Below are 87,510 nucleotides of genomic sequence, written 5' to 3'. Positions count from 1 at the left end.
GATTACCGACATCGCGGAGCAGACCAACCTGTTGGCCCTGAACGCCACCATCGAGGCGGCCCGGGCAGGCGATGCAGGTAAGGGCTTTGCCGTTGTTGCCTCGGAAGTGAAGAACCTGGCGACGCAGACGGCGAAGGCGACGGAGGAGATCTCGGCACAGATCGGCGCCGTGCAGACAAACACCAATCAGGCGGTGGATGCGATCCGGGAGATTGGCAATCTGATCGGAGACATGACCGAGAAGATGATGGCGGTGTCCAGCGCTGTGGAGGAACAGGGAGCGTCCACGGACGAGATCGCCCGCAGCACCTCCGAAGCGGCTCAGAGCACCGGGCAGGTCAGCACCACGATGAACGGCATGATGACAGTCGCAGGCGAAGCCGGCACAGCGGCCGATCAGGTGCTCAGCGCCGCCAAAGGCGTCGCCGGGCAGGCGCAGTCCCTCGACCGAGAGGTCAAAACATTCCTCGAAAAAGTCAGGTCGGATAACTAGACAGCAATGACAGGTCCGATCCGTATTTCACCGCCGGAAGTATGGTCCGATGAAGATTTCCCTTTCTCTCAGGCGGTGGTAGAGCCGCTGGGGAGAAGGGTGCATCTGACCGGTCAGGTGGCATGGAATGCGGATGGCGAGATTGTCGGTCCGGGCGACCCGGCAATTCAGACCGGTGTGGCAATCGACAATATCGAGACCGTTCTGGAAGCCCTCGGCGGGCAGCTTTCGGACATTGTCTCGACCACCCTCTATTACGTTCGGGATGAAGATCTTCCGGCGATCCAGGATATCCGCATGCGCCGTTTCTCGAAAATACACGGGCCCGCTACAACCGGTGTCAAGGTTGCGGGCCTGGTAAACCCTGGCCTGTTGGTGGAAATGACAGTCATCGCGGTCATTCCGGAGGAGCGGTTCAAGGCGCCTGCCTAACCTTCTCAGCTATTCAGCCTCTGGAGCGCCGGTCCATTCCCGGGCAAGAATGGCGTAGATGAAATCATCCGCCCAGACGCCCTTGAAAAACTCGCTCTCGCGGAAATGGGCTTCCCGCTTCATGCCGAGCTTCTGCATCAGTCTCCAGGAAGCCGTGTTGCGGGCATCGCAATGTGCCCTAATACGGTGCATTCCGAAATGCCTGAAACCGAGATCAAGCCCGGCGGTTGCGGCTTCCCGGGCATATCCCTTGCCATGATATTGGGGGTCGAGGGCATAGCCGATCTCGCCTTGCCGATGCTCGACGCTGAGGATCTGTAGCTTCAGATTACCGAGATAAGCCCCATCCGCACGCCGTTCGATTGCCAGTTTGAGTTCATCTCCGTCCGCGTCGAAACGCGGAGGGGACATATATTTCGTCAGGAGCTCGGGAACTTCTTCCCGTGTCAGCGGATCCCCATAGAGCAGCTTCACCACATCCGGATTGGAGCGAAGCCGGAAAACACTCTCCAGATCGTCTTGCCGGTAGCCCCTAAGGCAGAGCCGTTCCGTCAGAATCGGAAGCTCCGCCGTCCGGTTTTTCAGAACACCCGATCCCATCATTCCCTCTCGAGCGGCAATGCGTCGACCTTGCCCAGAAGATCCTCTGCAGCGTCAGCCGCACTCTCTACCGTGCCCAGCTCAATCTCCTCGATCTTGTCACCACGCCGGGTGATCTTGTTGGTGGAGGTCCTGATATCGCCGATATCCTTCTCCGCCTGACGGAAATGGGTTTCCAGCTTGCCGACCCGATCATCCAGGCGTCCGACATCCGTCATCATCGTCCGCACCTCTGCCTGAATGACATGCGCCTGCTCCCGCATCCGGGCATCCTTGAGGACCGCCCGTACCGTATTCAGCGTCGCCATCAGCGTGGTCGGCGAGACGATCCAGACCCGCTCCTTCCAGGACTGCTCGACCACATGAGACAGGTTGGCATGCAGTTCCGCATAGATCGCTTCGGACGGCAGGAACATCAGCGCGGATTCCGCCGTCTCGCCGGGTACGATGTAGCGCGATGAGATATCCTTCACATGCTTCAGGATCGCCACGGCCATCTGCTTGCGTGCAGCCTCCCGCTCGGCGTCGTTCGTAGCGTTGGACAGCGCGTGATAGCTCTCCAGCGGAAACTTCGCGTCGATAGCGATGGAGCCCGGCGGGTTCGGCAAATCAATCAGGCAGTCGACCCGGCGGTTATCGCCGATCTGCACCTGAAACCGGTAGGCGTTCGGCGGCAGGATCGATTTGACCAGATCATTGAGCTGGATTTCCCCGAAAGCGCCGCGCGCCTGCTTGTTGGAGAGAATGTCCTGCAAGCCAACCACCTGGGTCGACAGCTCAGTGATGTTCTTCTGCGCCGTATCGATAACGGCCAGACGTTGTTGCAGTTCAGAGAGACTGGACTGCGCCTTGGTGCTGGATTTCTCCAGGCTCTCACCGACCTTTTTGGAGACATCGGCCAGACGTTCGTCGAGACGCTTGGTCACCTCACGTTCCTGGACCTGCATCAGCTCGGCGATCCGGGCCTGGGCCGCCGCATGATTCTCGGAAAGCTGCGTCACCCGTCCTGCGAGCTCGGCCTGCGCGGTTGTCGCACGTTCCGCCTGCTCCGCCTGCCTGCGGGCAGCCTCCTCCAGCGCCGCCGCGAGCAACGGGTCCGTGCCCCGGCCCTTCAGCAATACGATCGCGGCCAGCAAAACCGCACCCGCGGCCACGACCGCCAGAATTAGCGTCAGTCCATCCATTTCGGCACCTTCGGTTCAACCGGTCATCAAAGCCGTCTCGGCGAATCACCATTCTACCACGTCCGGCCTAAGGAAACGGGGGTTCGAACGGACGCCGCAACGCTTGACCTCCAGAGACCGATCCCCTACCTGAAGGGCTGCTGGCAACAAATTCGACACATTTTTATGAGCACGCGCGACATCCTCTGGGCACCCGACCGGGTCCTGAAAACCAACTGCACTCCCGTGGCGGAGATCGACGGCGACATCCGTCAGATCCTCGACGACATGCTGGAGACCATGTATGCCGCGCCCGGCATCGGGCTGGCGGCGCCGCAGATCGGCCTGACCAAGCGGCTGCTCGTGGTTGATATCTCGCGCGACGACGAGGAGAATCAGCCGCTCAAGGTGATCAACCCCGAGATCGTCTGGTCTTCCGACGAGCTGAACTCCTACGAGGAAGGCTGCCTTTCCCTGCCCGGCCATTATGGCGAGGTCACGCGCCCGGCCCAAGTTACGGTTCAGTTTCTCGACGAGACCGGCGCGGAAAAGCGGATGGATGCGGACGGCCTTCTGGCAACCTGTTTGCAGCATGAAATCGACCATCTGAACGGCGTGCTGTTCGTCGATCATATCTCCGCCCTGAAGCGGAACATGATCCTGAAAAAGATGATCAAGGCGAAAAAACAGCGCGAAGAAGACGAGGCGGCCTGAAGCCTTCTCACCTGCCTCAGAACGGATAGATCATGACCGGGTCCGCCCCGCTTCCCGCCGCCGGGACAAACCTCCGGCTTGCCTTCATGGGCACGCCCGACTTCTCCGTGCCCGTTCTGGAAGCGCTGATCGCCGCCGGACACGAGATCGCCGCCGTCTACAGCCAACCGCCCCGCCCCGCCGGACGCGGCAAGAAAGAACGGAAATCTGCTGTGCATGAGGCGGCGGAAGCGCACGGCATCCCCGTCTTCACGCCACTCTCCCTGAAACCTGAAGATGAGCACCGGGCGTTCCGGGACCTGAAGCTCGACGCCGCCGTGGTGGTCGCCTATGGCCTGATCTTGCCGAAGGAAATCCTCGATGCGCCGCGCCTCGGCTGCGTCAACGTCCACGCCTCCCTGCTGCCCCGCTGGCGGGGTGCCGCGCCGATCCAGCGGGCGATCCTCGCCGGCGACACGGAAACCGGCGTCACTATCATGAAGATGGACGAAGGCCTCGATACCGGCGCCATGCTGTTGGCGGAGCGCGTGGAGATCACAGCAGAGACCACCGGCGAGACCCTGCATGACGCACTTTCGGCCCTCGGCGCCAAGCTGATCGTCCCGGCGTTGGCCGGACTGGCCGAATGCTATCTGGAGGCGACACCGCAACCGGATGAAGGCGTGACCTACGCCGAAAAGCTGACCCGGGAGACCGGCCATCTCGATTTCACGCAGGACGCCGCGACACTGGAGCGCACCGTCCGCGCCCTCGCGCCATGGCCCGGCGCCTGGTTCGAGCTCGACGGCGCCCGCTTCAAGGTCTTCGCGGCGAGTGTGCTGGAACTTGGGGCACTGGGCAACGATCCGGGCACAGTGCTGGATGAGGAACTGACCGTTTCCTGCGCCAAGGACGCCCTGCGCATCACCCGCCTGCAGCGGCCCGGCAAGGCGCCTATGGATGCCGCCGATCTGTTGCGCGGCTATGACGGGCTGTCGCCCGGCACCAGGTTAGGCTGAGCCCATGCCCCGCTTCAGAATCACAATCGAATATGACGGCGGCGGTCTTTCCGGTTGGCAGCGTCAGGCCAACGGGGCGTCGATCCAGCAGGCACTGGAAGAAGCCGTAAAAGCCTTCTCCGGAGAAGATGCCGAGGTGGTCGGCGCGGGCCGCACCGATGCAGGCGTGCATGCGCTCGCGCAGGTTGCCCATTTCGACCTGGAATCAGACCGGTTCGATGCCGGAACAGTGATGAAGGCAGTAAACTTCCATCTGAAACCGTCGCCCATCGTCATCCGCCACGCGATGGAGGCGGAGCCGGACTTCCATTCACGTTTTTCCGCAACCAAACGGTCCTATCTTTACCGCATCCTGAACCGGCCGGCGCCTGCTGCCCTCGATCACGGCCGGGTCTGGCACGTCCCGCAAGAACTCGATGCTGCGGCAATGCATGAGGCAGCGCAGGCGCTCATCGGTAAACACGACTTCACCACCTTCCGGGCAAAGCATTGTCAGGCGCAGTCACCGGAAAAGACCATGGATGCGCTGACCGTCAGCCGGGTCGGCGAGGAGATCCACCTGAACGCCCATGCCCGCTCTTTCCTGCATCACCAGATCCGTAACATCACCGGCACTCTGAAACTGGTCGGCGAAGGCAAATGGACGCGGCGGAGCGTAGAAAAAGCACTGGCGGCGAAAGACCGGGCGGCGGGCGGGCCGACGGCACCGTCGGACGGGCTCTATCTGGTCTCGGTCGGATACTGACAGCTCAGATACTGGTCGCAATGATTTCCAACAGCAGATAAGCGATCAGCGAAAACACCTCGTCCGCCAGGACGAAGCCAAACGCCATCAACGCTGAAACACCGAGCAGTTGCCGGGCCCAACGAAACATCAGGAACAGCAGGCCAATCCAGGCAAAAACGCTCAAGCTTTCAGCGAAATCCGCCACAGGACCCTCACCAGCGCGGATCACAGTGAGGGCGCAGAAGAGATATCCGAACGGCAGTGTTACCCAGTTATAAGGCACCAGAAGGTCGAGAATGCGATCAAGCACCCCGATTTTCTCCGCGATGATGCAGGCGACAAGGGGGAAAACCAGCCAATAGATCGTGTAGCGCAGGGCATAGCTGACCCACTCGAACACACCGCCGTCAAGCCATGCAGCCCCACCATTCAAGACATCGGACAGCACGAAAGCAGGCAAGACCAGAGCGGCCGCGAAGAAAGAGCGGAAAAAGCCAGTCTCGCTACGATCAAAAAGATCGATGGCACTCGGCCGACCAAGCGCCAAGCACCAGCAGCCATAGACCGATCTGATAATTTCGGCAGGGCCCGGTATGGCCATCAGGGTCAGGCCCTCGCCGCGTTGAAGAATTTTTCCAGCGCAGTCTCGTAGATCGCTGTCAGCGCCTCGATATCGGCGACCATCACATGCTCGTCCGTCTTGTGCATGGTCTGGCCGACAATGCCGAACTCCACCACCGGGCAGAATTTCCGGATGAAACGGGCATCGGACGTGCCGCCGGAGGTGCTGAGCTCCGGCTCCTTGCCGGTAACATCCTTCACCGCCGCCGAGACAGCATTGCTGAGCAGGCCGGGCTCGGTGACGAAGGCGTTCGACGTGCATTCAATGCGGAGATCATAACGCCCGCCGACCGCATCGAACATCGCACGGAATTTCGCCTCAAGGCTCTCCGCCGTGTGCAGATCATTGAAGCGGACATTGAAGGTCGCACAGGTCTTGGCCGGGATCACGTTGTTTGCCGGATTGCCGGTATCCACCGTCGCAATGGCCACCGTAGTCGGCTGGAAATGCTCAGTGCCCTCGTCCAGCACGCCTTCCGTCAGCGGCTCCAGCATCTTCACCAGCCGATGGATCGGATTGTCCGCAAGATGCGGATAAGCCGTGTGGCCTTGCGTCCCATGCACCGTCAGATAGCCGGTGAAGCTGCCGCGCCGGCCAATCTTCATCATCTGGCCGAGGAACTCCGGATTGGTCGGCTCGCCAACGATGCAGGCATCAATGGTCTCGCCTTCCGCCGCCATCCAGTCCAGCACCTTGACGGTACCGTTGATGGCCGGGCCTTCCTCGTCGCCTGTGATCAGAAAGGAGATCGAGCCGCCGAAATCTGCTCCGTGCTTTCCTACATAACGGGCCGCCGCAGCCGCGAAACAGGCGACGCCGGATTTCATGTCGGAGCTGCCCCGACCGTAAAGACGGCCCTGACGGATCTCACCGGAGAAAGGAGGAGCCACCCATTCCGCCGCGTCGCCCGGCGGCACCACATCGGTATGGCCAGCGAAACAGATGTTCGGCGTGGCGGTACCGATCCGGGCATAGAGATTTTCGACGTCCGGCGTCCCCGCTTCAGAGAAGGCGAGGCGACGGCAGGTAAAACCGTGCGCCGTCAGCTCCTTCTCAAGCAACGCGAGTGCACCGCCCTCGGCGGGCGTCACACTCTCGCAGCGGACAAGGTCCTGGGTGAGCTTTACCGGATCGATCTGATGTCCCACATCAGTCCCGCAGCAGGTCGTTGATCGAGGTCTTGGAGCGGGTCTGCGCATCGACACGCTTGACGATAACGGCGCAGGACAGGGACGGGCCCGGTGTACCGTCAGGCAGCGGCTTGCCCGGAAGCGAGCCCGGCACAACGACGGAATAGGCAGGCACGCGACCGATGAAGATCTCGCCAGTGTCGCGATCGATGATCTTGGTGGTCGCGGAGATGAAGACTCCCATGGAGAGCACGGCGCCCTCTTCGACGATCACACCCTCGACAACCTCGGAGCGGGCACCGATGAAGCAATTGTCTTCGATGATGACCGGGGAAGCCTGCAAGGGCTCCAACACGCCACCGATGCCGACACCGCCGGACAGGTGCACGTTTTTGCCGATCTGGGCGCAGGAGCCGACCGTGGCCCAGGTATCGACCATGGTGCCCTCGTCAACGTAGGCGCCGAGATTGACGAAGCTCGGCATCAGCACGACGCCCTTGGCGATGAAGGCGGAGCGACGGACAACACAGTTCGGCACGGCGCGGAAGCCGGCCTCACGGAAGCGGTTGGCACCCCAGCCGGCGAACTTGGACGGCACCTTGTCCCACCAGACGGACGGGCCGAGATTACCGTCGACCGGGCCACCCGGAACGATATCCATATCGTTGAGCCGGAAGGACAACAGAACCGCCTTCTTCGCCCACTCATTCACCTGCCATTTATGATCGCCAAGCGGCTGGGCTGTCCGGATGGAACCATCGTCGAGACCGGCCAGTACCTGCTCTACCGCCTCGCGGATCTCGCCCTTGGTTTCCAGACCGACATTGTCCCGGTCATCCCAGGCCGCATTGATCACTGTTTCGAGTTGGCTCGCGCTCATAGCCTCACACCCCATAACCTGCATGAAATTCGAGGCGCAACATGAGCACGAGACGGATTTCTGTCAATCTGTGCAGCGTTGCTTTTTTGGCATCATGGCGCGAAGTAGGCACCGCCATTCTGGTGAACGACCTGTCCGATGATATATTCGGCATCCGGGCCGCAGAGAAGCGCAACGGTCGCTGCAAAATTTTCTGTAAGTATTGAGGCGGACATTGACCTAACGCCGTTCACTGTTAAGTTTAACGGACCATGAATGTGAACCGGGTAATTGTCGTAGTTGGAAGGCGCATGGGCACGGCGGTGTAACCGTCAGGCGAAAGCACCCATGCGCGGTAAGCAGGCCCCTCACGGGGCCTTTTTCATGCCCAGCCCTCGAACACGCCAGAGATACCCGCCATGTCAAAACCTCACGATGGTCCACGCCTCTCGACGCTGATCCTGCTCTCGGCCCTCTGCATCCTGCCGATCAATATTTTCCTCCCCTCGCTGACGAACATGGCGGCCGAATTCGGCGTGGAATACAGCGTCATTGGTCTTTCACTGGCGGCCTATGCGGCGGCATCAGCCGTGCTGCAGGTCGTTCTCGGCCCGCTGTCCGACCGGTTCGGACGGCGACCGGTCATCCTTTCCGGCCTGGCACTCTTCATGATCGCAACAGCGGGATGTATTTTCGCGACGGATATCTGGAGTTTCCTGGGATTCCGGTTGTTACAGGCTGTGATCGCGCCGACCTATGCCGTGGCCCTCGCCGTCATCCGGGATACGACCAGCAAGGAAGAGGCTGCGAGCAGGATCGGATATGTCGCGATGTCCTGGGCTGTCGCGCCCATGCTCGGGCCAAGCCTGGGCGGGTTGCTCGACGAGGCATTCGGATGGCGTGCGAGCTTTTGGTTCCTTGAGGCCTTCGGCCTGGCCGTCTTCGCTCTCTGCTGGGCGGACCTCCGGGAAACCAACCACTCGCGTTCCAGCTCCATCGACGCACAGTTCCGCGCCTACCCCGAGCTGCTTTCCTCAGGACGGTTCTGGTCCTATGCGCTCTGCCTGGCCTTCTCGGCTGGCGCCTTCTTCGCATTCCTTGCCGGGGCGCCGCTCGCCGCCGGGACATCCTTCGGTCTCTCGCCCGCCGCGCTCGGCCTCGGCATGGGGTCGATCACAGCAGGTTTCATGTTTGGAAGCTTTCTCTCCGGGCGTTTCGCCGGGAGAGTCCCGTTGATCACCATGATTCTGGCCGGGCGCATCCTCGCCTGCGTGGGCATGCTTCTGGGTTTGACGCTATATGCCTTGCAGATCGATCACATCATGGCGCTGTTCGGTCCTTGCATGCTTGTTGGCGTGTCCAACGGACTGACCATTCCGAGCGCGAATGCCGGCGCTATATCCGCCCACCCGAGGCTCACAGGCAGCGCCGCCGGCCTTGCGAGCGCCATCACCGTGGCGGGCGGCGCCACTATGGCATCAATCGCCAGCGCTGTTCTGACGACTGAAAATGCCCGCTACGCGCTTTTCCTCGTGATGCTCGGATCGGCCGTAATCGCTCTTGCGGCGGCACTGGCCGCTCGCCACCTCGATAGAGCTGCCCAACCGGACCGCCCAGACTGATCTGACCCGGAGCGCAATGCTCAGGCCGGTAAAGGCTTGGACAATCCGTTCAGCCACTCCGTCAGATCATCGGCGACATGATGGACGTAATCCCGCTCAGCTCCCTCTTTCGCCCAGTCGAGTGTCCCCGAAAGCCAGACCGTCGTCATCCCCAGGCCGGCGGCGGGTTCAAGGTTCCGCGCCATGTCCTCGACCATCACGCAGCGCGCAGGAGTAAGGCCGTAGCGGGAAACCAGCGTATCGTACGGAGCGGGATTTGGTTTCGGTACGTAACCGGCCGCGACGATATCGAACACATCCTCAAAATGATGATCGACGCCGATCCGCCCCATGATCCGCCGCGCGTGAGGAACGGAGCCATTGGTGTAGATAATCTTCCGCCCCGGTAGCCGCCTGATGGCCTCCTCAAGCGCATGATCCGGCTCGATATCGGCGACATCAATGTCATGCACGAAATGGAGATATTCCTCCCCGTCGATACCGTGCTCCGCCATCAGGCCGTTCAGGGTTGTCCCGTAACGCCGGAACATGTCCTTCTGAAGTGCACGGGCCGGCTCGTGCTCGAGCGAGAAACGATTCTGGACATACTCCGTTATCCGCACGGAAACACGGGCAAATATGTTGCTACCGGCGGGATAGAGGGTGTTGTCGAGATCGAAGATCCAGGTTTCGACGTGATTAGGGTCCAGCATTCTCTTGTCTTTTAGCAGTTTGTTATCTTTCATCCCCTAACGTGACGTCTCGAACCGGCACGGGCAAGCGTGGCGGGAGTCACACCCCGGATACGGGGAAGCTGCGAAGGGGAACGCAACGTGACAAGGCAAGAAGGCGAAACCGGCGCCGTGGAAAGCAACGAGTTGAAGGAACTTGCGGGGGTAGATTCAGTTCAGATTCTGCATCTGCTGGAGGATGGCGCTCCGCTCTTCCTGTATCCGGGGCCTATCCTGCTGCTGGATCGGGAAAAGACGATCATCGCGGCAAACCCAGCGGCAATGTCTCTGGTTCACGGAATCATGTCCGGCAGCGCCCTTTCGGTCATCGCGCTTGTCAGCGCCACTCTCTCCAGTGGCGGCCGCCCGCAGAATATGAAAATCCTCGACGAGGAAGCCGGACGCACGACCGATATCACCGCCTTGCCAGTCGATAGCGGACAGCATGTGCTGCTTCTGGGACGGGATATCTCCCTCGATCAGAACCTGCGCAACGCCCTCGTCGAATCCCGGCAGCGCTACAAGGATCTCGTCGAGATCTCCAGCGACTTCGCCTGGGAAACCGACGCGAACGGCAAATTCGTCTTCGTCTCCACCGCAGGCGCCCTCGGTTACGAGCCAGACGAACTGGTCAGCCATTCCGCAGACGATTTCGTCAGCAAGATAGATGGCATCGAGGTATTGACCCCCTTCAACGCAAGAGAACCCTCAACGGGAATTGAATTCCGCTTCCGCCGGGCAGACGGCAGCATTGCTGAGCTGGAAGCATCCGCCGCCCCCTTGCACACCGAAGACGGCGAATGGCTTGGGGCCCGTGGTGTCTGCCGGGACGTCTCGGAGGCACGGCGGCGCGACGCGGCGCTGGCAAAGGCCCGCAATCGGGAACGGCTGATGGCCTATATCGTCCGGACCATTCGCGACGAAGTGGACCCCAAGGCCATGCTGGCTTCCGCGGCCCGCGCGATCGCCCGCTCCCTTGCCTCGGACGGCTGTGTGATCTGCCGCAGGAACGACGCGGGCGGCCTTATGCTCGCCGTCGAATTGGGCGACGCTCCCGAGGCATTCATCGCCGACCTGCTCAAATCCGGAGCTGAAGCACTTACCCCAACTGCAGAGACCGACGCCAATGGCTTGAGCATCCTCGCTTATCCAACCGGGTATCATCAGCAAGCCAACGGCGCGGTGATCCTCTGGCGGGACAGTGTCGTCGGGGCGTGGAACGAGGACGACAGCGGCCTGATGAAAGAGGTCTCGGACCAGATTGGCATTGCCATCGAACAGGTCGCTTCGCATGAAAACCTTGAACTGCTTTCAACCACGGACCCGCTGACCAAACTGCTGAATCGGCGTACCTTCCAGCAACGCCTCGACGACCGACTGGCAAAGGCCGGTGAAGGCGGCGCTCTGATCTATGTCGATCTCGATAACTTCAAGCTGGTCAACGACAATCTCGGACACCAGATGGGCGACAAAGTATTGCTCGACGTTGCCGAGATGCTGCACGCCGCAGCCGGAAAACAGGATATGCCGGCCCGGCTCGGCGGTGACGAGTTCGTCATCTGGTTCAATAGTGCCGACAGACAGGCTGCAGCCAAAAAGGCCGAAGAACTGCTGAAAGCCGCAGGCTCTCTGGCTCAATATGCCGTCGATGAGAACCGCAAGGTCGGCATGTCGATCGGTATCGCCTGCATCGATGGGCAGCCCCATGCCCCATCCGAAAATGCCGAGAGCCTAGTCGCCCGCGCCGACGAAGCGATGTACGAGATCAAGCATGGTGGCAAGAACGCCTATGCTTTTGCAAAAGACCCGGAAGAAAGTGGAGACCTCAGTGATGGCCACTGAACCGAAGCGGCGCATGAGCGACAAAGAAAAAGCCGTCTACGAAAAAGCAAAGAGCGTTGCATCGAGCACGGATTTGGCGGAGCGCCGGCGCCTTGCGGAAGATCATCTGACGCCACCCGAGATACTGTTCTTCCTCGCCGAGGATGATAACAACGAAATTCGCGAGGCCGTGGCCGCCAATACGGCGACGCCTCGGCATGCCGACCAGTTCCTAGCGCAGGATAAGAGCGACGATGTCCGCTCCATCGTTGCCCGCAAGGTCGCCTCGATAGCCCCGAACCTCAGCTCGGAGCGGCGGGACAGTATCCGCAAACTGACCGTCGAGGTTCTGGAAACCCTGGCGCTGGATCAGGTCGACCGTGTCCGGGCGGTTCTGGCCGAAGCAATTAAGGATCTGCCAGACGCCCCGCCAGAGTTGGTAACCCGTGTCATCGAAGTCCTAGCCCGAGACACCGTCCTCTCGGTCTCCGGTCCGATCCTGGAACATTCGCCGCTGCTGGCGGACGAACTGCTTGTCGAGATCATCCGGAACGAGCCCGTTGCCGGCGCTCTTTCCGCCATCTCGCGCCGTCAAACGGTGTCCGAGCGGGTATCCGATGCAGTTGTTTCAGCAAATGACGATGCCGCTATCGCCGATCTTCTCGGCAACGAGTCCACACAGATACGGGAAGAAACGCTGGACGAGCTGATCGATGCCGCACCGGATAGGCCGGTGCTGCACCGGCCGCTGGTAACGCGGCCTAAACTGCTCGGCCGTCATGCGATAAATCTCGCCAAATTCGTGGGCTTTGCGCTGGTTGCCGAACTCAGCAAACGCGCGGATCTCGGCGCGGAAACCTCAGCTCACCTTGCTTCCGAGATTGAGAAGCGGCTGGCGGAAAACCCAGCCCTGGCTGAAGGCGACACGATCCTGACAGGGCGCGAGCGGGCCCAGCAGATGTATGAAAGCGGGACATTAACTGAAGAAGCTGTGCGCGAAGCGGTCAGCGAAGGCAAACGCCCGTTTGTGCTTGCCGCGTTCGAATTGATAACCGGTCTCTCGGAAGATGCCGTACACAGCCTTGCCTCTTCGATCAATCCGAAGGCCGTGATCGCGCTGGTGTGGAAAGCCGGTTACAGCATGGACTTCGCCGTGCAGCTCCAACATCGTCTCGCCAACATTCCGCCGGAAAAAGCCCTCAAGCCGACCGAGGATGGTGGCTTCCCGCTCAGCGATGATCAGCTTTCCTGGCAGATCGAACTAGTGAGCGAGGAACCCGAAGAGGCGGAAGAAAACGCGTAGAGGGCGTCGTTCAGGACGCCACTTCGGGCTTCACCGGCTTATTCTCTTCTTTCTGCCAGTCATTACCGGCGGAAATCACGCAGGTTTGCCCGCCCGGCGTGGAAATGGCGATGGTCCAGCTTCCGGTTTCGGAGCTGAAAACCTGGACAAAGTTGCCCGCTCCGTCGAAACCGGAGGCGGAGACCGCCTCTCCGTATTTCTTTCCAAGCTGGTTCACCAGATCCCCATGCTGGGTGCAAAGCCGTGGATCCATCGCACTGGCCGGAGCAACGAAAGAGATGGTCGCGGCAACAAGTACGGCGGCGCCGATGCAACGCTTCGCCTGGATTTTCAAGCTTCCACTCACGGCATTCTCCTTTCTGAGAAATGCGCCGATCCCGGTGCCTGGTCCGACATGCCACCTCGCCAAAGCACCTTTTAGAGAAGCCCCAAAGACTTCTCAGTCCTTATGATTGTACGGAAGGATCGTTGACAAATCGCAAACGGGAATCAGTGGAATTTACATCGCTCGTTAAGGATAATAACGGGAAAAACGCCGCTACTTCCGTGTTTTGGAGGGTTTTGGCTATTGCTGCAGGAGTCACGATTTATGGCTTTCGTCATCCGGATCAGCCGCGGATGATGGTCCCTACACCATGCGGCGTAAACAGCTCGACCAGGCAAGCATGAGGCACACGCCCATCGAAAATAACAGCTGCGCGGGCACCGTTCTCGACCGCATCGATGCAAGTTTCGATCTTCGGAATCATGCCGCCTGAAATCGTGCCGTCTTCAATAAGCTTGCGCGCATCGACCACGCTCAGTTCGGGGATCAGATTGCCGTTCTTGTCCAGCACACCGGCCACATCGGTCAACAGCAGGAACCGCGCCGCATCGGATGCAGAAGCGACTGCCCCCGCAGAAGTATCCGCGTTGATGTTGTAAGTCTCGCCATCCGAACCGAACCCTATCGGCGCGATCACCGGAATCAGCCCGCCGTCGGCGAAGGTTTGCAGAACGCTGACATCCACACGTTCCGGCTCACCGACGAAACCGAGATCCAGCACCTTCTCGATGTTGCTGTCCGGATCGATTTTGGTCCGGCGCAGCTTGCGCGCGGTGATCAGGTTACCGTCCTTGCCCGAAATGCCGATGGCCCGGCCCCCGGCTGCATTGATGGCGGCGACGATACTTTTGTTGATCGAGCCGGACAGGACCATTTCGACAATCTCGACAGTCTCGCTGTCCGTCACCCGGAGGCCGTCGATAAACTCGCTCTTGATAGCCAGGCGTTCCAGCATCTTGCCGATCTGCGGTCCGCCGCCATGCACCACAATCGGATTCATGCCGACCTGCTTCATCAACACCATGTCTGCGGCAAAGGATTTGAACAGATCGTCATCGCCCATGGCGTGACCGCCGAACTTCACGGCGATCGTCTTGCCGCTGTATCGGCGCATGAACGGTAAGGCCTCGGTCAGAATACCGGCTTTCGAAAGCCATTCCTGCCGCAGTTCGTTCAAAGACGATTCGCTCATGTCTCTCTCCCCCAACACTTGTCAGCCACCAATGCTGGTCAGTCCGCCAGCGCGGCGAGCCCGGCTCTCAGCTCCGGTATGCCGGTTCCCTTGTCGGCACTGGTACAGACGATCACCGGATGCGCGGCGACATGCTTTCGAAGCTCGGCCTCCGTCTCCGCCATGATCGCATCCAACTCAGGTTTTTTAGGCTTGTCGACCTTGGTCAGGATGACCTGGTAAGACACCGCTGCGTGATCCAGCATGTCCATCATCTCCCGGTCCGTATCCTTGAGACCATGCCGGGAATCCACCAGCAACAGCACGCGCTGCAGAACAGTACGACCCTTCAGGAACTGACGCAGGGTACGATTCCAGGCCTCAACCGTGGTCTTGGAAACCTTGGCATAGCCGTAGCCTGGCAGATCCACGATCATCAACCGGTTACCCAGATTGAAGAAGTTGAGCTGCTGGGTCCGGCCCGGTGTGTTCGATGTACGCGCCAGTGTCTTGCGGCCGGTCAACGCGTTCACGAGGCTCGACTTACCGACATTGGAGCGCCCGGCGAAAGCAATTTCCGGCATGGTGGCTTCCGGCAACTGGTCCAGCCGCGCCGCCCCCCATACAAAACCGCATTCCTGTGCGAACAGATGCCGTCCTGCTTCCAGTTCTTCCGGATCCAGCGCCTCGGTCATCACTCTCCTACTTGACGCCCATGCGCCACATGATGAGCCGCTGCTGGGCAATCGACAGCAGGTTGTTCCAGGCCCAGTAGATCACCAGACCGGCCGGGAAATTCGCCAGCAGGAAGGTGAAGAAAATCGGCAGGAACATGAACACTTTGGCCTGGATAGGATCGGCCGGCTGCGGGTTCAGCCTCTGCTGCAGGAACATGGTCAGCCCCATCAGGATCGGCCACACCCCGATCATCGGGATGAATGCCGGCGGCGTCCAGGGGATCAAACCAAACAGGTTGAAAAGCGTGGTCGGATCCGGAGCGGAAAGATCGTGAACCCAGCCATAGAATGGGGCATGGCGCATTTCGATGGAAACGAACAGCACTTTGTAGAGCGCGAAAAACACCGGAATCTGTACAATGATCGGCAGGCAGCCAGAAGCCGGATTAACCTTCTCATTCTTGTAGAGGGCCATCATTTCCTGGTTCAGGCGCTGTTTGTCGTCTGAATATTGTTCTCTCAGGGTCTGCATCTTTGGCGTCAGCTCGCGCATCTTCGCCATGGATTTGTAGGACTTGTTGGCGAGCGGGTAAAACACCGCCTTGACCGCGACCGTGAAGACGAGAATGGCAATGCCGAAATTACCAACCACCCCATGCAGCCAGGAAAGCGCATAGAAGAAAGGTTTGGTCAGGAAATAGAACCAGCCGAAATCCACCGCCAGATCGAAGTTTGCGATTCCGTACTCTGCTTCATACTTGTCCAGAAGCTTGACCTCTTTCGCACCAGCGAAAAGGTGTACTTCGGACTCGACAACTCCGCCCGCCGGGATCGCTCTCGCGGAGCCAAGATAATCGGTCTGATAGCGGTCGTCCTGCTGCCGGATCATGTGCATGAAGCGATATTTGACGGCTTCATCCTGGGCCGGCACCAATGCGGCCAACCAGTACTTGTCGGTAATGCCAATCCAGCCGCCGGTCGCCGCAACCTCGACATCCCCGTCATCCTGCAGGTCGTCGTAATCGACTTCGTTCAGGGTTTCGTCAAAAACACCGAGCGGACCTTCATGAAGGATATAGAACCCGGCCGTTTCCGGCGTGCCGCCTCGTGAAAGCAGGCCATACGGGAAAAGCGTCACCGAAGCGCCGCTGCTGTTCCGCACCTTCTGCGTCACCGAGAACATGAACTGATTGTCGATGGCGTACGTGCGTTCGAAGACCAGGCCCGCGCCGTTATCCCATGTCAGGGTTACCGGCTGTTCGGGGCTCAGCAAGTCTCCGTCAGCGTTCCACACCGTCTTTGCGGTCGGCACCGGAACGCCCTCGGCTTCTGAAACCCAGCCAAACTCGGCGTAGTACGATTTCGGAGCTCCGACGGGCTTCAGCAGGTGAATATTGTCGCTGTCCTGGTCCAGCGTTTCCCGATAGTGAGTCAGGATCGCATCATCAATCCGGGCGCCCACGGTCGAGATCGTGCCGCGCATGCCTGGCGCTTCGATCCTGATCCGTTTCGCGTCGGACGCGATCTCGCGCCGTGCCTCGGCTGCATCCGCGGCCGACATCCTGGCGCCACCCGGCAATACAGAGCCTCCGAGCGGCGCACCAGAAGGAACGTTCGACGCCAAGGGTGCGGGCGCGGAAGAGTCGGCCGCACCGGACGCCGCGAGCTCGGCCTGACGGGCTTGCTGCTGCTCAACCTTCGGCACTTCGTAGAAAAACTGAAACCCGACCAGAATCGCCACTGACAGCACGACGGCGAGAATCAGATTTTTTTGCTCGTTCATTGTTCGGCCCGACAATTGTGATGCATTTTGGGAGCGGCCCCATCCCGCTCGGGGACGGGATCATAGCCACAGCCGCCCCAGGGATGACAGCGCAGAATCCGTTTAAGTGTAAGCCAGCCACCGAGAATGCCACCGTGGCGCTCGATTGCCTCGAGACCGTAACGCGAACAGCTCGGCTCGAAACGGCAATTGGTGCCGATAAACGGGGAAATCATGTAGCTATAGACAAGGATCAGCCCGCGGAAAAACCAGGCAAGCGGGGATACGGAAGAAAGCTTCACGTCCGCACCTCCTGCTTGAGAGCATCCACCTTGCCAAGCGCACGCTTGAGGTCGGCGAGCAGGCCATTATAGGAGCGGGTCAGAGTATTAGCGCGGGCTATGAGGACGAATTCATGCCCCGGGATTGCCATCGCATTCATGACATCATGGACCACGGCTCTAAGCCTTCGTCTTGCCCGGTTTCGCTGAACCGACCCACCAACCTTGCGGCTTGCGGTATAGCCGACCTTGATCTCGGTCTCATGACCGGGCTCAAGCGGCCGGGCTTGCAGGACAATCCCCTGCGTAACGGCCTTGCGGCCCGTCCGGGCAATCGTGAGAAACTGGCTGCGCTTTTGCAAGCGCTCCAACGATCCTGAGGACGGATTGCGCATGGCAAAAGAGCTTTCTTAAATGCAGGCGACCCGGCCAATCCGGCCGGGCAGCAGCATTTAGGCGGACAGACGCTTGCGGCCTTTGGAGCGCCGGTTGCGAATGACATGACGGCCGCCAACGGTCGCCATGCGGGACCGGAAGCCATGACGGCGCTTGCGTACGAGGACGCTGGGCTGATAGGTGCGTTTCACGGGAAGTCTCCGTCGACGTAAAATATAGCAATCTCGCGAGTGCCGGGCTGTATATAGTTTTGCCCTGCCCGAGTCAACGCAGGTGCGCATGGTATGTCACATAAATGCAGCGACCGATCAGCGCGTACCGGCATTTCCTCACGCCAAGGTGACTGGTTGTGCCTCGACCGGTGCGCGACATAGGTGTCTTGGATATGTTGCCGTGGTTCGGGCTCTGATGCGCTCAGGCTGTGGTTTTGAGACATTGTATCGAGGAGCATCCCGAGAGTGATGAAGACGAACGTCCCCTCCAGTCAAAATACCGAACAGGAGATATCAGCCGATATCTGCGTCATCGGTGGTGGTTCCGGCGGGCTGTCCGTGGCCGCGGGCGCCGTGCAGATGGGCGCGTCTGTCGTCCTGTTCGAACGCGGCCTGATGGGGGGCGACTGCCTGAATTACGGATGTGTTCCCTCCAAGGCCATGCTTGCAGCAGGCCATGCCGCAGCGGCAGCACGCGGAGCTGCACGGTTCGGTGTGTCCTTGCCGGAGCCAGACGTCGATTTCGGCAAGGTCCATGACCATGTCCGCGATGTAATCGCCGGGATTGAGCCGCATGATTCCGTAGAGCGGTTTGAAGAGCTCGGCGTCCGGGTTATCCAGGCGCAGGCGAGCTTCACGGATACAAGCACGGTTACGGGCGGCGGTTTCCGCGTTCAGGCCCGGCGTTTCGTGATCGCCACCGGGTCCAGCGCCATGATCCCCCCCATCTCCGGTCTCGACAACACCCCATACCTGACCAATGAGAGCATTTTCGATCTGACCCAACGTCCCGATCACCTGCTCATTGTCGGCGGCGGCCCGATCGGTTGCGAGCTGGCGGAGGCGCACCGCAATCTCGGTGCAGATGTGACAGTAATTGAAGCCGCCCGTATCCTCGGCAATGAAGACGAGGAAGCTGCAGAAATCCTGCGCGCGCACCTGACCAAAATCGGTGTCACCCTTATCGAAGGCGCCATGGTGAAAGAGGCTGCGGGCTCCGCAGGCTCTGTCCGGCTTACCCTCGAACAGGACGGCACTCAGCAGAAAATTGAGGGCAGCCACCTTCTCGTCGCCGCTGGCCGTAGCCCGAATATCAGCGGGCTCGGCCTGGAAGCTGCGGGGATCAAATATGGCAAGGCCGGGATCGAGGTCGATGCCGGCCTCAAGACCAGCAACCGGAAGGTCTACGCCATCGGCGATGTCGCGGGCGGCCTGCAATTCACCCATGTCGCCGGGTATCACGCGAGCATCGTTATCCGCAATGCCCTCTTCCGCATGCCCGCGAAAGCCGACCATAGCGCCGTGCCGCGGGTCACATGCACCGACCCTGAGCTTGCCCATGTCGGCTTGCTGGAACGGGAGGCGCGGGCGCAGCACGGCGAGAAGCTGCGGGTTCTCAAATGGCCTTATCAGGAGAATGACCGGGCCAGGGCCGAACGCGCCACGGACGGCTTCATCAAGATCATGACCCTAAAGAACGGCAAGGTTCTGGGAGCGACCATCGTCGGCAAGGGGGCTGGAGACCTGATCCAGACCTGGGCCATGGTGATCGCGCAGAAGATCAAGATCGGCGCCGTTGCATCCTCGATCGTCGCCTACCCGACGCTGGGAGAAATCGGCAAGCGGGCGGCCGGATCTTTCTTCACGGAAACGCTGTTCAGCCCGCGCATGCGCAAAATCGTCCGCTTCCTCGCCGCCTTCGGGTAAGCTTGCCCCGCAAGTTGCGTCGACGGACATGTGTATATGCTGGGCTTTGCCAACAGTCTCTCTTTCAGGCTTCTGCTACTGACGGTATTTTTCGTCATGGTGGCGGAGGTGCTGATCTATACCCCGTCAATTTCGCGCTACCGGCTGAGCTATCTGCAGGAGAAGCTGGCGGAGGGCCACCTCGCCGCACTGTCTGTGAAGGCGGCTCCGGACGGTATGGTCACGGATATCCTCGCGCGCCAGTTGCTGGATCATGTGGATGCCTACAGCGTCGTGGCCAACGACGAATCCAATTTTATGCCGATGCTCCGGCGCGCCCTGGTTCCGGAACCCGATATAGCCGTCGATTTGCGGAGCGATGGCGTCCTGAAGCTCATCCTCGACGCGTTCGATACGCTGGCACAACCTCGTAACCGGGTGATCCGGATACACGGGCAATCGCCCCGCGCCCCTGAAATCTTCGTCACGATGCTGATCGATGAGGCCCCGATGCGGATGGATATGCTGGACTTCTCCTGGCGCATCCTCACGCTCTCTGTCGTGATCTCACTCTTCACAGCCGCCCTTGTCTTCCTTTCCCTGCGTTGGCTGATGGTGCTTCCCATGCAACGCATCACCAGCAGCATGATCGCCTTCCGCCAACGCCCCGAAGACCCAACTTCCGACCTGCCAGCCTCCGACCGGCGAGACGAGATCGGTATCGCTGTCCGAGAGCTTGCAGATATGAAACAGGGCGTACGGCAGGCGCTGCGCCAGAACATGCGACTGGCAACCCTCGGCACGGCAGTGAACAAGATCAATCACGACCTGCGTAACATGCTTGCCACCGCCACACTGGTTTCAGACCGCTTCGCCGAAAGCTCCGATCCGTTCGTCCGCAAAGCGGTACCGCCCTTCCTCAGGACTATTGATCGAGCCGTCAAACTTTGCTCGGACACGCTGAATTTCACGCAGGAATCTGTTCCCCTGATGACCGAACGCATGACGCTGAAGGTCCTTCTCGATGACATCATCCCGGAATTGACGGCCTCAACGACAGAAGGCCATATGGCAATCGAGGTCGACGCGCCCCCGGACGTCCTCATGTCGGTCGACCCCGACCAGATTTACCGGATCTTCGCCAATCTGGCCTCGAACGCGTCCCGAGCCGGAGCCTCCCGCTTCCATATCGGCTTCGACCATGCTGACGAGACACTGACGCTTCTGTTCGAAGACGACGGCCCGGGCATTCCGGAACCAATTCGCGAAAAACTATTTCTGCCTTTCCAGCTATCCGGAAATGGCGGCGGCTCGGGGCTCGGTCTGGCCATTGCGCGCGATATAGCACGCGCCCATGGCGGCTCGCTTTTCCTGGCTCACACCGGCACAACGGGTAGTGGTTTCAGATGTGAGTTACCGTGTCCGGCAAGAGGGCGATCGCGCGGAAGTACACGCGCAGCATAATATCCCGCGCCGAGCGACTTCCACCGGGGACGCGAAAACGTTAGTGTTGGTAAGTCATAGCCATCGGATCGATTACTGATCCCTAGATCTGGCACGGACCGGAGCATCGGATGCAAAGCATTTTGGGAGAGAAGAATGCAAACGCGGCGACCGGATCGCCGTGCGACGATTGTGATATCCGCGATCTCGCCATCTGCGGAGCGCTTCGGGCGGACGAAGTGCAACGGCTTACCGGCATCCTGTCCTCGGTTGAATTGGCGGCAGGCGATCCGATTGTCGATGAAGGCGAAGCCGCGAATTATGTCTATACGCTGACGGCCGGAACGGTCCGTCTTTACAAATTGCTGGCCGATGGCCGCCGGTCGGTCACAGGCTTTCTCTTCCCCGGCGACTTCCTTGGCGTGTCCCATAGCGACGCTTACGGTTTCGGCGCCGAAGCCATAACACCGACGACACTCTGCAGATTCCCGCGGCCCAAACTTGAGGCCCTGTTGCATGAAATCCCCACGCTCGAGCATCGGCTGTTCGCCCGCGCTTCCGAGGAAATGAGCCTGATGCAGGAGCAAATCGTCTTGCTTGGCCGAAAGACCGCGGCGGAGCGTGTTGCTTCCTTCTTCCGTGGTCTTTCAGCCCGGCAGGTGAAGCGCCATTTGCCTGCCAATCCGGTTTCCGTGCCGATGACGCGGACGGACATTGCAGATTACCTTGGCCTGACTACGGAAACGGTCAGCCGGACGATCACCCAACTCAAGAAAAAGAAGCTTATTTCCGTCGAGAGCGGGTCACGGATACGAATCGACGATGAAGAACAACTCGACGATCTCGCCGAAGCCCTTTAACGCCACACGGTTTCGCAGTGGAGCCGTCTAGCGACGAAGCGAAGAGATCGGCTCAACCGGGCGCGGCTCCAGATCCCAGGGAAAGTGAATCCAGGTATCTTGGCTGACCTCAGTCACGAAAGTGTCGACCAGCGGCCGACCGGCCGGCTTGGCATAGACCGTCGCAAAATGCGCTTTCGGCAGCATCGCCCGCACAGCCTTCGCCGTCTCCCCGGTATCGACCAGATCATCGACGATTAACCAGCCGGTTCCGTCGCCCGCAATGTCGCATGTTTTCATCATGCGGATGGTGCCGCGCTCCTTGTCGGAACCATCGACCCCATAGGACGCGGCGCTGACCGTGTCGATGATCCGGATATTCAGCTCACGAGCCACAACGGCGGCCGGGACGAGCCCGCCACGCGTGATGGCAACAATCCCGTCGAATGGCCCGACTTCCGTCAGCCGCCAGGCTAAAGCCTTTGCGGTTCGGTGAAGTTCTTCCCAGCTAACCGGGAAAGACTTGTTGAAAGAAGTCTGATCGTCACTCGGCATCGCGCCCACCCATCAACAGCGTACAGTGATGTGGCGACATAGCCCGGTCGGCGGGATTCCGCAACGCTGAATGCCAGCATCGGACTTCCACTGATTCCTCTATGCGGATTTTGCTTCGGCGCTAATCATCTGCACGCCAGCAATTCGCCAACTTCCATCAGGCTGCTGTTCCATCTCATACGCAGCCAAATAGGCCAGCCCATCCGGACCTATGAAGAAAACGATCTGGACCGGGCGCGGACCAGAGCTATCGAAATCACGGAAAACCACCTGCTGTGGCCTGTAAACAGCACGATAACCGCCCAGGACCATGTCCCGGAACCGTTCGGGCGATCCGAAGATCCGCTGCAACACCGGACTGGCATAGGCAAATGCACCAGCCCAATCATCGCGCTGAAAGGCTTCCAGCTGCATGCTGATCGTGCTGCGGATATCGTCAACCGGCCCAGTTTTCTCTGCTCGCACGTGCTGCGGAACAGCTGCAAACAAAAACCCGAGCATGAAGAGGCGAAAGATATGAGACCGCATAGCCAGGATCCTTTTTAGCGAAACACCGGTCTCTTTACGTTCGCTTGAACCAACGCGGATCAACTTTGCAGAAGGCGATCTGTACCTGGCACAATAAATCCCGCGCATAAAAAAACGCCGCCCGAAGACCGGACGGCGTTTTTCTTTACTTCTTGTTCTATCGTCTAACGAACGAACAAACGAACCTCGTTGCTCGACGTGTCGCCAGCTGTGGTCGCCGACAGAGCGACCCGGCTCGGCGGCAGCCCCATGTCGGTCAGGGCACGAAGGACATCCTGCGCATTCTTCCGTGCCTTGCTCGTGTCGAGCGCTGCCTGCGCCGAAGAGCCGTTGGACGGGGACACAGCCACAAGGTCGAAGGACGCATCCGGACGACGTTCGAGTGCCCGGCTTACGGCGGTGTAGAGCGCCTGCTGATAATTCACGTTGTTACGATCGAAACGGATTACCACAAGCGGCCGCCGGGATCCGGTGGCAGAACTCAGGCCACGGCTCTGAACAGTCGGTGTCGCAATCGCTGCGGCATTGCCCATCCCATAAGTGCGGGATGCCAGGCTGGTGCCGAAGAACTCACCGTTCTTGATCGCAAGAGCCAACGTGTTCAGATCATTCCGTTCGGTGGCCACATAACGGCTCTGGCGGCGAATATCGTCGCTCAGCTCAGTCAGCAACCTATCGACCAGCACCACCGTGCGGTTGACGTCATCTTCCAGAATTTCGAGCTGGCGATGATCTTCATCTACAGCACCGGAGAGGCCGAAAGCAGCACGCGTGGCGTCGAGAAGGTAGGTCGACAGCGCGGCATCAGCGGCAACACGATTAGAAAGGTCGTTCATGTCGCCGATATCGGCATTCACCTGTTCGAGCAACCCCTGCGACTCATTCCAGGAGGAGACCAGCATCGGGTTGCCCGGCGTGGTACCGACCTGCAGCCGAGAGCGGATGGTCGCAACAGACTGATGATAGACCTGCGCATTGCCGATTGTCCTCTGACGGACAGTCTGCAGATCACCGTTATGGCTTCGAATAGATTCCTGCAAACGCCGGAGATCGTCCCGGAGCTGCACCACCTTATTACCGACAAAGGTGCCCGTTGAGGCTCCTGGTCTGGGCGGTTGGACTTCAAAGTTTGTGCTGTTCAGACTAAGAGGCTGCTGGCCACTAGCACTGAGTGACTGGGCGGAAAGTTCGCCGGCAGATGGCTGGATCGCCACCTGGCCAGGCACTTGCCCGGAAGTCTGAGCGGCTCCGGCGGGAGCTTCGCCAGAAAGGCTCGGCCACAATGCATCGGATGAGAAAGAACAGCCTCCAAGAAGGAGAACCATTGCGCCCAGAACAACGAGCGACGAGCGATTAAGAATCATAGGACGCTGTCACCTTGTAAATAGGTGTGATGTTTGCCGCGGTTTCAGGTAGATCCGTCCAACCGACCAATGCCGACCCCCCTAGCAATTTGCCTCGGCGATCCGCCCTTTCGGGTAGGAGCCCCGCCTACGTCCATCCCCGACCGGTACGGGCAAAGACAGAAGGAACAAGCTTGCTGGCGCAGTCCCCCACTGATGGTAGCCGCAAGCCGCGAAATTCGTAGGGATAGTAACCAATGCCAATCGGGCCGACAAGTTGTTTTCCCAAACGATTCCGTAAGATAAGCGCTTGCGTTTCCAATTCGGCTTGAGTATGTTCCGGCCTCCTTCGGGAGCGACATGCTCCCAAGAGGCGCCCGTAGCTCAGCTGGATAGAGCACTTGACTACGAATCAAGAGGTCGGGAGTTCGAATCTTCCCGGGCGCGCCATTTCACATTATCTCCAAGATTTCCCTTGTATGGTGCGTTCTTGACGCGCTGTTCGGCGGCTTGAGTACAGTCATGCGCTCGCCCCAAATTGAACATTACCTTTTATCGATTTATAAAACGCGCAGGCTGAACACGAGCTTGAGCGCGAACGATGACTGATTTGTCGAAAGAGCGCCTCCGCTCCCTGCGGGTGATGATCGTGGAAGATGACCAGCCAACCAGGCTACTCATTCGATCCTTCATGGAGCATCTTCTTTTTAACCATGTCACCGAACGCGAGAATGGCTAGGCCGCCATTCGGGACCTGACCCGCCGACATTACGATCTGATCGTCACCGACCTTGAGATGCAACCGATGAACGGCTGGGACATGCTGCGCCGTATCCGGCACGATCCGGACATCACCACCCCCTACGTCCTGGTTGTTCTCACAACCCAGCATGCGAGCAGGGACCCCGTCATCAGGGCTCGGGATGACGGCGCGAGTGCCTTAGTCGCGAAGCCGGTCGACTTTAAAAAATCTACAGCGGACAATCGCGACCGTGCTTACCGACGGCAGGACAAACTCCCGCAGGGCGACACGTACCAGCGTGAGGACGATTTCCGCTGGTAACCCATTATACCACCGCATCACTGTTCCGGGGATAAACGACATTCCTCTCGATAGGGTGTCAGCCTTGGCACCTGACCACTGTTCAGACGGCCCTGCATTTCCGTCCAATATTCCAGCGTCAGCAGCTCTCCATGAGCCTCCCGGAAAACACGCCGGAGACGGCGATTCTCGATCCTTAGGTGCGTTTCCAACTCCTCGGGCAAGAAAATCACGCCCTCCTCAAAGAACCAGTCCGGAATATCCTCTTCGCCGTCGAACCGGTCCTGATTGGTCCGCACTTTCACGTCGGTCAGATCCTCGATGGCATCATAGTCGAAGAGATAAACCTTACGGATGCCGCTGATTCCATAGTTCCGGCCATCCAGATCCTTGTTGAAGATGTTGGCGGCGGCGTTGTTGGCAATGCATTGGCCGAGATTGAGGATCGCAACCTCCGCCTCTTCTTCTGAAGCCTCCGCCAGAAACACCGGAAACGGGATCATTTTGATCTGCACGATCAGGTGGCGAAACAGCAGCCCTGCACCGGTCTGGATCACATTGTCGCCTGCCGCCTCCAGGATTTCCTGGCGCAGCGAATCGGTGAAATAGGCCGCAGGCAGGGTGACGTTGTAATAGATGATATTGTCCAGCATCGAGCCGGCACGGTTGATCTCGTGCACCCGGCTGTATTTCTGCAGCACGGACTGAACGCCCGGAAACACCCCCCATTTGTAACCTGCGGTCGGATGGTCGCGTATCACCTTGGCAACATAGCCGAGTGACGGCGCCGAAAACCCGATGGCAACGGTACCCCGGGAGCCGACCGCATAATCCAGCGTCTCTCCAGACGCCTTCAATTCGTCCTCGATTTGCCTGATTACGGCGACCTTGCCGATATGATTATAGCCGATGGTAGAGTATTGCAGGCCGTGCGGCCGGTCGGGCATCAGCTCGAAAAGAAAAGCCGCCATCTCGTGATAATGCTCAGCGGTGACCTGGAAATTCGCCAACGTGGAGCTGAAGACATATTGCAGGTCATCCGATCCGAGAATGACCGCGTCGACCAGGATCCCCTCCGCCTCGTTCAGCAACGCGATGCCAAGAGGTACCGGCTCCAGACCCTCACGCAGAATACGGCCGACGAGATAGGCGCCCCGGTTCCGGTAGAAACCGGCATCGGCCATTTCGATCCCGTCGATCCGGCTCGCCTCGGGCACCGCTTTGAGAATCCGCAAAGCGACTGCCTCGGCATCCGCGGCAAGATCACGCCAAGGCCGCGAGAAGCCGGTCAGCGTCAGGACCGGAACCAGTTGCGCCCCATCAAGCGGTCCTTCGGTATCGAATGTGCGCGTAACGACGGGATGCGGCGCGGTTTCCTCGTTCCGAGCACGGGCGCTGGAATAGGTCGAGGCGCGCCACATGTCCGCATGTACCTGGCGCCGCACGGAATTGAGAAATGCATAGGCGAGGTCGGCATGGTAGAGGCCGTCGATCAACGGCAGATACCGCTCCTCCACCTCCGCCCAGAAAGCATCCTTGCCCTGCACGTCCGGGCAATGCAGCAGGATCACCGGCACCAGCGCGTTAACTGTGGCTCCGTAGATACCGAGCCGCTCCTGGCTGAGAGCTAGGGAAGCCGGCCAATCCCGCGCCTCAAACGCGGTCTTGGCAAGATGCGCGATGGCCCGAAAGCGGCCGTAATAATCAGTGAAAGCGCCATGGATCAATGATGCGAGGGATTCGATCCGGTCCGCATCGCTCCCGGCCGCCTCAAGCTCTTCCTGAGCCGCCGCCGTGATATTCGCTGTTCTGAGCGTTGCCGCGCCGCGCCGGATCGATTGCACCGTCACGTCCCCTCTTAGTGATCTTTTTTCAGATCATGGGCCGGGAGCCGTGACGTAGAAAAGGGTTTTCCCGTCCGCCGGAAGCCTGTCAGTTTGCCGCTCGGTAATTGCAACGCGGCACCTTGATGCCTGTTTCCGAACCATCGGGGCAAATATTCTGGCAATTCTTCTGGCCCTCACAGAATGCAGCTAAACTATTCCGTCCGGCGCCGATCCAATCGATCGTCGAACAGCCAGTCAGTCCCAAAACCAGAACCAGCGCTACGCCAGACACCGTGGTACGCACAATCATATTCCGATTGTCCAACTCGATCTGCTCGCAGAATTCATACCAGAACGAAAAACGGGCGGCCATAAGGCCACCCGTCTTCAATCGTAAAGCTCTTGACCGCTCAGGCGACCCGCTTGCCCTTTTCATCATAGCGGTACCAGCCCCGGCCAGCGCGGCGACCGGCGCGGCCGGCCTTCACCATCTGGCGCAGGATCGGGCGCGGGTTGAAGCGCTCGCCATAGGCTTCATGCAGGATCTCGGCGACCTGCAGGTTCAGGGTGTTGGAGATATTGTCCATCAGCTCGAACGGGCCGACCGGATGGCCGAGGCCCAGCTTACAGCCGATATCGATATCTTCCGGCGTGCAGGCGCCTTCTTCGGCGAGCCGCAGCACCTCGTCCCACATGGCGAAGAGGATACGGTTGACGGCAAAACCGACCACATCCTTTACATCGATCGGGGTCTTGCCAGCTTCGATGCAGACATCGCGGGCGGCGGCGATCACGTCATCATCCGTATCCATGCCCCGGATCACCTCGACCAGCTTCATTCGGCTGACCGGGGAGAAGAAATGCAGGCCGAGGAAGCGGGATTGACGCTTCTCGGAGAAATATGAAGCCAGCACCGTGATCGAGATGCTGGAGGTGTTGGAAGCGATGATCGCATCGTCCTTGCAAACCGCGTCCAGGTCCTTGTAGACGGCGGCTTTCACGCCTTCGTCCTCAAACACGGCTTCGATGACCAGATCGCGGTCGCCAAAACCGGAAACGTCCGTGGCCGTGGAGATGTTCGACAGCGCCGTCGCCATGTCCTCTTCAGCCCAGAACTTCCGGGCAACACCGGATTCCAGCGTCTTCTGGATCCCAGCCATTCCCTTGTCGAGGCGGACCTGTTCCGGCTCCATCATCACGACGCTCTTGCCCGCCATGGCGAACACCAAGGCGATCTCGGAGCCCATCATTCCGGCGCCGATAACGCCAATATTCTTCACTGACATCCCATCCTCCTCGAACCGTTCGGTATCTGAAACTCGTTGCCCGATTTCGTATAGGCTCCGCAGCGCCGGTTCAAGCGAACCAGACTAAAAACTGTCTACGGGCATGCGAAAGACCGTATCGTCGCCGGATTCGAGCAGGTTGAGTGCCGGCTTCGCACGGGGCAGCAGCCAGCCGAAGACAAATCCGCAGATCTCGATCTTGCCATTGAGAAAGGCCCGCTCTTCCGCACCATCAGCCGTAGGCAGCAGTCGCTCGGCAGTTGCTGCCTGCGCCAGCCAGGCACGGGCCAGAATGATATATCCCGCCGCCTCCATGAAAGCTGCGGCATTCGCCAGCGTACGCCGCGGCTCCTGCCGAAGCGCCGGGAGAAGTTGACCGGCAAGCCCCGCGAAACGGCGTGTTGCCTCTTCGAGAGCCGTCGCATGCCGGGCTAATCCGTCAGTGGCGCGCGCTTTGCCCACAATCTCGGCGATACCATCCATAAAGAGTGCGAAAGAGCGGCCGTCGACCTGTCCGAGTTTGCGGCCCATCAGGTCGATCGCCTGGATGCCGTTGGCGCCCTCGTGGATCGGGTTCAGCCGATTGTCCCGCCAGAACTGCTCGACCGGAAAATCCCGGGTGTAGCCTGCGCCACCATGAATCTGGATCGCCGCATCGTTCGCCTCCAGCGCCCGATCGGAAAGGAAAGACTTGAGGATCGGAGTCAGGAAATCGAGCAAAAGTCCGGCATCGCGGCGCGCATCCGCATCGGGATGCGTGCGCTGATCGTCCACCAGCAGCGCGGCTTCCAGGCAGAGTGCAAGCCCACCCTCGGCAACCGCTTTCTGCAACAGCAACATGCGCCGGATGTCGGCATGCTCGATCAGCGGAATCTGCGGGCTCGCCGGGTCCTTGCCGTCCGGATGCCGGCCCTGAGGGCGCGCCTTGGCATAGTCGAGGCTGTGCAGATACCCGGTATAAGCCAGAGCCACAGCACCGGAGCCGACACCGATCCGGGCCTCGTTCATCATGTGGAACATGTAGGTCAGGCCGCGATGCTCTGTGCCGATCAGCTCGCCGATGCAGGGCGCCTCCTCGCCAAGATTGATCACCGTATTGACGGTGCCGCGATAGCCCATTTTGTGATTAAGTCCGGCCAGCACGACGCCGTTTTCGGCCCTCGGGTTATCGCCCCCTTCCAACCGGTAACGCGGCACCAGAAAGAGCGAGAGCCCCTTCACACCCGACGGCGCGTCCGGTGTCCGGGCCAAAACCAGATGGACGATGTTCTCCGCCAGCTCATGCTCGCCACCTGAGATCCACATCTTGGTGCCGGTGAGAGCATAGCGGCCGTCGTCGAGCGGAGAAGCCGATGTGCGCACGTCGGAGAGCGAGGAGCCAGCATGCGGCTCCGACAGCATCATGGTGCCAAAGAAGCGGCCATCCATTAGCGGCGGCAGGAACCGCGCCTTCTGGCTTTCCGTGCCGTGTGCGGCGATCAGGTTGCCGGCGGCGATGGTCAGGAAGGGATAGGCGACGGTGGCGAGATTAGCCGCCTGAAAATAGGCGAAGGCGGCCTGCGTCACGACCCAGGGCAGCTGCATGCCGCCGAGCGCCTCGTCATGATGGGCGGCGGCAAAACCGGCTTCGCTGAAGGCGGCGATAGCGGGGCCGATCTCCGGATGGACAACCACCCGGCCGTTCTCGATACGCGGCTCGTCGAGGTCGGAAGCGCGGTTGTGCGGACGGAACTTTTCCGTCGCGATAAGGCGCGCCGTCTCCAGGATCGCATCGTAGCTCTCCCGCCCCTGCCCCGCGAACCGGGGACGCTCGAGCAATCTTTCAATCCCAAGATGCTCATACAGAAGGAAGCTGAGATCCCGATCGCGTATGAGAAAACCCGTCATCCGATTTGCCTCGCGCTAGCGCAGGACGAAGCCGCCATCGACTGTGACGACAGAGCCGGTCATGTAGGCGCCCTGGTCGGATGCCAACAACAACAACGCGCCGTCCAGATCGTCCGGCTGGCCGAGCCGGCGTTGCGGGATGGTCTTGACCATCTGCTGGCCCGGACCGGTGCTGAAGAAATCGCTGTTGATCGGTGTCTCGATATAGCCTGGCGCGATGGCATTCACCCGGATGCCGTAGCGGCTCAGCTCCAGTGCCATGGCCCGGTTGAGCTGCAGCAGCCCGCCCTTCGAGGCGCAATAGGTCGAGAGAGCGCCGATCACTTCGGTGCCGAGAACCGAGGAGATATTGATGATCGAGCCGCCACCGCTCTCCTTCATCCGCCGGGCCGCTGCCTGACCAACCAGAAAACAGCCTTTCAGATTGGTGTCGAGAACCTGATCGTAATCCTCCGGGCTCATCTCAAGGAACGGCTTCTGCACAGCGATCCCGGCATTGTTCACCAGCACACCGAGTGGCCCCAGCGCGGCCTCCGCATCCTCGATGGCCGCTGCGACGGAGGCAGTGTCGGTCACATCCATCGCTACGGCATGGGCCGTCCCGCCAGCCGCGCGTATCCGCTCCGCCAGATCTTCCAGTTTGGTGACCTGCCGCGCAGCGACGACGACAGCCGCTCCGCTGGCCGCCAGTGTCTCCGCGAAACGGGCGCCGAGGCCCTGGCTGGCGCCGGTGACCAGAGCCACCTTGCCGGTAAGGTCAAAAGACATTGGATACTCCCGGATCAGGCGGCAAGGTTTTCGATCAACACGGCCATGCCCTGGCCTGCGCCCATGCACATGGAAATACAGGCGTAACGCTGCCCAGATTCCTGAAGATGATGCATGGCGGTGATCGTCATGCGCACCCCGGTCGCGCCCGGCGGATGACCGATGGAGATGCCGCCGCCATAAAGATTCGTTACGCCGCGGCCGACGCCGAGTTCCTTTTCCGCATGCAGGTTCACCACCGCGAAGGCCTCGTTGATCTCGTAATAGTCGATGTCGGATGCTTTCATGCCGCGCTTCTCCCAAAGCGCGCGGATCGCCGGGACCGGGCCACAGCCCATGATCCGTGGCGAGACGCCGACAATGGTCCAGTCGACAATCCGGGCCACGGGCTCGATGCCTTTGGACTCGAGAGCCGCCCGGTCGCCGACCAGCACGAAGGCGGCACCGTCTGTCACGCCGCTGGAATTGCCCGGCGTCACCTGACCGCCCTTGCGGAAGACCGGCTTCAGGGTCGCCAGCTTTTCCAGCGTGATTTCCGGGCGCGGGAACTCGTCCTCGCTCATCAACCTTGTGGCCTTCCGGCCCTCCGGCACCTCGATCGGCGCGATCTGGCGGGCAAGAAAACCGGACGCCATCGCCTTGCCGGCTCGGTGCTGGCTCATCAGCCCCCAAGCATCCATATCCTCCCGGCGATACTGAAAATCTTCGGTGAGGTTTTCCGCTGTCGCCCCCATTAGGCCGTGCCCGAACGGGTCGCTATAGACGGACTCCATGGTGTCCTCGAAACTCTGCGCTCCGCGGATGGCGCCCCAACGCATCGTCTGATTGGAGAAAGGCGCGCGCGAGAAATTCTCGCCACCACCGGCCAGCGCGATCTTACCATGCCCTGTCATGATCTGCTGTGCGGCAGTGAGGATCGCCTGGGTACCGGAACCGCAAGCCCGGTTCACCTGCACGGCGCAGCTTTCATCCTTCATGCCGATATTCAGACCAGCAGCACGACCAGTGTAATAGCCGTCCGGATCGACCGGCAGGACATTTCCCCAGACCACATGATCGATCTCTTCCGGCGAAATCTCCGCATCTTCCACGCAGGCCTTGGCGGCATGGGTGGCCAGTGACGTCAGCGGAATGTCCTTCAGCGATTTCCCGAAATCCCCGAACGGCGTGCGCTTGCCGCCTGCCAGAACGATCTCCTGAGCCATGCCCCCTCACTCCCCTGCACCGGCTTTCGCGATGCTTCTTTGTATGTTTTTCGGCGCCGGAACTCTGGCCCGAACGGAGGCGGCGGCGCAAGGCGGATTTGGCAGAAGAAAGAAGCGATCTATGATCGTTATTCGCCCGCACATTCGGATGACGGCAATTGAAAGCGCCATTTGCGCTGAACGGCCGTCTCGAGATCGAGGTCATATCGGTGCGCCAGCAGCAAGACATGACCGAGCAGGTCCGCAGTCTCATCTTCCAGCGCCTTGTGCAAGGCCTCGTTGCTGAAATCACCAGTCCGGCCTCTCCCAGTATAGCGGTTCCAGGCCTGCGTCAGCTCTCCGAGCTCTTCCTGCAGCTTCAGGATGAACCAATCCTGATCGCGCTCGATCCCGAAACCGCGCGCATAGTCTTCGGACGCGCGCTCAAACCGCTCCATCAGTAACCGCAACATCTCACCTCGTAATGTTCATGGTATGTTCTATAATCATTGAAGACATGTGAACGACAGGTCAAGTCAGCCGTCCGACGTCCAATCGAGAGGAAAGGAGTGATCGTGGCGCTCCAAAATCGATAACCAGTGCGTTAGTCAGCGGTCAGCTTGCGCCGGTGCGTCCGGAAAAACCGCAAAGACCCAGTGGGGACGTAACCCAAATACTGACCTATACCGCGAATTATACAGCCAGTGAGTATTTATGCCGAAGCGCCATAGAAAGTCCCGCCCCAAAGCACATGCCGCAGACAGTCTCTTGCAGGTCGCTTACTCACAATGCCAGATTACAATTATGCCTACTTATTGATCATTAATTTCTTTTGCTTAAAAATTGTTCGCCAGCTAACACATCCATCAACCTATAGGCTCTCCGCCAGCTTCCCATAGTCTCGGAAAATCCACATGAGTTCACCTGACGCCATCACAGATCCGGAACAGATCGTCACGCTCACCGCCGATGTTCGAAATACAGCTGAAACCAAGATCTCGGAAATCCATGCCATAACCGGCCGGACCAAGATGCTGGCCCTGAACGCGCTGATTGAGAGCGCGCGGGTGGGCGAGCTGGGGCGCGGGTTCGCGGTTGTCGCCGATGAGGTCAAAGGCGTTTCCGTCGAGATCGCACAGATTGCCGACGCGCTGCAGACTGAGCTCTCCGGTAAGGCTGAAATGCTGGAAACAATCGGACGTTCGATCGTCGATCAGATGAAGGGCCAGCGACTCGTCGACCTGTCGCTCAACGCGGTTGAGCTGATCGACAGGAATCTGTTCGAGCGGACATGTGATGTGCGCTGGTGGGCAACGGACAGCGCAATTGTCGACTGCCTGGCGGCGCCGTCCGAGGAAGCTTCCGCCTACGCCTCCAAGCGGCTTGGCGTGATCCTCTCCGCCTACACCGTCTACATTGATCTCTGGATCTGTGACGCGAGAGGGAACATCATCTCCAACGGCCGACCCGAGCGCTACAATGTTGCCGGCCGTTCGGTCGCCAACGCGGGCTGGTTCCGCGATGCCATGGCGACCCGCGACGGCGAGGAGTATTCAGTTGCCGATATCGCCACGAGCGTGGAGCTCGATGGCCAGCCAACAGCCACCTACGCGGCCGCGATCCGGGAAGGTGGCGAGAGTAATGGCGCCGTGCTTGGTGTGCTGGGTATTCATTTCGAATGGGAGCCGCAGGCACAGACCATCGTCGAGGGAGTCCGCTTCGAGAAAACCGAGGCCGACCGCTCTCGCGCCATGCTGCTCGACGCCAATTTCCGCGTCATCGCCGCGTCCGACCGTGAAGGCATCCTGAGCGAACGGTTCGATTTGAAAACCGGAGGCCGGAATAGCGGCCACTATACGCTTCCAAACGGCGCTGTGGTCGGCTTCCACAAGACGCCCGGCTACGAGACATATGAGGGCCTTGGCTGGTACGGCTGTGTCATCCAGAAGCCCGGCACCTGACAAACGGCTGGCGACCCCTTCGTCAGGTTTGCGTCACCGCCGCTCTATCCCGTGATGGCGCGCGCAAAGGCAGCGTCAAAACGACCGCAAGCAGCACCATGGCGGCAGAGACCCAGAGCGTCGCCATCAGTCCGGCAAGCTGATAGATGAGTCCAGACAAGAGCGTTCCGGCAAACCGTCCAACCGCATTCGCCATGTAATAGAAACCGACATTCAGCGCCACCTTGTCCGCGTCCGAATAAGCCACGATCAGATAGGAATGCAGCGCTGAATTGACGGCGAACACCACGCCGAACAGAAGCAACCCGCCAACCAGAATGATCGCGGGCGCATCGCCTGCTCCGAATCCGGCGGGCATCCAGCCGGGCGTCAGCCCAGCCGCGATCAAGGCCGGGAGCAGCGCCAGAACACCGCCCCAGAACACAGCGCTGCGCGCCGCCGTCCCGGCATCCCGTGTCCGGCGCAAAAACCGGGGAACCAGTGCCTGCACGATGCCGTACCCGACAACCCAGACCGCCATGAACAGGCCGACCCTGTCGAAGGACCAGCTTAGCTGGTCATAGAGAAAGATCGGCACACCAACGACAAACCAGACATCGCGGGAAGCGAACAGGAAAATCCGGGCGGCGGAAAGGAAGTTGATCTCGCGCGTCTTGGCGAAAAGGTCCCGCTTTCCGATCTTCGATTTCGACCGGCCGAGATCCGCCTTGATGGTGAGGAGCGCAGCGGCAAGAACAACCGCCAGCATGCCTGCCATGGCATAAAGCGCATGGGTAAAACCAAGCCCCTCCAGCATCACCCCGCCAAGCAGGAAGCCGACGCCCTTGAGCGCGTTCTTGGAGCCAGTCAGCACGGCGACCCAGCGGAACAGCAACCCGTCTTCTTCAGAGGCCACCACCAGCTTGACGGCGGATTTGGAACTCATCTTGGTCAGATCCTTGGCCACGCCGGAGAGCGCCTGCGCCACCATGACGTAACCAACCGAGAAAAATACCGTCCAAGCCGGGTCCATGGCCGAGAGCATGAGCAGCGCCGCGATCTGTACGGCTAGCCCGGCGAAGAGCGTGATCCGCAACCCGAAGCGCGCGCCGATCCAGCCGCCGAGGAAATTGGTGATCACCCCCATCGCCTCGTAAAGCAGGAAGAGGGAAGCGATATCGAGCGGGGTAAAACCGAGTTGGTGGAAATGCAGCAGCACCAGCATGCGCAACGCGCCGTCCGTCAGGGTGAAGGCCCAATAAGCAGCCGTCACGGACGCATAGGTTCGCCCGTCACCGCTCGGCACAGCCTTGTTGTCCGCCCAGGTCACAACCGTTCCGCCACGTACCGAGCAAGTTCCATCATCCGGTTCACATAACCCCACTCATTGTCGTACCAGGCATAGATCTTCGCCTGCGTGCCGTTCACCACCATCGTCGACGGCCCGTCGATAATAGCCGAGCGCGGATCGTCGGTGAAATCGGTAGAGACCAGCGGTCGCTCCTCGAAGCCGAGGATACCGGCAAGCGGGCCATCCGCCGACGCCCGGAATAATCCGTTCAGTTCCTCTACCGAGCTTTCCCGCTCCAGCTCGAACACGCAATCCGTCAGGGAGGCATTGAGCAACGGAACCCGCACCGCGTGGCCATCGAGCCGGCCCTTGAGTTCCGGGTAGATGATGCCGATCGCCGTGGCCGAGCCGGTGCTGGTCGGGATCAGCGCGTTCAGGGCCGAGCGTGCCCGGCGCAGATCTTTGTGCGGGCCGTCGACAATCGTCTGGGTGTTGGTGACGTCATGAATGGTGGTGATGGAGCCGTGCCGGACGCCGATTCCCTCATGCACGACCTTCACCACAGGCGCGAGGCAGTTCGTCGTGCAGGAAGCCGCCGTCAGCAGGTGATGTTGCTTCGGATCGTAGAGATGGTGGTTGACGCCCATGACGACATTCAGCGCGCCCTCTTCCTTGACCGGGGCGGAGACGATTACCTTGGCGATGCCATGGTCGTAATAGGGCTGGAGTGCGGCACCAGTCTTGAAGCGGCCGCTGCATTCAAGAACGATATCGATATCGTCGCCACTCCAGCAGCTTTCAGCCGGGGAAGCATGGCCTGTCAGCGGGATCTCCCGGCCATCGATCAGGATACCGTTCCCGGTATGACCGACGGATCGGTCCCAACGACGGTGCACTGTGTCAAATTCAAGCAGGTGCGCTGCCATTTCGGGCATGAAGCCGGGGTCGTTAATGGCAACGATCTCATAGCCATCGCGGCCCCACCAAGCCCGCGCGCCAAGGCGCCCCATCCGACCGAATCCGTTGATCGCGACACGCACGGTCATCTGCATCCCCCCTCATGCGCTCCCGCCGTCATCCCATGACCGGCTGCGCGAGGTGGAGAGTATGATTTACACTCCGTCATTTCAATGATATTTGAATTATTGAAATGAATGAACATGATGCAATCTCCGCACTCGGCGCGCTGGCTCAGGAATCGAGGCTTCAGGTCTATCGCAGGCTGATGAAAGCCGGACCGGAGGGTATCTCGGCGGGGGACCTGGCAGAGCAAGTCGGCGTCTCCAGATCCAGCCTCTCCTTTCATGTCGCGCAACTGGAGCGGGCAGGTCTCGTCCAGGCCCGCAGGCAGCATCGAAATATCTTCTATTCAGTCGAGATCGACGCGATGCGGCAGCTATTGGCTTTTCTGACGCAGGACTGCTGTAACGGAAATCCGGACATATGCGGCGACCTTGCCGATACAGCCGCCATGCGCAGGATCGATCCGGAATATGATCAACGCACCGACAAGGAACCTTTGGCATGAGCAATGAAACCGAAGCCCTTGAGGCCGCCCCAGGCGGTATCGGGTTCTTCGAGAAATGGCTTTCTCTCTGGGTCGCTCTCTGCATCGCGGCCGGGATACTGCTTGGCAATCTGGCGCCCGGACTGTTCGCCGTGCTTGCCGGGCTGGAATATGCCTCGGTCAATATCGTCGTCGCGGTGCTGATCTGGGCAATGGTCTATCCGATGATGGTGGCCGTCGATTTCGAGAGCCTGAAAAGCATCGGCGACCGGCCCAAGGGTCTGGTGATCACCCTGGTGGTGAACTGGATCGTCAAGCCCTTCACCATGGCAGCGCTCGGCATCCTGTTCTTCCGCTACCTGTATGAAGGGCTGATTTCTGCCGCCGACGCGGAGCAATATATCGCCGGGCTGATCCTGCTCGGCGCCGCGCCCTGCACCGCGATGGTCTTTGTCTGGTCCACCCTCACCAAAGGCGATCCGACCTACACGCTGGTACAGGTCTCTATCAACGACCTGATCATGATCATCGCCTTCGCGCCGATCTGCGGGCTGCTGCTCGGGGTGACGGAACTGACCGTGCCGTGGGAGACCCTGCTGCTCTCCGTGTTGCTCTATGTCGTCATCCCGCTCGGCGCCGGCTACATGACCCGACGCCATCTGACGGCGAAGGCGGCCAACCACGATGCGGGCGAGCAGATCGTCAATGATTTCACCGCACGGGTTAAACCCTTCTCCGTGCTTGGCCTGCTGGCAACAGTCGTCCTGCTGTTCGGCTTCCAGGGCCAGACCGTGCTGGAAAACCCGCTGACGATCCTGCTGATCGCCATCCCACTGATCCTGCAATCCTACGGCATCTTCGCCATCGCCTATGGCTGGGCGAAGGCCTGGAAAGTGCCGTTCAACGTCGCCGCGCCCTGCGCCATGATCGGCACCTCGAACTTCTTCGAACTCGCTGTCGCCGTCGCCATCAGCTTGTTCGGTCTTAATTCCGGTGCCGCACTGGCGACCGTAGTCGGCGTGCTGGTGGAGGTCCCGGTCATGCTCTCGCTGGTCGCGTTCGCAAACCGCACCAAACACTGGTTTTCCGCTGCATAAAAAAACCCGGGCCGCCGAAAGGGCGGCCCGGGTGAGCCCGAGTCTTCATAGGGAGGAGTCCCGGGTAAACTCAGTCGTGAATTTTGACGTACTCGAAATCGCCCGGCTTGTTGTCGATGCCGACACGCGGGGCGGAGATCCAGCCCGCAAACTGCCCGGGCTCGGTCACCGAGGACATCAAAGAAGTGATATAGTCACCATCTCCGGTGGTCGGCAGGAACTCGTCCCGGCGTGCGCCCCATTCAGCGTCACTCAGCACCTGGCCCTGCGGTGTGGTATGAACGTCGCGGAACTCGCCGATATGGCGGTGGAAGGCAACACTCGGCAGGGTGATCTCGAAATTGATCCCGGCCTTGCTGATGATCCTGTTCCAACGATTGATGCCGCCCTGGCAATCCCGGACGTAATCGTCACGCAGTCGCGCGTTAAGAGCGGACAGCGCCGGCTCATTGACCAGTTTCAGCTCGCTGCCGACCATCTTCAGCACCGGATAAGTATCGTTGACCAGACGGTGGTCGTCGTCGATCCGCTCTTCCTGGAACCGGCCCTTGAGGCCTGAATTGTAGCCGTTGGCAGCGTTGGTCGAGATTTCGGAGCCGAACAGGTCGAGGGACAGCGAGAAGTGCAGGTTCGCCTTTTTCTGCAAGGTTGGAAGATCGATCACGCCGAGGGCACGGACCTTCTCGATCTCGTACGGGTCTTCGATACCGGCTTCGCGCATCGCCTCGCAAGTGCGCTGCACAGTGCGGCCAACGCCGGTCTCGCCGACGAACATGTGGTGCGCTTCCTCGGTCAGCATGAAGCGGCAGGTCCGGGACAGCGGATCAAAGCCGGACTGGGCCAGACTTTCGAGCTGCATCTTGCCGTCACGATCTGTGAAGAAGGTGAACATGAAGAACGACAGCCAGTCAGGCGTGGACTCGTTGAAGGCACCCAGCATGCGCGGCTTGTCACCGTCACCGGAGCGGCGGTTGAGCAACTCGCCCGCTTCCTCGCGGCCGTCGCGGCCGAAATATTTCTGCAGCAAGTAAACCATGGCCCAGAGGTGACGGCCTTCCTCGACATTCACCTGGAACAGGTTGCGCATGTCATAGAGGGACGGCGCCGTTGTGCCGAGAAAGCGCTGCTGCTCGACCGAGGCCGGTTCCGTGTCGCCTTGGATCACCACCAGACGGCGCAACATGGCGCGGTATTCGCCCGGGATCTCATGCCAGACATCCTCGCCCTTGTGCTCACCGAAAGCGATCTTCCGGTTCTCTACCTGCGGGGCGAGAAGGATTCCCCAGCGATAGTCGGGCATCTTCACATAGTCGAACTTTGCCCAGCCTTTGGGATCAACGCTGACCGCCGTGCGGAGATAGACATCGGAGGTCTGGAAGCCTTCCGGCCCCTGATCCATCCACCAGTCGATATATCCCGGATGCCACTGCTCCAGCGCTTTCAGAACCTTGCGGTCGCTGGAGAGGTTGATGTTGTTCGGGATCTTGGTGTCATAGCTGACGTTCAGAACTTCATTCATGATCCGCGTCTCCTCTCGGTTTCGGGTCCAGCCTCTTGATGAGGGTTTGGGGCGATCAGACCCGCTTGATGTCGTATTCCGGCTGGCGGCCGGTGCCGTAGCGGCCGAGCGCACCGTCCGGACCAACCGCGTTCGGGCGCTGGAAGATCCAGTTCTGCCACGCGGTCAGGCGGCCGAAAATCTTGGTTTCCATGGTCTCCGGCCCGGCGAAACGCAGGTTCGCCTCCATGCCGGTGAGCGCATCGGGGGAGAAGCTGGAACGTTCCTCAAGGAACATCCGGACTTCGTCCTCCCAGTCGATATCGTCGAAGATGAAAGTGACGAGGCCGAGTTCGTCCGCCCGCTCCGCATCCAGACTCTCTCCGATCGAACCTTCCGCTTCCGTCACCGCCTCGGGGGCTCCAAGGAAGCGGGTTTGCAGCCGGGTCAGATCGTTGCTCATCGGGAACGGGCCGAAATTGGCCGGGCCGAGCGCGATTTCGGCGGGCGGGCGGTTATCGCCGTCAAGCTGGCCTTCAAGCATGTAACTGCGGTCGGCTGCGAACAACAGTTCCGCCAGCGATCCGGCAAAGCAGCTTCCCGGCTCAATCAGGGCCACCAAAGAGCGTGAGGTCACGTCGATCCGCTTCATCACCCGCTTCCAGTAAAGCGAGATCTCGCGGGCCAGCCAGTGACTGCGATTGGCGGCGATAAAGGCGTCATGCGCCAGCACCTTCGCGCCGTCTCCCACGGTTTTCAGGATCAGGGTGCCAATTTCCAGCTCGTTGATCCGCAGATGCAGGATCGCATCATCCAGCTCGCGGCACAGCTTCAGCATCCAGTAATCGGCACCGAGCGCGGCCAGCGCGTCTGTATCGGCCGGTACATCCTGCTCCGGGCCTTTGATAGTGATGCTGGCGTTACGCTCATCCCGGTCGATCTCGACCATGACCAGATCATACTGCACCAGAGCGCCTTCGATTTTCCGCTCGATTGGCGGAAAGGCGATGCCCTCGGCGTCCGACGGCCGGTCGGAGCTTTCCGCCATTGCCGCCACCCGTGCGGCGACCACGTCGTTAAACTTCGAGTTCGGGGCAACTTCGTCGACCAGATCCCAGTCCGCGGCGCGCTTGCCCTTGATGCCTTCCTCGATGGCGCAGAACACATCTGCCCGGTCCCGCCGGACCTTGCGCTTGTCCGTGACGCGGGTCAGCCCGCCCGTACCGGGCAGGACGGCAAGCAGCGGCGCTTCGGGCAGAGCGACCGAGGAAGAGCCGTCGTCGGTCAAAATGATATGGTCTGTGGCTAGGGCAAGCTCATAGCCGCCGCCAGCGCAGGCGCCCGTAACAGCCGCCAGATATTTCTGGCCGGACTCCGCGCTCGCCTCTTCCATGTAATTCCGGGTCTCGTTGGTGAATTTGCAGAAATTCACCTTATGGGCATGGGCCGCGCCAGCCAGCATGCGAATATTTGCACCGGCGCAGAAAACCCGGTCCTTGGCCGACCGCAGAACCACGACCTTCACTTCCGGGTGCTCGAACCGCAGCCGCTGGATTGCGTCATACAGCTCGATATCCACGCCGAGATCGTAGGAGTTCAGTTTCAGCTCATAGCCCTCGAACAGGCCGCCCTTTTCATCCACATCCATGACAAGGTCAGCACGGGCGCCGTCGAACACCAGTTTCCAGTGTTTGTAACGGGACGGATCTGTCCGAAAATCGATCATCATTTTTGCGCGTCTCCCATGAGGGCGCCACTCGCCGGGGCGCTCCGTCTTCTTCAAACGAAAAAGCACTATAATGCAAACACGAAAATTGACATGCATTATTTTGCATGTTGCGGGCTTATCTGGCTCAGGGCCTTCAGAAAAGCTGGTGTACGCCATCCTGCCCGCAGGGAGAAAAACCAACTGGCATTGGTAAAAAACAACGTGTACTGTAAATTATGCAGGGTTTTGCAGAATCATTCTCACTGGCCTTTCGGCTGATTATTTCTGCGGACGCCGATCTCGCGGAGATCGTGATGCTGTCGCTAAAGGTCAGCCTGTCCGCAACGCTGTGTGCTTGCATGATCGGCATGTCCCTTGGCGCTGCCATCGCCATCTTCCGCTTTCCGGGACGCGGCGTTTTGCTGGTCCTGACCAATGCCTTGATGGGACTGCCGCCGGTGGTAGTCGGGCTGGCGATCTACATGCTGCTGTCGAACGCGGGACCTTTCGGCACATTCCAGTTGCTCTATTCACCGACCGCCATGATCATTGCGCAAACCGTGCTGGTAACTCCCATCGCGACAGCCCTGACCCGTCAGGTCATCGGCGATCTGCATAAAGAGTATGATGAGCAACTGCGCTCCCTCGCTCTCGGACCTTTCTTCACGCTCACGACACTACTCTGGGACGCACGGTTTTCCCTGATCACCGTAGCGCTGGCCGGGTTCGGGCGGGCTGTAGCGGAGGTCGGGGCGGTGATCATCGTCGGTGGCAACATCAACCATTTGACCAGGGTTATGACAACGGCCATCGCACTGGAAACATCGAAAGGCGATCTCGCCCTAGCTCTGGCGCTCGGCATCATCCTGATCGGCATCTCGATCAGCGTGAATGCAGCCCTGATGGCCCTGAAAGGGACGGCGCGGCGGTTTGCCTATGAATAACATCCCGCAGAATGTCAGCCAGAATGCGAGCTTCGTGGCAACCAATCCGCTCTTGCCGCTGCGCGCCGACGACATCAGCTTCGCACCCGACGGGCTTGCCCTACTGGACAAGGTTAGCCTGCAAATTGCCGAAGGCGGCGTCAGCATGATCCTCGGGCCGAACGGTGCCGGGAAAAGCATCCTGATGCGCATCCTGCACGGATTAATTCCGGCAAGCGCCGGCACGGTGACCTGGCGTGGGCAAACCGCCAATCGGGAGACCCGCAGGCGGCAGGCCATGGTCTTCCAGAAGCCGGTGCTGCTGCGCCGGTCTGTAGCGGCCAATCTCGATCACGCCCTTAATGCAGCTGGTGTTCCGCGCGCTGAGCGCAACCAGCGCACAACAGACGCCTTGCAGGAAGCAGACATCGCGCATCTGGCGGCGCGCCCGGCCCGTGTTCTCTCCGGCGGCGAGCAGCAACGCCTTGCCCTCGCCCGCGCCCTCAGTCTGCGGCCGGACGTGCTGTTCCTGGATGAGCCCACCGCCAGCCTCGATCCTGCCTCCACAGCCGCTATCGAAGCGCTCATGCTGGCGGCGGAACGGCGGGGCTGCAAGATCGTCATGATCAGCCACGACATCCATCAGGCCCGGCGTCTCGCGTCGGACATCATCTTTATGGATCGAGGCCGGATCGCAGAACACAGCGCCGCTACCGCCTTCTTCGACACGCCCTCAAGCGCAGCCGCGCGCGACTACCTCGCTGGACGGCTGCACCTGCCGGACGGCACCTGACCGGACACATCACCGACCAATGGGAGCAAACGTAATGAAACACCTGCAGAGGGTTTTGGGAGGGCTCGCACTCGCGGCGATGCTCGCTCTGACGGGAACCGGCAATGCCATAGCCGCAGACAAGTTCATCATCCTGCAATCGACAACCTCAACGCAGAATTCAGGTCTGTTCGACTACATGTTGCCTGTCTTCACCAAGAAGACGGGGATCGAAGTCCGGGTCGTGGCCGTTGGGACCGGCCAGGCGCTCAAGAATGCGCGGAACGGAGATGGGGATGTCCTGTTCGTGCACGCCAAACCGGCGGAGGAGAAATTCGTCTCCGAAGGTTTCGGCGTTAGGCGCCAAGACGTGATGTTCAACGATTTCGTCATCGTCGGCCCAGCTGCCGATCCGGCGAAAGTCGGCGGCATGAAGGATGCACCGGCTGCGCTCAAGATGATCGCCGATGCCAAAACACCTTTCGCATCGCGCGGCGATGACAGCGGCACGCACAAGAAAGAACGCCGGCTCTGGACGGCAGCCGGTGTCGATGCGGACGCCTCTAGCGGCTCCTGGTACCGTGAGACCGGCTCAGGCATGGGCGCGACCCTCAATGCTGCCGTCGGCATGGGCGCCTATGCCCTGACAGACCGGGCCACCTGGATCAGCTTCAAGAACAAAGCTGATTTCAAGGTCCAGGTCGAAGGCGACAAGGTGCTGTTCAACCAGTATGGCGTCATTCTGGTGAATCCGGCCAAGCACCCAGTCGTGAAAGAAGAACTCGGCCAGAGCTTCATCGACTGGGTGACCGGCGATGAAGGTCAGAAGACCATCAACAGCTACAAGCTGAACGGCCAACAGCTTTTCTTTGCAAACGCCCGCTAGCCAGTCAAGCCAAGGGTCAGGGCGCGTTGTCCCTGACCCGGCCGCATTCCGACACGTCGTATCCGCCAAGTTCCGCCGCCCGTTCATGGAACACGGCCCCGGACGCAAAATCGAGCAGGGCCTGGAACGGCGGCTCGAAATAGAATCTCCGGCAAACAAGCAGATCGAACCGTTCATCGACCAGAGGAATGAAGTCGAGCCCATGCTGCCGTGCTACACTCTCCAGCCCGAGACCCGCCTCAGCCCGGCCGACACGCACCGCTTCGGCCACATCTGTCTCCGTCCGCGCCGGTAAATCAAGCCAGCTCACATCTGTCTCAGCCAGACCGCCGCGCGCCATCAGCTGCTCCAGCAAAAGCTGGCTTCCCGCATGGGCCTGCCGCTGGGCCACCCTCTTTCCCGCCAGGTGGGAGATGTTACCGATTCCGCTGGGATTGCACGGAGCGACGATGAGCCCGCGCGTGCGGCTTGCCCAGGAGATCAGCACAGCGTTGCGAGTTGGACCAAGCGCCCGTACAGCCGACAGATTCCAGCCCGCGGCGTCTTCCTCGGGAATATGAATGCCCGCGACCGAAGCTTCCCGACTCTCGAAACGGGCAATGCCATCAAGACTTCCATCGAAAAGCGTCGGCAGGCCAGCGCCGGATTCCCGCAAGGCCCAATCGAGCAGGGGATCATGGCTTCCCGCCACAATCTCGGCAGGGCGCGGGAACTCGGCCATCGGCGACGTCACAGCAGCTTCGGCCGCACCGGTGCTGGTATCCCCGGCGATCCAGGCCTCGATCTCACCACGGGGGAACAGCAATTTGCCGGTAACTCGGCGGCAGGGAACCTCACCATCCGCGACGAGCTGGTAGATCTTGCGTTCTTTCACCCGCAATAACTCCGCAAGCTCGCGGACGGTCAAATAAGCGGGAGGCGGAACGGTCATTGGTGTCGCGGCTCGCAGATCATGAAAATCATCACCGGAAGCCTTACTGGCGGTATCTGCCCCCGTCAATCTGAAGCCGACTTCAAGGAGAGGGCATAGGCGATCAACGCGTCGAGATCATCAACGGTCATTTCGGCTTCCGCAGCGTTCGCCGGTAACGGCGTCAGCGGCTCGACACCCTCCATCCGAACGAAGGCCGGATGCGGGCGGCGGTCAAAGAACGTGGCGAACCGGTGCTCGCCATCCGGAAGCGACATGAGCAAACGAAAAGACGGAGTGCTGCCTATTCCGCCCAGTCTATTCCCGGCGTCGACAACATGGCATCGGGCACAATGAACAAGCGCGACTTCCCGCCCCATTTCCCTAAGGCCAGTATCGTCAGCCCGAGCCGGAAAACAGGCCGCCAACGTTCCGATGACTATGCAGGCCGGCGCCCGGAGCATCACTAGAGCCGAACGTCGCCCGTGGCTGACTGATTGACTGTTTCGGTACTGAGATCGATCAGGTGGAGGCCTCCCCACGCAACGCCGGTGATGACGACCAGACCAATCAGGGCCGCGACGAAGGCTTTCATTTCATTCTCCCTTGTTTTGTTCGGCTTGACGTTCGGCGAACGCCAGTGCCTGACGTAAAAAATGCAGCAATGCGCGCCGGTCTTCGGAGCTGCGAAGCCGCTGCAGCGGCATCTTGGTGCCCGGAACCACGTGTTGCGGCCCCTTCTCGAAGAGCGCGCCGATGGTATCCTCGCTCCAGACGATATCGCTCTCGAGCAATGCTTTCGAATAGGGGTATCCGGCAACCGTCCCAACCCGGCGGCCGAACACACCGTAAAGAGTAGGACCAGCCCGGTTGCCGCCATCGGGTGTCAGGGTGTGGCACACGGCACAGGTTCCGAACAGTTCCGACCCTCGTTTCGCGAGAACATCTCCCGGCGGCACATAGGGCTCCTCATCAGCAACATCCCGCCCCCCGATCTGCAGGCCGGTATCGAGGTCCCAGCGGATTACACGCCCATCGCGTCCAGCGGAAAGAAGCTCGCCGCCGCCCGGAGTGAAAGCAACCGACCAGACCGGCCCCTTATGCCCCCGAAGGGTTTTCAACGGCTTCCCGTCCGCGAGCGACCAGAAGACGATCTGCCCGCGCGCACCGCCCGTCGCAAAACGCTTACCGTCCGGCGTAATGGCGATTGAAAGCACCGGAGCTTCATGCCCGAGCATGAACCGGCGCTCCTCCCTGGTTTCCGTATCGAACAGGCGCACGGCCTCATCGGTCCCCGCAACCACGAGCGTCTTACCATCCGGGGACAGGGAAAGCCGGTTCACCGGCAGCCCTATTTCGCCAAAGACTTCCATCGCCTGTGAGGCATGGGTCCAAAGACGGATGGTGCCATCATATCCAGCGCTGAAGAGCCGCTCACCGTCGCCGGCAAAGAGGATTGCATTGACCGGTCCGACATGGCCTTTCAGGACTATCGCTGCGGCATCACCTGTAAGCGGACTGATCCGAACCATGCCGTCGAACCCGGCGGACGCGATCAGATTTCCGTCCGGAGACACGGCCACCGCCGACACGTTCCCGTCATGCCGGTGCAGGACGCGCAGGGGTTCCGCCTCCCCGATCCGCCAGAGATAGACGGCGCCATCATTGCCGCCGGAAACAACAACCCCCGTCTGCCGGACGAAAGCGACGTCGGCTACAGCCGCATCATGGCCATACATCAGGGTAAGGGCTTTCTCGGCAGCGAGGTCCCAATGAATGACGGAGTAATCGAAACCCGCGGTCAGAACTGTTTCGCCATCGTCGGAGACGGCGACAGCGTGCACCGGCCCGCCATGACCGACCAGCTCCGCATCAGCCGGCGAGCGGGGCGTGAAAACACATAACAAGGCGAGGAGAACGGACGCGAACCAGCCTGGGGTCGCGCCCGTTACAGATTGTTTAGCACTGCCGTTCCCTCGTCGCACGATGGGTCTCGGCCGTCGCGCCTAGTCCGAGCCGGACGAGGCTTGGTGTGCTTTGACTTCTTCGACCCAGAGGCTGTGATGCTCCTTGGCCCAGTTCTCGTCCACCTGGCCGCTGCCCATGGCATCGAACGCGCCTTCCATACCGATCGAGCCTATATAGATATGAGCGATGATCACCACGATCAGGCCGATACCGACAACGGCATGCCACAGCTGGGACAGTTGCATTTCCTGCATCACCGTCAACTGAGTCGGCAAACTGGCACCGAATATGTTGATAAAGGCAAAAGTCTTTCCGAACATCTGAATCTCGAACGGAAAGAGCAGCGCAACGCCCGAAACACTGATTGACGCGCCTCCTATAATAACTGACCAGAAAATCAGCTTCTGTCCTGCATTGAACTTCTTTGCCGGCGGGTGGACACCTTTGGTGAACAATCCACCAGCCTTCGCGATCCAATTGAGATCAGTCCGACTTGGGATGTTATGTCCGACCCAGAGCACAAACATCATGACGACCCCCACCATGAAGGGGAACGCAAGGTAGTTATGCATGTACTTGCCGGCCACGGTGATAACCGAGAAGGCATCAGCGCCAATCAGCGGTAGGAGCGCATAACGGCCATAGAGCACGTTGAGTCCGGTTAGCGCCAACACCACGAAACTTGTCGCGGTCAGCCAGTGGGCAAAGCGCTCAACCGTATTGAAACGCTCGATCAGCTTGCCGCTAAGGCCATGCTCGACCTTGATCCGGCCACGCAGGATGAAGAAGACGCACAACAGGATGACCATGCCGAGCAGGGCCCAGGCACCGAACACCGATAGCGGTCCGTTGCGAAAAGCTCGCCAGTTCTCTCCCTCGGACTGGACCAGAACACCAGCTCGGGCGTCCGGGATCGAGACATTTCCCTGTTCGCCCTGACGCACGGCGCGCCAGAAATCAGTATCGCTCGATGCGCCGAGCGCATTGCCCGGAACTTTTCCGGCTTGCTGCGCCGAAGCTGTGGAAATGTAGGTCGTGCCGGTCATCGAGCCTAGGCCAGTAACAATGGTAACGACCGCCGCCAGACAGGCGAGATATTTGGTGAATGCCGAGAATGTCATGCTGAGATCTCCCCCGGGGCCTAGAGGTCAAAACCCTGTCGGCGGCCGCGGTCGCGGATCTCCAACAAGGTTTCTTCTGACAAGCGCTGGTCTGACTTACCGAGATAGGTGCCTTTTTTGAACAGGAGCACCCGGTCTTGCTCGGTCTCCCGGCAGCCGCCAAGCAGCGCCAGGACGAGCACCGCGAGTGCCGCGCCGCGAATCCAGTTCGGACGAAGTGAAATCATGTCCGTTTGACTCCTCGAAAGATGCAATGCGTCCGTTTTCACTATCGCGATCCATGGACGACCGGCCGAAACCCAGACATGGCGCCCTGAAATGCTGCGAGGCGGGTTAGGCCGGATACACACGTATTTGGTCACAGACCTGTATGGTCAAAAACCAGGCCGGGGGCCGCAGAACGGCCCCCGGTATCCAGCGGTTACCCGCCGGTTTTCTGATCGTAGGCTGTTCCCCAGCCCCAGGCGCCGGAGCCAAAGCCCCGAGCCACGGTCCGCTCGCGATAGATCTCGGACACGATGTCTCCATCACCGGCCAGCAAGGCCTTGGTCGAGCACATCTCCGCGCAGAGCGGGAGCTTGCCCTCGGCCAGGCGGTTCCGACCGTACTTCTGGAACTCAGCCGAGCTGTTGTCGTCTTCCGGACCGCCAGCGCAGAAGGTGCACTTGTCCATCTTGCCGCGGCTGCCGAAATTGCCGGCTTGCGGGTATTGGGGTGCCCCGAACGGACAGGCATAGAGACAATAACCACAGCCGATGCACAGATCCTTGGAGTGCAGAACCACACCCTCGTCGGTCTGGTAGAAGCAATCGACCGGGCACACCGCCATGCAGGGTGCGTCGGAGCAGTGCATGCAGGCCACCGAGATGGACCGTTCGCCCGGCTTGCCGTCATTGATCGTGACGACGCGCCGGCGGTTTACACCCCAGGGAACCTCATGCTCGTTTTTGCAGGCTGTAACGCAGGCATTGCATTCGATGCAGCGCTCGGCGTCACACAGGAACTTCATACGTGCCATTGTTTCGCTCCCTTACGCAGGCTCAATACGACACAGGGTCGCTTTGGTTTCCTGCATCTGCGTGACCGAATCGTAGCCGTAGGTCTGCGCAGTGTTTGACGATTCACCGAGGACATAGGGATCCGCACCATCCGGATACTTGCTCCGGAGATCCTTGCCCTGGAAATGCCCACCAAAGTGGAACGGCATGAAGGCAACGCCTGAGCCGACCCGTTCGGTTACCATCGCCTTGACCTTGACCTTGCCGTTCTCCGGACCGGTCAGCCAGACCATCTGACCATCCCTGATGCCGTAGTCGTTAGCATCACGCGGGTTGATCTCGACGAACATGTCTTGCTGCAATTCGGCCAGCCACGGATTGGACCGGGATTCTTCACCACCGCCCTCATACTCGACCAAACGGCCGGACGTGAGGATGATCGGGAAGTCCTTGGAGAAGTCGTTCTTCTGGATCGACGCATAGAGCGTCGGCAGGCGATACGCTTTCCTGTCCTCGTAGGTCGGGTAATCCGCCACGAGGTCCCGCCGCGAGGTGTAGAGCGGCTCACGATGGAGCGGCACCGGATCCGGGAAGGTCCAGACCACGGCACGTGCCTTCGCGTTGCCGAACGGAGAGCATTCGTGAGCAATCGCCACGCGCTGGATACCGCCGGAAAGGTCGGTCTTCCAGTTCGTCTTGTCGCCCGAGATGCTCTCGATCGTCTTCCGCTCTGCGTCGGTCAGATCCTTGTCCCAGCCGAGTTTCTTCAGCATGGCCATGGTGAATTCCGGATACCCGTCCTTCAGGTCCGAATTGACACCATAGGAATCGACCGCCAGCAGGTTTTCACCGTTCCGTTCGACACCGAATCGGGCACGGAAGGTAAGCCCGCCCTCGGAAACCGGCTTCGACGGATCGTAGAGAATCGGCGTACCCGGATGGTTCATCTCCGGAGTACCCCAGCACGGCCACGGCATGCCGTAGTAATCGCCGTCGCACGGACCGCCTCTCGCCTGAAGCGAGGTCTTGTCGAAGGTGTGCTGGTTGGCCATGTGCTTGCGCAGCCGCTCCGGCGTCTGACCGGTATAACCGATGGTCCACATGCCGGCGTTGATTTCGGCAGTGATGTCCTCGACGTGCGGCTCTTTGCCGTTGATCTTGATGTTCTTGAACATCTGATCGGCCATGCCGAATTTTTCGGCAAAGAGATACATGATCTCATGGTCCGTCTTCGACTCGAAGAGCGGGTCCACCACTTTGTCGCGCCACTGGATGGAGCGGTTGGAAGCCGTCACCGAGCCATAGGTCTCGAACTGAGTGCAGGCCGGGAGCAGATAGACCCCGTCCTTGCGGTCATGCAACACGGCCGAAACCGTCGGGTATGGATCGACGACAACGAGGAGATCAAGTTTCTCCATCGCCTTCTTCATCTCGACCATACGGGTCTGGGAGTTTGGCGCGTGACCCCAAAGCACCATGGCCCGAACATTCTCGGGCTGGTCCATGTTGTCTTTGTCCTCAAGCACACCGTCGATCCAACGTGAGACGGGAATACCCTTGGACTCCATCAACTCCTTGGAAGCAAAGCGCTTCACCATGTAGTCGTAATCGACATCCCAAACCCGTGACCAGTGCTTCCAGGCACCGGTGCTGAGGCCGTAATAGCCCGGCAGGGTATGGGACAGCACGCCAAGATCGGTCGCGCCCTGGACGTTGTCGTGGCCGCGGAAGATGTTGGTGCCGCCACCGGCCTTGCCCATGTTCCCCAGCGCAAGCTGCAGAACACAGTAGGCCCGGGTGTTGTTATTCCCGTTCGTGTGCTGGGTGCCGCCCATGCACCAGATCACGGTGCCCGGACGATTATTAACCAAAGTCCGCGCGACGCGGCGCATCTGCGAGCCCGGAACGCCGGTAACCCGTTCAGTCTCTTCCGGCGTCCACTTCTTCACTTCGGCCCGGATCTCTTCCATGCCCCAGACACGCTGGCGGATGAATTCCTTGTCTTCCCAGCCATTCTCGAAGATGTGCCAGAGCAGGCCCCAGATCAGTGCAACGTCCGAGCCCGGACGGAACCGGACATATTCGGACGCGTGCGCCGCGGTCCGCGTGAAGCGCGGGTCGCAGACGATCAGCGGTGCATTGTTCTGTTCCTTCGCCCGCAGCAGGTGCAGCAGCGAGACCGGATGGGCCTCCGCCGGGTTCCCACCGATAACGAAGATGGCACGACTGTTATGGATGTCGTTGTAGCTGTTCGTCATCGCGCCATAGCCCCAGGTGTTCGCAACACCCGCGACCGTGGTCGAATGACAGATACGCGCCTGATGGTCTCCGTTGTTGGAGCCCCAGAAGGCGTAGAATTTGCGGAACAGGTAGGCCTGTTCGTTGCTGTGCTTGGCGGAGCCGAGCCAGTAAACCGAATCCGGGCCGCTTTCCTCCCGGATCTTCAGCATCTGGTCGCCAATATCGCTGATCGCCTGCTCCCAGCTGACCTTGGTGTATTTACCGTCAATCAGCTTCATCGGGTATTTCAGGCGGCGTTCACCATGCGCGTGCTCGCGGACCGCAGCACCTTTGGCGCAGTGAGCGCCGAGGTTGAACGGGCTGTCGAAGCCAGGTTCCTGGCCGATCCAGACACCATTTCGCACTTCCGCCTCGACCGTGCAGCCGACCGAACAGTGAGTACAGACCGACCGGACCTTCTCGATACCGGCCATCGGATTGGCTTGAGCTTCGGCTTTCTTGACCATGCCACCGCCGAGAGTGGCTGCGGCGGCAAGACCGCCGGCTGTAATCCCGGAGCGTTTCAGGAACGTTCTCCGGTCGATCGCGCTGCCGGCCTGACCAGCCAATGCACGCGACATGCGGGGCGATCCGGATCGCCCGCCCGTCTTCTTCATCAACATATCGTTCTCCCGAACATTACGGCCTCTTTATCGACCGCTTATGTTTCAGCAGGCGCCCCAGCATGTGGCACCCCGGGACCTCCCGTGTGAGAGGACCCTCCCTGTCTTGCTCCTAGAAGCGCGACAGAGCGTAGGCCGTCTTCACATGCGCGGTTTCCCTATAGCCGGCACTGACCTTTTCGGACCGCGTTGCGGCCTCTGCAGGTTTCTGCGCCCCGGCAATTGCCGCAGCACCGGCAGCAGCGCCGATGCCCGATAATTTCAGGAAATCACGGCGTGTGGATTCGGGCTTTTTTGCTTTCGCCATCACCAACTCCGTTCTGCTCCGCACGGGTCCGATATGTTGATCCGCAAACCGGCCCGTGCCCGGCTGCGGGGAACTGCCTCCGATCGCTCTAATCGAGCATCCGGAAAGACTCGATCTCGATCTCCATGAACTGGCGCCCGATAGCGCCGAGCGGCATGTAAAGACTTGACGCTTTGGCGCCTTCGAGATCTTCGAAAAACTTCACGGCCCACGGCGCCACATGCCGGCTGAAAAACTCGGCCTGACGCTCCAGATGACAGGCCGGACCGAAATCACCGCGAATCATCCCGGCCATCACATCGCAAAGGGCCGCTATATGATCCTCGGGCTCTTTCACATCATCGGCACGCGAAACACCAAGCTGCGCAAGATCATCACGCAATTCGGCGAGCGGCTTTTCGTTGAGAAAACCTGTCAGATAAAAAGAGCCATGGGGCACCAGCTCTCCGCGCCCCACGCCATAAAACAGCTTATGGAATTCTTCATCAGCGGTTTCGACCGTCGCGGCGCGCGCCGCAGCAGCGAAAGCGGCGACGGATTTGCCAAGCGGCGTGTCATCGCCTTCGAAACTACGCGCGATATCAAGGCTGTCCTGATGCGGCTGCCGCGCAAGAAAATGCGCAAGCAGACCGTACCAGTGCGCCCTAACGGCGTCTTCTTCCGACACCAGACTCCGGGCGGTCTCTGTCACCGACCCACTCTCCCAAACGTGCCCGCGTAATCCGAAGGGAATCGCAAGCTTCGTTGTTACAACGGCTTAGAACCGTTCTTAGAATCGTTAAAGTACGCCTGCCCAATCCATAAGTCCACAAAGACTCTGTCATAACAGTGTAGGTTTTCCACTCTGTGAACAAAGCGTCACGTTAATCCAGGTCACCATCACCAACGTCGTCGGCATCATTCTCTGATTGAATTGCGTCAACCAGGTCAGCAGCCGTATCAGTTTCCGCCTTGGTTTTATCGCCATCAACGGCCGCCAGACGCCGTGTCTCTTCATCCTCTGGACCGTCTTCAGCCCCGGTGTCTTCAGCCCCGGTGTCTTCAGTCTCGATGTCTTCAGCCCGGGCGTCTTCCTCGGCTGGCTCCTCACCGAGTTCCTCGTCCGTCATGAAGCCCTTGCCGACCCGATAGGCCGTCTGCATGCCTTCGATCACCGTTGCCGCGTCGGTAAAATCCTCACCGTAATCGACCAGACCATCGACATTCGCCAGCACCGGGTTGAGTCGCCAGAGTGCCCGCAATGCCCGGCGGCGCAGGAATTCAGGCACCTTGCTCTGCATGAAAGGCGTAAAATCGCTTTCCGCCTCGAGGGTTTCGATATCCGGCAGGCCATCGACCAGCTCTTGCTCTTCCTCGGTCAGTGGGCGCTCGTCTCCGGTGATCAAGGCAGGAAGCTGATCGTCCGGCGCTTCATCGGGGAGAGTAGGAGCCGCGCCGCCACGTTTCTCGCGCGGTGTCGCTGTTTCAGCAATCCGGGCGGAGTCCTTGCGATGCGACCAGCGCGCCAGAAAGCCCCGGTCGCTCTCGTCACGGGTGTCAGTCAAGGCGCCGCCTCCCGGGCGTGCTCCGTCCACCTTCTTCGACCAGGGGCCGACGGGCGAACTTGTCATGCTCGCGGCGGTGATCGCTGCGTTTGCGCTTGATGAACACCTCGTCTTCGTGATGCGTATCGCAGAAATCCTGCACCCAGGCGATCAGACCTTCGGGCATCGGCACGCTCTCGACAGTCTCTTCCCCAGAGTCGAGATAGTCCTGCGCCTCATAGGCAGAGGCAGTTGCCAGGAAAGGATAGACTTCGTAAGGCGAATCCGGATCGTCATCCGCACGAAGCACGACATAAACTGACGGCTGGCCAGACAGGTTGACCTTATAGGATTCGGTTTCTTTTCGGTGCAGGGTCAGCGGCAGCGTCGCCGCATGATAGCGTTCAACACCGTCCACCTTGTCCAGCAGAGTCCACTCCCGGACATCCGGCGCCCCAACGATTACAGAGACCGCGTTCCAGCGATGATCCTGCCAGGGATTGTCGATTTTCCGGCGCTCCAGCACCAGTCCAACCGGGATGGTCCGGCTGCGTTCCATTTCCACTCCTTGGATTCTCCGGACGGGGCCATTGCCCCGGCCGCGCCGTGTTGCAAATATGTGTATCAAAAGTGCGCGTCGAAAAGACTGAAACATATAAAGCGCACGGGAGAGAGAAATATGGCCACCGAAAGCGGGCGGCTGCTGGTCTGCAATTGCAATCAGACCATGCCCCTGGAATCCGTCGCGCGCGCAGTTATGCAAGGCGATGCGGCGCCCTTCATCCATTCAGCCCTGTGCCGATCCCAACTTGGAAATTTTCGCGATGCGGCAGCAGCGGGCGCACCGCTAACTGTCTGCTGTACTCAGGAAGCGCCGCTGTTCAGTGAAATTGGCCAGGAAAGTGGACTGGATGAGGGCTCGTTAAGCTTCGTCAATATCCGCGAAAGGGCCGGCTGGTCCGATGAGGCAAAGGATGCCGGACCGAAGATCGCCGCACTCATCGCCGAGGCCTCCGTCGCAGGAACGCCGACAACGCAGGTATCGCTCACTTCCGACGGGGTCTGCCTGGTCTATGGCAAGGATCAGTCCGCTCTTGACGCGGCACGGCAACTCTCGGAGCGGCTCGACGTCACGCTGCTACTGAAAGAAAGCGACGGTATCGTCCCGCCTTCCGTCATGGATGTGCCGGTTTTCCACGGCCGGATCATCCGATCAGCCGGGCATCTCGGCGCGTTCGAAATCGGCGTCGACGATTACGCGCCGGCCAATCCGGCCAGCCGCGACGCCTTCTCCTTCGAGCGGCCGCAAAACGGCGCGGTCTCGAAATGCGACCTTATTCTCGACCTGACCGGAGAGACCCCGCTTTTCACAGGCCATGACAAACGCGACGGCTATTTCCGTCCCGATCCGGGCGATCCAGTCGCGGTACAGAAGGCATTGTTCGAGCTTTCAGATATGGTCGGCGAGTTCGCAAAACCGCGTTATGTCGACTTCAAATCCGATCTCTGCGCCCATTCCCGCAGCCGCAAGACCGGCTGTTCGCGCTGCATCGATGTCTGCCCGGCAGGCGCCATCACCTCGGATGGCGATGTCGTAGCTTTCGATCCCCATATCTGCGGCGGTTGCGGTGCCTGCAATTCGGTCTGTCCGACCGGCGCGGCACATTATGCCTTCCCGCCAACCAGCAACTTAGTCGAGCGCCTTTCTGTGCTCATGCAGACCTATGCGGATGCCAGTGGGCGCGATGCGGCCATCCTGATCCACGATACTACCGATGGGAATGCGATAATCGACATGTCGGCCCGGTTCGGGCGTGGCCTGCCCGCGCATGTGATCCCTTTCGCGGTGACGCAGGTAACCCAGATCGGACTCGACTTCCTTGCGGCCGCCTTTGCCTTCGGCGCCGGGCGGGTGGTGCTGCACGCCCATCCGCGCAAGCAGGAGGAGATCGGCGGGCTGGCGAGCCAGATCGGACTTGCCGAAACGGTCCTGACCGGCCTCGGCTTCGAGAGCGGGCGGGTCGAACTGCTGGTCGAGGCCGATCCTGACGCGGTCGAAACCAGACTCTGGTCGATGGAACGATCCAAAGGCGTTGCCCCGCGTTTCTTCCTTGCCCTTGGCGGCAAGCGGGAAATCATGGATACCGCCCTCGCACAGCTCAGGCTTGCTGCCCCGACCCCGGTCGACACGCTCACATTGCCGCCGGGCGCGCCATACGGCCGGGTGAATGTTGACGCTGAAGCCTGCACACTCTGCCTTGCCTGCGTCAGCGCCTGCCCGGCCAGCGCACTGCTGGACAACCCGGAAGCGCCCCAACTTTCCTTCGTCGAAAGCAGCTGCGTACAATGCGGGCTTTGCCAGAATACCTGCCCGGAAAGCGCCATAACACTGGAGCCCCGCATCAACTTCCTGACCGAAGCCAAGTCACCAGTGGTGATGAAGGAGGAGGAGCCGTTCCACTGCGTACGCTGTGACAAGCCTTTCGCCGCGAAAAGCACCATCGACCGGATCGTCAAAACACTGGCGGAGAAGCACTCGATGTTCGCGACGCCGGAAGCCGCCCGGCGCCTGCAAATGTGCGAGGATTGCCGCGTCGTCGACCAGTTCGAGGAAGGCAACCCGATGGCAGGTGGCGCCCGCCCGATGGTCCGCACGACAGAGGATTATCAGGCCGGCAATGTCCCCGACGAGGACGAGAGCATCCACTGACACCCCGGACCTGAAGACGCGTCAGCCGCCGAACCGGTCCTGGCACATGGCGGCGGCGCGTTGCTTGAAGAGGGTGTGTTTGGCATCGTCGATCACACCCTCCGCCAGCATCCGGTCAACCGCGCCGTAGCGTTCCGATAGGCAGGCCGCCAGTTCGGGGTTCGCCGGCAACGCCGGAGCGTCATCTACGCCCTTGAGGACAGTCAGATCTTCACGGTGAATGTAAGCGAGTGACGCCACCGACAGGATCAAAACCAGACCCGCAACCAAGCGAGCTCGCCTGCTATCGATGAAAGGTTCGGTGGTCACGGCCGTTACTCGGTCTCGATCGTGCCGTCGATGGTCACTTCGAGGCCCGCAGCCGGGATCGACAGTACGACTTTGGCTTCCGGCGCGGCGCCAGGTTTCAGAGAGCCGTTCTCCACCGCCGCCCGGATCGCGGTCTCGATCTCCCGCTGACTGGTCACGCCGACCTTCTTCAAAAACTTGCGGACACTCATGTTGAAGATGTCTTCGTTCACGCCTCTTCTCCCTTACGCCGGCACGGCCAGCGGTAAATTGACCAATAGGTTTTGCGGCTTCATCCGCAGCACGCCTTTCGCGTCCTGCGCCAGTCCGAGATAGACCGGGCGCCCTGCGATATCTGCCCGCATGGCTTCCGGTTGCTTGAAATCGAGCCGGAACAGCGCGATCAGGTTGACCAGAGTCTCCTCGTCCACCTCTTCACCCTTGTAGAGCGCGTTCAGAATACCGGTCGAGGTCGCATCAAGGCCGACATGCCAGACCCAGCGCTCATCCTTGATGCTGCGCACCGGGGTCACGGAGACATCGACGCCAAGGAAATGGGCGGCCCAGCTTTCCAGGACCCGGCACAGCGCATCCAGACCGGGGCGGGTAAAGGTAAGATCGAGCACAGTGTCGAACCTATCGCTCCGGTCCCAGTAGATCTCCGCGTTTTCCTCGGTCAGCACATCCAGCTCGACAGAGCGCAGTGGCGTGTCGTTCTCTGCGATCAGGCGCTCGAGCGAACTCTGGCCCTGTCCCGCCGCATGCATGTCGACGATCTCCTCGTCGGCGCACATCACGGTGCCCTCCTGCAACGTCACCCGCTGGCTGCGGAACAGCAGCTCGGCGGCACGTGCGCGGATCGGGTCACTCACCCCCTCCAGCATATTGCGGGTCACCACATGGGCAATCTGGTCGAGGAACAGTGGCGGGATGGAAATGTCGCCAGACAGAAAGGTCGAGAGATAGAAGGCTTCGAGACTGTCCGCCGCCAACAGGGCATTGCGGAAGCCGAGCACGATCTCGTAATTCTCCCGTCCATCCTGATCGCCGAACGCCGACAGCTCCATTTCACTGACCGGCCTGCGCGGATCGTCCAACAGGGCCGCATGGAGGCTGCGCTCTGTCGCACAGGACTCCTCGACCGGCGCCACTTCGGGCCGGGCGAAGATCGCGCGCAGGAAATCGTCCGTAACCGCTAGGCGGCCGTCAGCCGTCCGGTCGAGCAGAGCATGGCCGGAGCTGATCCAGAAATCCCGTGGTGCATCCAAAACTGTCATTTACCCGCCTGCTTTAATCAAGAGACCACGTTGGTTTGCGCAACATGTCGGTCAACGCCACCAGCGGCGTTTTCGTATCGCCGAGAACCAGTCCGCCATTTTCGTCAAGCCCGAGCAAGGTGCCTTTCCACTGACCGCCTCCGAATTTGAGATCCACCGTCTCTCCCCGTTTTGCGGCACGCGGCAACCAGTTATCGGCGATAGGACGAAAGCCGTCAGAGACATAGCGGTTGGTCCAGAGCAGGAAATGCCGGGAGAAACTCTCCAGCAACCCGCCGGTGGTCAGCTCGCCGCATCCCTCGTCCAACAGTGTCGTCCGCTGCCGCATCATACCCGGCTCCGGCGCATCTTCGCGCGGCGTCATCGCAACCTCAATGCTGAGCACAGCCCAGTCCGGTACCGGATCGTCAGACAGATGTTCCCACACGGAGGGGCCTACCGAGAGACGAACCCCACCGGCCAGACCGCCATTCACGATCAGCCGGTCCGGCCAGCCAAACATGACCTCGACCTGCGGCGGGACCTGTGCGCCAAGGCAATCGCCAAGCGCAACCATCGCCACATGAACCATTGCAAGGCTTTCCGAAAGCGGCTTCTCAGGTGCCAGCACGATGGCGCAGGACATCACATCTGCACTGTCGGTCCAGTAAAGGTTCGCGGGATCCGCACCGTTTTTCGCAGCCTCGACGGCAAGCGCTACAATATCGGCCCCCGCATCGTGGCGATGGGGCAGGTATATCGGCGGAAAAGTAAGCTCTTCTTGCATGTTTCACTCCCTGCCGGGAAACCTACCATGGACACTCCGCCTGTCATCGGGAATCGCCATTGGCAGATCGGCATGATAAGCGATTCACGTGGTTTGGCCCCGGTCGGGGGCCGATGGTGGAAAGGAGACAAGGCGTGCAGATTCGCGAAATGCTGATCACTGCACACGGCCTGCATCAGGCCGGCCGAATTGCCGAAGCCATATCCGGATATCGTCGTGTGCTCTGTGCATTGCCCAACGAAGCAGACAGCTGGCACCTTCTGGGAACCGCGATGCTTCAGACCGGCCATCCTGCGCCCGCTGTTGCCTGCATCAGGCGCGCCCTTGCGGCAGCGCCCGGGCGGCACGATTTCCGGCTCAATCTCGGCTTTGCCCTGATCGACAACGGGAATGCCGAGGCTGCCGTATCGGCTCTAGCCGCCGGGTCCGACAGCCTCTCCGGCCAAGCTGCATTCTGGAGCGCATTCGCATCCGCTCGTAAGCAGGCGGGAGATCCGTCCGGCGCCACTCTGGCGCTCCAAAAAGCGATACTCCTCGAACCCGGCGATTCTGCATCCACCTATAATCTCGCGCTCAGTCTGCAGGAGCAGAACCGCAATGACGATGCACTCGATCACTATGACCGGGCCATCGCTCTTCAGGCCTCGGGTCACATTCCCTTTGCCAACCGTGCCCAGGCGTACCGCGCGCTGAACCGCCCGGTGGAGGCTGCCCGGGACTTCAAACGCGCCCTCGTCCTTACCCCGGCTCTCCCGGATCTGCTGAATGACCTCGGCATCGTGCTCTGGGAGAAGAAAGACAGTTCGCACGCCATCGCGCTCTACCGCTATGCTTTCGCAGCCGCGCCGGACAACCCGGAGATCCTGCGAAACCTTGCAAGCGCCCAGCTAAGCGCCGGAAACTACGAGACCGCGCTCGGCACCTACATTGACGCGATGAAGCGTTTTCCCGCAGTGCCTACTTTCGTGGTCCGCCGGGCCTTCGGCCTGCCGGTTGTTCCCCAGGACGTGCCGCAGATAGATGCCGCGCGCGAGAAAATTTCGGCATTCCTCGATTCTCCGGAAGCCAAACGCATCCGGCTGGCGGACCCGCTCAACGAGATTGGCGCCGCCAATTTCTATCTCGTCTATCACGGCCGCAACGACCGGGATCTGGCGGTCGGTATCAGCGAATTCTACCGGCACGCCTGCCCGACGCTGAACTTCACCGCCCCGCATGCAGGCGACGGCCCGCCGCCCGCAACCCGCAGGATCCGTCTCGGAATCTGTTCAACGCACCTTGCTGGGCACACGATCGGTGCCGTGTTCGGCGATCTTGTGACCGGGATCGACCGGGAGCGCTTCACGCTCACCTTGCTGCGCCCGCCCGGCCTCCGGGATGCGGCGGCGGCGGATATTGCCTCCCGGTTCAATGAGGTGGTGGAGCTGCCGGCGGATATCAGCCAAGCAGCAGAGATCGCGGCGGCCAGCCGTCTCGATGCGCTGCTCTATACCGATATCGGTATGGAACCCTTCACCTACTTCCTGGCCCACACACGGCTGGCGCCGGTGCAATGGGTCACCTGGGGCCATCCCGTAACCACCGGCATCAGCACCGTGGACGCCTATCTCTCTCCGGACTGTTTTGAGCCTGAGGGCGCGGAAGCACACTATTCAGAACGCCTGGTGCGCAGCCCCAGCATTCCGATGAATTATCGCGACGAGCACGTCCCGCCAGCCGGCGCAAAATCCGATTTCGGCCTACCGGATAATCGGCCGCTTTATCTCTGTCCGCAAAATCTCTTCAAATTGCATCCAGAGTTCGACCTCTGGCTCGGCGACATTCTGCGGGTAGATCCGAAAGGCACCATTGGCCTGATCGGTGGCGCTAACAGCGCATGGACGAAGCGGGTGAAGGACCGGCTCGGTCCGGTCCTCGGAGCTGACATGGAACGGGTGCGGTTCGTGCCATTTTTACCGAAGGTCGATTATATGCGCCTGCTCAGCGCGGCGGAGGTCATGCTGGACCCGATCCATTTCGGCGGAAGCAACACGACGCTCGGCGGGTTTGCCGCCGGAACGCCGGCAATCACCTGGCCGAGCGGTTTCATGCGCGGGCGCATGACCATGGGGCTTTACCGGACGATGGGCATAGAGGATTGCATCGCCTCAGGACGTTCGGACTATGCAAGCAGGGCAACGGAGATCGCCAACGATCCAGCCAAGCGATCGGACATCGTCTCCCGTATCCGGGCCGCCCGACCAGCAGTGGTCGGGACAGCGGGCGCGGCCCTGGATCTCGGCAACTTGCTTGCGGACGCGGTCAGCTCGCGGAGCGGTTTGCGATGAAGGAGGCTTTGCCAGCTTCCATATCGTAACGCAGCCGCGGCTCGTTCTCGAGCGGCCGCCCGGTCACACGCACGAAGCAGGCTTGAGCAGGATAATCGATCGCGTGAATGGCCCGCACGTCGTACAGACCGGCCTGACCCGGCTCAAGCCTGTAGGTTTTTACATGCTCGATCTTCACATCGCCGTCGCCGTCACCGCCATCGGGACGACTGAACTCGCTCATGTCGGTATACTCCTTGGCCTGTCCGTAGATCGCCCAGGAGGTGCCGTGGTCGTGCGGCGGCGAGGCGTGCGGCTTGTCGTTCACATGGGCGAGGACGACAAATTCAAGCTCATCATCGCGGTAAAGCTCGGTCACACCAACCGGTGCGTCATTGCCGCAAACCTCCTCGACAAAAGCTTGGTTCAAAAGCAATTTTTCGAGGTTCTTGCGCACCGCTTCCCGGCCATCGGGACTGTTGTCACGGACCAATGTATCGTGGCTGTCGCGACAGAATTCGTCCAGACCGTATGCCATCGGAGATCTCCCTCTAGAATTCTTTTAGGCCTCCCCAATTTGGTTCCGGGCGGAACGGGGGAGTGCAATCAGGTTCGGTATTCTTGCCCCGATACGGCAGGAACGCAACGGGGCCGATCAGGATACAACCGGATTACCGGCCCGCGTTCATCCGGGCGATGGTCGCCGTGGTGCTGTGGCCATCCTCAAGCCCGGCCAGGACCACCCTGCCGCCGTAAGACTGCACGAACTCGGCCCCAACCACAGTCTCGACCGTATAGTCGGCGCCTTTCACCAATACATCCGGGCGGATCATCTCGATCAACTCCTGCGGAGTGTCCTCGCCGAAGATCGCAATCCCATCCACACTCGCTAGGGACGCCAACACAGATGCGCGCGAGGCCTCCGACTGCACCGGGCGGGTTGGTCCTTTCAGGCGTGACACCGAAGCGTCACTATTAAGGCCAACGATCAGCCGATCACAAGCGGCCTTGGCCTGGCGCATCAAGGATACATGCCCCGGATGCAGCAAGTCGAAACAGCCATTCGTGAATCCCACCTTCAGGCCCTGCTTGCGCCACTCTGCCGCCCGCTTGGCAAGCATATCGGGCGAGGCGACCTTGACCTCACCCTGCAGCAAATCGTGGGCCCGGAATGCTGCGGCGAGTTCGGAAGCATAAGCCACCGCAGTGCCCATCTTGCCAACCACGATCCCGGCCGCTGCATTCGCCAGCTCAATCCCCTCGGCAACCGATAGACCGCGACCAAGGGACGCCGCGAGAACCGCAACGACCGTATCTCCAGCGCCCGAGACATCGAACACTTCGCGCGCCACTGCATCGAAATGCAGCGGCTCTTCATCCGGATCACTGGACACGTAGGTCATGCCGTCCTGGCTCCGGGTAACGAGCACAGCTCCGATACCCGCAGTCTCGATGATGTGTCGGGCGGCCGCCACGATCTCATCAGTCGATCCGGTAGGCATCCCACTCGCCTCGGACAGCTCGCGCCTGTTCGGTGTGATAGCCGTGGCGCCACGATAGCGCGTGTAATCGGTACCCTTCGGATCAACGACAACCGGACGCCCCTTCTCCCGCGCCGCCGAGATCAGTGAGGCAAGAATAGCGTCTGTCAGCAGCCCCTTGCCATAGTCAGACAATACCAGAGCGGCAGAGTCTGCAAGGTCGGCAACGGCCCGGGAAATCAGATCCTCCTCAAGCCCAGCATCGATCGCATGCACGTTTTCCTGATCCGCGCGCAGCAACTGCTGTGCTCCTGCGACATACCGGACCTTGATCGTCGTTTCGCGGCCCGGAACCGTCAGCAAGTGGCTTTCAACGCCCGGCTCCTCGGCGACAAGTCCCGTCAACTCCCGCCCGGCAGCATCCCGTCCGATCACTGAGATGAAACAGGCCTCCGCGCCAAGCGCAACCAGGTTGCGAACCACGTTCCCAGCCCCGCCGAGCATCGCCGCCTCGCGCTCGATCCGCAGAACCGGGACCGGCGCCTCTGGCGAAATCCGGTCTACGGAGCCATAGACGAACCGGTCGAGCATGGCATCACCGACACAAAGCAATCGAACGTCGGAGAGAGACTCGACTCTGGCGGCGAGATCTGAATCACGTGTCATTTATGCCTCCGCAAGACCAAGCTGGATCTCGATAGCGCCGCAAAGCGCATGACCGATGGTTATATGCATTTCCTGAATTCTTGCCGCCGCGTCGTGCGGCACCTTTACTAGCGGGTCCGCGAGGCCTGCCATATCTCCCCCGGTCCGCCCAGTGAGGCCGGCCGCCACAAGGCCTTTTTCCCGGGCCATTTTGAGCCCCTCAATAACGTTTGGCGAGCGCCCGGAGGTTGAGATTCCGATAGCAACATCCCCGGGACGGCCAAGTGCTTCAATCTGCCTGGAGAACAGTTTATCGAACCCGAGATCGTTGCCAGTGGCAGTCAACGCGGACCCGTCAGTTGTCAGCGCTATTGCTGCAATAGCCGGGCGATCCTTGATGTAACGCACTGTTAGTTCGGTGGCGAGATGTTGGGCATCGGAGGCGCTGCCGCCATTTCCGAAGAACAGGATCTTGCCGCCATCCCGGAGTGAAGAGACACACGTCTCGGTCAGGGAGACAAATGGGCCGGAAAGGTTCCCCCGCACCGCCTCGGCTACTTTCAAATGCTCGCTCAACTCGCTAACGAAGAAGGTAGTGAGGTTCATACTGACGAGAACTCCGGAACTTTAGATTACGCCCATTCCAGCCGGGCAAAAAACGCGGCACACAGGCAGGATCAATCTGCGCTACTTGATTCAAGATGAAGACGCGAACGTCTTATCCCAAATGCCGCATTCCGCATCAAGCAGTCCTCTTGATTCGATATATTGAAAATAATTGCATAGCTTTTTAAGCATTTTTTCATCATGTTATATAGAGAATCCTTAATGTGTTGTGATACAAGTAAATTCTGTCACAGAATGAGACGCAATTATGTATGCAAAACGCATCCTCGGCTACGACTTGATTCGTAGTTTCTTTAACCTTCCTTTCAATAAGTTGCGGTTCGGCCGGATTGGCACACAATATCTTCGCTCCGCGAGAAACTAGATGGCTGAGCTGAACGGAACAGACGGCAACGATGGGTTAATCGGCACAAACGACGCCGACACCATCAACGGCGGCGTGGGCGCGGACACAATTGACGGTGGCGCCGGAGCGGACTCGCTCATCGGCGGCCTCGGTGACGATCTGCTGCTCGGCAGCGCGGGCGCCGATTCCTCAATCAACGAGCTAGCCTATGACGATACGCTGGACGGCGGCGCGGGTAACGATACCCTGCGCGCTGGCGGCGGGAATGATACATACGAATTCAGGATCGGCGGCGGTCGGGACCAGATCCTCGACGAATATCACATCTATCCGGAGAATCCTCTGGGTGGACTGCAGCCAGTCCAACAAGTTGACGGCGGTTTCGACACCTTGCGTTTCGGCTCGGGACTGTCGGCCGACGATCTCTGGATCACGGTCAGCGGCGGCGATCTTTACGTTGCTATCAGGCAGCCGGGCGTCGATCTGTTTGATTCCGATGATCTTGTGGTGATCCAGGGTTGGGAAAACACTGAAACCCGGATCGAGCAGTTTGAATTCGATGACGGAACGGTCTGGACCGCAACCGACATCCTGGACAACATCTCCGGCTCCGAAAGTGCCGATTCAATAGACTGGAGCAGCAGCGAAGAAATCACAGTCTCGTCCGGAGAAGGCGACGACTCAGTTAGCTCGGGTTCGGGGGCGGACTCAATCGACGGCGGTGTCGGTGCCGATACTGTGAATGCCGGGGCTGGCAATGACGACGTTTTCGGTGACGAGGGGGGCGACCACCTTTTTGGCGAAGATGGCGACGACACTCTTGGCGGTGGCTCCGGTGACGATGTTGTTGATGGCGGGGACGGCGACGACAGCATTGACGGCGGAGACGGTGACGACCTACTGCGCGGCTCGGGCGGCGAGCGCGGCAATGTTAATGAGGAAGCCGGAAACGATACACTGAGTGGTGGTGCCGGTGCGGATACCTTGCGCGGTGGCGGCGGGGACGATGTCTACCGCTACGGTGTCGGTGACGGCCAAGACCAGATTCACGACGAGTATGTCCTCACGCAGATGGCTCCGGGCGATCAGGTCGCTCTCTTCACCCAAGACCAGTTTGCCGGCGACGATATCCTCTCCTTCGAAGATGGAATCACCGCGAGCGACATCTGGATCGATCTCGTGGGCGATGATCTGATCGTCGGCATCCGCGACGGCGTGTCAGACATCCTTGATCTGGATGATCAAATCACGATCGTCGACTGGCGTGATTCGCTGAACCGGATCGAGACCTTCGAATTCGGCGACGGCAGCCAGATGGATGTCTCTGATATCCTGCAAAATATTTCCGGCAGCGCCGGCGACGACACGCTCACATGGAGCGGCGCTGACGACACCGGGATGGACGGCGCGGGCGGAGACGATTCCCTCTCTGCCGCGGGAGGCGACGATACGCTTTCCGGCGGCGATGGCGACGACACCATCCACCTCGGTAATGGTAACAATCTGGGCGACGGCGGCGACGGCGCGGATACGGTCCTCGGTGGAACCGGTAAGGACACGATCAGCGGTGGTGGCGGAGACGATTATATAGATGGCGGCGCCGGCGAAGATGTCCTTATGGGCAATGACGGCGACGATACGATCCGCGGCAGTGCCGGCCAGCGGGGCACAATCAATGAAACTGCCGCTGACGACACCCTTTCCGGCGGCGCGGGCGATGACGAGTTGCGCGGCGGCGGCGGTAATGACAGCTACGTCTATCAGGCCGGCGAGGGCCGCGACACGATCCTCGACGAATATGTATTCACGGGCCAGTCACCGCTCGGCACCGTCTACTCTCCATACGATAGAGATGGGGGAGAGGCCGACAGCCTGCAGATCGTCGGCGACGATATCCTTCAGAACACCACCTTCTCGCTCGATGGATCAACGCTGAACGTCTCAATCTGGCAGCCCGGCGAGGCCAGCCTGGACGATTACAACGACCTGGTTCAGATCCAGCGCTGGACCGAGGATTTCCGCCGCGTCGAAGACTTCGAGTTCACAGACGACAATGTCACCGTCTCAGATACCCAGCTGATGGATGTCTTCAACTCCATCAGCAGCGGCGACGACGTCATCGATGCGGATTTCATCGGACTAGGCTTCAATGCAGGCGCCGGCAATGATCAGGTCAATGGCAGCGCTTATGCGGACCGGTTCGAGGGCGGCGCCGGAGACGACACGCTGTCCGGCGACGGCGGCAACGATGTGCTGCTTGGCGGCGACGGTGACGACTCCCTTGTTGGCGGTTCTGGCGACGATCTGCTGGATGGCGGCGCGGGCAGCGATACTCTGGTCGGCGGCTCAGGAGCGGACACGTTTTCAGGTACGCCAGACTCCTTCAACGGCGATCTGATCGCGGACTATGACGATCAGGACGTTCTGCACTTCAACGATTCGCAGTTTTCCGAAAGCGCCGTCACACTCACACCCGAAAACGGCCAGACAACGGTTCAAATCGATACCAATGGTGTCGGCTCGCCGGATGTGACATTCACGGTGAATGGCGAGTTCCTTGGCGTCCAGGTAACCCAGAACGGCGGCAATACCGAGCTGAAATTCAGCACGGAATCTCTCGACGACACCCTCTCCGGCACGGCCGATGATGACACGCTGAACGGCGGTGCCGGCAGCGATGATATTTCCGGCGGTGACGGCGACGATTTCCTCATCGGCGGTGACGGCAACGACACCATGGATGGCGAGGGCGGCAACGATACGCTGCTTGGCGGACAGGGCAACGACAGTCTCGACGGCGGTGTCGGCAATGACAGCATCGACGCCGATGCCGGCAGCGACACGATCGATGGCGGTGCCGGAAATGACGTAATCGAAGGCGGCGATGGCGCTGATACTGTCAGCGGCGGCGCGGGCGAGGATACGCTCGACGGTGGCGCGGACGACGACTTGGTCGATGGCGGCACGGGCAATGATGTCATCGACGGCGGTAGCGGTGATGATACCGTTCTCGGCGGCGAAGGCGATGACACGCTCGATGGCGGCGACGGAAACGATCTGGTCGATGGTGGCGCGGGCGATGACAGCCTCGCCGGTGGTGCTGGCGACGATACCGTGCTCGGCAATGAAGGCCAGGATACGCTTGACGGCGGTGACGGCAATGACAGCCTCGATGGTGGCGCGGACGATGATGTGCTCGATGGTGGCGCTGGTGACGACACCGTGCTTGGCGGGGCCGGCGACGACACAATTGATGGCGGGGACGGTAACGATCTGGTCGACGGTGGGGCCGGCAACGACACGGTGACCGGTGGGGCCGGTGACGACACGGTTCTCGGCGGCGACGGCGAAGACACGCTCGGAGGCGGCGACGGTAATGACAGCCTCGATGGCGGCGCGGATAACGACACGCTGACGGCCGGCGCGGGCGACGACACTCTGGTTGGCGGCAGCGGCGATGATGTCGCCGAAGGCGGCTCCGGCAACGACAGCCTGGATGGCGGCTCCGGCGACGACAGCCTTTCCGGCGATGCGGGCGAAGACACGCTTGCGGGCGGCGACGGCAATGACAGTCTCGTCGGCGGAAGCGACGACGATCTGCTGATCGGCGGCGATGGCGACGATACCCTCTCCGGCGAAGCCGGCAACGACACGCTTTTCGGTGACGACGTCGAAGATACCGTGATCGGCGACGACTGGGATGAATTCAACCAAGACGAAGACAGCGTCTCCGGCTCTGACGATGACGACAGCGTTTCCGGTTCTGGCGGCAACGACTCTGTCTCTGGTTCTGACGGTGATGACAGCATTTCCGGTTCTGACGGCGGCGACTCTGTCTCGGGCTCTGACGGTGACGACAGCGTTTCCGGTTCTGACGGCGGTGACTCTGTCTCGGGCTCTGACGGTGACGACAGCGTTTCTGGTTCTGACGGCGACGACTCTGTCTCGGGCTCTGAAGGTGATGACAGCGTCTCCGGTTCCGACGGTGACGACTCTGTCTCAGGCTCTGACGATGACGACAGCGTCTCCGGCTCCGATGAAGACGACACAGTCGTTGGCGAGGACACAAGCGACGGTGGGTTCGACGAAGGTGATTTCACGGTCACCGGCGGCACCGGCGACGATACGATTTCCGGCGATGGCGGCGACGACACCCTGAGCGGCGGTGACGACGACGATGTGCTGATCGGCGACGACACAACGGGCGGCTCTGACAGTGTCGCGGCCAGCGGCAACGACCTTCTCGATGGCGGAGCAGGCAACGACATTGCCTTCGGTGGCGCGGGCAACGACACCATCGACGGCGGTACCGGAGACGACACATTGGTCGGCGGTATCGGCAACGATTCTGTGATTGGCGGCGACGGCGACGACCTGATGCTTGGCGAGGAAGGCGAAGATATCCTTCTTGGCGGCGCGGGCAGCGATACGCTGGTTGGCGGCGACGGCAATGATCTGGTCGACGGCGGTGATGACAGCGATCTGCTGTTCGGCAGCGCCGGTGACGATACGGTCGATGGCGGCGAGGGTGACGATACGGTCCTCGGCGGCACCGGCGACGATGTGGTCCGGGGCGGCGCTGGCAGCGACCTTCTTTATGGCGGCGACGGCGCGGACACTTTCTCGGGCACTGCGGCCGAGCTCAACGGCGATATCATCGCCGACTATGATCAGGCTGGCGGCGATGTCATCCAGATCGACGGTGTTGAGCTGAGTGCCGACGCGTTCTCATTCGAATCCGCTGACGGCAAAACCACCGTTTCCGTCGATACCACGGGCAATGGGACAGCGGACACGACCTTCACTGTCCTCGGCGACTACAATGCCGTTACAACAACCGAGGTGGACGGCAATACCCGAATCTTCTTCGGCACCGACGACGACACCACCAGAGGCGGCGCGACACCGGGCGATGACAGCCTGGTCGGCACGGATGGCGACGACACAATTTCCGGCCTTGCCGGAAACGATACCATTGATGGCGGCGACGGTAACGATCTGGTCGACGGCATGGACGGTGACGATACGGTCACCGGCGGTGCTGGCGACGACACCGTGCTTGGTGGTGCGGGAGAAGACACGCTCGGCGGCGGCACCGGCAATGACTACCTCGACGGCGGTGCCGGCAATGACACGCTGACGGCTGGAGACGGTGCGGATGTTCTGATCGACCTTGAAGGCAACAACGTTATCGAGGGCGGCCAGGGCAATGACACCGTAACCGCAGGCGACGGCGACGACAGCATCAACGGCGATGGCGGTACGGATTACATCCTGGCCGGCGGTGGCAACGATACGATTCATCAGGGCGAGGGCGGCGGCTATATTAATGCCGGCGACGGCGACGATCTGGTTTATGGCGGCTCGAACCCTGGCGAACGAGATCTCATCTTTGGCAATGATGGGAATGACACGATCTACGGCGGCGCAGGCAACGACGAATTCGCCGGCGGTGACGGCGATGACCTGATCTATGGAGAAGAGGGCGACGACCGGATAACCACGCATCGAGGCGCCGATACCATGATCGGTGGAGCTGGCGCTGACACCTTCTCCGGTGGTTTTGAAACGCTTGACGGCGATGTGATCGTTGATTTCGACGCGGAAGAAGGCGATTACGTCGAAACCAGCGAACAAGTCGATCTAGAAGACGTTACGCTGAGCGTCTCGGATGGCAACACGATCGTCGAAATCGATGAGGACAACGACGGCAACGCCGAAGCCACTTTCACGCTGGTGGGTGAATACACCTCCGCGACCGTCGACACTGCCGAAACCGAATACGACCACAGCTACATCCAGTTCCATAAAGAGACGGAAGCCACCGCAACGCCGGGTGACGACAGTCTCGTCGGCACGGACGGGGACGACACCATCACCGGTCTGGCCGGTGACGATACGATCGATGGTGGCAACGGCAACGATCTGGTCGACGGCATGGACGGTGACGACACGGTCACCGGCGGTGCGGGCGACGATACCGTGCTGGGCGGCACGGGTGAAGACACGCTCGGCGGCGGAACCGGAAATGACAGCCTGGATGGCGGCACCGGAAACGACACACTGACTGCGGGTGAAGGCAGTGACACGCTTGAAGGAGGGTCCGGCAATGACATCCTTGAAGGCGGCGCGGATGCCGACACACTCGCGGGCGGCAGCGGCGCGGACAGCTTTGTTGGCGATCTCTCCGACCTGAACGGCGACAGCATCACGGATTACAACCCGGAAGACGGGGACCTTGTCATCGCCAATTCCGAATTCGGCGATGACGCGATTTCCCTCGACTACGCTGATGGCGAGACGACGGTCACCATCAGCGCGGACGGCACGGACTCCACCTTCACGCTCAATGGAGAGTATCACTCGGTCACCACCACGATCGAAAACGGTCAGACGTCCATCTCCTTCTCGACGGACGTCACCGCGACGCTGGGCGATGACAGCCTGATCGGTACGGATGGCGACGACACGATCTCCGGCCTTGCCGGAAACGACACCATTGATGGCGGCGCCGGAAATGATCTGGTCGACGGCATGGACGGTGACGACACGGTCACCGGCGGTGCGGGCGACGACACCGTGCTTGGCGGCGCGGGTGAAGACACGCTCGGCGGCGGAACTGGTAATGACAGCCTTGATGGCGGCACCGGAAACGACACGCTGACCGCAGGTGAAGGCGACGATACGCTTGATGGCGGTGCCGGAAACGATCTGCTCGAAGGCGGCGACGGCAATGACAGCCTGGTTGGCGGTGACGGCACCGGTACACCGGTTATCGAGACCGGCCGCATCGACGGCAGCAACTTCACCTCCACCGACAGCGGCTTCCGCATCACCGCGACCCGTTCTCTCGAAGACGGCAGCCGCAGCGAGCCGAGCGTCGATCATGTGACATCGAGCTCGGACGGCCTCGGTGTCGAAGGCAATACCGGCGGTCCGGGCAATCAGATCGGGTACGATACGGGCCTTGGCTTCTCCGAAGAGCTGATCGTCGAGTTCGACGATACGAGCACGGGCGCCACAATCGAAGTTTCCCGCCTCTTCAGCAATGAGGGCAATGGCGGCGAACAAGGTCACTGGACGGCTTATCGAGACGGCGACGTGGTCGGTGAAGCCGATTTCACAGCCGATAGCGGCTCTTCGACAACCCTCTCCATCGATATTGATGGCGGCTTCGACAAGCTCGTCTTCAGCGCGACCGATTATGCGGACGGCACCAACGGCAGCAGCGATTCAAGCGACTATCTGATCAAAAGCATCGAGTTCACCACCGAAACCGCTGCATCCGGAAACGACGACACGCTGCTTGGCGGCGATGGCGACGATACGATTAATGCGGGCAATGGCGATGACAGTATCGAAGGCGGCGCGGGCGACGACTCGATCCTTACCGGCGAAGGCGACGACACAGTCTACGGTGGTGCCGGTGACGACACCGTCCATTACGGCTCTGGGGACCACGGAGATGATCTGATCATCGGTGGCGAAGGTAACGATTTCCTCGGCGACGGTGCCGGAAACGACACTCTTTCAGGCGGTGTGGGCAACGATTCCCTGTTCAGTGGTGACGGCGAGGATCTGCTCGACGGCGGCGACGGCGACGACTTCATGATCGGCGGCGACCATAACGACACGCTGATCGGCGGGGACGGCAACGACACCCTCTTCGAGAACCATTACAACGACGACGACCTGCTACAGGGCGGCAATGGCGACGACAGGCTCGATGGTGGCGGCGGCAGCGACACCATGGAAGGCGGCGCCGGAGCCGATACCTTCGCAGGTCAGATCTGGGAGCTGAACGGCGACACCATCGCGGACTATGACGCCGATGCCGGCGACAAGGTCCTGGTCTATTCGGATGGCGGCGCCGTCCCGGCTGCTTTCGATGTCAGCAATGTCACGCTGACGGTCGATAACGGTACGACCACCGTCCATATCGACGGCGACGATGACAATGACGCGACCTTCACCATGGTCGGCGAATTCAACTCCGTTACGTCCACGATGGATGGAAACAACACCTATCTCGCCTTCTCAGCTGATGTCACCGCGACGGAAGGCGATGACAGCCTGGTTGGCACGGATGGTGACGACACTATTTCCGGCCTTGCCGGCAACGACACCATTGATGGCGGCGCCGGAAACGATCTGGTCGACGGCATGGATGGTGACGACACGGTCACCGGTGGCGCGGGCGACGACACCGTGCTTGGCGGCGCAGGTGAAGACACGCTTGGCGGCGGCATCGGCGATGACAGCCTGGATGGCGGCGCAGATAACGACACGCTGACCGCAGGCGAAGGTAACGACACACTTGTAGGCGGTGCCGGCAACGATCTCGCCGAGGGCGGCAACGGCGACGACACAGTTCTCGGCGGTGCGGGCGACGATACGCTCTCCGGTGGTGACGGCGCGGACAACCTCGATGGCGGTGCGGGCAACGACACGCTGATCGGCGGCGGTCAGTACGGCTCAACCGAATCCGATACCCTGTCCGGCGGTGAAGGTGACGACGTCCTGTTCGTCTCCGGCGGTGCCAACAGCCTCGATGGCGGCAGCGGGAACGACACCCTTCAAGGTGGCACGGGCGACGACACGCTTAAAGGCGGCGCGGGTGACGACTCCATCATCGGCGGACCGAGTGTGAACGGCGCATTCGGAGACGACGCGCTTCTCGGCGGTGCGGGTAACGATACGCTCGGCGGTGGCCTCGGTAACGATACCTATACCGGCGGCACTGGTACCGATCAGTTCCTGGGCAACCTCAACGAATTGAACGGCGACCACATCGCGGACTACAGCGCGGATGAAGGCGATCTCGTCGTTGCTTATGCCGAGTTCGGCGATGATGCCATAACGCTGGATTATGCGGACGGCCAGACCACGGTCACCATCGACGCGAATGGCGAAACCGCGACCTTCACGGTCACCGGCGAATACCACTCGGTCACAACCACAACCGGGAACGGCCAGACCTCAATCTCCTTCTCGCCGGACGTCACGGCAACGGAGGGCGATGACAGCCTTACCGGAACCAGCGCCGACGATACCATCTCCGGCCTTGGCGGTGATGACACCATCAATGGCGGAGACGGTAATGATCTGGTCGATGGCGGTGACGGAAATGACACGGTCACCGGCGGCAATGGCGACGACACAGTTCTCGGCGGCGCAGGCGACGATACACTCGGTGGCGGACTCGGTGATGACAGCCTTGATGGCGGCAGCGGAAACGACACGCTGACGGCCGGTCAAGGCAATGACACACTGGACGGCGGCGACGGTAACGATCTCGTCGCTGGCGGCCTTGGCGACGACACGGTCACCGGCGGTGCGGGCGACGATACCGTGCTCGGTGGCGAGGGTAACGATACCCTCGGCGGCGGCGCCGGTAATGACAGCCTTGATGGCCATACCGGCGACGACATCCTGACGGCCGGCGCGGGTGCCGACACGCTCAGCGGCGGCGACGGCGATGATTTCCTCGACGGCGGCGCGGGCAATGACAGTCTCGACGGCCATACCGGCAATGACACTCTGTCTGCTGGCGCAGGTGACGACGTGCTCAGCGGCGGCGATGGCAACGATGTCCTGGATGGCAGCGACGGCGATGACAGCCTCGATGGCCATACCGGTAACGACAGCCTCGTGGCGGGTGCCGGAGACGATATGGTCGCTGCCGGAGACGGTGATGACACGCTCGATGGCGGCGACGGTAACGATGTTCTCGACGGCGGCACCGGAAACGATGCCCTGGACGGCGGCGCGGGTGACGACAGCCTGGTCGCGGGCAACGGCGCGGATACGCTCGAAGGCGGCGACGGCAGCGATACGCTGGACGGCGGCGAAGGCGCGGACAACCTCTTGGGCGGTGCCGGTAACGACCAGCTTTCCGGCGGAATCGGCGACGATGTGCTGGACGCCGGTGACGGCGACGATCTGCTTGAAGGCGGCGCGGGTGCAGACACGCTTGCCGGCGGCGCAGGCGCAGACAGCTTCGTCGGCTCCCTCACGGATCTGAACGGCGACGCAATCTCCGACTACGATCCGGAAGATGGCGATCTCGTCATCGCCAATGCCGAATTCGACGATAATGCAGTCACACTGACGGTCGCGAATGGCGAGACCACTGTTGTGATCGACAGCAATGGCGACGGCAGCGCCGATGCTACATTCACCATGGCAGGCGAGTTCAACTCGGTCAGCACGACGACCGAAAACGGCCAAACCTCGATCATCTTCTCGCCGGATGTGACGGCTTCCGAAGGCGATGACAGTCTGACTGGCGGCGGCGGAGACGACACGCTCACCGGCCTTGGCGGCGATGACACCATCGACGGCGGTGACGGAAACGATATCGTCGATGGTGGCGCAGGTAACGACACGGTCACTGGCGGTGCCGGAGACGACACCGTGCTTGGCGGCACTGGTGAAGACACGCTTGGCGGCGGACTTGGCGATGACAGCCTCGATGGCGGCAGCGGAAACGACATTCTGACCGCAGGCGACGGCGAAGACACATTGGCTGGCGGCGATGGAAACGATGTGGCCGAAGGCGGCGACGGCGATGACAGCCTGTTCGGCGGCGATGGCAGCGATGCGCTTTCCGGCGATGCAGGGAATGACCGTCTCGATGGTGGGGCCGGCAACGATACGCTGGTCGGTGGCGAAGGCTCCGACACTCTGTCAGGTGGCGCCGGGCGGGATAGTCTGAATGGTGGCGACGGCGGCGACCTCTACGAGTGGAGCGTCGATTCCAATAGCAACATCCGCCACTACCAGACTGGCGATCCGGAGAACCCGACCGTGGTCGGTGCCGCGGAGAGCTTCAATCCGACCAACCCGGGCCATGCCCAGTACGATAATTACAAGGATGACGGCGAGACCGGCATCGATACGCTGACCGGTACCGACGGCAACGACAATATCGCCCTCGATTTTGGTGGTGAGCGGCTGCAAGGCATCGAAGTCATTGACGGCGGTGCCGGCGATGACGTGCTCGATCTCGCCAGCAACCGGTATGATTATGACGACGCAACGCTGATCGGCGGCGACGGAAACGACGTGCTCTGGGGCAACCAGGGCGAGGATTATCTTGATGGCGGAGCCGACAATGACTGGCTCGCTGGCAATTCCGGCGACGACACGGCCGACGGCGGTGCGGGCGACGACAGGCTCGACGGCAACAGCGGCAACGACAGCCTGCTCGGCGGCGTTGGCGCGGACACGCTCAACGGCGGCAGCGATGCCGACACGCTTGAGGGCGGTGCCGGTGAAGACATCCTTGAGGGCGATAGCGGCGCAGACAGCCTTGAAGGCGGTGATGGCGACGACACTCTCAACGGCGGCGCTGGTGCGGATACACTGCGCGGCGGAGACGGCGAAGACTTCTATCAAGGCAACGCGGACGATCTGAACGGCGACACACTGGCCGATTATGAAGGCGGCGAGACTGTTTCCATCACCAACGCCACCTTCGGGCCGGAAGCCGTTACCCTCACAGTCGATAACGGACAGACCACGGTCGCGATCGACATCACCGGCAGCGGCAGCGCGGACACCACCTTCACGATCGACGGTGAATATCGCGGCGTCATCGCGACCGACGGCAGCGGCAGCGGCAGCACAGACCTCGTCTTCACCGAGGAAGTGCAGGGCCGCATCATTATCGGAACGCCGGACCGCGACCAGATCACCGGGACCGAGGGAGATGACACGGTCAGTGCACTCTCCGACAAAGACACGGTTTTTGCCGGAGAAGGTGACGATCTGGTCTCCGGTATGGACGGCAGTGACAAGCTTTATGGCGAGGCTGGCGATGACACTCTCAGTGGCGGAACGGGCTACGACCACCTTTCAGGCGGCACCGGCAACGACGTCCTGGATGGCGGCGCAGACGGCGATCTTCTGAATGGCGGCGAAGGTGATGACGTTCTGGATGGCGGTGACGGCAACGATCATCTGAGTGGTGATACTGGCCACGATCTGATCAATGGCGGCGACGGACAGGACTATATTCTCGGCGGAACCGGAAACGATACGATCTACGGCGGTGACGACTATGACCGGATCACCGGCGGCGACGGCGACGACCTGATCGACAGTGGTGCCGTATCTGATGCCGTCAGTGGCGGTGATGGAAACGACACGATCTACGGCCGCGACGGAAACGACAGGCTCAGCGGCCAGGATGGCGATGACAGTATTGAAGGCGGCGACGGCACGGACACGCTTGTCGGCAATGACGGTGCAGACACGCTCATCGGCGATGCCGGACGCGACAAGCTGCAAGGTGGTAGTGGAAACGACGTCCTGGATGGCGGCGACGACCGTGACAGTCTTTCAGGACAGGATGGTGACGACAGCATTATCGGCGGCGCTGGCAACGACCATATTGTCGCGGGTAAGGGGAACGATACGGTCAGCGCAGGTGACGACAACGATGTGATCAGTGCCGGCGACGGTGACGACAGTGTCGACGGTGGCAGCGGCGACGATTATATGCGCGGCAACGACGGCAACGACACGATGTCGGGCGGCGAAGGCAACGACAGCGTCTCCGGTGATGACGGCGACGATCTGCTCGATGTTGGGGCCGGCAATGACATGGTCATAGGTGGCTACGGAAACGACACAGTCCTCGGCGGCGACGGAGAAGACAAGCTCGGCGGCGGCCACGGCGATGACAGTCTCGATGGCGGCGACGGTAGCGACACGCTGACCGCCGGCAGCGGCAACGACGTGCTGGTCGGTGGCGCAGGGGACGACATCCTGTCAGGCGGATCCGGCAGCGACACGCTTGTTGGCGGAGCTGGTGCTGACCGGTTCTACGGAAGGCTCTCCGATCTTGACGGCGACGTGCTGGAAGATTACAGCGTCGAAGACGGTGACGAGGTAATCGTCAATAGCAGTATCGACGAAGACGCCATCACTCTGACAGTTGCAGACGGCAAAACCACGGTCTCCATCGATACCAACCATAACGGCCATGCCGAGGCGACTTTTGTCCTGAATGGCGCATTCTCCGAGGTTGAAGCAAATAGCCATCGCGGCAAGACCACCCTCTCCTTCATTCCAGATGAGGTGGCCACCGACGACGACGACAGCCTGCTCGGCACTAGCGCCGACGACACCATTGACGGGCTCGCCGGCAACGACACGATCGATGGCGGAGACGGCAATGATTTGGTTTCCGGCGCAGCGGGCGATGACACGGTCACCGGCGGAGCGGGCGACGATACGGTGCTCGGGAATTCCGGCGACGATACGCTCGGCGGTGGTACGGGTAACGACAGACTCGATGGCGGCACGGGCGACGATACGCTGACGGCCGGCGAAGGCAGCGACACTCTTGTTGGCAGCTTCGGCAGCGACCGTCTTGAAGGCGGTGCTGGCAGCGACACGCTCTACGGCGACGGCGGCAGCGCCTCCGACGTCGAGACAACAACCGTCCGCATCGACTCCTCGAATTTCGGCGAGACCGGCAGCGGCTTCACGGTCACCGCGACCCGCGCGCTTTCGGATGGCAGCCAGAGCGATGCCAGTGTCGACAACATCGTCATCGAGCGCGAGGCACTCGGTGTCGAAGGCACCATGACCCCGGGTGGCATTCCGGATCAACTCGGCTACGACCCGGCTCTCGGCTTCTCCGAGGAACTGATCGTCGATTTCGACACCATGGCGAATGGCGCCAGCGTCGACATCCTTCGACTGTTCTCCAGCGAGGGGAATGGCGGCGAACAGGGACGCTGGACGGCATATCGGGACGGCGAACGTGTCGGTCAGGATGATTTCACGGCCGCCAGCGGCAATGAGACGACGGTTACCATCGATGTGGATGGCGGCTTCGACAGGCTTGTCTTCTCCGCGACCGATTATGCGGGCGGCGATGACGGCAACGCCCATGACAGTAGCGATTATCTGATCCGCAGCATCCAGGTCACCACCGATCCGAGCCTGTCTGCAACGGCGGACGACACCCTGATCGGCGACGACGGCGACGATGTTCTCTATGGGCAGCAGGGCGACGACCTCCTCAATGGCGGTGCGGGCAACGATCTGCTTGAAGGCGGCACCGGTAACGACACGCTGATCGGCGGCGATGCCATCACGTCCGAAGAGCTCGGCCCGGAGTTGATCGTCAATGGTGATTTCGAGAATCTCCCAGGCAACCTGAACCACGGCAAATGGGGTACCTTCAAGGCCATCGACGGCTGGACCGCAGAAGACCTGACCCCGGCGAGTGGCGGCACCGCACCGATCGAAATTCAGCGCGGTACGGTGAGTGGCGCGCCGCAGCAGCCTGACGATTGGGCTGACGACAATCATGTCGCAGAACTCGACAGTCATGCTGAGAACGGCGGCACATCCGGCGATACCAATGTGCTGATGGCACAAACAGTCAATGTCACGGCAGACGGCGAATTCCGCTTCAGCTTTGATTTCGCAGCCCGTCAACGCGGTAATCAGGTCGAGGAAACCAGCGAAATCACTGTCTGGGTCGACGGCCAGCAGGTGTTGAAGATTGACGACGCTGCCAGGGAATGGACGCATCAGACGCTGTCCGTCAGCCTGACGGCCGGTGCTCATGTCATCGCCTTCAGCGGCGGCGACGCGGACGGCACGTCCGACCAGTACGGCGCCCTGATCGACAATGTCTCGCTGCGGCAAATCGCCGAGGCGAACCTGAACGACACCCTGATGGGTGGTGCCGGTGACGATGTTATCTCCGGCGGTACCGGTGCGGACAGCCTGATGGGCGGCGCCGGCAACGATATCTTCCGCGGCACGGCAGAAGAGCTTGAAGGCGACCGGATCGGCGACTACGAGGAGGGCGATTCGATCACCCTTACCGGCCTCGCTCTCGAGCAGGACGATGTCAGCCTGATGGCGGACGGTGCGAACACCCGGGTCTGGATCGACACAGACAATGACGGTGTTCCGGACACATCCTTCCTTCTCGTTGGCAGTTTCGAAGGCGTGGCCGTTTCCGCCGACGGTGATACCACCCTCACCTTCGCTAGCGCCATCGAAGGCACCGAAGACGACGACTCCCTCAACGCCACCGAACTTGAAGACACCCTGGACGGGCTTGCCGGCAACGACACCCTGAATGGCCTCGCCGGTGACGATGTCATCTATGGCGGCGCAGGCGATGACCGTGTCAGTGGCGACGAAGGTGCGGACAGCCTCCATGGCGGTGCTGGCGCAGACAGCCTCTATGCCGATGCGGACGATCAGGTAATCGACGGTGGCGACGGCTTCGACCGGGCCTTCATCAATATCCGGGACGCTCGCGACGGCGCAGACTTCCAGAATGTCGAACAGATCGAGCTCACCGCGAATGCTGCATGGGAATCCGGCTGGTCCCTCTTGACCTCGACGGATATCGACGGCGATGGCGACGAGGACATGCTCTGGCGCAACGACGACAGCGGCCGGGTTACGGCCTGGGCCATGGAAGGCTCCGTCGTGGTCGACCGCAGCAATCTTGGTACTCTGGACAATAACTGGTCGGTCGAGGCCATTGAGGACTTCAACGGCGACGGCACCAACGATCTGCTGATCCGGAACAGTTCCACCGACGCTGTCTCGGTCTGGGAGATAGATGGAACATCCGAGCCAAGTAAGGGCTTCTCCGGCTTCCTCGGCAACAACTGGGATATCCTCGGAACCGGCGATTTCGATGGCGACGGCAAAGAAGACTTCATCGCCCGGAACGACAATGGCGGGGCCGCCTCGGTCTGGCGCATGGATGGCTCTACTCCGCTCGAAAAGAGCTATGCCGGAACCATCGGCGCGGACTGGGATCTGGAATCGGTTGCCGACTTCAACGGCGACGGCAAGGACGATCTGCTGCTGCGTAACAGCGATAGCGGCACCGTCTCGGTCTGGGAAATGAACGGCGGCACGGCCTCGAACAAGAGCGATGCCGGCATCCTGAACTCAGACTGGGATGTCGAGCACGTCTCAGACATGAATGGCGACGGCAAAGACGATCTGGTTCTGCGCAATACCGACACCGGCACCGTTTCGGTCTGGGAAATGAACGGCGGCGTTGCCTCGAACAAAGGCTATGTCGGCGCTCTTGGCTCCGACTGGTCTGTCGAAGGCTTCGCGGACTTCAATGGCGATGGCGCAAGCGACATGCTGGTGCGCAGCGAAAGCGGCGCGGTCTCGGTCTGGGAGATGGATGGAGCGACGTTGCTCAATGCCGGTTATGCGGGTGACATGACCTCCGACTGGACGGTGCACGGCCTCGCCGACTTCAACGGCGATGGCAAAGCGGATATCCTGGCCGAAAACACATCAAGCGGTGCGGTAACTGTCTGGGAAATGGACGGCTCGATGGCAACCAACAAGGGCTTCGTGAAGTCCCTTGGAACAGGCGAGAGCATTACCGACATTGCCGATGTGAACGGTGACGGCAAAGCGGATATCCAGATCGCCTCCGCTGCGAACGACGGCGTCTCCTATTGGGAAATGGATGGTAGCGACCTGAAGAAAGTCGTTCAGGGCGGTCACTATTACATCGACACGCCGTTCATCTAGGGTCCGGCCTTCGGGGGCGGTCATCGCCTCTGAAAACCCATCACTGTCAGATGACTATCCCGACAGATGCATCGCCGGGTCACGGACCGCGTCGAAACTCGGCCGGGCAGAGACCTGGCCGTAATATCGGGCAAGGTTCGGCGAAAGCGCTTTCTCCCCGGCCAGAAGCGCCCAGCGATGCACCCGTATGGTCATCGGTATATCGCCATAGCTCCAGCTATCATCTGCGATGTGACGTGTCCGGGAAAGCTGGTCCTCCACAATACTCCAGGCCCGGGTGAGTGCCCTCCGCGCAGTCTCCGCGACCAATGGATCGCGCTGCTCTTCCGGCAGCCTGATGGTGTGTTTCACCAGAGTGTGCATTGGGGGAATAAGCTCATTGTTCTCCCACATGATCCAGCGGCTCGCCGACGCAAAACGCTCCGTGTTCGATCCGTAGAATCCGTCCGGATCGTATTTCATGGCGAGATATTGCAGAATGGCGTTCGATTCCCAGAGCACGAAACCATCATCCAGGATTGTTGGCACCGTACCGTTCGGGTTCATCGCCCTATACTCCGGCGTATCCACTATGCCAAAAGCCTGATTGCCTTTCGCCACATGGCCGTGTGAACCCATCGTACCGCTGGCCAGTACGAGCTCGTGCGACAGCCCCAACTCCGCCATCGCCAGCAAGACTTTCTGCGTCCGTGCGGACGTCGGTCGCCCCCATATCTTGATACTCATACCCATGTCGCTCCGCATATGTTCTATGGTGCAAGATACAACCTGGCGTGTGGATGTGGTCGCCGTCAGCGCCGTTGAAACATCCTGGCACCCACCCAATCCATTTAATTGGCTTCTGCGAATGACTGGATCAAACAGCCTCTACAAAACGAACGGTTGCGGCGCCATGATACATGACGACAATGTCATTGAAATGCTCTGGTTTTATTTCTGAAGCTAACTATTTTTTAGGGCTTTCCGAGTAGCCTAAGAAATGAGTGACCTTACAATAGAATGGATTTAGATAAATTTTTATTGAATTTATCTTTAAACACCGATAATCAAGGTAACTTAAGGTCAACTGAAGTCCCGGCCCGAGAAACTAGCCGGTTTCGCCCACGCTCTGGAGCAAAGAATGCCAAAGTGGTCGCATGACAGAAATTCCCAGAGGTCCGGTTTGATTAGCGGTGACAATGGTCGTGACACCATCACCGGCTCGTCCGGTGACGATTCGATCTATGGGTATGGCGACAAAGACACGCTCTCCGGCGCCGACGGCAACGACCTGCTTTATGGCGGCGACGGTAACGACTTTCTAAGGGGCGGCGACGGCGACGACATTCTCTACGGCGAAGACGATAAAGACACGCTGAGCGGCGGCGACGGTAATGACGCCCTTTATGGCGGAGACGGTCGTAACAGCCTCTTCGGAAATGACGGCGAAGACTATCTTTACGGCGGCAAACACAAAGACATCATGTACGGCGGCGACGGCAATGACACGTTAATCGGCAACGATGGCAACGATGCCCTGCACGACGTATCCGGCAACAACTATTTCGATGGCGGCGACGGCAAAGACACCATTACCGGCGGCCAGGGCGACGACACCATTCTCGGCGGTGCCGGGAACGACAAAATTATCGGTGGTGCCGGAAACGACAGCATCGATGGCGGCGACGGCAAGGATACCATTTACGGCTCTTACCAGAACGACACCCTCCTCGGCGGCGCCGGAGACGACAAGCTTTACGGCTTTGGCGGCAGTAACAGCATTGATGGCGGCGACGGAAATGATTCCATCGACGGAGACTATGGCAGCGAGACCCTCATCGGTGGCGCGGGCGACGACACAATCTCCGGCAAAGGTGGCAGTGACAGTATTGATGGGGGCGACGGAAACGATTCCATCCGTGGAAATTATGGAAGCGAGACCCTCCTTGGCGGTGCGGGCGAAGACACAATCTCCGGCGACGGCGGCAATGACTTTATAAACGGTGGTGACGATGCTGACCTGATCGTCGCTAAATCCGGGAACGACACACTCTCTGGTGGCACAGGTGACGACACCATTTATGGCGGCGGCGGCCTCGATTCGTTCGACGGCGGCGACGGTAACGACCGGTTGGTCGGAAACTACAGCAACGAAACCTTCACTGGCGGCTCTGGCGACGACACGATCTCCGGTGCAGGCGGCGCGGATCTTATTGAAGGCGGCGACGGCGACGACCTGATCCTGGGCGGCCAGGCCAGCGACACGATCTACGGCAATGCTGGCGACGACACGATCAGCAGCGGCGATGCCAGCGATACCGTCTACGGTGGTAGCGGGAACGATGTCTTCGTCGGGAGCGGTTCCGAGATCAATGGTGACCATTTCGCCGATCTGGATGATGGCGATTCGATCCTGATCACCAATGCAAACATCACCGACGACGAAATCACGCTAACCACGGCAAACGGTATCACCACGGTCGCGATTGACGCTAACAGCAACGGCTGGGCCGAAACCACCTTCACGCTTGATGGCACATTCACAGACGTCGCGCTCGTCCGAAGTGGCGGCGACACCAGTCTCCAGTTCTCATCCGTCCCAACCGGCACCGAAGGCGATGACAGCCTCACCGGAACAGCCGACAGCGACACGCTCAGCGGCCTGGCCGGTGACGATACACTCGACGGTCTTGCCGGTAATGACATCATCGATGGCGGTGCCGGCAACGATGAGATCACCGGTGGCGCGGGCAGCGATGCCCTCTCCGGTGGCGAAGGCTCCGACACGCTTTATGGCGGGTCCGACAGCGACACCCTGTCGGGCGGCGCGGATGCCGATCTGCTTGACGGCGGCGCCGGGAACGACGTTCTCAACGGCGGCGCGGGCGATGACACGATCTCCGCGACAGACGGCAGCGACACGGTCAATGCCGGTGACGGCGACGATGCGATCTATGCAGGCGACGCTGGCGTTGTTGACGGTGGTGCAGGCGACGATACACTCTATGTCGAGACACGCTCCGACCTGGACGGGCTGACGGTCTCCAACGTCGAAGACATTGTCATTGCAGACGAGCAGGCCACGAACGGCGACGACGCCATCAGCGGCTTCGAAGGCAATGACACCCTCAGCGGCCTTGCAGGCAATGACACACTCGACGGTCTTGCCGGTAATGACATCATCGACGGCGGTGTAGGCAACGACGCGATCACCGGTGGCGCGGGCAGCGATGCCCTTTCCGGTGGCGAAGGCTCCGATACACTTTATGGCGGTGCGGACAGCGACACCCTGTCGGGTGGCGCGGATGCCGATGTGCTTGATGGCGGCGCCGGGAACGACGTTCTCAATGGCGGCGCGGGCGACGACACGATCTCCGCAACCGAGGGCAGCGACACGGTCAATGCCGGTGACGGCGACGATGCGATCTATGCAAGTGACTCTGGCGTCATCGATGGCGGTGCAGGCGATGACACGCTTTATGTCGACACCCGCTCCGACCTTGACGGTCTGACGGTCTCCAACGTCGAAGATATCGTCATTGCAGACGAACAGGCCACAGACGGCGACGACGCGATCTCAGGCTTCTCAGACGCGGACACGCTCAGCGGCCTCGCTGGCAACGACACACTCGACGGTCTTGCAGGCAATGATGTCATCGATGGCGGTGCAGGTAACGACGAGATCACCGGTGGTGCAGGCAGCGATGCCCTCTCCGGCGGCGAAGGCTCCGACACGCTTTATGGCGGCACCGACAGCGACACCCTGTCGGGTGGCGCCGATGCCGATCTGCTTGACGGTGGCGCCGGGAATGACATCCTCAACGGCGGTGCGGGCGACGACACGATCTCTGCGACAGACGGCAGCGACACAGTCAATGCCGGTGACGGCGACGATGCCATTTATGCCGGTCAAGACCGTATCGTCACAGGGAATCGCTCCCGTCCGGTCGATAACAGCGTTGTCGACGGCGGTGCCGGTAACGACACGCTCTATGTCGAGACACGCTCACACCTGGACGGTCTGACGGTCTCCAACGTCGAAGACATCGTCATTGCAGACGAACAGGCCACAGACGGCGACGACGCCATCACCGGCTTCGAAGGCAATGACACCCTCAGCGGTCTCGGCGGCGACGACACACTCGATGGTCTGGCCGGTGACGATATTCTGGACGGCGGAGCTGGTAACGACGAGATCACCGGTGGTGCCGGTGACGATACGCTCCAGGGCGGCGCTGGTTCAGATACCCTCTCGGGCGGTGCAGGCAACGATCAGCTTGATGGTGGTGAAGGCTCCGACGTTCTGTATGGCACTGATGGTTCCGACACGCTTTCCGGCGGTGACGGCGCGGACGCGATCTATGCAGGCGACACTGGCGCTGTTGACGGCGGGGCCGGCGACGACACGCTTTATGTCGACACCCGGTCCGACCTGGACGGCCTGACGGTCTCCAACATCGAAGACATCGTCATCGCGGACGAGCAGGCCACAGACGGCGACGACGCTATCTCAGGCTTCGCCGATGCGGACACGCTCAACGGCCTCGCTGGCAACGACACACTCGACGGCCTCGCAGGTAATGACGTTCTCGACGGCGGTGCCGGCAACGACGAGATCACCGGTGGCGCGGGCAGCGATGCCCTCTCCGGTGGCGAAGGCTCCGATACACTTTATGGCGGTGCGGACAGCGACACCCTGTCGGGCGGCGCGGATGCCGATCTGCTCGACGGCGGCGCAGGGAACGATGTTCTCGACGGCGGCGCGGGCGACGACACGATCTCCGCGACAGACGGCAGCGACACCGTCAATGCCGGGGACGGCGACGATGCCATTTATGCAGGTGACACTGGCGTCATTGATGGCGGGGCCGGGAACGACACGCTTTATGTCGACACCCGCTCCGACCTGGACGGCCTGACGGTCTCCAACGTCGAAGACATCGTCATTGCAGACGAGCAGGCCACGAACGGCGACGACGCCATCTCAGGCTTCGCCGATGCGGACACGCTCAGCGGCCTTGCCGGCAACGACACACTTGACGGTCTCGCAGGCAATGACGTCATCGATGGCGGTGCAGGCAACGACGAGATCTCCGGCGGTGCAGGTGACGATACGCTCGACGGCGGCGAAGGCTCCGACACGCTTTATGGCGGGTCCGACAGCGATACTCTGAACGGTGGTGCGGATGCCGATCTGCTGGACGGCGGCGCCGGGAACGATGTTCTCAACGGCGGCGCAGGCGACGACACCCTGAGTGGCGGGTCTGGCAATGATAGCCTTGATGGTGGCGACGGGAACGACCTTCTGATCGGAGAAAGTGAGCAAGTCAGCGGCGACAGGAGTTCCGGGCTGATCAGAAGGGGCGCAGCACCCGTAGGCCCTGTGACCACTGCAGAGGACACGCTTTCCGGCGGGGCCGGCGACGATACATTGTCCGGCGGAGCCGGCGACGATCTTCTGGACGGCGGCAGCGATAACGACCTGCTTGATGGTGGTGCCGGTGACGATACACTTTACGCTGGCTCTGGTTCCGACACGCTTTCCGGCGGTGATGGCGCGGACGCGATCTATGCAGGCGACGCTGGCGTTATCGACGGCGGTGCAGGCGACGATACGCTCTATGTCGACACCCGCTCCGACCTGGACGGGCTGACGGTCTCCAACGTCGAAGACATCGTCATTGCAGACGAGCAGGCAACAGACGGCGACGACGCTATCAGCGGCTTCGCAGACAGCGACACCCTGTCTGGCCTCGCTGGCAACGACACACTCGACGGTCTGGCCGGTAATGACGTCATCGATGGCGGTGCAGGTAACGACGAGATCACCGGTGGCGCGGGCAGCGATGCCCTCTCCGGTGGTGACGGCTCCGACACGCTTTATGGCGGCGCTGACAGCGATACGCTGAACGGTGGCGCGGATGCCGATCTGCTCGACGGCGGCGCCGGGAACGATGTTCTCAATGGCGGCGCGGGCGACGACACAATCTCCGCAACCGAGGGCAGCGACACAGTCAACGCCGGTGACGGCGCGGACGCGATCTATGCAGGCGACGCTGGCGTTATCGATGGCGGCGCCGGGGACGACACGCTCTATGTCGACACCCGCTCCGACCTCGACGGGCTGACGGTCTCCAACGTCGAAGACATCGTCATTGCAGACGAGCAGGCAACAGACGGCGACGACGCTATCAGCGGCTTCGCAGACAGCGACACCCTGTCTGGCCTCGCCGGCAACGACACACTCGACGGTCTTGCCGGTAATGACGTTATCGATGGCGGTGCGGGTAACGACGAGATCACCGGTGGCGCGGGCGACGACACGCTGAGTGGCGGGTCCGACAGCGACACCCTGTCGGGCGGCGCAGATGCCGATCTGCTCGACGGCGGCGCAGGGAACGATGTTCTCAACGGCGGCGCGGGCGACGATACGATCTCCGCAACCGAGGGCAGCGACACGGTCAATGCCGGTGACGGCGCGGATGCGATCTATGCAGGCGACACTGGCGTTATCGATGGCGGCGCCGGGGACGACACGCTCTATGTCGACACCCGCTCCGACCTCGACGGGCTGACGGTCTCCAACGTCGAAGACATCGTCATTGCAGACGAGCAGGCAACAGACGGCGACGATGCTATCAGCGGCTTCGCAGACAGCGACACCCTGTCTGGCCTCGCCGGCAACGACACACTCGACGGTCTTGCCGGTAATGACGTTATCGATGGCGGTGCGGGTAACGACGAGATCACCGGTGGCGCGGGCGACGACACGCT

69 protein-coding genes, 1 tRNA gene and 1 pseudogene are annotated in these 87,510 nt (G+C 60.8%); 24 read left to right on the top strand and 47 right to left on the bottom strand.

The features are described 5' to 3' along the window. Together ABJ076_RS19345 and ABJ076_RS19340 are read left to right on the top strand one after the other, a co-directional pair. A partial coding sequence (locus tag ABJ076_RS19345) for a methyl-accepting chemotaxis protein (RefSeq protein ID WP_348313280.1) occupies positions 1–493 on the top strand: 493 nt, incomplete at its 5' end. A gap of 6 nt (positions 494–499) precedes the next feature. Further along, positions 500–925: a RidA family protein gene (locus ABJ076_RS19340; RefSeq protein ID WP_348190687.1), complete on the top strand. Its 426-nt coding sequence runs from the start codon at positions 500–502 to the stop codon at positions 923–925. 9 nt (positions 926–934) lie between these two features. On the opposite strand, the gene ABJ076_RS19335 is transcribed toward ABJ076_RS19340, so the two are convergent. Both ABJ076_RS19335 and rmuC read right to left on the bottom strand, forming a co-directional pair. After that, entirely contained in the window at positions 935–1,525 is a 591-nt protein-coding gene (locus tag ABJ076_RS19335) for a GNAT family N-acetyltransferase (RefSeq protein WP_348199751.1), read from the bottom strand. Next, the gene (rmuC, locus tag ABJ076_RS19330; RefSeq protein ID WP_348190692.1) at positions 1,525–2,709 is read right to left on the bottom strand and encodes a DNA recombination protein RmuC; all 1,185 of its coding nucleotides are present in this window, start codon (positions 2,707–2,709) and stop codon (positions 1,525–1,527) included. Before rmuC ends, ABJ076_RS19335 begins: the two co-directional genes overlap by 1 nt. A 165-nt stretch (positions 2,710–2,874) precedes the next feature. Between rmuC and def the strand changes: the two genes are divergently transcribed. Genes def through truA form a run of 3 tightly spaced genes read left to right on the top strand, consistent with a single transcriptional unit; the run spans position 2,875 to position 5,145 of the window. After that, positions 2,875–3,402 (top strand): peptide deformylase, encoded by a 528-nt coding sequence (gene def, locus ABJ076_RS19325; protein ID WP_348190694.1) that lies wholly within the window; start codon positions 2,875–2,877, stop codon positions 3,400–3,402. Positions 3,403–3,434: 32 nt separating this feature from the next. Next, the gene (gene fmt, locus ABJ076_RS19320; protein WP_348190697.1) at positions 3,435–4,400 is read left to right on the top strand and encodes a methionyl-tRNA formyltransferase; all 966 of its coding nucleotides are present in this window, start codon (positions 3,435–3,437) and stop codon (positions 4,398–4,400) included. 4 nt (positions 4,401–4,404) lie between these two features. Then, the gene (gene truA, locus ABJ076_RS19315; RefSeq protein ID WP_348190700.1) at positions 4,405–5,145 is read left to right on the top strand and encodes a tRNA pseudouridine(38-40) synthase TruA; all 741 of its coding nucleotides are present in this window, start codon (positions 4,405–4,407) and stop codon (positions 5,143–5,145) included. Positions 5,146–5,149: 4 nt separating this feature from the next. Here the strand turns inward: truA and ABJ076_RS19310 are convergent, their stop codons facing one another. The 4 genes from ABJ076_RS19310 to ABJ076_RS19295 all read right to left on the bottom strand — a co-directional run bounded on the left by ABJ076_RS19310 (position 5,150) and on the right by ABJ076_RS19295 (position 7,974). Then, positions 5,150–5,728, bottom strand: a complete 579-nt coding sequence (locus tag ABJ076_RS19310; protein ID WP_348190703.1) for a hypothetical protein — start codon at positions 5,726–5,728, stop codon at positions 5,150–5,152. 5 nt (positions 5,729–5,733) lie between these two features. Then, positions 5,734–6,897: a succinyl-diaminopimelate desuccinylase gene (gene dapE / locus ABJ076_RS19305; RefSeq protein WP_348190706.1), complete on the bottom strand. Its 1,164-nt coding sequence runs from the start codon at positions 6,895–6,897 to the stop codon at positions 5,734–5,736. Between the two features lies 1 nt (position 6,898). Further along, positions 6,899–7,759: a 2,3,4,5-tetrahydropyridine-2,6-dicarboxylate N-succinyltransferase gene (dapD, locus tag ABJ076_RS19300; RefSeq protein ID WP_348190708.1), complete on the bottom strand. Its 861-nt coding sequence runs from the start codon at positions 7,757–7,759 to the stop codon at positions 6,899–6,901. A 92-nt stretch (positions 7,760–7,851) separates the two neighbouring features. Beyond that, positions 7,852–7,974 carry a hypothetical protein gene (locus tag ABJ076_RS19295; RefSeq protein WP_348190711.1) on the bottom strand — a complete coding sequence of 41 codons (123 nt, stop codon included), beginning with the start codon at positions 7,972–7,974 and terminating at the stop codon, positions 7,852–7,854. A 183-nt stretch (positions 7,975–8,157) separates the two neighbouring features. Here ABJ076_RS19295 and ABJ076_RS19290 point away from each other — a divergent pair, with 183 nt between their 5' ends. After that, positions 8,158–9,360 (top strand): Bcr/CflA family efflux MFS transporter, encoded by a 1,203-nt coding sequence (locus tag ABJ076_RS19290; protein ID WP_348190713.1) that lies wholly within the window; start codon positions 8,158–8,160, stop codon positions 9,358–9,360. Between the two features lie 20 nt (positions 9,361–9,380). On the opposite strand, the gene ABJ076_RS19285 is transcribed toward ABJ076_RS19290, so the two are convergent. Further along, positions 9,381–10,052, bottom strand: a complete 672-nt coding sequence (locus tag ABJ076_RS19285) for a pyrimidine 5'-nucleotidase (RefSeq protein ID WP_348190716.1) — start codon at positions 10,050–10,052, stop codon at positions 9,381–9,383. Between the two features lie 120 nt (positions 10,053–10,172). Between ABJ076_RS19285 and ABJ076_RS19280 the strand changes: the two genes are divergently transcribed. Together ABJ076_RS19280 and ABJ076_RS19275 are read left to right on the top strand one after the other, a co-directional pair. Then, positions 10,173–11,912, top strand: a complete 1,740-nt coding sequence (locus ABJ076_RS19280; protein WP_348199248.1) for a diguanylate cyclase — start codon at positions 10,173–10,175, stop codon at positions 11,910–11,912. After that, positions 11,902–13,194 carry a DUF2336 domain-containing protein gene (locus ABJ076_RS19275; protein ID WP_348189715.1) on the top strand — a complete coding sequence of 431 codons (1,293 nt, stop codon included), beginning with the start codon at positions 11,902–11,904 and terminating at the stop codon, positions 13,192–13,194. The genes ABJ076_RS19280 and ABJ076_RS19275 overlap by 11 nt, the downstream gene beginning before the upstream one ends. Positions 13,195–13,204: 10 nt before the next feature. Here the strand turns inward: ABJ076_RS19275 and ABJ076_RS19270 are convergent, their stop codons facing one another. The 7 genes from ABJ076_RS19270 to rpmH all read right to left on the bottom strand — a co-directional run bounded on the left by ABJ076_RS19270 (position 13,205) and on the right by rpmH (position 17,997). Further along, the gene (locus ABJ076_RS19270; protein WP_348189717.1) at positions 13,205–13,540 is read right to left on the bottom strand and encodes a hypothetical protein; all 336 of its coding nucleotides are present in this window, start codon (positions 13,538–13,540) and stop codon (positions 13,205–13,207) included. 262 nt (positions 13,541–13,802) lie between these two features. Further along, complete coding sequence (argB, locus tag ABJ076_RS19265) at positions 13,803–14,711, bottom strand: acetylglutamate kinase (protein WP_348189719.1); 909 nt, start codon at positions 14,709–14,711, stop codon at positions 13,803–13,805. A gap of 38 nt (positions 14,712–14,749) precedes the next feature. Further along, on the bottom strand, positions 14,750–15,385 hold the full coding sequence (yihA, locus tag ABJ076_RS19260) for a ribosome biogenesis GTP-binding protein YihA/YsxC (protein ID WP_348189721.1): 636 nt from the start codon (positions 15,383–15,385) through the stop codon (positions 14,750–14,752). A 7-nt stretch (positions 15,386–15,392) separates the two neighbouring features. After that, positions 15,393–17,150 carry a membrane protein insertase YidC gene (yidC, locus tag ABJ076_RS19255; RefSeq protein ID WP_348189723.1) on the bottom strand — a complete coding sequence of 586 codons (1,758 nt, stop codon included), beginning with the start codon at positions 17,148–17,150 and terminating at the stop codon, positions 15,393–15,395. Continuing rightward, entirely contained in the window at positions 17,147–17,431 is a 285-nt protein-coding gene (gene yidD, locus ABJ076_RS19250; RefSeq protein ID WP_348189725.1) for a membrane protein insertion efficiency factor YidD, read from the bottom strand. Before yidD ends, yidC begins: the two co-directional genes overlap by 4 nt. Beyond that, positions 17,428–17,805: a ribonuclease P protein component gene (gene rnpA, locus ABJ076_RS19245; RefSeq protein WP_348189727.1), complete on the bottom strand. Its 378-nt coding sequence runs from the start codon at positions 17,803–17,805 to the stop codon at positions 17,428–17,430. The genes yidD and rnpA overlap by 4 nt, the downstream gene beginning before the upstream one ends. Positions 17,806–17,862: 57 nt before the next feature. After that, on the bottom strand, positions 17,863–17,997 hold the full coding sequence (rpmH, locus tag ABJ076_RS19240) for a 50S ribosomal protein L34 (RefSeq protein WP_028467499.1): 135 nt from the start codon (positions 17,995–17,997) through the stop codon (positions 17,863–17,865). A gap of 270 nt (positions 17,998–18,267) precedes the next feature. Between rpmH and ABJ076_RS19235 the strand changes: the two genes are divergently transcribed. The 3 genes from ABJ076_RS19235 (at position 18,268) to ABJ076_RS19225 (ending at position 22,007) form a co-directional block, all read left to right on the top strand. Next, positions 18,268–19,725 (top strand): FAD-dependent oxidoreductase, encoded by a 1,458-nt coding sequence (locus tag ABJ076_RS19235; protein WP_348189812.1) that lies wholly within the window; start codon positions 18,268–18,270, stop codon positions 19,723–19,725. Positions 19,726–19,761: 36 nt separating this feature from the next. Then, positions 19,762–21,168: a HAMP domain-containing sensor histidine kinase gene (locus tag ABJ076_RS19230; protein ID WP_348189729.1), complete on the top strand. Its 1,407-nt coding sequence runs from the start codon at positions 19,762–19,764 to the stop codon at positions 21,166–21,168. 110 nt (positions 21,169–21,278) lie between these two features. Continuing rightward, positions 21,279–22,007, top strand: coding sequence for a helix-turn-helix domain-containing protein (locus ABJ076_RS19225; RefSeq protein WP_348189731.1), 729 nt, complete (start codon positions 21,279–21,281; stop codon positions 22,005–22,007). Positions 22,008–22,034: 27 nt separating this feature from the next. Here ABJ076_RS19225 and gpt read toward each other — a convergent pair whose 3' ends face one another. From gpt to ABJ076_RS19210, 3 genes are all read right to left on the bottom strand, one after another. After that, complete coding sequence (gpt, locus tag ABJ076_RS19220; protein ID WP_348189733.1) at positions 22,035–22,541, bottom strand: xanthine phosphoribosyltransferase; 507 nt, start codon at positions 22,539–22,541, stop codon at positions 22,035–22,037. Between the two features lie 99 nt (positions 22,542–22,640). After that, on the bottom strand, positions 22,641–23,177 hold the full coding sequence (locus ABJ076_RS19215; RefSeq protein WP_348202569.1) for a DUF4864 domain-containing protein: 537 nt from the start codon (positions 23,175–23,177) through the stop codon (positions 22,641–22,643). Positions 23,178–23,233: 56 nt separating this feature from the next. Beyond that, the gene (locus tag ABJ076_RS19210) at positions 23,234–24,136 is read right to left on the bottom strand and encodes a hypothetical protein (protein WP_348499770.1); all 903 of its coding nucleotides are present in this window, start codon (positions 24,134–24,136) and stop codon (positions 23,234–23,236) included. Between the two features lie 649 nt (positions 24,137–24,785). Here ABJ076_RS19210 and ABJ076_RS19205 point away from each other — a divergent pair. The 3 genes from ABJ076_RS19205 to ABJ076_RS19195 all read left to right on the top strand — a co-directional run bounded on the left by ABJ076_RS19205 (position 24,786) and on the right by ABJ076_RS19195 (position 25,475). Next, positions 24,786–24,862: transfer RNA gene (locus ABJ076_RS19205), tRNA-Arg, on the top strand. 151 nt (positions 24,863–25,013) lie between these two features. After that, the gene (locus ABJ076_RS19200) at positions 25,014–25,151 is read left to right on the top strand and encodes a hypothetical protein (RefSeq protein WP_348189739.1); all 138 of its coding nucleotides are present in this window, start codon (positions 25,014–25,016) and stop codon (positions 25,149–25,151) included. A gap of 6 nt (positions 25,152–25,157) precedes the next feature. Beyond that, positions 25,158–25,475 carry a response regulator gene (locus ABJ076_RS19195; protein WP_348199250.1) on the top strand — a complete coding sequence of 106 codons (318 nt, stop codon included), beginning with the start codon at positions 25,158–25,160 and terminating at the stop codon, positions 25,473–25,475. A gap of 17 nt (positions 25,476–25,492) precedes the next feature. Here ABJ076_RS19195 and ABJ076_RS19190 read toward each other — a convergent pair whose 3' ends face one another. From ABJ076_RS19190 to ABJ076_RS19165, 6 genes are all read right to left on the bottom strand, one after another. Further along, positions 25,493–27,304: an isocitrate dehydrogenase kinase/phosphatase AceK regulatory subunit gene (locus tag ABJ076_RS19190; protein WP_348189741.1), complete on the bottom strand. Its 1,812-nt coding sequence runs from the start codon at positions 27,302–27,304 to the stop codon at positions 25,493–25,495. 386 nt (positions 27,305–27,690) lie between these two features. Beyond that, entirely contained in the window at positions 27,691–28,566 is an 876-nt protein-coding gene (locus ABJ076_RS19185; RefSeq protein WP_348189744.1) for a 3-hydroxyacyl-CoA dehydrogenase family protein, read from the bottom strand. Between the two features lie 84 nt (positions 28,567–28,650). Then, positions 28,651–30,453 carry an acyl-CoA dehydrogenase gene (locus tag ABJ076_RS19180; protein ID WP_348189746.1) on the bottom strand — a complete coding sequence of 601 codons (1,803 nt, stop codon included), beginning with the start codon at positions 30,451–30,453 and terminating at the stop codon, positions 28,651–28,653. A gap of 15 nt (positions 30,454–30,468) precedes the next feature. Continuing rightward, a complete protein-coding gene (locus ABJ076_RS19175) occupies positions 30,469–31,221 on the bottom strand; it encodes a glucose 1-dehydrogenase (protein WP_348189748.1) in 753 nt (250 codons plus the stop codon). A 14-nt stretch (positions 31,222–31,235) separates the two neighbouring features. After that, the gene (locus tag ABJ076_RS19170; protein ID WP_348189750.1) at positions 31,236–32,426 is read right to left on the bottom strand and encodes a thiolase family protein; all 1,191 of its coding nucleotides are present in this window, start codon (positions 32,424–32,426) and stop codon (positions 31,236–31,238) included. Positions 32,427–32,554: 128 nt separating this feature from the next. After that, positions 32,555–32,878, bottom strand: coding sequence for a hypothetical protein (locus ABJ076_RS19165; RefSeq protein WP_348189752.1), 324 nt, complete (start codon positions 32,876–32,878; stop codon positions 32,555–32,557). 441 nt (positions 32,879–33,319) lie between these two features. Here ABJ076_RS19165 and ABJ076_RS19160 point away from each other — a divergent pair, with 441 nt between their 5' ends. Then, the gene (locus ABJ076_RS19160; RefSeq protein ID WP_348189754.1) at positions 33,320–34,366 is read left to right on the top strand and encodes a methyl-accepting chemotaxis protein; all 1,047 of its coding nucleotides are present in this window, start codon (positions 33,320–33,322) and stop codon (positions 34,364–34,366) included. A 22-nt stretch (positions 34,367–34,388) separates the two neighbouring features. On the opposite strand, the gene arsJ is transcribed toward ABJ076_RS19160, so the two are convergent. Further along, positions 34,389–35,675 carry an organoarsenical effux MFS transporter ArsJ gene (gene arsJ, locus ABJ076_RS19155; RefSeq protein WP_348198177.1) on the bottom strand — a complete coding sequence of 429 codons (1,287 nt, stop codon included), beginning with the start codon at positions 35,673–35,675 and terminating at the stop codon, positions 34,389–34,391. After that, the gene (locus tag ABJ076_RS19150; protein WP_348189758.1) at positions 35,672–36,682 is read right to left on the bottom strand and encodes an ArsJ-associated glyceraldehyde-3-phosphate dehydrogenase; all 1,011 of its coding nucleotides are present in this window, start codon (positions 36,680–36,682) and stop codon (positions 35,672–35,674) included. Before ABJ076_RS19150 ends, arsJ begins: the two co-directional genes overlap by 4 nt. A 104-nt stretch (positions 36,683–36,786) precedes the next feature. On the opposite strand from ABJ076_RS19150, the gene ABJ076_RS19145 reads away from it, so the two are divergent. Continuing rightward, positions 36,787–37,164, top strand: a complete 378-nt coding sequence (locus ABJ076_RS19145; protein ID WP_348189760.1) for a metalloregulator ArsR/SmtB family transcription factor — start codon at positions 36,787–36,789, stop codon at positions 37,162–37,164. After that, positions 37,161–38,240: an ACR3 family arsenite efflux transporter gene (gene arsB, locus ABJ076_RS19140; RefSeq protein ID WP_348189762.1), complete on the top strand. Its 1,080-nt coding sequence runs from the start codon at positions 37,161–37,163 to the stop codon at positions 38,238–38,240. Before ABJ076_RS19145 ends, arsB begins: the two co-directional genes overlap by 4 nt. Before the next feature lie 70 nt (positions 38,241–38,310). On the opposite strand, the gene boxB is transcribed toward arsB, so the two are convergent. Both boxB and boxC read right to left on the bottom strand, forming a co-directional pair. Continuing rightward, entirely contained in the window at positions 38,311–39,759 is a 1,449-nt protein-coding gene (gene boxB, locus ABJ076_RS19135) for a benzoyl-CoA 2,3-epoxidase subunit BoxB (protein WP_348189764.1), read from the bottom strand. A gap of 55 nt (positions 39,760–39,814) precedes the next feature. After that, positions 39,815–41,467, bottom strand: coding sequence for a 2,3-epoxybenzoyl-CoA dihydrolase (gene boxC, locus ABJ076_RS19130; protein WP_348189766.1), 1,653 nt, complete (start codon positions 41,465–41,467; stop codon positions 39,815–39,817). A 293-nt stretch (positions 41,468–41,760) separates the two neighbouring features. Here boxC and ABJ076_RS19125 point away from each other — a divergent pair, with 293 nt between their 5' ends. The 3 genes from ABJ076_RS19125 to ABJ076_RS19115 are packed head-to-tail and all read left to right on the top strand — an operon-like array spanning position 41,761 to position 44,027. Beyond that, positions 41,761–42,390: an ABC transporter permease gene (locus tag ABJ076_RS19125; protein WP_348189768.1), complete on the top strand. Its 630-nt coding sequence runs from the start codon at positions 41,761–41,763 to the stop codon at positions 42,388–42,390. Next, a complete protein-coding gene (locus ABJ076_RS19120) occupies positions 42,383–43,162 on the top strand; it encodes an ATP-binding cassette domain-containing protein (protein WP_348189770.1) in 780 nt (259 codons plus the stop codon). Before ABJ076_RS19125 ends, ABJ076_RS19120 begins: the two co-directional genes overlap by 8 nt. A 34-nt stretch (positions 43,163–43,196) precedes the next feature. Then, positions 43,197–44,027 carry a substrate-binding domain-containing protein gene (locus tag ABJ076_RS19115; RefSeq protein WP_348189772.1) on the top strand — a complete coding sequence of 277 codons (831 nt, stop codon included), beginning with the start codon at positions 43,197–43,199 and terminating at the stop codon, positions 44,025–44,027. 16 nt (positions 44,028–44,043) lie between these two features. Here ABJ076_RS19115 and ABJ076_RS19110 read toward each other — a convergent pair whose 3' ends face one another. The 12 genes from ABJ076_RS19110 to ABJ076_RS19055 form a co-directional block, all read right to left on the bottom strand. Next, a complete protein-coding gene (locus ABJ076_RS19110; protein ID WP_348189774.1) occupies positions 44,044–44,958 on the bottom strand; it encodes a helix-turn-helix transcriptional regulator in 915 nt (304 codons plus the stop codon). Between the two features lie 65 nt (positions 44,959–45,023). Then, complete coding sequence (locus ABJ076_RS19105; RefSeq protein WP_348189775.1) at positions 45,024–45,401, bottom strand: c-type cytochrome; 378 nt, start codon at positions 45,399–45,401, stop codon at positions 45,024–45,026. A gap of 2 nt (positions 45,402–45,403) precedes the next feature. Further along, positions 45,404–45,532, bottom strand: coding sequence for a hypothetical protein (locus ABJ076_RS19100; RefSeq protein ID WP_348189776.1), 129 nt, complete (start codon positions 45,530–45,532; stop codon positions 45,404–45,406). 1 nt (position 45,533) lies between these two features. Beyond that, positions 45,534–46,922, bottom strand: coding sequence for a c-type cytochrome (locus ABJ076_RS19095; RefSeq protein ID WP_348189777.1), 1,389 nt, complete (start codon positions 46,920–46,922; stop codon positions 45,534–45,536). Between the two features lie 21 nt (positions 46,923–46,943). After that, positions 46,944–48,026: a formate dehydrogenase subunit gamma gene (locus ABJ076_RS19090; protein WP_348189778.1), complete on the bottom strand. Its 1,083-nt coding sequence runs from the start codon at positions 48,024–48,026 to the stop codon at positions 46,944–46,946. 20 nt (positions 48,027–48,046) lie between these two features. Continuing rightward, positions 48,047–48,253 carry a hypothetical protein gene (locus tag ABJ076_RS19085; RefSeq protein ID WP_348189779.1) on the bottom strand — a complete coding sequence of 69 codons (207 nt, stop codon included), beginning with the start codon at positions 48,251–48,253 and terminating at the stop codon, positions 48,047–48,049. Positions 48,254–48,447: 194 nt separating this feature from the next. Next, complete coding sequence (gene fdh3B / locus ABJ076_RS19080; RefSeq protein WP_348189781.1) at positions 48,448–49,044, bottom strand: formate dehydrogenase FDH3 subunit beta; 597 nt, start codon at positions 49,042–49,044, stop codon at positions 48,448–48,450. A 12-nt stretch (positions 49,045–49,056) separates the two neighbouring features. Then, a complete protein-coding gene (locus ABJ076_RS19075) occupies positions 49,057–51,927 on the bottom strand; it encodes a formate dehydrogenase subunit alpha (protein WP_348189783.1) in 2,871 nt (956 codons plus the stop codon). 112 nt (positions 51,928–52,039) lie between these two features. Continuing rightward, a complete protein-coding gene (locus tag ABJ076_RS19070) occupies positions 52,040–52,234 on the bottom strand; it encodes a twin-arginine translocation signal domain-containing protein (RefSeq protein ID WP_348189785.1) in 195 nt (64 codons plus the stop codon). An 88-nt stretch (positions 52,235–52,322) separates the two neighbouring features. Beyond that, positions 52,323–52,925, bottom strand: a complete 603-nt coding sequence (locus ABJ076_RS19065; RefSeq protein WP_348189787.1) for a molecular chaperone TorD family protein — start codon at positions 52,923–52,925, stop codon at positions 52,323–52,325. A 172-nt stretch (positions 52,926–53,097) separates the two neighbouring features. Beyond that, a complete protein-coding gene (locus ABJ076_RS19060; RefSeq protein ID WP_348189789.1) occupies positions 53,098–53,778 on the bottom strand; it encodes a DUF3306 domain-containing protein in 681 nt (226 codons plus the stop codon). After that, on the bottom strand, positions 53,771–54,316 hold the full coding sequence (locus ABJ076_RS19055) for a DUF3305 domain-containing protein (protein ID WP_348189791.1): 546 nt from the start codon (positions 54,314–54,316) through the stop codon (positions 53,771–53,773). Before ABJ076_RS19055 ends, ABJ076_RS19060 begins: the two co-directional genes overlap by 8 nt. A 120-nt stretch (positions 54,317–54,436) precedes the next feature. Between ABJ076_RS19055 and ABJ076_RS19050 the strand changes: the two genes are divergently transcribed. Further along, positions 54,437–56,467, top strand: coding sequence for a 4Fe-4S binding protein (locus tag ABJ076_RS19050; protein ID WP_348189793.1), 2,031 nt, complete (start codon positions 54,437–54,439; stop codon positions 56,465–56,467). A gap of 21 nt (positions 56,468–56,488) precedes the next feature. Here ABJ076_RS19050 and ABJ076_RS19045 read toward each other — a convergent pair whose 3' ends face one another. The 4 genes from ABJ076_RS19045 to ABJ076_RS19030 are packed head-to-tail and all read right to left on the bottom strand — an operon-like array spanning position 56,489 to position 58,798. Continuing rightward, positions 56,489–56,776: a hypothetical protein gene (locus ABJ076_RS19045; RefSeq protein WP_348189795.1), complete on the bottom strand. Its 288-nt coding sequence runs from the start codon at positions 56,774–56,776 to the stop codon at positions 56,489–56,491. 5 nt (positions 56,777–56,781) lie between these two features. Beyond that, positions 56,782–56,988 (bottom strand): DUF6494 family protein, encoded by a 207-nt coding sequence (locus ABJ076_RS19040; protein ID WP_348189797.1) that lies wholly within the window; start codon positions 56,986–56,988, stop codon positions 56,782–56,784. A gap of 12 nt (positions 56,989–57,000) precedes the next feature. Continuing rightward, positions 57,001–58,032, bottom strand: a complete 1,032-nt coding sequence (locus tag ABJ076_RS19035) for a DUF6352 family protein (RefSeq protein WP_348189799.1) — start codon at positions 58,030–58,032, stop codon at positions 57,001–57,003. A 13-nt stretch (positions 58,033–58,045) separates the two neighbouring features. Further along, positions 58,046–58,798 carry a biotin/lipoate--protein ligase family protein gene (locus tag ABJ076_RS19030; RefSeq protein WP_348189801.1) on the bottom strand — a complete coding sequence of 251 codons (753 nt, stop codon included), beginning with the start codon at positions 58,796–58,798 and terminating at the stop codon, positions 58,046–58,048. A gap of 134 nt (positions 58,799–58,932) precedes the next feature. Here ABJ076_RS19030 and ABJ076_RS19025 point away from each other — a divergent pair, with 134 nt between their 5' ends. After that, positions 58,933–61,125, top strand: a complete 2,193-nt coding sequence (locus tag ABJ076_RS19025) for a tetratricopeptide repeat protein (RefSeq protein WP_348189803.1) — start codon at positions 58,933–58,935, stop codon at positions 61,123–61,125. On the opposite strand, the gene ABJ076_RS19020 is transcribed toward ABJ076_RS19025, so the two are convergent. From ABJ076_RS19020 to ABJ076_RS19010, 3 genes are all read right to left on the bottom strand, one after another. Beyond that, positions 61,100–61,642: a hypothetical protein gene (locus ABJ076_RS19020; RefSeq protein WP_348189805.1), complete on the bottom strand. Its 543-nt coding sequence runs from the start codon at positions 61,640–61,642 to the stop codon at positions 61,100–61,102. The genes ABJ076_RS19025 and ABJ076_RS19020 overlap by 26 nt on opposite strands. 133 nt (positions 61,643–61,775) lie before the next feature. Beyond that, positions 61,776–63,251, bottom strand: coding sequence for a D-glycero-beta-D-manno-heptose-7-phosphate kinase (gene rfaE1 / locus ABJ076_RS19015; RefSeq protein WP_348189807.1), 1,476 nt, complete (start codon positions 63,249–63,251; stop codon positions 61,776–61,778). After that, complete coding sequence (locus ABJ076_RS19010) at positions 63,252–63,836, bottom strand: D-sedoheptulose 7-phosphate isomerase (protein WP_348189809.1); 585 nt, start codon at positions 63,834–63,836, stop codon at positions 63,252–63,254. A 385-nt stretch (positions 63,837–64,221) separates the two neighbouring features. Here ABJ076_RS19010 and ABJ076_RS19005 point away from each other — a divergent pair, with 385 nt between their 5' ends. Continuing rightward, positions 64,222–80,757, top strand: a complete 16,536-nt coding sequence (locus ABJ076_RS19005; RefSeq protein WP_348313284.1) for a calcium-binding protein — start codon at positions 64,222–64,224, stop codon at positions 80,755–80,757. Positions 80,758–80,811: 54 nt separating this feature from the next. Here the strand turns inward: ABJ076_RS19005 and ABJ076_RS19000 are convergent, their stop codons facing one another. Beyond that, positions 80,812–81,483 carry a glutathione S-transferase family protein gene (locus tag ABJ076_RS19000; RefSeq protein WP_348199080.1) on the bottom strand — a complete coding sequence of 224 codons (672 nt, stop codon included), beginning with the start codon at positions 81,481–81,483 and terminating at the stop codon, positions 80,812–80,814. Positions 81,484–81,877: 394 nt separating this feature from the next. Between ABJ076_RS19000 and ABJ076_RS18995 the strand changes: the two are divergent. Further along, a pseudogene (locus ABJ076_RS18995) lies at positions 81,878–87,510 on the top strand (hypothetical protein); the annotation flags it as partial.

This window comes from Nisaea sp., assembly GCF_039990255.1.
In the GTDB taxonomy this organism is placed as follows: Bacteria; Pseudomonadota; Alphaproteobacteria; order Thalassobaculales; family Thalassobaculaceae; genus Nisaea.
Note: the sequence above shows the minus strand (reverse complement) of the source record. Positions and strands in the feature narration are given on the sequence as shown.

Bases quoted from the DNA above. Each gene is read 5' to 3' on its own strand.
- ABJ076_RS19340 (WP_348190687.1), top strand. From the start codon at position 500: ATGACAGGTCCGATCCGTATTTCACCGCCGGAAGTATGGTCCGATGAA.
- ABJ076_RS19335 (WP_348199751.1), bottom strand. From the start codon at position 1,525: ATGGGATCGGGTGTTCTGAAAAACCGGACGGCGGAGCTTCCGATTCTG.
- rmuC (WP_348190692.1), bottom strand. From the start codon at position 2,709: ATGGATGGACTGACGCTAATTCTGGCGGTCGTGGCCGCGGGTGCGGTT.
- def (WP_348190694.1), top strand. From the start codon at position 2,875: ATGAGCACGCGCGACATCCTCTGGGCACCCGACCGGGTCCTGAAAACC.
- fmt (WP_348190697.1), top strand. From the start codon at position 3,435: ATGACCGGGTCCGCCCCGCTTCCCGCCGCCGGGACAAACCTCCGGCTT.
- truA (WP_348190700.1), top strand. From the start codon at position 4,405: ATGCCCCGCTTCAGAATCACAATCGAATATGACGGCGGCGGTCTTTCC.
- ABJ076_RS19310 (WP_348190703.1), bottom strand. From the start codon at position 5,728: ATGGCCATACCGGGCCCTGCCGAAATTATCAGATCGGTCTATGGCTGC.
- dapD (WP_348190708.1), bottom strand. From the start codon at position 7,759: ATGAGCGCGAGCCAACTCGAAACAGTGATCAATGCGGCCTGGGATGAC.
- ABJ076_RS19295 (WP_348190711.1), bottom strand. From the start codon at position 7,974: ATGTCCGCCTCAATACTTACAGAAAATTTTGCAGCGACCGTTGCGCTT.
- ABJ076_RS19290 (WP_348190713.1), top strand. From the start codon at position 8,158: ATGTCAAAACCTCACGATGGTCCACGCCTCTCGACGCTGATCCTGCTC.
- ABJ076_RS19285 (WP_348190716.1), bottom strand. From the start codon at position 10,052: ATGCTGGACCCTAATCACGTCGAAACCTGGATCTTCGATCTCGACAAC.
- ABJ076_RS19275 (WP_348189715.1), top strand. From the start codon at position 11,902: ATGGCCACTGAACCGAAGCGGCGCATGAGCGACAAAGAAAAAGCCGTC.
- argB (WP_348189719.1), bottom strand. From the start codon at position 14,711: ATGAGCGAATCGTCTTTGAACGAACTGCGGCAGGAATGGCTTTCGAAA.
- yihA (WP_348189721.1), bottom strand. From the start codon at position 15,385: ATGACCGAGGCGCTGGATCCGGAAGAACTGGAAGCAGGACGGCATCTG.
- yidC (WP_348189723.1), bottom strand. From the start codon at position 17,150: ATGAACGAGCAAAAAAATCTGATTCTCGCCGTCGTGCTGTCAGTGGCG.
- rnpA (WP_348189727.1), bottom strand. From the start codon at position 17,805: ATGCGCAATCCGTCCTCAGGATCGTTGGAGCGCTTGCAAAAGCGCAGC.
- ABJ076_RS19235 (WP_348189812.1), top strand. From the start codon at position 18,268: ATGAAGACGAACGTCCCCTCCAGTCAAAATACCGAACAGGAGATATCA.
- ABJ076_RS19230 (WP_348189729.1), top strand. From the start codon at position 19,762: ATGCTGGGCTTTGCCAACAGTCTCTCTTTCAGGCTTCTGCTACTGACG.
- ABJ076_RS19225 (WP_348189731.1), top strand. From the start codon at position 21,279: ATGCAAAGCATTTTGGGAGAGAAGAATGCAAACGCGGCGACCGGATCG.
- gpt (WP_348189733.1), bottom strand. From the start codon at position 22,541: ATGCCGAGTGACGATCAGACTTCTTTCAACAAGTCTTTCCCGGTTAGC.
- ABJ076_RS19215 (WP_348202569.1), bottom strand. From the start codon at position 23,177: ATGCGCGGGATTTATTGTGCCAGGTACAGATCGCCTTCTGCAAAGTTG.
- ABJ076_RS19200 (WP_348189739.1), top strand. From the start codon at position 25,014: ATGACTGATTTGTCGAAAGAGCGCCTCCGCTCCCTGCGGGTGATGATC.
- ABJ076_RS19185 (WP_348189744.1), bottom strand. From the start codon at position 28,566: ATGTCAGTGAAGAATATTGGCGTTATCGGCGCCGGAATGATGGGCTCC.
- ABJ076_RS19180 (WP_348189746.1), bottom strand. From the start codon at position 30,453: ATGACGGGTTTTCTCATACGCGATCGGGATCTCAGCTTCCTTCTGTAT.
- ABJ076_RS19175 (WP_348189748.1), bottom strand. From the start codon at position 31,221: ATGTCTTTTGACCTTACCGGCAAGGTGGCTCTGGTCACCGGCGCCAGC.
- ABJ076_RS19170 (WP_348189750.1), bottom strand. From the start codon at position 32,426: ATGGCTCAGGAGATCGTTCTGGCAGGCGGCAAGCGCACGCCGTTCGGG.
- ABJ076_RS19165 (WP_348189752.1), bottom strand. From the start codon at position 32,878: ATGTTGCGGTTACTGATGGAGCGGTTTGAGCGCGCGTCCGAAGACTAT.
- ABJ076_RS19160 (WP_348189754.1), top strand. From the start codon at position 33,320: ATGAGTTCACCTGACGCCATCACAGATCCGGAACAGATCGTCACGCTC.
- ABJ076_RS19150 (WP_348189758.1), bottom strand. From the start codon at position 36,682: ATGACCGTGCGTGTCGCGATCAACGGATTCGGTCGGATGGGGCGCCTT.
- ABJ076_RS19145 (WP_348189760.1), top strand. From the start codon at position 36,787: ATGAATGAACATGATGCAATCTCCGCACTCGGCGCGCTGGCTCAGGAA.
- arsB (WP_348189762.1), top strand. From the start codon at position 37,161: ATGAGCAATGAAACCGAAGCCCTTGAGGCCGCCCCAGGCGGTATCGGG.
- boxB (WP_348189764.1), bottom strand. From the start codon at position 39,759: ATGAATGAAGTTCTGAACGTCAGCTATGACACCAAGATCCCGAACAAC.
- boxC (WP_348189766.1), bottom strand. From the start codon at position 41,467: ATGATGATCGATTTTCGGACAGATCCGTCCCGTTACAAACACTGGAAA.
- ABJ076_RS19125 (WP_348189768.1), top strand. From the start codon at position 41,761: ATGCTGTCGCTAAAGGTCAGCCTGTCCGCAACGCTGTGTGCTTGCATG.
- ABJ076_RS19120 (WP_348189770.1), top strand. From the start codon at position 42,383: ATGAATAACATCCCGCAGAATGTCAGCCAGAATGCGAGCTTCGTGGCA.
- ABJ076_RS19115 (WP_348189772.1), top strand. From the start codon at position 43,197: ATGAAACACCTGCAGAGGGTTTTGGGAGGGCTCGCACTCGCGGCGATG.
- ABJ076_RS19110 (WP_348189774.1), bottom strand. From the start codon at position 44,958: ATGACCGTTCCGCCTCCCGCTTATTTGACCGTCCGCGAGCTTGCGGAG.
- ABJ076_RS19105 (WP_348189775.1), bottom strand. From the start codon at position 45,401: ATGCTCCGGGCGCCGGCCTGCATAGTCATCGGAACGTTGGCGGCCTGT.
- ABJ076_RS19100 (WP_348189776.1), bottom strand. From the start codon at position 45,532: ATGAAAGCCTTCGTCGCGGCCCTGATTGGTCTGGTCGTCATCACCGGC.
- ABJ076_RS19090 (WP_348189778.1), bottom strand. From the start codon at position 48,026: ATGACATTCTCGGCATTCACCAAATATCTCGCCTGTCTGGCGGCGGTC.
- ABJ076_RS19085 (WP_348189779.1), bottom strand. From the start codon at position 48,253: ATGATTTCACTTCGTCCGAACTGGATTCGCGGCGCGGCACTCGCGGTG.
- fdh3B (WP_348189781.1), bottom strand. From the start codon at position 49,044: ATGGCACGTATGAAGTTCCTGTGTGACGCCGAGCGCTGCATCGAATGC.
- ABJ076_RS19075 (WP_348189783.1), bottom strand. From the start codon at position 51,927: ATGTTGATGAAGAAGACGGGCGGGCGATCCGGATCGCCCCGCATGTCG.
- ABJ076_RS19070 (WP_348189785.1), bottom strand. From the start codon at position 52,234: ATGGCGAAAGCAAAAAAGCCCGAATCCACACGCCGTGATTTCCTGAAA.
- ABJ076_RS19055 (WP_348189791.1), bottom strand. From the start codon at position 54,316: ATGGAACGCAGCCGGACCATCCCGGTTGGACTGGTGCTGGAGCGCCGG.
- ABJ076_RS19050 (WP_348189793.1), top strand. From the start codon at position 54,437: ATGGCCACCGAAAGCGGGCGGCTGCTGGTCTGCAATTGCAATCAGACC.
- ABJ076_RS19035 (WP_348189799.1), bottom strand. From the start codon at position 58,032: ATGACAGTTTTGGATGCACCACGGGATTTCTGGATCAGCTCCGGCCAT.
- ABJ076_RS19030 (WP_348189801.1), bottom strand. From the start codon at position 58,798: ATGCAAGAAGAGCTTACTTTTCCGCCGATATACCTGCCCCATCGCCAC.
- ABJ076_RS19020 (WP_348189805.1), bottom strand. From the start codon at position 61,642: ATGGCATACGGTCTGGACGAATTCTGTCGCGACAGCCACGATACATTG.
- rfaE1 (WP_348189807.1), bottom strand. From the start codon at position 63,251: ATGACACGTGATTCAGATCTCGCCGCCAGAGTCGAGTCTCTCTCCGAC.
- ABJ076_RS19010 (WP_348189809.1), bottom strand. From the start codon at position 63,836: ATGAACCTCACTACCTTCTTCGTTAGCGAGTTGAGCGAGCATTTGAAA.
- ABJ076_RS19005 (WP_348313284.1), top strand. From the start codon at position 64,222: ATGGCTGAGCTGAACGGAACAGACGGCAACGATGGGTTAATCGGCACA.
- ABJ076_RS19000 (WP_348199080.1), bottom strand. From the start codon at position 81,483: ATGAGTATCAAGATATGGGGGCGACCGACGTCCGCACGGACGCAGAAA.